General features: G+C 65.8%; 64 protein-coding genes, 3 tRNA genes, 1 other RNA gene and 1 pseudogene (2 of these 69 only partly in view). 28 read left to right on the top strand and 41 right to left on the bottom strand.

The window, feature by feature from the left end:
* Positions 1-677: the 5' portion of a DNA polymerase III subunit gamma/tau gene (locus tag LDO41_RS01995; protein ID WP_223981186.1), read on the bottom strand. It extends 1,699 nt beyond the left edge of the window; only the first 677 of its 2,376 coding nucleotides appear in the window; the start codon lies at positions 675-677; its stop codon lies off the left edge, out of view.
* Positions 678-730: 53 nt separating this feature from the next.
* Positions 731-3,271, bottom strand: coding sequence for an adenosylcobalamin-dependent ribonucleoside-diphosphate reductase (locus LDO41_RS01990; protein WP_223981184.1), 2,541 nt, complete (start codon positions 3,269-3,271; stop codon positions 731-733).
* Positions 3,272-3,357: 86 nt separating this feature from the next.
* Here LDO41_RS01990 and ffs point away from each other — a divergent pair.
* Positions 3,358-3,456, top strand: an RNA gene (ffs, locus tag LDO41_RS01985) — signal recognition particle sRNA small type.
* Between the two features lie 129 nt (positions 3,457-3,585).
* On the opposite strand, the gene LDO41_RS01980 is transcribed toward ffs, so the two are convergent.
* The 3 genes from LDO41_RS01980 to LDO41_RS01970 all read right to left on the bottom strand — a co-directional run bounded on the left by LDO41_RS01980 (position 3,586) and on the right by LDO41_RS01970 (position 10,632).
* On the bottom strand, positions 3,586-7,194 hold the full coding sequence (locus tag LDO41_RS01980) for a UvrD-helicase domain-containing protein (RefSeq protein ID WP_223981182.1): 3,609 nt from the start codon (positions 7,192-7,194) through the stop codon (positions 3,586-3,588).
* Positions 7,191-10,130 carry a PD-(D/E)XK nuclease family protein gene (locus LDO41_RS01975; RefSeq protein ID WP_223981180.1) on the bottom strand — a complete coding sequence of 980 codons (2,940 nt, stop codon included), beginning with the start codon at positions 10,128-10,130 and terminating at the stop codon, positions 7,191-7,193. The genes LDO41_RS01980 and LDO41_RS01975 overlap by 4 nt, the downstream gene beginning before the upstream one ends.
* A 229-nt stretch (positions 10,131-10,359) precedes the next feature.
* Positions 10,360-10,632, bottom strand: a complete 273-nt coding sequence (locus LDO41_RS01970; RefSeq protein ID WP_223981178.1) for a hypothetical protein — start codon at positions 10,630-10,632, stop codon at positions 10,360-10,362.
* A gap of 390 nt (positions 10,633-11,022) precedes the next feature.
* Between LDO41_RS01970 and trxA the strand changes: the two genes are divergently transcribed.
* From trxA to LDO41_RS01940, 6 genes are all read left to right on the top strand, one after another.
* Positions 11,023-11,349, top strand: a complete 327-nt coding sequence (trxA, locus tag LDO41_RS01965) for a thioredoxin TrxA (protein WP_109580699.1) — start codon at positions 11,023-11,025, stop codon at positions 11,347-11,349.
* A 273-nt stretch (positions 11,350-11,622) separates the two neighbouring features.
* The gene (gene rho, locus LDO41_RS01960) at positions 11,623-12,885 is read left to right on the top strand and encodes a transcription termination factor Rho (RefSeq protein ID WP_223981176.1); all 1,263 of its coding nucleotides are present in this window, start codon (positions 11,623-11,625) and stop codon (positions 12,883-12,885) included.
* A gap of 46 nt (positions 12,886-12,931) precedes the next feature.
* A complete protein-coding gene (locus LDO41_RS01955) occupies positions 12,932-13,786 on the top strand; it encodes a M90 family metallopeptidase (protein WP_223981174.1) in 855 nt (284 codons plus the stop codon).
* Positions 13,787-13,905: 119 nt separating this feature from the next.
* Entirely contained in the window at positions 13,906-14,166 is a 261-nt protein-coding gene (locus LDO41_RS01950) for a type B 50S ribosomal protein L31 (RefSeq protein WP_223981171.1), read from the top strand.
* A 122-nt stretch (positions 14,167-14,288) separates the two neighbouring features.
* A complete protein-coding gene (locus LDO41_RS01945; RefSeq protein ID WP_223981168.1) occupies positions 14,289-16,079 on the top strand; it encodes an ArnT family glycosyltransferase in 1,791 nt (596 codons plus the stop codon).
* A 1-nt stretch (position 16,080) separates the two neighbouring features.
* The gene (locus LDO41_RS01940; RefSeq protein ID WP_223981165.1) at positions 16,081-17,433 is read left to right on the top strand and encodes an MATE family efflux transporter; all 1,353 of its coding nucleotides are present in this window, start codon (positions 16,081-16,083) and stop codon (positions 17,431-17,433) included.
* Between the two features lie 167 nt (positions 17,434-17,600).
* Here the strand turns inward: LDO41_RS01940 and LDO41_RS01935 are convergent.
* From LDO41_RS01935 to gltX, 4 genes are all read right to left on the bottom strand, one after another.
* A tRNA-Asp gene (locus LDO41_RS01935) sits at positions 17,601-17,677 on the bottom strand.
* 67 nt (positions 17,678-17,744) lie between these two features.
* Positions 17,745-17,820, bottom strand: a tRNA-Glu gene (locus tag LDO41_RS01930).
* A gap of 113 nt (positions 17,821-17,933) precedes the next feature.
* Positions 17,934-18,009: transfer RNA gene (locus tag LDO41_RS01925), tRNA-Ala, on the bottom strand.
* A 287-nt stretch (positions 18,010-18,296) separates the two neighbouring features.
* Entirely contained in the window at positions 18,297-19,697 is a 1,401-nt protein-coding gene (gene gltX / locus LDO41_RS01920) for a glutamate--tRNA ligase (RefSeq protein WP_223981161.1), read from the bottom strand.
* 191 nt (positions 19,698-19,888) lie between these two features.
* On the opposite strand from gltX, the gene LDO41_RS01915 reads away from it, so the two are divergent.
* Positions 19,889-20,851 (top strand): patatin-like phospholipase family protein, encoded by a 963-nt coding sequence (locus tag LDO41_RS01915; RefSeq protein ID WP_223981157.1) that lies wholly within the window; start codon positions 19,889-19,891, stop codon positions 20,849-20,851.
* Positions 20,852-21,059: 208 nt separating this feature from the next.
* On the opposite strand, the gene LDO41_RS01910 is transcribed toward LDO41_RS01915, so the two are convergent.
* The 5 genes from LDO41_RS01910 to LDO41_RS01890 form a co-directional block, all read right to left on the bottom strand.
* Positions 21,060-21,740, bottom strand: a complete 681-nt coding sequence (locus LDO41_RS01910) for a C40 family peptidase (protein WP_223981154.1) — start codon at positions 21,738-21,740, stop codon at positions 21,060-21,062.
* A gap of 414 nt (positions 21,741-22,154) precedes the next feature.
* The gene (locus LDO41_RS01905) at positions 22,155-23,744 is read right to left on the bottom strand and encodes an ABC transporter ATP-binding protein (RefSeq protein WP_223982322.1); all 1,590 of its coding nucleotides are present in this window, start codon (positions 23,742-23,744) and stop codon (positions 22,155-22,157) included.
* A gap of 86 nt (positions 23,745-23,830) precedes the next feature.
* Positions 23,831-24,964 (bottom strand): ABC transporter permease, encoded by a 1,134-nt coding sequence (locus tag LDO41_RS01900; RefSeq protein ID WP_223981152.1) that lies wholly within the window; start codon positions 24,962-24,964, stop codon positions 23,831-23,833.
* Positions 24,961-26,010 (bottom strand): microcin C ABC transporter permease YejB, encoded by a 1,050-nt coding sequence (locus LDO41_RS01895; protein WP_223981149.1) that lies wholly within the window; start codon positions 26,008-26,010, stop codon positions 24,961-24,963. The genes LDO41_RS01900 and LDO41_RS01895 overlap by 4 nt, the downstream gene beginning before the upstream one ends.
* A gap of 52 nt (positions 26,011-26,062) precedes the next feature.
* Positions 26,063-27,949 (bottom strand): extracellular solute-binding protein, encoded by a 1,887-nt coding sequence (locus LDO41_RS01890; RefSeq protein WP_223981147.1) that lies wholly within the window; start codon positions 27,947-27,949, stop codon positions 26,063-26,065.
* Positions 27,950-28,126: 177 nt separating this feature from the next.
* On the opposite strand from LDO41_RS01890, the gene fabI reads away from it, so the two are divergent.
* From fabI to LDO41_RS01875, 3 genes are all read left to right on the top strand, one after another.
* Positions 28,127-28,912, top strand: a complete 786-nt coding sequence (fabI, locus tag LDO41_RS01885) for an enoyl-ACP reductase FabI (protein ID WP_223981145.1) — start codon at positions 28,127-28,129, stop codon at positions 28,910-28,912.
* A 79-nt stretch (positions 28,913-28,991) separates the two neighbouring features.
* Positions 28,992-29,975, top strand: a complete 984-nt coding sequence (locus LDO41_RS01880) for an alpha/beta fold hydrolase (protein ID WP_223981143.1) — start codon at positions 28,992-28,994, stop codon at positions 29,973-29,975.
* Between the two features lie 35 nt (positions 29,976-30,010).
* Positions 30,011-30,949, top strand: coding sequence for a LysR family transcriptional regulator (locus tag LDO41_RS01875; protein WP_223981141.1), 939 nt, complete (start codon positions 30,011-30,013; stop codon positions 30,947-30,949).
* Here the strand turns inward: LDO41_RS01875 and LDO41_RS01870 are convergent.
* Entirely contained in the window at positions 30,938-33,040 is a 2,103-nt protein-coding gene (locus tag LDO41_RS01870; RefSeq protein WP_223981139.1) for a DUF4387 family protein, read from the bottom strand. The two genes, LDO41_RS01875 and LDO41_RS01870, sit on opposite strands and share 12 nt — an antisense overlap.
* Before the next feature lie 165 nt (positions 33,041-33,205).
* On the opposite strand from LDO41_RS01870, the gene LDO41_RS01865 reads away from it, so the two are divergent.
* From LDO41_RS01865 to LDO41_RS01855, 3 genes are all read left to right on the top strand, one after another.
* Positions 33,206-34,060 carry an AraC family transcriptional regulator gene (locus LDO41_RS01865; RefSeq protein WP_223981137.1) on the top strand — a complete coding sequence of 285 codons (855 nt, stop codon included), beginning with the start codon at positions 33,206-33,208 and terminating at the stop codon, positions 34,058-34,060.
* A 22-nt stretch (positions 34,061-34,082) separates the two neighbouring features.
* Positions 34,083-34,688: a LysE family translocator gene (locus LDO41_RS01860; RefSeq protein WP_223981135.1), complete on the top strand. Its 606-nt coding sequence runs from the start codon at positions 34,083-34,085 to the stop codon at positions 34,686-34,688.
* Between the two features lie 106 nt (positions 34,689-34,794).
* On the top strand, positions 34,795-35,454 hold the full coding sequence (locus LDO41_RS01855; protein ID WP_223981132.1) for an alternative oxidase: 660 nt from the start codon (positions 34,795-34,797) through the stop codon (positions 35,452-35,454).
* A gap of 165 nt (positions 35,455-35,619) precedes the next feature.
* On the opposite strand, the gene LDO41_RS01850 is transcribed toward LDO41_RS01855, so the two are convergent.
* The 3 genes from LDO41_RS01850 to LDO41_RS01840 form a co-directional block, all read right to left on the bottom strand.
* Positions 35,620-37,215: an AMP-binding protein gene (locus LDO41_RS01850; RefSeq protein ID WP_223981129.1), complete on the bottom strand. Its 1,596-nt coding sequence runs from the start codon at positions 37,213-37,215 to the stop codon at positions 35,620-35,622.
* Positions 37,216-37,220: 5 nt separating this feature from the next.
* Positions 37,221-38,222, bottom strand: coding sequence for a Bug family tripartite tricarboxylate transporter substrate binding protein (locus LDO41_RS01845; RefSeq protein ID WP_223981126.1), 1,002 nt, complete (start codon positions 38,220-38,222; stop codon positions 37,221-37,223).
* Positions 38,223-38,286: 64 nt separating this feature from the next.
* Entirely contained in the window at positions 38,287-39,075 is a 789-nt protein-coding gene (locus LDO41_RS01840) for a citryl-CoA lyase (RefSeq protein ID WP_223981122.1), read from the bottom strand.
* A 125-nt stretch (positions 39,076-39,200) separates the two neighbouring features.
* Between LDO41_RS01840 and LDO41_RS01835 the strand changes: the two genes are divergently transcribed.
* The 3 genes from LDO41_RS01835 (at position 39,201) to LDO41_RS01825 (ending at position 43,005) form a co-directional block, all read left to right on the top strand.
* Positions 39,201-40,088, top strand: coding sequence for a LysR family transcriptional regulator (locus LDO41_RS01835; protein ID WP_223981119.1), 888 nt, complete (start codon positions 39,201-39,203; stop codon positions 40,086-40,088).
* Between the two features lie 201 nt (positions 40,089-40,289).
* Positions 40,290-41,543 (top strand): cupin domain-containing protein, encoded by a 1,254-nt coding sequence (locus LDO41_RS01830; RefSeq protein WP_223981116.1) that lies wholly within the window; start codon positions 40,290-40,292, stop codon positions 41,541-41,543.
* Between the two features lie 160 nt (positions 41,544-41,703).
* Positions 41,704-43,005: an Nramp family divalent metal transporter gene (locus LDO41_RS01825; RefSeq protein WP_223981112.1), complete on the top strand. Its 1,302-nt coding sequence runs from the start codon at positions 41,704-41,706 to the stop codon at positions 43,003-43,005.
* Positions 43,006-43,271: 266 nt separating this feature from the next.
* Here LDO41_RS01825 and LDO41_RS01820 read toward each other — a convergent pair whose 3' ends face one another.
* The 3 genes from LDO41_RS01820 to LDO41_RS01810 all read right to left on the bottom strand — a co-directional run bounded on the left by LDO41_RS01820 (position 43,272) and on the right by LDO41_RS01810 (position 45,632).
* Positions 43,272-44,252: an aldo/keto reductase gene (locus LDO41_RS01820; RefSeq protein WP_223981109.1), complete on the bottom strand. Its 981-nt coding sequence runs from the start codon at positions 44,250-44,252 to the stop codon at positions 43,272-43,274.
* A gap of 207 nt (positions 44,253-44,459) precedes the next feature.
* Complete coding sequence (locus LDO41_RS01815) at positions 44,460-45,128, bottom strand: DsbA family protein (RefSeq protein WP_223981106.1); 669 nt, start codon at positions 45,126-45,128, stop codon at positions 44,460-44,462.
* A gap of 15 nt (positions 45,129-45,143) precedes the next feature.
* Positions 45,144-45,632 carry a cupin domain-containing protein gene (locus LDO41_RS01810; protein WP_223981104.1) on the bottom strand — a complete coding sequence of 163 codons (489 nt, stop codon included), beginning with the start codon at positions 45,630-45,632 and terminating at the stop codon, positions 45,144-45,146.
* Positions 45,633-45,902: 270 nt separating this feature from the next.
* Here LDO41_RS01810 and LDO41_RS01805 point away from each other — a divergent pair, with 270 nt between their 5' ends.
* Entirely contained in the window at positions 45,903-47,006 is a 1,104-nt protein-coding gene (locus tag LDO41_RS01805) for a mandelate racemase/muconate lactonizing enzyme family protein (protein WP_223981102.1), read from the top strand.
* A gap of 25 nt (positions 47,007-47,031) precedes the next feature.
* A complete protein-coding gene (locus tag LDO41_RS01800) occupies positions 47,032-47,970 on the top strand; it encodes an AEC family transporter (RefSeq protein WP_223981100.1) in 939 nt (312 codons plus the stop codon).
* An 8-nt stretch (positions 47,971-47,978) separates the two neighbouring features.
* Here LDO41_RS01800 and hmpA read toward each other — a convergent pair whose 3' ends face one another.
* Positions 47,979-49,166, bottom strand: coding sequence for an NO-inducible flavohemoprotein (gene hmpA / locus LDO41_RS01795; protein WP_223981098.1), 1,188 nt, complete (start codon positions 49,164-49,166; stop codon positions 47,979-47,981).
* Positions 49,167-49,505: 339 nt separating this feature from the next.
* On the opposite strand from hmpA, the gene LDO41_RS01790 reads away from it, so the two are divergent.
* Positions 49,506-51,827, top strand: a complete 2,322-nt coding sequence (locus LDO41_RS01790; protein WP_223981096.1) for an FdhF/YdeP family oxidoreductase — start codon at positions 49,506-49,508, stop codon at positions 51,825-51,827.
* A 68-nt stretch (positions 51,828-51,895) separates the two neighbouring features.
* Positions 51,896-52,222, top strand: coding sequence for a hypothetical protein (locus LDO41_RS01785; protein WP_223981094.1), 327 nt, complete (start codon positions 51,896-51,898; stop codon positions 52,220-52,222).
* Between the two features lie 65 nt (positions 52,223-52,287).
* Here LDO41_RS01785 and LDO41_RS01780 read toward each other — a convergent pair whose 3' ends face one another.
* A complete protein-coding gene (locus LDO41_RS01780; RefSeq protein WP_223981092.1) occupies positions 52,288-52,716 on the bottom strand; it encodes an SRPBCC family protein in 429 nt (142 codons plus the stop codon).
* Positions 52,717-52,766: 50 nt separating this feature from the next.
* Positions 52,767-53,780, bottom strand: a complete 1,014-nt coding sequence (locus LDO41_RS01775) for an aldo/keto reductase (RefSeq protein WP_223981089.1) — start codon at positions 53,778-53,780, stop codon at positions 52,767-52,769.
* A gap of 281 nt (positions 53,781-54,061) precedes the next feature.
* Here LDO41_RS01775 and LDO41_RS01770 point away from each other — a divergent pair, with 281 nt between their 5' ends.
* The 3 genes from LDO41_RS01770 (at position 54,062) to LDO41_RS01760 (ending at position 59,943) form a co-directional block, all read left to right on the top strand.
* The gene (locus LDO41_RS01770) at positions 54,062-55,498 is read left to right on the top strand and encodes an ATP-binding protein (RefSeq protein WP_223981086.1); all 1,437 of its coding nucleotides are present in this window, start codon (positions 54,062-54,064) and stop codon (positions 55,496-55,498) included.
* A gap of 235 nt (positions 55,499-55,733) precedes the next feature.
* A complete protein-coding gene (locus LDO41_RS01765) occupies positions 55,734-56,882 on the top strand; it encodes an oxidoreductase (RefSeq protein ID WP_377741170.1) in 1,149 nt (382 codons plus the stop codon).
* 121 nt (positions 56,883-57,003) lie between these two features.
* Positions 57,004-59,943, top strand: a complete 2,940-nt coding sequence (locus LDO41_RS01760; protein ID WP_223981081.1) for an ATP-binding protein — start codon at positions 57,004-57,006, stop codon at positions 59,941-59,943.
* Positions 59,944-59,985: 42 nt separating this feature from the next.
* On the opposite strand, the gene LDO41_RS01755 is transcribed toward LDO41_RS01760, so the two are convergent.
* The 6 genes from LDO41_RS01755 to LDO41_RS01730 form a co-directional block, all read right to left on the bottom strand.
* A complete protein-coding gene (locus LDO41_RS01755; RefSeq protein ID WP_223981077.1) occupies positions 59,986-61,146 on the bottom strand; it encodes an NAD-dependent formate dehydrogenase in 1,161 nt (386 codons plus the stop codon).
* Positions 61,147-61,342: 196 nt separating this feature from the next.
* Entirely contained in the window at positions 61,343-62,752 is a 1,410-nt protein-coding gene (locus LDO41_RS01750) for an efflux transporter outer membrane subunit (RefSeq protein WP_223981075.1), read from the bottom strand.
* 2 nt (positions 62,753-62,754) lie between these two features.
* The gene (locus LDO41_RS01745; protein ID WP_223981072.1) at positions 62,755-64,701 is read right to left on the bottom strand and encodes an ABC transporter permease; all 1,947 of its coding nucleotides are present in this window, start codon (positions 64,699-64,701) and stop codon (positions 62,755-62,757) included.
* Positions 64,698-65,774, bottom strand: coding sequence for an efflux RND transporter periplasmic adaptor subunit (locus LDO41_RS01740; RefSeq protein WP_223982320.1), 1,077 nt, complete (start codon positions 65,772-65,774; stop codon positions 64,698-64,700). The genes LDO41_RS01745 and LDO41_RS01740 overlap by 4 nt, the downstream gene beginning before the upstream one ends.
* Before the next feature lie 74 nt (positions 65,775-65,848).
* Complete coding sequence (locus LDO41_RS01735) at positions 65,849-66,316, bottom strand: transcriptional repressor (RefSeq protein ID WP_223981068.1); 468 nt, start codon at positions 66,314-66,316, stop codon at positions 65,849-65,851.
* Between the two features lie 6 nt (positions 66,317-66,322).
* On the bottom strand, positions 66,323-68,017 hold the full coding sequence (locus tag LDO41_RS01730; protein ID WP_223981065.1) for a cyclic peptide export ABC transporter: 1,695 nt from the start codon (positions 68,015-68,017) through the stop codon (positions 66,323-66,325).
* Between the two features lie 195 nt (positions 68,018-68,212).
* Here LDO41_RS01730 and LDO41_RS01725 point away from each other — a divergent pair.
* Together LDO41_RS01725 and LDO41_RS01720 are read left to right on the top strand one after the other, a co-directional pair.
* A pseudogene (locus LDO41_RS01725) lies at positions 68,213-68,962 on the top strand (GNAT family N-acetyltransferase); the annotation flags it as partial.
* A complete protein-coding gene (locus LDO41_RS01720) occupies positions 68,949-70,289 on the top strand; it encodes a lysine N(6)-hydroxylase/L-ornithine N(5)-oxygenase family protein (protein WP_223981062.1) in 1,341 nt (446 codons plus the stop codon). The pseudogene LDO41_RS01725 and the gene LDO41_RS01720, both read left to right, overlap by 14 nt.
* A 10-nt stretch (positions 70,290-70,299) precedes the next feature.
* On the opposite strand, the gene LDO41_RS01715 is transcribed toward LDO41_RS01720, so the two are convergent.
* The 11 genes from LDO41_RS01715 to LDO41_RS01665 all read right to left on the bottom strand — a co-directional run bounded on the left by LDO41_RS01715 (position 70,300) and on the right by LDO41_RS01665 (position 112,517).
* Positions 70,300-70,821, bottom strand: coding sequence for a sigma-70 family RNA polymerase sigma factor (locus LDO41_RS01715; protein ID WP_223981059.1), 522 nt, complete (start codon positions 70,819-70,821; stop codon positions 70,300-70,302).
* Between the two features lie 174 nt (positions 70,822-70,995).
* Positions 70,996-78,891: a non-ribosomal peptide synthetase gene (locus LDO41_RS01710; RefSeq protein WP_223981056.1), complete on the bottom strand. Its 7,896-nt coding sequence runs from the start codon at positions 78,889-78,891 to the stop codon at positions 70,996-70,998.
* Positions 78,892-94,326 carry a non-ribosomal peptide synthase/polyketide synthase gene (locus LDO41_RS01705; protein ID WP_223981053.1) on the bottom strand — a complete coding sequence of 5,145 codons (15,435 nt, stop codon included), beginning with the start codon at positions 94,324-94,326 and terminating at the stop codon, positions 78,892-78,894. It lies immediately after the preceding gene.
* A 3-nt stretch (positions 94,327-94,329) separates the two neighbouring features.
* Entirely contained in the window at positions 94,330-97,608 is a 3,279-nt protein-coding gene (locus tag LDO41_RS01700; RefSeq protein WP_223981049.1) for a non-ribosomal peptide synthetase, read from the bottom strand.
* Positions 97,609-97,627: 19 nt separating this feature from the next.
* Complete coding sequence (locus LDO41_RS01695) at positions 97,628-102,172, bottom strand: type I polyketide synthase (protein ID WP_223981046.1); 4,545 nt, start codon at positions 102,170-102,172, stop codon at positions 97,628-97,630.
* Positions 102,172-107,457 (bottom strand): non-ribosomal peptide synthetase, encoded by a 5,286-nt coding sequence (locus LDO41_RS01690; RefSeq protein ID WP_223981043.1) that lies wholly within the window; start codon positions 107,455-107,457, stop codon positions 102,172-102,174. Before LDO41_RS01690 ends, LDO41_RS01695 begins: the two co-directional genes overlap by 1 nt.
* A 13-nt stretch (positions 107,458-107,470) precedes the next feature.
* Complete coding sequence (locus tag LDO41_RS01685; protein ID WP_223981041.1) at positions 107,471-108,451, bottom strand: TauD/TfdA family dioxygenase; 981 nt, start codon at positions 108,449-108,451, stop codon at positions 107,471-107,473.
* Positions 108,436-109,140, bottom strand: coding sequence for a 4'-phosphopantetheinyl transferase family protein (locus LDO41_RS01680; protein ID WP_223981038.1), 705 nt, complete (start codon positions 109,138-109,140; stop codon positions 108,436-108,438). The genes LDO41_RS01685 and LDO41_RS01680 overlap by 16 nt, the downstream gene beginning before the upstream one ends.
* Positions 109,118-109,858: a thioesterase II family protein gene (locus LDO41_RS01675; protein ID WP_223981035.1), complete on the bottom strand. Its 741-nt coding sequence runs from the start codon at positions 109,856-109,858 to the stop codon at positions 109,118-109,120. Before LDO41_RS01675 ends, LDO41_RS01680 begins: the two co-directional genes overlap by 23 nt.
* A 5-nt stretch (positions 109,859-109,863) precedes the next feature.
* The gene (locus LDO41_RS01670; RefSeq protein WP_223981032.1) at positions 109,864-110,100 is read right to left on the bottom strand and encodes an MbtH family protein; all 237 of its coding nucleotides are present in this window, start codon (positions 110,098-110,100) and stop codon (positions 109,864-109,866) included.
* A 119-nt stretch (positions 110,101-110,219) separates the two neighbouring features.
* Positions 110,220-112,517 (bottom strand): penicillin acylase family protein, encoded by a 2,298-nt coding sequence (locus tag LDO41_RS01665; RefSeq protein ID WP_253074764.1) that lies wholly within the window; start codon positions 112,515-112,517, stop codon positions 110,220-110,222.
* A 285-nt stretch (positions 112,518-112,802) separates the two neighbouring features.
* On the opposite strand from LDO41_RS01665, the gene LDO41_RS01660 reads away from it, so the two are divergent.
* Together LDO41_RS01660 and LDO41_RS01655 are read left to right on the top strand one after the other, a co-directional pair.
* Positions 112,803-113,747 (top strand): alpha/beta hydrolase, encoded by a 945-nt coding sequence (locus LDO41_RS01660; RefSeq protein ID WP_223981026.1) that lies wholly within the window; start codon positions 112,803-112,805, stop codon positions 113,745-113,747.
* 113 nt (positions 113,748-113,860) lie between these two features.
* On the top strand, positions 113,861-115,343 hold the 5' portion of the coding sequence (locus LDO41_RS01655) for a TonB-dependent siderophore receptor (protein ID WP_223981024.1). The gene runs 686 nt beyond the window's last position; the window shows 1,483 of its 2,169 coding nt (coding positions 1-1,483); its start codon is at positions 113,861-113,863; its stop codon lies off the right edge, out of view.

The raw sequence follows: 115,343 nt of genomic DNA, 5'->3' as shown, positions 1-115,343 counted from the left end.
GTCAGCGACAGCGCATCGCGCATCGACCCGTGGGCCGCCTGCGCGAGCAGGCGCAGCGCATTGCCATCGTGGGCAATGCCTTCCTGCCCAAGAATATTGTCGAGGTGCGAGACGATATGTCCCGGCGGCATCTGCTTGAGGTTGAACTGCAGGCAGCGCGACAGCACCGTGACCGGAATTTTTTGCGGATCGGTGGTGGCGAGAATGAACTTGACGTGACCGGGCGGCTCTTCCAGCGTCTTCAGCATCGCGTTGAAGGCGTGGTTGGTGAGCATGTGCACTTCGTCGATCATGTAGACCTTGAAGCGGCCGACCGTCGGCGCGTACACCGCCTTGTCCAGCAACTGCGCCATTTCATCGACGCCACGGTTGGACGCCGCGTCCATCTCGATGTAGTCGACGAACCGCCCACTGTCGATTTCCTGGCAGGCCTTGCACTGGCCGCACGGCTGGGCGGTGATGTCGCCGTGGCCGTCAATACCGGTGCAGTTGAGCGCCTTGGCCAGAATCCGCGACAACGTGGTCTTGCCGACCCCGCGCGTGCCGGTGAACAGATAGGCGTGGTGCAGCCGTTGCTGTTCCAGCGCGTGCGTGAGCGCGCGGACCACGTGCTCCTGTCCGACCAGCGTGGTGAAATCCCTGGGGCGCCATTTGCGCGCTAGAACTTGGTAACTCATGGCGGCGATTGTAGCAAAATGGCAGGGCCCCGATCCCGGCTATATGAGACCCGCTAGCCGCACTCCCCCACATAACCACAGTTCGCGCATTTGGCGCAGCCGTCGATCCGATGCAACGCGTGCGCGCCGCACTCCGGGCAAGGCTTGCCGGAACCCACGCCCGGCGCGCCAGCAGGCAGCGCCGGGCCACTCGCCAGGCCGATGGCACCGCCGGCCGAACCGCCCGCGCCGTCGCCCGCCCCGCCCGTCAGCCCACCCTCGCGTTGCGCCAACCGCGCCGCCAGCCGCGCGACCGGCAGGGCGCCGCCTCCCTGATCGAGGAACCCGCGCTTGATCAGAATGTTCTGCAGTGCATAGCCGATAGCCGCCACTTCCGAGTCGTGGAAGCGCGGCACCTCGGTGCCGTCGGGCCGGGTCAAGGTGCCATAGCGTACGGTGCCCTTGTCCCACACCACATTGCGCATATCGGCCACCGCCTTGCCAACCGGCCCGCCCGAACGCGCGACCATCGACAACAGCCGCATGGTCGAGGTGATCCACTGCTGCCCCTCGGTGCGTTGCCCCGCCGGCATAAAAAACTCGATCGGCCGCTCGATCGTCACGACTTCACCGCCGACCACGCCCGATACGCGCAGGAAATTGACCGTAAGGTAAACGGTCTTGTGCCCCTCGTAGGTCATGTACTCGACCTTCGACGTCACGCCCTCGAGATCGCCGAGCGGCCGGCTGTTGAACTGGCGCAGCAGCGGATCGTCATCGGCTGCAGTAGTAACGCCGGTGCCAGCCGTGCCAGCGACGACCGGCGCAGGCGTCGGTGGCACGGACAACACCGCGCCAAGCACACTGTTCGGCCGATAGGTCGCCAACCCCTTGAGCCCCGCGCGCCACGCTTCCAGATACAAATTCCGGAACGCCTCGTACGGATAGTCCTCGGGCACGTTCACGGTCTTGCTGATGCTGGTATCGATATACGGCTGCACGGCCTCGAGCATGCGCATATGGTCGAGCGCGGACATCTGCAACGCCGTCACGAAGCTTTCCGGCAACTGCGCCATATCGTGACCCAGATGGCGATACAGGCGCCACGCATGGTCGGCCACCTCAAACACTTCGTACGTATCGTCGGCCTGGCGCTTGCGGCGGTTGTAGGTCCACGAGAACGCGGGCTCGATACCGTTCGACGCATTGTCGGCAAACGCCAGCGTGATGGTGCCCGTGGGCGCGATCGACAACAGATGCGAATTGCGCAGGCCATAACTCTCGATCGCCTCGCGCACATGCGCGGGCAAGCGCTTCACGAAGCCGCCCGCCAGATACGCCTCGGCGCGGAACAGCGGAAACGCGCCCTTCTCGGCCGCCAGCTCCGCCGAGGCCAGATAGGCCTGATCGCGCAGGGTCTCCGAGATGCGCGCGGCCACCTCGCGCGCGGGCTCGCTGTCATAGCGCAGGCCCAGCATCACCAGCGCGCTGCCGAGCCCGAGAAAACCAAGCCCGACGCGGCGTTTGGCGCGCGCCTCCGCCTCCTGCTCGGGCAACGGCCAGTACGTGATATCGAGCACGTTGTCGAGCATGCGCGTGGACACGCGTACCACCTCGGCAAACGCCGCGAAATCGAACCCGCTGCGCGGCGTGAACGGTTCGCGCACGAACTGCGTAAGGTCGATCGAGCCCAGGCAGCAGCAGCCGTACGACGGCAACGGCTGCTCCGCGCACGGATTGGTCGCTTCGATCGTTTCGCAGTAATACAGGTTGTTGTCGGCGTTGATATGCGACAGAAACAGGATGCCGGGCTCCGCGTGATCGTAGGTCGCGTGCATGACCTGATCCCACAGTTGCCGCGCGGGCACGCGCCGATAAACCCACTGGCCGTCGTCACGACGGTAGGCGCCCGCCTCGATCGTCTCCTTCGCCGGCTCGGCCTCGTGCACAAGCTCCACGTCTTCTCCGGCTTCCACCGCCTGCATAAACGCATCGGTGACGCCGATCGACAGATTGAAGTTGGTCAGCTCGCCGCGATCCTTCGCGTGGATAAAGGCCTCGATATCGGGGTGGTCGCAGCGCAGCACACCCATCTGCGCACCACGACGCGCGCCCGCGGATTCCACGGTCGCGCACGAGGCGTCGAACACCCTCATAAACGAGACCGGCCCCGACGCGCGCGAATGCGTGGCGCGCACAAACGCGCCCGCGGGCCGGATCGCCGAGAAGTCGTAGCCGACGCCGCCGCCGCGCCGCATGGTCTCCGCCGCCTGCGCCACTGCCGTGTAGATGCTCGGCTTGCCGCCTTCCGATTCGGAAACGGCATCGCCCACGGGCTGCACGAAGCAGTTGATCAGCGTGGCCTGGATGCCGGTGCCCGCGGCCGAGTTGATACGGCCCGCGGGCACGAACCCGCTCTCGAGCGCCCAGCGAAAACGCGCGGCCCACATCTCGCGCTGCGCCGGTGCTTCGGCCTCGGCCAGCGCGCGCGCCACACGGTCGCGCACATCGGCGATGGTGGCCTCTTCACCCTTCGCATACTTTTCCAGCAACACCTCGGTGGAGATGTCCTGCGGGGCCAGCCCGCCATGGAGAATCTGTTCGTTGGCGTTCATGTATCGATCCTGTTCCGCCTCGCTTCTCGCGGGGCGAAGGAGAAAACATAACCTCGGTTTCGCAGCTTGAGATACAATGCCGGTCGGACGGGCCTCCTCGCATGGTGGCGCGGTCAACCTGGTCAGGTCGGGAACGAAGCAGCCACAACCGTTTTCCGCCAGTGCCGAGGGTCAGGCTCGTCCCCCTTCTTCTGTCCCAGCTGTTCAGTCCTAGCTGTTCAGTCCTAGCTGTTCAAGCGTCCTAGCTGTTCAAGCTCGCCGCCTGCAGGTTTCCCTGCAAACGCGTCTCAGACACCTTCCAAGCTTACTCTTCTTCAGAATAGCGATCCCTGCCCGCCTTGCACGACTGGCCGCAATGCCGACGCGTCGATCCATTCGCCTTCGGCCGTGGCCACGCCCGCTTCGATGCGCTTGCCCGGGAACATCGGCGTGATGGCCGCCACATAGCGCGCGAGCTGCGCGCCGTAGGCGGCGTGTTCCTGCGGTAGCAGGCGCAGCTTGTAATCCACGATCACCACGCGATCTTCGAACTCGACCAGTCGGTCGATCCGCAGCAGGCGGCCGCGCGCGTCGTAGAGTTCCACTTCGTTGCGGGCCGAGATGGCCTCGCCGGGAAACAGCAGTGGCCGCAGCGCGGGGGCCTTCAGCATCGCGGCGGCTTCCGATACGGCCAGCACGATCTGCTCCTGCCATTGTTCACGCGCGCCGGGCGCACCCGCGCCGCTTGCGGGAAACCAGCGCAGCACGGTCTCGGCATCGGGCACACTGCCGAATGCCTGCGGATAGCGCGTGATGCGTTCGAGCAGCGCGTGCACAAGCTCGCCGTGACGCGCGGCGGCGGCGTCGAACACGATGCCGTCGTCGTCCTCATCATCGTCGTCGAGGCCTGCCATCGCCGCTTCTTCGGCGGAGATCGACACCGTTGCATCGCGGAAGCGTTCGCGGAAATCGGTGTAGCGTACGCGTTCGTCGGCCGCAGCGGCCACATCGGCATCGGCGCGTGTTGTCGTCGCCGGATACGCATCCACTTCCTCGCCGACGCCCGCCGCGGCCAGCCGCACATACCAGCTGCCCGCGATCTCGGTATTGGCGCCTTCCTTGCTCTCCTTGCTGGCGCGGCCCTTTACGCCGCTGACGAGCAAGCCCTGCCGTGCGCGCGTCATTGCCACATACAGCAGGTTCCAGTTCTCGCGCTCGGCCAGCGCGGTCTCGGCGTCGAACATCGGCTGGCGCGCCAGGCCGCGCTCGGCGCGCTTGCCATAGGCCGAGAAATGCGCGGGTACGCGCGACGATGGCGGCCAATCGACGAGAATGCCGCCTCGATCAGGCGCGGGGTCGCTGTGGTTGGCGTCGAGCAGCACCACGAACGGCGCCTCCAGACCCTTGGCCGCATGCACGGTGAGGATATGCACGGCGTCGAGCTGGCTGTCGCCATCGGTTTCTGGCTCGGCTTCGCCCTCCTCCACCGACTCGCCCATGCCGCCTTCGTCGGGACTTTCGTCTTCATCGCCGCGGCGAATCTCCTGCAACTCGTCGATAAACTTCGGCAGGCTTGGATAGCGACCACCATCGAGGTCGAGCGACAGCTTCAGGAACGCATCGAGGTTGGCCAGCACCTGCTCGCGAATCGCGGTGGGTGCGGACTCCGCATAGCGCCGACGAATCTCGCCCTCGTGATAGATACGATCGATCAGATCGTGCACGGGCTTGTGCGGCGCGAGCGCCAGCCATGCGCGCAGGCGTGCCACGCCGCCGCGCACCGCGTCGGATGCTTCGGGCGGTATGCCGGTCGCCTCGATGCGCGCCCACCAGCCGCGTGTGGCTTCGGCACCGGCCAGCAGCAGCAGCAGGTCGTCATCGGACGCACCGACGATCGGGCTCTTGAGCACGTGCGCGAGGTCGAGGTCCGATTCGGGGGTCATCAGGAAGGCCAGCAGCGCCGAGATATCCAGTGCCTCGAGCGTGGCCAGCAGTCCGCCGCGGCGCGGGCTCAGGCATGGAATGCCGGCCTCGCGGAACGCGCGTTCGTAGTCGGCCAGATGTGTCTTGCGTCGGACCAGTAGCTGGATGTCGCGCCAGTTGGCGCGGCGCTCATTCGAACCGTCGCGGACTGGCACGGTGTCGCGGATGTGATGGAGCCACGCTGCCACGCGGCGGCCTTCCTCGAAGCGCAGCGAGTCGCCCTGCTGCGTACGTGGTTGGCGCAGCGTGTCGCGATGGGTGTTGGCTTCGGCCTGCGCAGTGTTGGCATCGTGATCCGATTCATTGCCATCGGCGGGACGATCAACATCATCTTCCTCCGGCGCCTCGACCAGCGGCAACTGCCACACCGGCCCGCCCGGTCCATCCAGCGCTGTGGTCTGGGTCTCGTACAGCGGATAACGCCCTTCCGCGCGGCCGGCATCGAACACCGCGTTGACCCAGTCGAGCACCTCGGGCCGATTGCGGCGCGTTCGGTTGGTGCGCAGCACAGTGGCGCCGAACTCGGCCTCGAGCATCGCGCTTGCGGTGCCAAACAGCCGCGCATCGGCGCGTCGGAAGCGATAGATCGACTGCTTCGGATCGCCCACCAGAAACACCGTCGGCCGCTCCGCCAGCCCCTGATATCCGGCCAGCCACCCCTGCAAAATGCGCCATTGCAGCGGATTGGTGTCCTGAAACTCATCGAGCAGCAAATGTCGGTAGCGCGCATCGAGCCGCACTTGCAGATAGGTCGCGGTTTCCTCGTCGGACATCAGCCGCGCAGCGAGCCACTCGAGGTCGGCGAAGTCCATCGCGCGCGCCTCGCTCTTGTACTGCTGATAGCGTTCGAGCAGCGCATCGCCGAGCGTGTACAGCGCGAGGTTGACCGCGAGCACCGCAGCCTCGCAACGGCGCGCGGCAATCTTGTCGAGCCGCGCGCAATGTTCGACATGGCTGGCGAGTACATCCTCCACTGCGCCCTCACCGCCGGCGGCCTTGACCAACGCGGCCGTGCGCCGTAGCGATCGCGGCTTGCCGGCCTGCGTGAAGAAGGCCGCGCGCAGACGCGCGAACGCATCGGCCGCGCTATCGCCGGGCAATCTCCCGGCGGCCTGCCATGCGCGAATCGCTTCGAGCCCGGCGCCGAGGGCGCTTGCATGGCCCTGCTCGGTCTTGCCGCCCGTGCCGAGCAGCGACGCCAGACGCTGGCAATCGTCGAGCCAGCTTTCGTCGCTCAAGGCCTCGACCAAGACGTCGGTCACCGCATCGTCGCCGAGGTCGGCCGCAAGCTTGGCTGCGGGATCGCCGCCCTCTCGCAAGGCCCACCATTCGCTGCGTGCGTGGAACATGCGATCGAGCAAGGCACGCGCCTGGAACTCGCCGATGGCATCGACCAGCTCCGCGTAGGCCGCGCGCAGATCCGCATACTGGGGCTGCGCCAGGCCGCGCCAGAACGGCGCCCAGGCCTCGCGCTTCATGCGCAGCGCGTCCTCACGCAGCATCGCGCCGGGCACAATGCCCGACGACAGCGGCGCGCCGCGCAACAGCGTGCCGAACCAGCCGTGGAACGTGTCGATCGCCATGCGACCGGGCGAAGCCAGCACTTGCGCATGCAGCTGACGCGCGCGTGGCAATGCCTCGCGCGCGGCGTCGGGCGACAGGCCGCGCATGGTCAGCGCTTCTATCACCGCGGTGTCGCTGCCACCGGCGAGTTCGGACAGCACTTCGAGCAAGCGTTCGCGCATTTCCTCGGCCGCCTTGCGCGTGAACGTGATGGCGAGGATTTCGTGCGGTTGCGCGCCGGCCAGCAGCAGGCGCACGAGTCGCGCCACCAATAGCCACGTCTTGCCGCTGCCCGCGCAGGCTTCCACCACAACGGAACGCAATGGGTCGCACGCGGCGCGGGTGAATTCGGTTTCGGCAACGGGTTGGCCGTCACGCAGATAAGCGTTTGCGGTCATGTCAGGTCACCGTCTGTCAGTTCAGGAACCGCGGTGGATTCCCAGAAACCCTTGCGGCACAGGCCGCGCGCTTCGCAATAGGTGCATGCCGAGGCATCGCCGAACGCCGCGAGCTTGGCGCCGCGCCGCAGGCGAATGACGTCCTGTCGCAACTGCGACGCGAGCCAGTGAACGGCGCCGTCGAAGTCCGGGAGGTCGACCTCGCGCTGCTGTCCCGCTGGGCCAGCCTTGTCGCCTTCCTTCACGCCTTCGAGCGCGACCCAGCTGCCCGCGTGCGCATCGGCGCGCAGCAGGCCATAGAACGGCAACTGGCAGTCCTCCTCGACGTCGTCGACCTTCTTGCGCAGGCGCAGCGCGCTTTGTGTCTTGTAGTCGAGCACCGCGCGGCTGCCGTCGGGGCCCACGTCGATGCGGTCGATGCGGCCGGCCAGCCGCAGCGGCACGCCGTCTTCCATCGCGATATCGACGCTGACGTCCACCTCGCCGCCCTGCCAGTACCAGCCCTCGGCCTCGCGCGCGGCCTGCCATTTCACGTAGGAGGGCAGCACCTCGCGCCAGCGCCAGTAGTAGCCGAGCGCATTGCCGTCGTCGCGGATCAGCGACTCGAACTCGTGCTCTGAGATTTCGCGCAGGCGCGCCAGGCGGCGTTCGGGGTCTCGCTCGTCGCGGTCGCGCATTTCCTGGTGGTAGCGATGCAATACGCGATGCAGCAGATTGCCGATATCGCGCTTCTCGAGGTCGTCGCTCATGTCCTCGAGGCCCGCGAGTCCGAGCATGCGGCCTGCGAAGAACTGATATGGGCAGCGACGCAGCATGTTGTACGCCGCCGCGCTCCAGCGTGCGGGCACGCGCTCCGGTGCCTTCGGCGCCGGCATACGGGCCGGGCGTGCTTCCGCCTCGAACAGTCGCGGCGCGGCATTGGCTTCGATCGGGGCGTCCGCGCGCCGGCAGCATGCGGAGAGCCGTTCGATCCAGCCGGATACGTGATGCGGCTCGCCGCGTGCGCCCACCTTCTGCCAGGTCAGCACGACGTCGTCGTTGTTGAGCAGCACCTCGGCGAGGTCGCGCGCCTGCTGGGCGAAGCGCGCCTCGCGGTCTTCGAGGTCCAGCTCGCGGCGCATCTGGTTCGAGAAGAACATCAGCTCTGCCGCGCTCGATGGCAGTTGCCCGTCGTCGCAACCGACCACCACCACACCGTCGAAGCGCCGCATGCGGGCGCCGTTGAGCGGCAGGATCGTGATGCGCGACGTGCTGGGCGCGGAGGGTTCCTTGTATGCGACCGATTCGAGAATCGCGGACAGCATCGCGCGGAATTCGTGCTGCGCGAGCGTGGCATGCGCGCCGGTTTCGTCGGCGGGCAGTTCGGCCAGCCGCGCGAGTGCATCGAGCATTTGCCGGCCCGCATCGTCGGCGGCGAGCGCCGTGCGCATCGACAACGCATCGAGCGTCGCGTCGAGCCGCGTCAGCCAGATCGCGAGCGGCTGCTGCGCATGCCCGCGCGGCCATGCCGCGGCTTCGTCGGCCAACTGCGCGATCATCGCCCGCGCCGCCGCGCGCGCTTCGCGCTCGGCGCGCTTTGCCGTGGCCGCATCGGGGTCGACGACGCTGCCGATCCCATCATCGATGCCGTCGTCGAGCTCGTCATCACGCGCCGCCAGCAGATGCCGCAGTCGCTGCCAGCCACCGGTAATCGTCTCGCGGCGGATTTGTCGCTCGATCAGCGCGATGGCCGCGCCGCGATGCGCGGCGTCGGGCAGGCAGAACGGGCTCTTGAGCAGGTCCAGCAGCGCGCCGGTGTCGCCGTCGCGGCCGAGTACGTCGAACCAGCGCATCAAGGCTGCGGCCGCGCGCGTCGTCGACAGCTTCCAGCCGGTCTCGTCGCGCACCGGCGCGCCCGCGCGTGCCAGCAACGCGCGCACGCGCCGCGCGACGATCCGGTCGTGCGCGACCAGCGCCACGTGCCGGCGGCCCTCGTTGAGCCACGCCACCAGCTGACCCGCGGCGGCAATCGCCTCGTCCTCGAAGCGCGCGCTGCCAATCACGCGCACGGCGGGACGCCGCGCCGGCAGCTGTTCGGGCAGCGAGCCATGGCCGGCGCCGGTTTCGCCGTCATCACCTTCCGGGGCGCGGCGGGCCTCGGGCCATAGCGCGAGCAGCGTGCCGTACCAGTCCGGCTCGGCCTCCTGCGCCTGCCCCGACCAGTCATAGCCGATCTCCAGCGTTGGCACCTGCTCGCCGGCGCGCGCGAGGAACACGGCCTCCAGCGGCACCGGCGGCGTTGGCGCGATCCAGATCACCGGACCGTCGATCATCGCGGCCAGTCGCTGCAGCGCGCGACGCCGCGCCGGCAACGGATCGTCGGGCCCCGACAACTGCTGCCAGAACGCCAGCACGATCTGCGCCTCCTGCCCCAGAAAACGCTCCGACAGATGCGCATAGGTCCGTTCCAACGCGCCCTGCAGCAGCTCGGCGCGATCGTCGCCGGGAATTTCGTCGTCGTCGCGCACCGCCGCATCCTCGAGCCAGCGCGCGCTCAGCTCGTCGCTGATCGACAGCAGCGTCTGCGCCAGCCCCCACGCGGCGGCCTCGGTCTGCGCGCCGAACGACTGCCGCAGCCAGTCCTGCGAGCGAATCGCCTGCTGCACCGACAGCAACCGCGCCGCATGACTGCGCACCGGTACCGGCTCGGTATCGAGATCGGGCGGCAGATCGAGCAGCCAGTGGCCGAGCGTCACCACCCGCGGCAGCAGCCGAGGCGTGCCCCGCGCGCGCGCGGCGGCATCGAGCGCGGCCCGCACGCCGGGAATCTGCGCGGCCGTAGGCACGACCACATGCGCGGCCGCCGCGAGCGGACCGCAGAGGTCGAGAAAGTGCCAGGTGGAGGCGGCGGCCTGCTCGAGGAAGGCGGGGCCGGGAGGAAACTGAAGCCGGGTCATGTCAAACAGCCGGCCCGCGGTGCACACGAGGGGTCGGCCAGAGGTCGGCGACCGGTCGTGCCACACCGCGGGCCGGTCGGAGTCGGGCGCGGAAGGTTGTGGAAGATGGGAAGTCCCGGGCGATGATCGCACGCCCGGGGAAGAACGCAAAGGTCGCGCTTCGGGGGATGGTACGTCAACTACCCGCCCTCGATGCTCCCCTGAACGCTCTCTTCAATGGTCGTGGCCTTCAATGGTCGTGGCCTTCAATTCGGGCGCGAATCTCACGCGCCGTCTCCATCAGGCCTTCATAGCCGGAGCGCGCATGTTCCGGCAGGTCGGGGTCACCAATCAGCGTGCCAAGCGTTTCCATCACGCTATATACCAGGCCTCTGGCCGCGCCGGTGGCGATGCTGTTGGATTCGACGGCGGTGTTCAGATGCTCGAGGGCGTCGCCAAGATGTGCCACGTCGGGCTTGTCTTCCACTGCTCGCTCGCGGGATTCGGGGGAGTCGGGAGTCATGTCAGGCAGCCTCGTCAGATGGTTACACAAGTGCATTCTAGAGCATGCTTGCCGCCCCATATTCAGGGAAATCCCTGCGGTCGCCAAACTGCCGTATCGCTGCAATGCGATTGGTCAAATCTCTTGAATCGATTAAAACAATGTTTCACAGGCGGGGCTCATTCGCGGCACAATTGGGGTGTGAGTGCCTTGCCCGGTGCGGGTTCCAGCGAGGGTCTTGAATTTGGACAAACTGATAACATATCGGTTTCGAGGATGGCTTCCGGTGGCTTAACTGCCCTCCGGCGAGTCCACGGAATCTCGTGTATGGTATCGAGCAGGCCAGATAGCCCGAACTCATCGCAGTTCCCGCCTTCAACATTATTTGAGCGAAACCTGAGGTTTTCCGCCATGAGCGAACAAATCAAGTATGTAAGCGACGCGTCGTTCGATGCCGACGTTCTCAAGTCTGACAAGCCCGTCCTGCTGGACTTCTGGGCCGAGTGGTGCGGTCCGTGCAAGATGATCGCCCCGATCCTCGACGAAGTCGCGCGCGACTACGGCGACAAGGTGCAGATCGCCAAGATCAATGTGGATGAGAACCAGCAAGTGCCGGCCAAGTTCGGCATCCGCGGCATCCCGACGCTGATCCTGTTCAAGAACGGTTCGGTCGCCGCCCAGAAGGTCGGCGCCCTGTCGAAGTCGCAGCTGACCGCGTTCCTCGACGGCAACCTGTAATTGGCCTGACCGGTCATTCGACCGAGGGTGCCCCCTCCTGACGAGGGGGCATCATACGAAGGCATGATTCCGCGTGCGTGCGCCAACTCTGGCGCGCCGGCAGGATTGTGCTAAGATGCCTCCAACAATTTCCCCGAGCGTTCGCTCATACCTCTCCCCTTTCCGCTTCGGTTCCGTTCCGGTTTCGCCTAGGTTTCGCCCCGCTTTCCTTTTTCGGGCACCTCATCCGGGCATCCAAGTGGCTTCCCCTACTGCCTTCTGTACCCCTCGTCTATGCACCTGACAGAACTCAAATCGCTTCACGTGTCTGCGCTTCTCGAAATGGCGGCAACGCTCGAGATCGACAACGCACAACGGATGCGCAAACAGGAACTGATGTTTGCGATCCTGAAGAAGCGCGCCAAGCTGGGCGAAACCATCTACGGCGATGGCACGCTGGAAGTTCTCCCCGACGGCTTCGGTTTCCTGCGCTCGCCGGAGACTTCGTACCTCGCCAGCACTGACGACATCTACATCAGCCCCTCGCAGATCCGCCGCTTCAATCTCCATACCGGCGACACGATCGAGGGCGAAGTCCGTACACCGAAGGACGGCGAGCGCTACTTCGCGCTGGTCAAGGTGGACAAGGTCAACGGGCAGCCGCCCGAAGCGGTGAAGAACCGCATCATGTTCGAGAACCTGACGCCGCTGCATCCGAACCGGCCGCTCCAGCTCGAACGCGACATCCGCGCCGAAGAGAACATCACCGGCCGCATCGTCGACATGATTGCGCCGATCGGCCGCGGCCAGCGCGCGCTGCTGGTGGCCTCGCCGAAGTCGGGCAAGACCGTGATGCTGCAGCACATCGCGCACGCGATCGCCAACAACCATCCGGAAGCGGATCTGTTCGTGCTGCTGATCGACGAACGCCCGGAAGAAGTGACCGAAATGATGCGCTCCGTGCGCGGCGAAGTGGTGGCGTCGACGTTCGACGAACCTGCAATCCGCCACGTGCAGGTGGCCGAAATGGTGATCGAGAAGGCCAAGCGCCTGGTCGAACTCAAGCGCGACGTGGTGATCCTGCTGGACTCGATCACGCGTCTCGCCCGCGCCTACAACACGGTGGTGCCAGCCTCGGGCAAGGTGCTGACCGGTGGTGTGGACGCCAACGCGCTGCAACGCCCGAAGCGTTTCTTCGGCGCTGCGCGTAACCTCGAGGAAGGCGGTTCGCTGACCATCATCGCCACCGCGCTGATCGAAACCGGCAGCCGCATGGACGACGTGATCTACGAAGAGTTCAAGGGCACGGGCAACATGGAAGTGCACCTCGAGCGCCGTCTGGCCGAGAAGCGCGTCTACCCCGCGATCAACCTGAACAAGTCGGGCACGCGCCGCGAGGAACTGCTGATCAAGCCGGAAATCCTCCAGAAGATCTGGATCCTGCGCAAGTTCATCTCGGATATGGACGAAGTGCAGGCGATGGAATTCATCCTGGACAAGATGAAGCCGACGAAGAACAACGCAGAGTTCTTCGACATGATGCGCCGCGGCGGCTGATCACGGACGAAACGCCCTTCGGGGCGTTTTTTCTTGAGACGAGGCTATGTTCGGTAAGCTCTCGCAATTCCTGCGCCGGCGCTCCCGCGCGCGCAAGCTCGAGCACTACGCGATTCCCGATGCGCTGTGGGCGCAGACGATCGCGTCGCTGCCGTTCGTCGCGCGTTACAGCGAGGACGATCGCGCCGCGCTACGCGAGCTGGCCACGCTGTTTATCGCCGACAAGGAATACTCCACCGCGCACGACCTGCCGCTGTCCGACGAGATGGTGGTCAGCGTCGCCGTGCAGGCCTGCGTGCCGATCCTGCGACTGGGCATGGCCTGGTATCGCGGCTGGCGCAGCATCGTGCTCTACCCTGGCGAGTTCCTGATCCGCAAGACTGTCGAGGACGAATACGGCCTCGTGCATGGCGTCGAGGAAGAAGCCAGCGGCGAAGCGTGGGAGCATGGCCCGGTCATCCTGTCGTGGCCCGATGTCAGCACGCCCGGCGCTGGGATGAGTGCTGACGGCGACCTCCCCGACACCTACAACGTGGTCATCCACGAGTTCGCCCACAAGCTAGATATGCTCGACGGCGAGGCCGACGGCGTGCCGCCGTTCTCGCGCGTGCTGCATCCGGACGTCGACGCCGAACGGTGGGCGGAAGACTTCCTGTCCGAGTACGACACGTTTGCCGATGCCTGCGACGCGGTGCCGGAACGGTCATGGGACCATCCCGAACGCCTCCCGCCACGGATGCGCGTCATTGACCCCTATGGCGCCGAGGCGCCGACGGAATTCTTCGCGGTGGCGTCGGAGTCATTTTTTGTCGAGCCCTACGGGCTGCGCCAGCACTGGCCCAACGTATACGAGGCGCTGGCTACGTTCTATCGGCAGGATCCCGGCAAAGCCATGCCATGAGCATTGCCCAGGGTCTTGTTTTTCTGTCATAATCCCGGTTTGCCCGTTATCGGCAAGTGGTTCGCTCGTCGTCATTCGACTGATCAGCGGACTGGCTACCCAACCAGAAAGGAAACACCATGAAAGAAGGCATTCACCCCAATTACCGCGAAGTTCTGTTCCACGACGTGTCGAACGACTTCAAGTTCGTGACGCGCTCGACGATCCAGACCCGCGACACGATCACGCACGAAGGCAAGGAATACCCCCTGGCCAAGATCGAAGTTTCGTCGGAATCGCACCCGTTCTACACCGGCACCCAGAAGATCATGGACACGGCCGGCCGCGTCGAGAAGTTCCGTCAGAAGTTCGGCAGCAAGCTCGCCAGCGTCAAGAAGTAATCGCTGCGAAGAGCACGCTCTTCCGAGCCATAGCCGCGCCAGCAGGGACAGATGCCCCGGCGGCGCGCAGCAGACAAAGAGGCAGCATCGGCTGCCTCTTTGCTTTTGGTCCTCCCTCCGCGATGAGTCCAGCGAAGTCCTCCTCCCCCGTTCAACTGACCGCCGCCAACACCGGTGCGCTGCCGCGCGTGCTGCTGCTCGCGATCTGCGTGGTGTATGGCCTGGTCGGCCTGTTCGGCCGTGACCCCTGGAAGAACGAGGATGCCGCGGGCTTCGGCGTGATGTGGCAGCTCGCCAGCGGTGGCACGCAGGACTGGCTGATGCCCAATATCGCCGGACGGCCGTTCGGTGAAGATGGCCCGCTGGTGTTCTGGGTCGGCGGGCTGATGATCAAGCTGTTCGGCGGTTGGCTCGGCGCGCCCGATGCGTCGCGACTGTCGACGCTGCTGTTCTACTTCGCGACCTGCGCGTTCGTCTGGTACGCGACGTATCTGCTGGGCCGCCGCGACGAGGTGCAGCCGTTCGCGTACGCGTTCGGTGGTCAGCCCGACGCGCGCGACTATGGCCGTGCGCTGGCCGATGGCGCGCTGCTGATCCTGCTTGCCTGCGTGGGGCTGGCGATGCGCGGCCATGAAACCACGCCGCAGGTCGGTCAGGTCAGCTTTATCGCGATGATGCTGTACGGCCTGGTGCGCAGCCTCGACAAGCCGGTACAGGGCAGCCTGTGGGTCGGCCTCGCGCTCGGCGCGCTGTGCCTGTCCAGCGGACCGATCCTGCCGATCGCGCTGTTCGTTGCCGCTATCGTCGCGGGTGCCGTGTGCAAGCCGGTGCCGCTGCGCAAGCTGCTGACGATCGGCCTGCCGCTGGCGCTGGCGATCGTCGGCGCATGGCTGGCGGCCACCTATTTTGGCGCGGCGGAACGCGATGAAGCCGTGTCGTTCATCCGCGAATGGACGCGTTACGACCGCCGCAACTATGGCGGCCCGTCGTCGCAAAGCCTCGGCTTTATCGCGCGCAATTTCTTCCTGTTCTCGTGGCCGGTGTGGCCGATCGCCGCGTGGGCGTGGTTCTCGTGGCGCGGCATGCGTCGTGCCGCCCATATCGCGCTGCCGCTCTCGCTGTTGCTACTGCTGTTCCTGTTGCTGGTGTCGCAACGCCAGGCCGGCGATGTGCAGTTCATCCTGCTGCTGCCGCCGATGGCTGTGCTGGCCGCGTTCGCGCTGCCCACCCTGACGCGCGGCGCGATCAACGCGATCGACTGGTTCGCGCTGCTGCTGTTCACGATCTTCGGCGGTACCGTGTGGTTCCTGTGGATCGCCAAGACCACGGGCTGGCCGCCGAAGATCGCCAACAACGTGTTCCGCCAACTGCCGGGCTTCCAGCATTCGTTCACGATCAGCGCGGTGATCTGCGCGCTGATCGTCACCGCCTGCTGGGTGCTCGTAGTGCGCTGGCGCCTGTCGCGCGCGCCCAAGCAGATCTGGCGCCCGGTCGTGATCTCGGCCGCCGGCACCACGTTGATGTGGGTCATCGCGATGACGCTGTGGCTGCCGTCGATCAACTATGGCAAGACCTATCGCGATGTCGCGCAGGCCGCGGCGCTCGCGCTGCCGCCGACCTACCAGTGCGTGCAGCCGATCCGCATGGGCAACGCGCAGCTCGCGTCGTTCGCGTACTTCGGCCATATCCGCTTTGGCGGGCCGAATGATGGTTGCGACATTCTGCTGCGTCACGACGCGGTGGACTATGGCGCGCCGAGCAATCTCTCGCACTACGAATGGCGCCTGATCTGGGAGGGCCGCCGCCCCGCCGATCGCGACGAGCGCTTCCGCATGTATCGTCTGGTCGAAGCGCCGCCGGTGGTGGCGCCTCCGCATCCGACGCGCCCACGCCGACTGCCGCGCCAGCCCTGACATGACCACCGCCATGCAGGACGTTCGCCGCATCGTGCACCTTGCGGCGCCGGTGCTCGTCGGGCAGCTGGCCTTGGTCTCCTTCGGCGTGATCGACACCGTGATGGCGGGCCGCGTATCCGCGGCCGACCTCGCCGCCGTCGGGCTTGCGAGCTCGATCTACGTCACGATCTATATCAGCCTGATGGGTGTGCTGCAGGCGCTCGCGCCGATCGCCGCGCAACTCTATGGCGCCAACCGGTTGGCCGAGATCGGCGTCGAGGTCCGACAGGCCACATGGCTCGGCGCGGCACTCGCAATCCCGGGCATCCTGCTACTCGCGTTTCCCGCCCCGCTGCTGCATTTCGCGCAGGCCTCGCCCGAACTCGTCGACAAGGCCTCGCACTATCTGCATCTGGTCGCCTTCGGCCTGCCCGCCGCGCTTGCGTTCCGCCTTTATCAGGCGCTCAACAACGCGTTGTCGCGGCCGATCATGGTCACCGCGCTGCAACTGCTCGGCCTGGCGCTGAAGGTGCCGCTCAACGCGTGGTTTATCCACGGTGGCATGGGCGTGCCGGCGATGGGCGGGCCCGGCTGCGCGCTCGCCTCGACGCTTATCAGCTACTGCTGGTTCGTGGTCGGCCTGCTGATTCTCCGCTTCGATCGCCGCTATGCCCCGCTCGGCATCTTCAGTACCTGCGAGGGTCCGCGCTGGGATCGCATCCGCGGCCTGCTGCGACTGGGGGTGCCGATGGGACTGACCTATCTGATCGAGATCACCTCGTTCACGCTGATGGCGGTGTTCATCACGCGGCTCGGGCTCGTCACGCTGGCCGGCCATCAGATCATCGCCAACCTCGGTGCGGTGGCCTATATGCTGCCGCTGTCGCTCGGCATTGCCACATCGACGCTGGCGGCCCAGTCGATCGGTGCGCACGACCGCGCCGCCGCGCGCCGCATCTCCTGGCGCGGCATCCGGCTGGCTGCGGGACTGGCGATGATCACGGGCACGCTGCTATGGTTCGCGCGCGAACCGCTGCTCCATCTCTATACGACCGACCCCGCCGTCATCGCCAAGGCGCTGCCGCTGATGGCGTTTATCGCCTGCTACCAGGCGTTCGACGCGGTACAGGTCATGAGCGCATTCATCCTGCGCGCGTACAAGATCGCCCTGATCCCGACATTGATCTACGCCACGTCGCTATGGGGCGTTGGCCTCGGCGGCGGGTATCTGCTGGGCTTTGGATTGATTCCGGGTGCACCGGCATTCACGCACGGCGCCGGTGGGTTCTGGCTGGCCAATAGTGTGAGCCTCGGCATTGCCGGCGCCCTGCTCGTGCAGTATTTCATGCGCGTGAGTCGCGACGACCGCTGATTATCTCGGCACCCGTGTGAATCATGTGCGGGCGTACGCGTAACCGGCGTGCAGGGATTATCTCCACACGTACGAGAAGGGACTCCGGCGATTATCTGGGAGGCGTTGTGGGAAGAGAATGCGGAAAAGAAAAAACCCGCTTGGAATTATCCAAGCGGGCTTAGTTTTGGCGGAGTGGACGGGACTCGAACCCGCGACCCCCGGCGTGACAGGCCGGTATTCTAACCAACTGAACTACCACTCCAATTTCGTCGGCGCCTCAAGCTATCGCTTGAGACGCCTGGCTGAACGTTTGGTTACGTTCTGCTATTTGGCGTCCCCTAGGGGATTCGAACCCCTGTACTCACCGTGAAAGGGTGATGTCCTAGGCCTCTAGACGAAGGGGACAGAAACTTGTTTTGCAACGAATTTTCTGTCTGACGCTGCGAAGTCCGCTATTCTAACTAACTTCGCTACGTTTGTGAAGTGTTTTTTTACTGCTTTAACACTTCAACGTATCTTGGTGGAGCTAAGCGGGATCGAACCGCTGACCTCTTGCATGCCATGCAAGCGCTCTCCCAGCTGAGCTATAGCCCCATAATACTGCAACCACCATTTACTGCAAATCGTACTGCAATCTGCATTTCGCTTCGTTCTCAACCTCTTTCGAAGCGAAGCCAAGATTATATAACAGTCTTGGTTTTTTGCAACCCCCTTTTTAACTTCGTTCGCTTTTTCTAGTTGCCCGCATTACTGCGTATAACAACCCGATAATCGCGAATCTCGGTCAGCTCGCTTTGTTTTTCAACCGCGCTGCAGGGAGAACGAGATTATGCTGAAGTCCCGGCCGGAGCGCAAGCCCCTGCCGAGACTTTTTTTCATGCTCAGAGGCCTGCGCGAATCCGGTTCAGCACGGTGTCGCGACCAAACAGTTCCAGCACCGCGTCGATCGACGGCGTCTGCAGCTGCCCCGCCACCAACAGGCGCACCGGCATCGCGAGCTTGGGCATCTTCAGGCCGAACTCGGCGAGCACGGCCTTGAACGTGGCGCCGATGGCCTCGCGCTTCCACTCGGGCAGCGCGGCCAGCTGCGTGGCCAGCGCGGTCAGCGCCGGGCGGATCTCGTCGGTCAGGTGCTCGGCCTTGAGCGCCGCATCCGGCTGCGGTTCGCCGCGATAGAACAGCAGCGCGGTCTGCGCGACTTCCTTGAGCGTGTTGGCGCGATCCTTGACCAGCGCGATCACGTCGGCGAGCGGCGCGCCCTGGACGGTGCCACCAAGCGCTTCGATGAATGGCTGCGTCAGTGTGGCCAGGCGCGCGTTGTCCCCCACCTTGATGTAGTGGTTGTTGAGCCAGGCCAGCTTCTCGGGGTTGTACTGCGCGGGCGATTTGCCGAGATGCTCGAGGTCGAACCATTCGACGAACTGCTCGCGCGAGAAAATCTCCGCGTCGCCGTGCGCCCAGCCCAGGCGGGCCAGGTAATTCAGCACGGCTTCGGGCAGATAGCCTTCATCGCGATAACCGGTGACGGGCATCGCGCCATGGCGCTTGCTCATCTTCTCGCCCTGCTCGTTCAGCACGGTCGGCAAATGCGCGTACACCGGCGGCGTGCCGCCGAGCGCGCGAATGATGTTGATCTGGCGCGGCGTGTTGTTGACGTGGTCGTCGCCACGGATCACATGCGTGATCTTCATGTCGAGATCGTCGATCACGACGCAGAAGTTGTAGGTCGGCGTGCCATCCGGACGCGCGATCACGAGGTCGTCGAGCTCGTCGTTCGAGATCTCGATGCGGCCCTTGACGCCGTCTTCCCACACCACGCTGCCACCAATCGGATTCTTGAAACGCACCACCGGCGTGACGCCAGCCGGCGGTTCCGGCAGAACCTTGCCCGCCTCCGGACGCCAGAAGCCGTTGTAGCGCGGCTTTTCGCCCGCGGCTCTCTGCGCTTCGCGCAGGGCGTCGAGTTCCTCGGTGCTCATATAGCAGTGATACGCCAGGCCGGCGTCGAGCATCTGCTTCACGACCTCGCGATACCGGTCCATGCGCTCCATCTGGTAGAACGGACCTTCGTCGATATCGAGGTCGAGCCAGGCCATGCCCTCCAGGATCACGTCCACGGCTTCCTGCGACGAGCGCTCGACATCGGTGTCCTCGATGCGGAGGATGAAGTCGCCCCGCATGCGGCGGGCAAATGCCCACGGGTAGAGCGCGGAGCGAATATTGCCGAGGTGGATAAAGCCGGTCGGGCTCGGTGCGAAGCGGGTGCGGACGCGTTGTGTCATGGGCTCGGGAAACAAAAAGGCCCGCGCGCGGATGCGCGCAGGCCGGATGCAATAGATGCCGCATTATAGCAACGGGCCTGCGGAATCATTTATGCTGCATGCGGTCTCAACCGGCAGCCTCTCGCCCACGCAGGGGCGCCACATGCGTACCAGTTGCACGCGCATCACTTTCGCTGGACAACTCCTCCCACATGAAACGACGCCATTTCCTGGGTGCCGCGCCTGCCGCGCTGCTGCTGGGCGCCTGCAGCTTCGGCCCCAAACCGGTCACGACGCCAGTGGCTACCACGCCGACGGTCACGACACCGCCCGTGCCACCCCGCCCGCTTCGCATCGGCCTGGCGCTGGGCGGCGGTGCCGCGCGTGGCTTTGCCCATATCGGCGTGATCAAGGCGTTGGAAGCGCAAGGCATTCACCCCGATATCGTCACCGGCACCAGTGCCGGTTCGGTGGTGGCGGCGCTGTATGCCTCGGGCATGGATGGCTTTGCGCTGAACAAGGTGGCGCTGTCCATGGACGAGGCGACCATCGCGGACTGGGCGCTGCCGTTCGGCACGCGCTTCGGCGGCTGGCTCAAGGGCGAGGCGCTGCAGAACTATGTGAACCGGCTCGTGAAGCAACGCCCGATCGAATCGATGAAGCTGCCGCTCGGCATCGTCGCCACCGATCTGCAGTCCGGCGAACGCATTCTGTTCCGGCGCGGCAATACCGGGCAGGCCGTGCGCGCGTCGAGCAGCGTGCCGGGCGTGTTCCAGCCGGTCGCGATTCAGGGACATGACTACGTCGATGGCGGGCTGGTGGAGCCGGTGCCGGTGGATGCCGCGCGCGAGATGGGCGCGGACTTCGTGATCGCGGTGAATATCTCGGCCGACCCGGCTTCGCAGAAAAACGGTGGGCAGAGCGGCGTACTGCTGCAGACCACGGCGATCATGGGGCAGTCGATCAACCGCATGGCGCTGGCGCGCGCGGACGTGGTGATTCGCCCGGACCTGCCGGATATGGCGGGCAGCGACTTTACCTCGCGCAACCGCGCGATTCTGGCCGGTGAGGTGGCTACGGCCGCCGTATTGACTTCGCTGCGCGACAAGCTTGCGCAGGCGCGTCAGCGGCCCGCCGGAGCTGTGGGTGCGGTCAGCACTGTGGTGGCGCAGTGAACGCGAGTCAGCCGTGCGTTTGTGAAATGACGACGGTTGTCATATAAGCTGACACGGCGTGTCACCCCTCGTTGGTGGGGTGACACCTTCTGTCAAGCTGACTGACGGAGTACCAAACGGAGCACCAAACAAAAAGGACTGCCGAGGCAGTCCTTTTTGTTTGCGTGGTAGCGATCTGACGATCAGCCACCCGAATCAGCCACCCGAATCAGCCACCATACAGCGAGCGGCCCTGAGCAGCCGGATCGAAGCGCTTGAGCGTCTCGACCATGTTGCCGATGCTCTCACCCGCGCCCTGCGCCGACTCGTCGATACGGCGTGCGCCGTTGTAACGCGTGACCCAGTAGCTCGCGCGCATGTCATCGACACGAATCTTGCTGCCAGTGGACGGTGCGTGCACGAACTTGTTGTCGCCGATATAGATACCGACGTGCGAGAACGTGTGGCGCATCGTATTGAAGAACACCAAGTCACCCGGGCGAAGGTCGTTGACCGCCACCGTCGTGCCTACCTGGCTCATTTCCACGGAGCGGCGCGGGAGCATGAAGCCGAAGGTGTCGTTGAACACGTAGCGGACGAAGCCGCTGCAGTCCAGGCCGGATTCGGGGCTGTTACCGCCGAAGCGATAACGCACGCCGATCAGGCCCAACGCGTTCATGACGAGGTCGCCAGCCTTGCTGGCCACCGTGCTGGTGGAGTTCATCATCGACGACAGCAAGCCACGCTTGCCTTCCACGTGCGAATCCGCGCTATCTACACGGTTTTCCACACGGGAGTCGGGATCCTTGAACACCGTATCCGCCAGCACACCATTCGACACAGTCGCACCGCAGGCAAAGGCAATTCCGATGGCAATACGCGCCAGGGAATGAAGTACCGTTCGCTGCATTGGTTCTCCTGATGAGTCGGACATGTCTGACCGGGATGTCGGACATCACCGGACAGGCTATAAACATCAGGGCGGTTCGTACGCAAGAAGCAGGCCATCGAGGCTTTACTCCCCCTGCAAGTACGGTCTGGTCACTTTCCGGTATCAAGTTGTTACCAACTGGTTACCGTTTGCACCATCGCCGTGCGTCGCGACTCATTGTTGGTCACGTATGCAACGGACGAACCACCCCCGAAATAAGGTATCGCGGGATCTTAAAGGCTATCCCGTTGATCTGTCAAAGATCGTTACAAACTTCGTCGATTTACTATGCGAATCAATGAGCTAGCGTGAAAAACGCATCTTCTTTCTCGTTGACCGCATAAAAAACGCGTGCTGAAGGCACGCGTTTTGGGATGCTGCGACGCACATCATTCAACTGGCACCGAGCGCGGCAGCGGCCATCAGCTTGCGCGTATATGGATGTTGCGGCGCGCCGAGTACCGACTCGGTCTCCCCCGCCTCGACCACCTCGCCGTTTTTCATGACCAGCACCCGGTGCGCCATCGCGCGGATAACGGCCAGGTCATGACTGATGAACAGATAACTGAGGTTGTACTTGTGCTGAAGCTGGGACAGCAGTGCGAGCACCTGCTGCTGGATGGAGACATCCAGCGCCGAGGTGGGCTCGTCGAGCACGAGTACCTGCGGCTTGAGGATCAGCACGCGCGCGATCGCGATACGCTGGCGCTGGCCGCCCGAGAACTCGTGCGGATAGCGGCCCAGCGCGGTGCGGTCCAGCCCGACCTCGCGCAGGGCTTCGATCACGCGCTCGCGCATGGCTTCGCGCGACAGCCCGGGCTGATGCAGCGCCAGCCCTTCGCCGACGATCTGTTCGATCGTCATGCGCGGCGCCAGCGAGCCGAACGGATCCTGGAACACCACCTGCATGCGCGACCGCAGCGAACTGCGCTTCTTGCGCGTGCACTGATGCAGGTCGCTGCCGAGGAAGTCGATGGTCCCGGCGCTCTTGTTCTGCAGGGCCAGCACGGTATGCGCGAGCGTGGTCTTGCCGGAGCCGGACTCGCCCACGATGCCGATGGTCTCGCCCTCGCGCAGCTCGAAGCCGACGTCCTTGACCGCGGGGAACTGATCCTTGACGAACCAGCCCGCGATGCCGGGCTTCTTGCGCGCGTAATTGACGGACAGGCCACGCACGTTGAGCAGCACCGGCGCCAGCGGCACCAGCGGCAACACCTCGCGCTTCGGACGGCTGTCGATCAGCTTGCGCGTGTACGGGTGCTGCGGATTGGAGAAGACCTGAGCGGTCTCGCCAGTCTCGACCAGCACGCCCTTCTCCATCACGCCCACGCGCTGCGCGAACGCGCGCACGAGGTTGAGGTCGTGGGTGATCAGCATGACCGCCATGCCGTATTCGGCCTGGAGGTCGCGCAGCAATTCGAGGATCTGCACGCGGATGGTCACGTCGAGCGCCGTGGTGGGCTCGTCGGCCAGCAGCAGCTTGGGCCGGCACGCGAGCGCCATGGCAATCATCGCGCGCTGGCGCTGGCCGCCCGATAACTGGTGCGGAAAGCTGTTGAAGCGGTTGGCCGCGTCGCTGATGCCGGTGCGCTCGAGCAGCGCGATGGCGCGGTCGCGCGCGGCGCGGCGGTCGAGGCCTTCGTGCAGCGCCAGCGTCTCCACGATCTGGTTGCCGATCGTATAGAGCGGGTTCAGCGCGGTCATCGGCTCCTGGAAGATCATCGCGATCTCGGAGCCGCGGATGCCGCGCATCTCGCGGTCCGAGACGTCGAGCAGGTCGCGCCCCTCGAAGCGGATCGCGCCCTCGTAGTGCGCGTCCTCGACCAGGCGCAGCATTGCCAGCGCGGTGACGGTCTTGCCTGAGCCGGATTCGCCGACCAGCGCGTAGCGCTCGCCCGCGCGCAGGTCGAAGCTGACATCGCGCACGGCGCGCGTGGCGTGGTCGCCGTGACCGAACGTCACCGACAGGTTTTCCACGCACATCAGCCTGGTGCCCGGGGCCGGCGCGGCCACGGGTTCCGCGATGGCGCCGGGCTGTGCGCCCGGTTGCTGGAATGGTGCGGCGAGGCTCATGACACCACCTCCGCCGTCGGTGCGGCCCCGGCCGGCACCTTGGGCTTGACGCGGCCGCGCTGCTGGGCCAGCCCCATGCGCGTATCGAACGCATCGCGCAGCGCATCGCCCATGAACGTCAGCAGCAGCAGCGTAATGACGAGCACCGCGAACGTCGAGACGGAGATCCACCACGCATCGAGGTTGGCCTTGCCCTGCGCGAGCAATTCGCCAAGGCTTGGCGTGGTCGGCGGCACGCCGAGACCGAGGAAGTCGAGGCTGGTCAGCGCGAGAATCGCGCCACTCATGCGGAACGGCAGGAAGGTGATGACCGGCGTAAGGCTGTTGGGCAGGATATGGCGCCACATGATCTGCGCATTGGAGAGCCCCAGCGCGCGCGCGGCCTTGACGTAGTCGAGCGAGCGGTTGCGATAGAACTCGGCGCGCACGTAGTCGGACAAACCCATCCAGCCGAACAGCGACAGCAGGATGATCAGCAGGCTCAGGCTCGGCTCGAAGATCGACGCGAAGATGATCAGCAGGTACAGCTCCGGCATGGAGCTCCAGACCTCGATCGCCCGCTGCGACATCAGGTCGAAGCGGCCGCCGAAGAAGCCCATCAGCGCGCCCGTCAGCGTGCCGATCAGCACGCCCAGGATGGTCAGCGCCAGCCCGAACAGCACCGATACGCGGAAGCCGTACAGCAGCCGCGCCAGCACGTCGCGGCCGCGGTCGTCGGTGCCGAGCCAGTTATCGGACGAAGGCGGGGCCGGGTTCGGCTCCTTGGCGAAGTAGTTGAGCGTGTCGTACGAGTAGCGGTTCGGCGGGAACACCGCGAAGTTGCCATGCGTGGTGATGCGCTCGCGGATAAACGGATCGAGATAGTCGGTGCGCGTCGGGAAATCACCATCGAACGTGGTTTCCGGGTACACCTTGATGATCGGGAAGTAAAACTCGCCTTTGTAGCGCACCACGAGCGGCCGGTCGCTCGACAGTACCTCGGCGGCCATGCTGAACACGAACAACAGCACGAACAGGATCAGGCTCCAGTAGCCGAGCCGGTTGTGGCGGAAGCGCTGCCACGCGCGCTGGCGTGGCGACATCGAGTGTGGCAGCGAATGTGGGAGCGCGCCAGGCGCGTGGACGGTCATCGGGGCATCCCTTCGAAATGGATGCGGGGATCCACCAGTACGTAGCAGACATCGGAGATGAGCCGCGTGACCAGGCCGATCAGCGTGAACAGGTACAGCGTACCGAGCACAACCGGATAGTCGCGGCGCAGCACCGCTTCATAGGACAGCAGGCCCAGGCCGTCGAGCGAGAACAGCGTCTCGATCAGCAGCGAACCCGTGAAGAATGCGCCGATGAACGCGGCCGGGAATCCGGTGACGAGCGGGATCAGCGCGTTGCGGAATACGTGCTTCCACAGCACGCGGCGCTCGGCCAGGCCCTTGGCGCGCGCGGTCAGCACATACTGCTTGCGGATTTCCTCGAGAAACGCGTTCTTGGTGAGCATCGTGACCACCGCGAAACTGCCCACGACCGAGGCCGTGATCGGCAGCACCAGATGCCACAGGTAGTCCATGACCTTGCCCATCATCGACATCTGCTCCCAGTTGTCGGAGGTCAGGCCGCGCAGCGGGAACCACTGCACGAACGTGCCGCCGCCGAACAGCACCAGCAGCAGCACGCCGAGCACGAAGCCCGGAATGGCATAGCCGACCAGCACGATCAGGCTGCTGATGACGTCGAAGCGGCTGCCCGCGCGAATTGCCTTGGAGATACCAAGCGGCACCGAGATCAGGTAACTGAGGAAGAAGGTCCACAAACCCAGGCTGATCGACACCGGCAGCTTGGATTTCACGAGCTCCCACACGCTGCGGTGCTGGAAGTAGCTTTGGCCGAGGTCGAAGCTCGCGAAGCGCTTGAGCATCAGGAAATAGCGCTCGACCGGCGGCTTGTCGAAGCCGTAGAGCGCCTGGATCTCCTTGATCTTCTCGGGATCCACGCCGCGGCGGCCGCGATATTCGGCGCCGCCACCGCTGGCTTCGCCGGCGCCGCCGCGCCCTTTCATTTCCATCATCATCTGCTCGACGGGGCCGCCGGGCACGAACTGGATCACGATGAACGTGAGCGTGATGACACCGATCAGCGTCGGGATCATCAGCAGAATACGTTTGAGAAGATAGGCGATCATGGCCGTCGTCGATTGCGCTGCGCGCTTATTGCATGGCTCACTGCGGCAGCCACTATTGCGTGGCCTGCTGCAGATCGTTGCGCCACCAGTTACTCAGGACCCAGCCCTCAGCCGTGTAGTAGTACGGCAGTTGCTTCGGATACGCCAGGCTCTTGCGATACGAGACCCGATGCGACGCACTGTACCAGTTTGGCACGATGTAGTACCCGTGCATGAGGACACGGTCGAGCGCGCGGCCCGCGGTAATCAGCTCGCCACGCGACTCCGCGTGCAGCACCGCATCCACGAGCTTGTCCACCGCCGGCGACTTGAGGCCGAACAGGTTGTCGGAACCCGGCATGGCGGCCGCTTCGGACGAAAAACGGTCGCGCAGCTCGTTGCCGGGGCTCTGCGAGTCCGGGAAGCGGATCGACACCATGTCGAAATCGAAGTCCTCGAGCCGCTTCTGGTAGAGCGCGAAGTCGGTGGTGCGCTGGTGCACCTCGATGCCGAGCGTCTGCAGGTTGCGCACGTAGGTCGTGATCACCCGGCTCATGGCGCCGCCGTCGTCGAGAAACTCGAACACGAGTGCGTCGCCCTTGGCGTTGCGCAGCGCACCATCGGAGTAGGTCCAGCCGGCGGCGGCGAGCAGGCGGCGCGCCTCGCGCAGGTTGTCTCGCAGCGAACGCGGCGCATTCGTGGTGGGCTGCACGACCTCCGGGCCGAAAACCTCGGGCGGCAGTTCGGCGCGCAGCGGTTCCAGCAGCTTCATTTCGCCGGGGCCCGGCCTGCCGTCATAGGTGGCGCTCGCCGCCAGTTCGCTGTTGGAAAACCAGCTATCGAGCCGCTTGTACGCACCATAGAACAACTGGCGGTTCAGGTATTCGAAGTCCATGGCGAGAATCAGCGCCTTGCGCACGTTCACGTCCTGGAAGACCGGCTTGCGCATGTTCATGACGAAGCCCTGCATGCCGGCGCCGTTGCGGTGCGGAAACTCGGTCTTGATCAGGTCGCCATCGCGGAAGCGCGGGCCGTCGTAGCTCTTGGCCCAGTTCTTGGCGCGGTATTCGACGATGGCGTCGAATTCGCCGGCCTTGAACGCTTCCAGCCGCGCGGTTTCGTCCTTGTAGAGCCGGTACACCACGCGCGCGAAGTTGAAGGTGCCGCGCCGTACCGCGAGATCCTTGCCCCAGTAGGCCGGATTGCGCTTGAACGTGATGCCGCGGCCGGCATCGTAGCGCTCGATCACGTACGGGCCGCTGGCGATGGGTTCTTCGAACGTAAGCTTTTCGAAAGGAACCTTGGCGGTCCATTTCTTCGAGAACACCGGCAGCGAGCCGACGATCAGCGGCAACTCGCCGTTGCGCTGCTTGAAGTCGAAGCGAATGGTGCGTTCGCCGGTGACCACCACCGCCTTCACATCCATGCACATGCTGCGGTAGCCGGGGCTGGCCCACTTGCCCATCAGCATGTCATAAGAATATTTGACGTCTGAGGCGAGCACCGGGTCGCCATTGGCGAAACGCGCCTCGGGGCGGATGCGGAAGGTGACGGACATTTCGTCCGGCGCGACGGCGATATCCTCCGCCAGCAGGCCATAGGCGCTGGCGGTTTCATCGGCGCTGCTGATCAGCAGCGACTCGAACATCAGCGCGTTCAGGCCCGGCGCGGACGTGCCCTTGAGCGTGAACGGGTTGAACTTGTCGAAGCTCGTGCGCCGGTCAGGGTTGGCCAGCGTCAGCGTGCCGCCCTGCGGGGCGTTGATATTGACGTAGTCGAATTGCTTGAAATCGGCCGGATACTTGAGATCGCCGTGCAGCGCAAAGCCATGCGCCGCATAACCCGATAGGGGAAAACCCGAGGCCAGCACCAGCATAAGTGCCAGCCCCCACTGCAGTACCGCGTCACGACGGAAATACTGCCTTGCCGCCTGGAGCGGCCAACGTGCGCGAATCAGCATCCCGATGCAGACCTCCAAGAATATCCGAACGACCTGGCAGCCAGAGGCCAGGCAAAGATGTGCGACAATTTTACATGGGTCCGGATAGCTACCAGCCATCCGGACATTCCCTTTGGCATGCGCGTGCATGAAGCATGCCCGCAAGACATTACACGACACTACACCTTGGAGAACGCAATGGGATTTCTGGCAGGTAAGCGGATCCTGATCACTGGCTTGCTGTCCAACCGCTCGATCGCCTACGGCATCGCGTCGGCGTGCAAGCGCGAAGGCGCCGAACTGGCCTTCACCTACGTCGGCGAACGCTTCAAGGACCGCATCACCGATTTCGCCAAGGAATTCGGCTCCGACATGATCTACGAATGCGACGTCGGCAGCGACGAGCAGATCGCGGCGCTGTTCTCCGATCTGGGGCAACGCTGGGAGAAATTCGACGGTCTGGTGCATTCGATCGGCTTTGCACCGCGCGAAGCCATCGCCGGCGACTTCCTCGAAGGTCTGTCGCGCGAAGGCTTCAAGATCGCGCACGACATCTCGGCTTACAGTTTCCCTGCACTCGCCAAGGCCGCGCTGCCGCTGCTGTCGGACAAGGCGTCGCTGGTCACGCTGACCTACCTCGGCTCCGAGCGCGTCGTGCCGAACTACAACACGATGGGCCTGGCCAAGGCATCGCTCGAAGCGAGCGTGCGTTACCTCGCGTCGTCGGTCGGTCCGCGCGGCATTCGCGCCAACGGCATCTCGGCCGGTCCGATCAAGACGCTGGCAGCATCGGGCATCAAGGGCTTCGGCAAGCTGCTCGGCCACTTCGAGAACGTGGCGCCGATGCGCCGCAACGTGACCGTCGATGAAGTTGGCAATGTGGCGGCGTTCCTGCTGTCCGATCTGTCCAGCGGCGTGACCGGCGAGATCACGTACGTGGATGGTGGGTTCAATATCGTTGGCGCCAGCGTCGACGAGGAGTAAGCAGCAAGCAGTAAGGTAGACCGACGAAGGGTGCCGCCGTGCGTGATGCCCTTCGATTCGCAACGCTTGGGAGATCACCATGGCTGCGGATGTGACCAGTATTGCGGTTCGCGAGATCGGCAGTTTTCACATCGGCGGCACCATGGAGACCCTTTCCGGCCTGCCCCGTCGGCAGCGCGTCAGCACCCGCGGCGGTCCCATCCACGAGATCGATCCCAACGGCGAGTTGATGGTCGGACAGATGTACGTCCAGTACGTGCGCCTGAGCGCGCCGAAATGCCCTCTCCCGTTGCTGCTCTGGCATGGTGGCGGCATGACTGGCGTGAACTGGGAAACCACACCCGACGGCCGGCCCGGCTGGCAGATGTTCTTTTTGCGCGCGGGGTTCGATGTCTATGTCTCCGACGCCGTCGAACGCGGGCGTGCCTCCTGGGCGCCCTATCCCGATATCTACGACGGCGCACCGTTCTTCCGTACCGCGCGCGAAGCGTGGGAGGAGACCTTCCGCTTCGGGCCACCCGGCTCGTGGCACGCCGACCCCGCCCGACGCCAGCCCCATCCCGATGCCCGCTTCGATGCCGTGTACATGGAGACGTTCATGTGCCAGTGCGTGCCGCGCTGGGAGGGCAACAATGCGCGCACGCAAGCGGCCTACGATCAGCTGCTGGCGAAACTCGGCGAGAGCATTGTCATTACGCATAGCCAGGGCGGCAACTTTGGCCTGACTGCGGCGCTGCACGCGCCCACGCGCGTCAGGGCCGTGATATCGCTCGAACCTTCCGGCGCGCCTGACCCGGACGAAGCCGATGCCGCGCTGCTGCGCGACGTGCCGCATCTGTTCCTGTGGGGAGACTACCTCGACCGGCATGCGTTCTGGGTGCATTCCGTACCGAACGTGCGGCGCTGGCATGACGCCTTGCGCGCGGCCGGTGGTGACAGCGAGTGGATCGACCTGCCCGCCCGCGGCATTCGTGGCAACACACATGCGCTGATGGCCGACGACAATAGCGACGACTTGGCCACGATCGTGCTGGACTGGCTGCAACGGCATGGTCTTGTCTGATACGACTCGCAACGACTCATAAGGCGGCCTCGGCTATGCATCAACGGCATCTGCGCTATTTCGTCGGGATCGTTGATGCGGGCAGCTTCTCGCGCGCGGCCACGCTGATTCATGTGGCACAACCCGCGTTGAGCCAGCAGATCGCGGACCTCGAGCAGGAGCTCGGGGTCACGCTGCTGCATCGCAGTGCGCGCGGCGTCCGGCCCACGCCCGCGGGCGAGCTGTTGTACAAGGAGGCCAGCGCAATCCTGCAGCAGATGGATCGCCTGCCCGATCTGCTGCGCTCGCTCGATGCGGCGCCCCAGGGTGTGGTGCGGCTCGGCATGTCGTCGACGCTCGCGTCGGGCCTGGCTGGCGGGTTGATCGAGACCTGCCGCGCGCAATTGCCGCAAGTCGCGCTGCAATTCACTACCGCACCGAGCATGCAACTGCGCGAGCGCCTGCACGCGGGTACGCTCGACCTTGCACTGGCTTTTGACGACGACCTCAATATCGACGGTCAGTTGCGCCGCTGGCCGTTGTTTCGGCGGCGGATGTCGCTGATCCGGCTGGCTACGCAGGTCGATGAGGACACGCCAGTGCATATCGATACGCTGGCCGAGCTGCCGCTGGTGCTGCCGATCGGCCCCAATGTCGCGCGCACGGCGATCGATCGCATGTTTGCGGAGCGGCGTATCACGCCGTGCGTCGTGGCGGAGACCGAACAATTCAACGGCATGATGTCCGCGGTACTCGCGGGTGTCGGCGCCGCGATCCTGCCCGCGAGCGATCTGTCGATCGCGCCCGGGCACGAGGCTCTGGTGGCGACGCCGCTGGTGCCACCGTTCACGCTGACTGCCGCGATTCTCGCTTCGGGCACCACGCCCCCTACTCCTGCCGCGGAAGCTGTGCGGGATTTGCTGGATGCGTTCCTGCACCGCCATCTGCGCGAGCATCCCGGGGACGACACGGCGCTGGTCGAATCAGGCCAGTGAGAGGACCGGCGTCACCGCGCCGATCATCATCGCTTCGAGCGTGGCCTGCTGCTGCGCGCCAAACACATCGCGCTCATCGGGTGATGCCGAGATATTGGGGCGATCGATTGTGATCTTGATAGCCTGACAGCTATCGACGAAGTAGGTACCGACCACATCCGCCGCAGGCAAACCAAGCACTGCCGCCACGTTGGGCGCGTAGAACGCGTTGGAGCGCAACGCGGCCTCGTACTCCACGGTGGAGTGGAACACGATATCGAAGGTCAGGCGGTTGATGCCGGCATCTTTGCTGCGGATGACGAAGGCCATGTCGAGCAGGCGCTGCGCTGTGCCCTGCTCCGCTTCCGCTGCCATCGCTGCCATCGCTGCCGAAGCTGGCATCGCATTAGCGATGAGCGACAACGTGCGGTCGTCGAGGTTGCCGCGATAGCCACGCTCGCCGATATCACGATAGACCGGTCGTGCCTCGCCGGTACGCGTCCACTGGCGGCCGTCGGCGCGGTAGTAGGTGATCGGGAACATGATGTCGCGGATCACGCGTTCGTCGAGCAGCAGATGATAGAGCGTCCATTCGTAGGCATCGGCGGCATCGAGATCGCGCAGTGATGCCGCGCCGGCGGTGGCACCGCCCAGGGCGCGCGCCACCTCGGCCGTGTGGCGTTGGGCAAGGCGCGCGGGATCGCGGTCGATGGTGCGCACGAGCGCGACCGGGCGTTCGGCATCGGCCTCGACGAAGCGGAACGTTGCCTGCGCGAGCGCATCGGGAAACTGTGCGCGCACGAGACCGATGACTGCGTCTTTGATTTGCGCATAGTTCGCGAGGAACACGGGATCGCGCGTGCCGCTCGGCACCACCGCGCCGTAGCTGCCGTCATCGCGCTGAAAGCTGATGAGGTTTGGCGAGAGCGGATACGCGATGTTGCCAGCCGTGGCCTTGCGTCCCGGATACCCATAGTGGATCAGGTAATGCGTGAGCAGGCTGGCCAGCTTCTCGGCCGCTTCTGGCGTGGCCGCGCGCGTCTCGATCAGGATGCCGAGTTCGTACGTGTTGGCCGGCACGGGCTGGGTCTGCACGCCGTTGCGGCCGTAGACGGGCACATCGGCTGGGACGCGCGCGAGGTCAGCGGGCGCAAGATGCAGCAACGATACGCGGCGTCCTCCCAGGCGACGCGCGCCTTCGAGCTTGATGCTGAGCGGCCATGGCTTGCCGGCATGCACGAAGTGGCTGTGGCGAATGCCGGCGGTCCGCGCGTCGCGGGCGAAGAACTCGGTCTGCGCCATGGCGAGGATGCCTTCCGGGTAGAACTGAAGTTGCGGATGGCTTTCCTCGTATAGCGAATGCGCGGCGATCGAGTATGGCGTGCAGCGGCGCGCGGGATCGAGGGGCACGAACACCGCGGTGCCGTCGTCATAGATTTCCGCGACGAGGCAGTCAGAGGGTGAGCCTGGGTCGCAGGCCAGCGCACCGCATTCGAGCACGTGGCCGACGTGGTACGCCAGACCGGCGTCGATGCCGTGGCGGATCATGTCGCTGGCGAACAGCGCCACGTCGCACGAGCGGCCCGCGAAGATGTACTTGGCGCCGCCGTCGAGCGCGGTGATCAGCGGGGCGATGCCCATCTGGCCGACGATGGTGCTTTCGCGCAGCGCGGCTTCGTCGAGTTGCGGACCCTTGCCGGTGGCCTGAAGCTGGCCGGCGCGCAGGGCGTCGAGGACCATCGTGGGGTCGAGTTCGGCGTCGATGACGGCGACCTGGCGATTGCGCACGCCGAGTTCGTCGAAGACCTCACGCGCTACCTCAAGCATCCATTCGAGATTGCGGCGGCCACCGGCCATGCCGCAGCTGCCGAGAATCACGGGGCCGTCGATGCGCTCGCCGGCCACCACCATATTGTGGAAGTCGGCCTTGACCGCTTCGCGTTCGAAGTACTCCTGGCCGGTGCCAAGGTAGTACGGACCGGCATCCATCGAGCCCGCATCGGAGATCACCGCGTCGATGCGGCCTTCCAGCGCGCGCATCAGCGACGCGTCGGGGAATCCGTAACCGAGTGCGCCACAGGCAGATACCACTCTGTATAACAACTTCGCCATCACTTTCTCCTACTTTGTCCGGTTGGGGGGTGGAGTCAGTGTGGGACGCGCGCGTGCAAAGGAAAAATAGGGTCTCGATATCCGGGTATAAGTCGTGGATATGGCCCTGCGGGTGCTGCACAAACGTTCCAGACGGGCCCGCCCGACTCGGGTTAACATCGCCCGATGGACACCGCCCCCTCTTCCCGCAACTGGATCGACCTCCGGCACGACGCTGCCTCGGGGATCGAGACGTTGCGCGCGCATTTCGAGGGGCATGCGTACGATCCGCACTGGCACGACTACTACATGGTCGGCTACACAGAGCAGGGCATTCAGCAGTTCCACTGCCGCAAGTCGCTGGTCAGCAGCACGCCTGGGCAGGTCTTTATGCTCGAGCCCGGCGAGGTGCACGACGGCCATGCGGTGGCGCCCGATGGCTTTACCTATTCGATCCTGTGCCTCGATCCACGCATGATGGATACGCGTCTGCGCGCGCTGTTTCCCGAGATGCCCGAGCGCTTCCAGCCGAGCGTCACCCATACGCTGATGCCCGATGCCGCGCTGGTGACTGCCGTGACCGATGCGTTTCGCGCGACGCATGATCCCGAACTGCGCATGGTGCGCGAGGCCGCGCTCGATACGCTGTTCGACCGGCTGACTACGCATCTGCACTGGCGCAAGCGGATCGCGCAGGATCCGCGACTTCCGGTGGTGGCACACCGGGCGCGGGAGTTTCTGCATGATCATGCCGCGGAGGACATCGGACTCGATGACCTCGCGCGTGCGACCGGAGTGGATCGTTATCGCCTGACGCGCGCGTTCAAGGCGGCGTTTGGGCTGGCACCGCATGCCTACCTCGTGCAGTTGCGTCTGGCGCATGCGCGGCGTTTGATGGCGGTGGGTGCCACGCCCGCCGATGCGGCCGCGGTTTCCGGGTTCGCCGATCAGAGCCACCTCGGACGCTGGTTTCGGCGCGCGTATGGCATGACGCCCGCGCACTATCGGCAGCGCTGCTCAAACGTTCCAGACTTGCGCTAGTCCGCGCCGCAATACTGGGCGCATGAATCCCGCCCTGCTCCCCTTTCTCCTGTTCGCGTTCGTGGCGTCGATCACGCCTGGACCGACCAATATTCTTGTTTTCTCCAACAGCGCCCGGCGCGGCGTGAGCGCATCGGTGCCGATGATTCTCGGTGGCTGCGGCGGCGCCGCGTTGCTGGTGCTGGTCGTCGGGCTTGGTATCGGTCATACGCTGGCACAGCATCCTGACATTCAGCGTGTGATGGCTTGGGCCGGCGCGTTATGGCTGACGCGCATGGCGTGGCAGTTGTTTCGCAGCGCGCCCACGCAGGTCGAGGTTGGCGCGGCGCCGGCCGCGCGGCCGCTGGGCTTTACCGGTGCGGCCGGGTTGCAGATCGTCAATCCCAAGACGTGGGTCATGGGCATTGCGGTAGTCAGCCTGTTTGCCGGGCATGGCGCCGACCAGACGCATGACGTGGCGCTGCTGTCGCTGGTGTTCTTCTGCGTGGCCCTGCCCTGCATGTTCCTGTGGGCCTGTCTGGGCGCGGCGGCCGCGCGGCTGTTGCGTTCGGCGGACTGGATGAAGCGGTTCGACCGGCTGATGGCTGTGCTGTTGCTGGGCTCGGCCTGGTGGGGATTTCTGGGTTAGAGGGTTGCTTCTGTTGCGCAGCAGCAAAATGTTCTTGCGAGGGTGCGTTTAAAGATGTATCTTGGATGCATATTAAACGACAACGATCCATCCAACGGAGTGCATCATGGAAACCCAAGGTAGTGCCCACGACGAATCTCGCAACCTCGACATGCATCGCGACGCGCATAATTTTTCCGATCGCGTCGCGCTAGGTATCACGCTGACGCTACGGTTCTTTGCCGATACGTTCTTCGCCAAGCGCTATGGCAACCGCGCGATCGTGCTGGAGACCGTGGCGGCCGTGCCGGGCATGGTGGGCGCGATGCTGGTGCACCTGAAGTGCCTGCGCTGGATGATCGACGACCATAACTGGATTCGCACGCTGCTCGACGAGGCCGAGAACGAGCGCATGCATCTGATGACCTTTGTCGAGATTGCCAAGCCCAGCTGGTTCGAGCGTGCCGTGATCCTGATCGTGCAGGCCGTGTTCTTTGTGGCGTTCTTCCTGCTGTATCTGGTCTCGGCCCGTACTGCGCATCGGTTGGTGGGTTATTTCGAGGAACAGGCTGTGATCAGCTACACGCTGTACCTCGAGGAAATCGACGCGGGCCGCGTGGAGAATGTACCCGCGCCGGATCTGGCGATTGCTTACTGGAACCTGGCCCCGACGGCACGGCTGCGTGAGGTGGTGCTGGCGGTGCGGGAAGATGAGTGTGGCCACCGGGACGTGAACCACGGGTATGCGGATGAGTTGTCGCGGTCGGTGGTGCAACAGATTGGGTAAGGGCGTGTGCCCTCTCCCCCGGCCCCTCTCCCCGAGGGAGAGGGGAGAAAACAATAGGTAGATTTGATTTCACCCTCTCCCCCAACCCCTCTCCCTGAGGGAGAGGGGAGCGAGACGTTGGCATACGATGCGTGCGCGCCTCCCCGGAGGGAGAAGGGAGAAAACCTAGACTACCCCGCTGCCGCGTCCGTCCCAGTAACCCGCCCGCAGCGCCTTCTTATCGATCTTGCCGAGCGGGGTCAGTGGTAGCGCGGCGGTGAATTCCACCGTCTTTGGGGCCATGACCGGGCCCTTGCGTTCCTTGACGAAGGCGATCAGTTCTTCCGCCGTTGCGCTGGCGGCGGCGCGGAGTACCACGATCGCCTTCACTGCCTCGCCCCACTTTTCGTCGGGTACGCCGATCACCGCGGCGCTGGCGACTGCCGGGTGGCTGCCGAGCGTGTTCTCGAGTTCCTGCGGGTAGATATTGAAGCCGCCCGAGATAATCATGTCCTTCTTGCGATCGACGATATGGAAGTAGCCGTCGCGGTCCTGATAGGCCATGTCGCCCGTGTGCAGCCAGCCATCGCGTAGCAATTCCTGTGTGGCCTCGGGCTTGTTCCAATAACCGCGTGTGACATGCGGCGCGCGCACGCATAGCTCGCCGATACCGCCGTCGCGCGGCAGCGTGTTGCCCGCGTCATCGACCAGTCGCACCGCCACGCACGGGTATGGTTTGCCTGCCGATGTCAGCTTGTCTCCGCGCGGATGCAGGTGATCTTCCGCGGTCAGCGAGAGGATGGTGCCGGGCACCTCGGTCTGGCCATAGTTCTGATGCAGAATCGGCCCGAACAGCGCGAGTGCCTGCGCCAGGCGGCGTTGCGAGATTGGCGCGGCGGTATAGATGATGCGCCGCAGCCCGCCGAGGTTGATCGACGCGATGCGCGGATGGTCCATCAACGCGTACAGCATGGTCGGCACGAGGAACAGCGTGGTCGCGTCGCCAGCATGGATGGCATCGAGCGTGCGGTCCGCATCGAAGCCGTCATGGACGACCACGGTGCCACCCTTGACCAGCACCGGAATCACGAGCGCGCCCGCGCCGTGCGATAGCGGTGACGACACCAGCAACCGCGTCGAGATATCGAAGCCCTGTTCGGCGATATGCAGCAGCGAGGCGAACGCGAGCGCGCGGCTCTCGGTGATCACGCCCTTGGGCACGCCCGTGGTGCCTCCTGTGTAGATCAGGCGGATATTGTCATCGGGCGCCTCCCATGCCTGCAGCGGACGCGGGGTATAGCCCGAGATCTCGCGCCAGAAATCCGGCAGGCCGGGCACGGCATCGTGTGACGCCAGCCGGATCGCGTGCTGCGCGCCGCGTGCAAGTTCCTGCCCGCGCGCGGTGCGTGCCACATCAACAATCAGCAGTACCGCGCCACTGTCTTCCAGCATGTACCGATGATCATCGAGGCTGCCCGAGTAGTTCGGGATCACCGAGACATAGCCGCCAATGAATGCGGCCGCCATGATCACGAACATCTCGTGCCGGTTGCTCGTGAGTTGCATGATCGCGTCGCCGCGCCGCAAGCCGATCGCCTCGAAATGCTGCAGCGTGCGGCTGATCTGCTCCGCCACCTGTGCATAGGTGACAGTGTGGCCGCGGCATGCGAACGCGGTGCGTGGCCCGTGCCGTTCGAGCGCGTTGACGATCATGTCGCCGACGCCGCCCGCCGAATACAACAGCGACGATGCATCCGGAGTATCGGTGTGGTGTTCTGCCATCCCTGTCATTGTTCGCCCAGCTTCTTGTCTTTGATCAGCGCGCCAAGGCGATCGGACTCCGCGCGCACGCGTGCGACGAAGTCGTCCGACGATGACACCTCGATGTCGTAGCCCTCAGCCAGCAGTTGCTCTTTCAGCGCCGGCGCATTGAACGCGCGCCGGATGGCGTTGCGCAGCTTGTCGGCAACCTCCTTCGGCAGGCCGGCCGGTGCAATCACGCCGACCCAGGACGAGGCCTCGAAGCCCGGATAGGTTTCGGCGACGGTCGGCACGTTCGGCAACAGCGGCGAGCGCTTGACCCCGCCGGTAGCGAGCGCATGCAGGCGGCCATCCTTGATATACGGCAGGAAGTAACCGAGCGTGCCCGAGGCCATGTCGTAGCGGCCCGACAGCAGATCCGGCAGGAACGAACCGCCGCCACCCTGATACGGCACCGGCAGCAGATCCACATGGGCCAGATTGCCGAGCAGCAACGGATACAGATGGTTCGACGTGCCCTGCCCCGTCGAGCCGAACGACACCGTGCCGGGTCGCGCCTTGGCGGCCTGCATCAGCGCGGGGAGCGATGCGTATGGCTTGCTCGTGACGAGTACGTGCGGCGCGGAGACGACCAGCGTCACGTACGTGAACGATTTGAACGTGTCATACGACAGCGCGCGGAACATGTGCTGGTTGACCGCCTGTGAGTCGAATACCACGCCGAGCGTGTAGCCGTCCGGTTTGGCGCGCGCGACCTCGGCGGTGCCGAGGGTGCCGCCCGCGCCGGGCTTGTTCACCACCACGAATGGTTCGCCGAGTTCCTGCGACAGGCTGTTCGCGACCAGACGGCCGATGCGGTCCGTGGTGCCGCCTGCGGAGTACGGCACGATGACTTGTGTGGTCTTGCCGGATTCGGCACGCGCCGGGGCCACGAACGCGAGCGCGCAGGTGGCGAGGCAGGCGGCCATACCGCTTACGAACAGCGTTTTGCGTCGGGTTGGTGCGATGGTCATCGGCATGGTTCTCATCTTGTCTCCTCTTATTCTGGATGGCGCGTGGGCGTCGTTGCACCCACTGCATATGTTCTTGACGCTAGCGTGCGGGACCGTCGTAGGCAATCGCCCGATCGGCGTAGTCCGCCATCAGGAAGCCAATGGGCCGGGTCGATTCCTCGAACAGATGGGCGAGCAGCCCGGCCGTGCGGGCGAGGATCGGGATGCCCTTGAGCGCGCCGAGCGGGAAGCCCCCCTGCAGCAGCACGGCCGGAATCGAGCCCGAGGCATTGATCGGAAGCTGACGGCCGTAGACCGAAGGGATCAGCCGCTCGACCGCGAACAGCGCGTCGAGATACGGGCCCTGAACCTGCAGTTCTTCAGCGAGTGCAAGCAGCCGCGCGGTGCGCGGATCGCCGCCGGCGTGTAGCGGATGGCCGTAGCCAGGCACGGTCTGCCCGGCCGCCTTGCGTGCCGCGAGCTTGCTCTGCACCACAGCGTCGAGCGTGTCGCCCGATGCCGCGTGTGTGGTGACGATGTCATGCAGAAAGCGGCCGCAGAGCTCCGAGGTGCCCATCACCACCGTACCCGCGCCGAGCAGGCCGGCGGCCACGGCGCCCTGCAGCGCGGCCGGGTCGGCGTCGTATGTCATGCGGGCGGCCTGCACGGTCGGCGTCAGGCCATGCTCGGCAATCGCCACGAGCGCGGCGTTGACGAGCCGGCTCTGTGCCGGCGTGGGCGTGGCGCCAGTGAGCAGAAACACATAGAAGTCCGCGAAGCCGATATTGCCGATGAGGTCATCGCACAGATCCTTGCCGCGGATCGTGATGGTGTCCGCATCGGCCATGCAGATGGCGGTATGCGGGTCGTCCTGCCTGCCGATTCTCATGTCTCCTCCTGTCTTGTTTGAACGGATTCTAAGGAGCCCACCAGAATTGACAAAGTAGATTATTTGTATGTTAATCATCGACACGATCTATAGCCAAACCAGAACCAAACCAAGCCGGAGCCACCATGGAACTGAGGCATCTGCGGTACTTCGTCGCGCTCGCCGAGCGGCTGAACTTCACGGCGGCTGCCGCGCAGGTTCACGTTACGCAACCGACGTTGTCGCATCAGATCAAGCAACTCGAGAACGAACTGGATATGGCGCTGTTCGAACGGACCGAACGGCGCGTGAGCCTGACCGCCGCGGGCATGCTGTTTCTGCCGAGGGTGATCGAGGCGCTGAAGACGCTCGATAGCGGTACCGCGCTGCTGAAGGCCTCGGCCACGTTGTCGGGACATCTGCGCATTGCCACGTCGCAGACGTTCAACCTCGCGATCGTGCCGCGCACGGTATTGCTGTTCCGGCAGCAGCACGAGAACGTGCGCGTGACCATCGAGGAACTGACGCTCGCCGATATGACTCGCGCGCTGCGCGCGGACGAGATCGACCTGGCCATCGCGTATCAGCCCACCGATGCGCACGACATGGTGTTCGAGCCGCTGTGCGACGAAGAGCTCGTGCTGTTTCTGCCGGCCGATCATGCGCTGGCGCGGCGCAAGCGCGTGCGCATGATCGAGCTGCATGGCCGCGACATGGTGATGCTGTCCACGCGCTACAAGACGCGGCAAATCATCGACGATGCGTTGATCTCCGCGGGGACGATACCGAACGTGATCATCGAGTCCGGCACGATTCCATCATTGCTGAACCTCGTGCGCCAGACCGGCGCGCCGACCATCCTGTCGCGTTATGCGCTCACGCCGGACTCGCCGCTGAAGACGGTGCCGCTCGAAAGCCCGCGGCCGACACGCACGACGGGGCTGATCTACAGCAATGACCGCGCGCGCTCGCCGCTGGAAACGGCGTTTGGTGCACTGCTGCGCAAGGTGGCGGTGAGTTACATCGCTACCTGACAGATACCCGAGTGATACCTGAAGGGGCATTGTCGCCCGCTTTTTTCCGCATTCACGTAAAGCTTTTCAGTGCGCGCCACATAGTGACGGTTTTGTAATTGTTCGGTCAGTCGGACGAAAGTGCCTCGCGCCAATACTGAATTCAACTCTTCATCACTGCCGATAAGAGTCCGAATTCATCCCTCCTCCAGCGAGAACAACATGACTGATCTGAACAGACGCAAGGTAATGATCGGCGCTGCGACCACCGCATTCGCCGCCGCAGCCGCCACCGCGCACGCGGCCTCCTTCGGCAATCCCGACCGCCCGCCCGAAGGCGCGATCAATGCACGCAACAAGCAGGGCCTGACCGATCCGGGTCCGCACAGCCCCGCGCTCGAAGAACAGTTCCCTTCGTTCCAGAATGCGCCGCCGACCGACGTCAACGGCATGGCGCTGTTCTGGGCCTCGTTCAACAATGCGCACAAGCGTATTCAGGACGGTGGCTGGGCGCGCGAGGTCACGCAGGAGGACTTTGCGATCTCGAAAGATATCTCGGGCGTGAATATGCGCCTGACCGCTGGTGGCATTCGCGAGATGCACTGGCACCAGCAGGCCGAGTGGGCGATCATGCTCGACGGCAAGTGCCGCATTACCACGCTCGATGAAGAAGGCCGTCCGTCGGTGCAGGACGTGAAGGCCGGTGACCTCTGGTATTTCCCGCCGGGCCTGCCGCACTCGCTGCAGGGTGCTGGCACCACGGGCGCGGAGTTTCTGATCGCGTTCGATAACGGTATGGCGTCCGAGTTCAACACGCTGCTGCTGACCGACTGGATCGCGCATACGCCGCCCGATGTGCTGGCCGCCAACTTTGGCGTGCCGGTGGAAGCGTTCAAGAATATCCCCGTCGATAATCTGTGGATCTTCCAGGGCAAGGAGCCGGGTCCGCTGGCCGCCGCGCAACGCGCCTCTGCCTCGAAGAAGGGCCCGCCGGCGCTGCCGGTGGTGTTCTCGCTGTCCGATTCCGTACCCGTGAAGAAGACGCGCGGTGGGCAGGTGCAGATCGCCGACAGCCGCAATTTCAAGATCTCGCAGAACGTTGCCGCCGCGCTGGTCACGGTGAAGCCCGGTGGTCTGCGCGAACTGCACTGGCACCCGAATGCGGATGAATGGCAGTACTACATCAAGGGCAAGGGTCGCATGACCGTATTCGACACCGGCCCCAAGGCGATGACCGCCGATTTCAACGCAGGCGATATCGGCTATGTGAAGAAGGGGTTGGGCCACTACGTGCAGAACGTGGGCAATACGGACCTGATCATGGTCGAGGTGTTCAAGGCCGATCACTTCGCCGAAGTGGGCCTGTCCGACTGGCTTGCACATACGCCGCCGGAGATGGTCATGCAGACGCTGAACATCGATGCCGCGACGCTGGCGCAGTTCCCAACCAGCCGCCCGGACATCATGCCCGAGTGAGCTATCGCTTGTACGTACTGGCTTGTACGTACTGGCTTGTACGTACTGGCTTGTACGTATCACCACGGACGGCGGCGATCTTTCTCGCAAGGGTCGCCGCCGTTCGCACATAAGCAGAAGCAGGCGCCACACATGACAGGGGGAACATGCCGTGCCACCGATGACGACGACCAGTACCAGCCTGGGGCAGGCCGCCCCGCTCTCTATCACCGAAAGAACGTCGCGCTCGATGCGCGCGGCGCTCGAGGGGCGTCGCAATGGGTTGCGCGCGTTTCTGCCGTTTGTCGGCCCGGCGTTGATCGCTTCGGTCGGGTATATGGATCCCGGCAACTTTGCCACCAATATCGAGGCGGGCTCGCGCTATGGCTACGAGCTGCTGTGGGTGGTGCTGTTGTCGAGCCTGATTGCGATGTTCTTTCAGGCGCTGTCGGCGCAGGTGGGCATTGTCACCGGGGCCAATCTCGCGGAGCTGTGTCGTGAACACTTCCCGCGGCAGGTATCGCTGGCGATGTGGGTCGCGTCGGAGATCGCGGCGATCGCCACGGACCTTGCAGAGTTTCTCGGTGGTGCGCTTGCGCTTTCGCTGTTGTGCCATCTGCCGATGCTGGCGGCGATGGGCATCGTTGCTGTGGTGACATGGGGGCTGCTGGCGCTGGAGTCGCGGGGGTTTCGGCCGCTCGAGATTGCGATTGCGCTATTGGTTACCGTGATTGGTGCCACTTACGTGTGCGAGTTGATGATTGCGCCGCCGGACTGGGCGGCGGTGGCTGTGCATTCGGTGGTGCCGCATTTGCGGGACAAGGATGCGTTGATGCTTGCAGTGGGCATTGTTGGCGCGACGATCATGCCGCATACGCTCTATCTTCACTCGGGGCTGACGCAAAACCGTGCGGTGACGGCTAACGTCGGCGAGCGGCGGCGGCTGATTGCGTTTTCCAATCGCGAGGTGGTGTTGGCGTTGGGGGCTGCGGCGCTGGTGAATATGGCGATGGTGGTGATGGCGGCTACGGTGTTTCACAAGACCGCGCCGGCGATTGACGATATCGGCGTGGCGTATCACACGTTGATTCCTATTCTTGGTGGTGGGGCGGCGGTGATTTTTCTGGTTGGATTGCTGGCTTCGGGGGTGTCTAGTTCGGTCGTTGGCACGATGGCTGGGCAGATCATCATGCAGGGTTTTGTGCGGGTGCGGATTCCGCTGGCTGTGCGGCGGATTGTTACGATCGCGCCGGCGTTTGCGATTGTGGCGCTGGGGTGCAATGTCACCAAGGCGATGATTGCGAGTCAGGTGGTGTTGAGTATGGCGTTGCCGTTGCCGATGGTGGCGCTTTTGGTGTTGGGCTCGCGGCGCGCGGTGATGGGGGAGTTTGCGTTGAAGCGTGGGGTGTTGGTGGGGGCTTCGGCGGCGGCGGTGTTGATTGTTGGTTTGAATATTTTGCTGATTTGGCAGGCGGTGGTTTGATTGAGGCGTCGTGTGCCCTCACCCCCGGCCCCTCTCCCCGGGGGAGAGGGGAGAACACAATAGGAAAGTTGTTATCTCCCCTCTCCCCCGGCCCCTCTCCCCGCTGGGGAGAGGGGAGCAAACCATTGGCGATTGATGCGCCGGCGCTCTCCCGCTGGGAGAGCAAACCGTTGGCGGTTGATGCGCCGGCGCTCTCCCCGCAGGGCGAGCAAACCGTTGGCGGTTGATGCGTCCGAGAAGCTAACGGCTCGGCGCGTTGATGCGCGTCAGGAGAAACCCACGACCGCGTGCGGGACGTATGGGGCTTCCAGCTTGGCAATTTCCTCAGTGGTCAGGGTCAGCTCTAATGCGGCGACGGCGTCGGTCAGGTGGCCGGGACGGGAGGCGCCGATGATGGGGGCGGAGATCACGTTCTTGGCCAGTACCCATGCCAGTGCTACCTGCGCCGGAGGTACGCCGCGGGTCTTGGCGACCTGGGCTACCGCTTCCACGACCTTGCGGTCGGCGTCAGCGGTTTCGGCGTAGAGGGTCTTGCCGAACTCGTCGGTCTCGGCGCGGCTGGTCTGTTCGTCCCACGGGCGGGTCAGGCGGCCGCGCGCGAGGGGGCTCCATGGGATTACGCCGATGCCTTCCGCCTGACACAGCGGCAGCATTTCGCGCTCTTCCTCGCGGTACAGCAGGTTCACGTAGTTCTGCATGGTCGAGAAGCGCGTCCAGCCGTTGGCCTTGGCCACATGCAGCATCGTCGCGAACTGCCATGCGAACATCGACGACGCGCCGATGTAGCGTACCTTGCCGGCCTTGACGAGGTCGTGCAGCGCTTCCAGCGTTTCCTCGATCGGCACCGCGTAGTCGAAGCGGTGAATCTGGTACAGGTCGATGTAATCGACGCCAAGGCGGCGCAGCGAGTTGTCGGCTTCCTGCAGGATCGCCTTGCGGCTCAGCCCGGCCCCATTCGGCCCCTTGTGCATGCGTCCGTTGACCTTGGTGGCGATGACCACCTCGTCGCGGCGCGTGAAGTCCTTGAGCGCGCGGCCGACGATTTCCTCCGAGGTGCCGTCCGAATACACATTGGCGGTATCGAAGAAATTGATACCCGCCTCCACGGCCTGGCGGATCAGCGGGCGGCTTTGCTCTTCATTCAGCGTCCACAGATGCGTGCCGCGCTCGGGCACGCCATAGGTCATGCAGCCGAGGCACAGGGCGGAAACGTCGAGCCCGGTCCTGCCAAGCTTGCGGTATTTCATTACGCTCTCCAAACAGTCGAAATCGTCCGAGGGAACGCCGCAGTGCATTTTCGCAAGGCGATTTTGAAAGGCAATTACGCAAGGCGATCAGGCAAAACAGCGGCCAATCACATCATATTTCGTTCCATACGGAAAGATCATGCGGCAAAACGCGAAAGCGTTATGCGACCCGGCTGCAAGATCGGCGGCCGGGCCCGGATACAACCGTCAGGCGCCGGCGCGCGCGCCTTTCAGGACCTGCTCGAACTGATTGGCCAGTGCATCGGCCGGCGTATAGCCCGCGGCAACCTGATAGAGGTTGTCGCCCGCGCGCAGCACGACCACAGGGAAACTGTTGACGCCCCACTGGCGCACCGTGCGGAAATCCTGCGCGGTCTCGTCGATCACGGCCTGGCTGTTCCACGCGGCGAGGAACGCCTCGGCCGTCACGTCACGGCCCTGCCGCGCCAACGCCTGCGTCGCCACCCCGGCCAGCACCTTGCCGTCGGTCGTATCGAGTCCATCGACGTAGAACGCATGCTGGAGCGCGCGGAACACGCTCAGCAGATCCGCGTCGGGCACCAACCCACGCGCGGTGACCACCGCGCGGCAGATCGGCTCGGTGTCATAGACAAAGCCGGTGCGCGCCAGAAACGCCTCGCGATTGAACGGCAGGCCGCTGGCCTGCTCCACGCGCGCCCAGTGTTGAAGCCGAAAACGCTTGCCCGCGTCGTCCAGCACATCGGTGGCACCGGCGCGGATGCCGCCAACCAGAATGCGCAGGGGCATCTCGGGATAGCGCTCGCTCAGTGCCGCGCGCAGTGCCGTCATCTCCTTGCCGAAGCCGTAGCACCACGAGCACATCGGGTCGCCGATGTAGATCAGTTCGAGTTCCATAGTCCTGCTTTGCGATTAATGTTGATTACGGGGATCGTCGTCGGCATGCACGTAGTCGATGCCCAGCGGGCCATAGCCGGTGACCTGCGTCACATAGCCGCCCGAGCGTGCCCAGTGGAAATGTGGCGTGCCGCCCGGCAGCACGATTACACTGCCGGGGCCGTAAGCGACCAGCTTCTGCGGATCGAACTCGTCGCCGAGGCCGATATAGAAGACGCCCGAGATCACGGTGTAGATGCGGTCTTCCGGATGCACATGCGGCATGAGCTTCACACCGGCCGGCACGCTGACGCGTACGACATAGGGCCCGGCCTGCGTGGGGTCGCCCACCAGCACGGATAGCTGAGCCCGTTTCGGGAACGCCGGAAACGACGACCACTTGATATCTTCCTGCCGGATCGCGCCGTTCTGCTTCGGCGACAAACCCGCCGCGTGCGCGTGACTGGGGATCGCCCCGACAAGTCCGGCCATCAGTCCGGCCCACATTCCAATTCGCAATGCCATGCTGTTCATGATCGTGCCTCTCGAGATGCTTTCGCATCGGTTCCGTGTGGCTCGAACTATAGGTACGGCGACCGCGCGGATAAATGGATGCGGCAGAACATGAATTGATACGCGGCGGAACAAGTCGCGGGGCTTGATTCCGCCGCACTTGTTCCTATCGTGCAATTCTCATTCGTCCTATGTCCCCTGCAAAGCCAGGGCGTCCCCGCCTAAATTGGACGTCAAGCAGCGGCCCGGCCATGGGCCACCGGACATCAGGAGAACGAGATCATGAACATCGCAGACATCGAAACCATCCCTCTACGCATTCCGTTCAGCGCGGGCGGCAAGTCGGACGACGCCGTGTGGGGCAAGCGCGGCCTGCAGACCGCCGATTCGCTGGTGGTCAAGGTGACCACCGATACCGGTCTGGTCGGCTGGGGCGAAACGTTCGGCTTCCATACGGTGGCCCCGGCGCGCATCGTTATCGACACCATCCTCAAGCCCGAATTGGTTGGCCGCGATGCCACCCAGATCGAGCGGATCATGGTCGAGATGCAGAAGAAGTTCCACGTATTCGGCCGCAGCGGCGCGTTCCTGCACAGCCTGTCCGCGATCGATATCGCGCTGTGGGATATCGCGGGCAAGTCGGCCGGCCAGCCTGTGCATCAGCTGCTCGGCGGCACCGACGCCACCTCGCTGCGTGCTTACGCAAGCCTGAGCCGCTACACGGATCCCGAGCTCGTGCGCATCAACGTGCAGCGCGCGATCCGCGACGGATTCCGCCATCTGAAGCTGCACGAGATCGAAGTGCCCGCGGTGCGCGCCGCGCGGGAAGCGGCCGGTGACGATATCGAGATCACGCTCGACGTCAATGCGCCGTGGTCCGTGCGCGAGGCATTGGACATGGCGGAGAAGCTGCGCCCTTACAACCTGCGCTGGCTCGAAGAGCCGGTGTGGCCGCCCGAGAATTACGCGGGCCTCGCGCAGGTACGGCGCGACGGCGGCATCCCGGTCGCGGCCGGCGAGAACGCCTCGACGTTGATGGACTTCCAGCATCTGCTGGCGGCGGGCGCGGTCGACTTCGTCCAGCCGAGCCCCGCGAAGATGGGTGGCATCACCGAGCTGCGCAAGATCTATGCGCTGGCCGCGGCCCACAACACCACAGTCATGGTGCACACGTTCTACGACGGCCCCGGGCTACTCGCGAGCGTGCATGCCAGCGCCGCATTGGGTGGCCGCAATGCCATCGTCGAATGGCGCTACTTCGACATGGAAGCGCAACTGTACGGCGACGCGATCCTGCCGCGGCAGGGTGCCATTGACGTACCGCAAGGTCCGGGCCTTGGTCTCGAGCCGATACCCGAGGTGATCCGCGATTATCGGATTGCCTGAACCCATCCTCCCGGAGGAGACCATCATGCTGGAACATATTGCAGGACCACTGGTACCTGTGGCCTTCGTCATCGTGCTCGGCTTCGTTGCCGGCAAGCGCGGCAAGCTCACCCACACGGACAGTCTGCTTATCAGCAAACTGGTGCTGAACTACATCTTCCCAGCGCTGCTGCTGGCCGGCATGGCCAGCACGCCGCGCGCGCAACTGCTCGACTATCGTTTCGTCATCGCCACGTTTATCGGCCTGATGGGCATGTACGGCATTACCTTCGTGATCGGCTGGCTGCGCCACCGCGAACTGAAGGCTGCCACGCTCAAGGGCTTCGTGGTCGGCTTTCCGGATGCCGCGTTCATGGGCATTCCGATTCTCGGCGCGATGTTCGGGCCGTCCAGCCTCTACTCGGTGCTCGTGCTGAACATCGTGGCGAGCCTCGTGATGATTCCGCTGACGACCACGCTGCTGACCATCGCCGCTGGTAACGGTGGCGGTGCGCGGGCCTTCGCCGACAGCGTACTAAGCGCGGTGCGCCGCCCGCTGCTGTGGGCACCGGCCATCGGCATCGCCATGTCGCTGCTGCAGATCAAGCTGCCGCCACTGGCCGCCGAATCGCTGAACCTGATCGGCAAGGCCACGCCGGGCGTGTCGCTGTTCGCCCTCGGCCTGATCATGTCGTCGGTGCGCCTGAACCTCTCGCGGGAGGTATGGGCCAACATGGGCCTCAAGCTGTTCGCCCACCCCGCGCTGATGATCGCCGCGACGATACTGCTGTCAGTCAGGGGCGTGTATGCGCAGCAGATGATCCTGCTGACCGCCCTGCCCTCGGCGACTATCGCCGCGATGTTCGCCAACGAGGCCAACGCCTATCGCAGCGAGGCCGCCACCACGATCCTGGCCAGCACCGTGGCGTCGCTGGTCACGTTTCCGATTGCGATCTGGCTGATCGGCAACGGACTGGCTGCATAAGCCGGCGCTCAATTCAGCGCCATCTCCTGATGCGGCCCGAAGAACTCGGTATTGCAACGGTCCGCCGGCACGCCGAGTTCCACCAGCAGTTTGATCACGCTGGTCATGAACGGTGCCGGCCCCACGATATAGACATCCACATCGCGCTCGGCCGGCAGCGCGCTTGCCAATAGCTCGCGCGATACGCGCCCCGGTGCAAGCCCGCCCGGTACCGACGGATCCTCGTCGTAGAACAGCGCAAACTTCACGCGCGGACACGCGGCCGCCAGCTCTTCCACCCGCGCGCGAAACGCCTGCACCGCCGGGTTACGCGCAAAGTGCACGTAATAGATATCGCGCGCGCCATGGTGCGTGGCGGCCTCGAGCATCGCCATCAGCGGCGTCTGCCCGACGCCGCCGCCGATCAGCACCAGCGGGCGCGTGCCCTCCACCAGCTGGAACACGCCGGCCGGTGCGGTCAACTCGACGGTATCGCCAACCTTCGCGTGCTCATGCAGGAATCCCGAGACCACGCCACCGGGATCGCGCTTGACGCTGATGCGGTAGCGCTTGCCGTCGGAGATGGCCGATAGCGAATAGTTGCGACGCAGCGGCGCGCCATCGACGACGACCTGTATCGCGATGTACTGCCCCGGCGCGTTGACCATGACCGGCCCGCCATCGGTCGGCTCCAGATAGAACGAGACGATCTCCGCGGACTCCACCACGCGCTCCGCCACACGAAAGGTGCGGAAGCCGCGCCATCCGCCCACCGTCGCGGCCTGGCTGCCATACATGTCCTGCTCGGCCGCGATCAGCATGTCGGCAAGCTGACCGTACGCGGCACCCCATGCTTCGAGCACGACCGGCGTGGCCACTTCGGACCCGAGCACCTCCCGGATCGAGCGCAACAGGTATTCGCCAATGATCGGATAGTGTTCGGGCTGCACCTGCAGCGACACGTGCTTGTTGACGACGCGCCCGGCCAGTTCGCCCAGCGCGTCGAGCTGATCGATATGTTTCGCATACATGAGCACCCCGCCCGCCAGTGCGCGCGCCTGTGCGCCGCTGGCCTGATGCGCGCTGTTGAACATGCCACGCAGGTCAGCGCGTTCCTTCAGCAGCAGGTCATAGAAGTAAGAGGTCAGCGCCTCCCCGCCTGCTTCGAGCAGCGGGACGGTGGACGTGACGATTTGCTTGTGTTCGGTCGATAGCATGTCGTTCTTCCTGTTCTGGGGACGCCATGGTTGGCGTACTCAGCGTAGGCCGCAAAGCCGGGCATGGCAACGCGCATGGCAGCGGGCACGTCAACCGGCACGTCAACCGATCGCTGCCATCGGTTAAGTACCGTGAAATGATGCAAAGCGGCCTCGCGGCCGCTGCATGGCTGCTCTATGTTGTCTGAAGGCAGGGACGCGTCAGCTACGCCGTCGCTTGAAAGCGTGCGATCTTGAAACCGCGCACGACTGTGTGACAGGGCAGGCGGCATGTCGGTCGCATGATGAGCCACATGTGCTGGCGCAAGCCCGCCGACCCCACGTCCCCGGAGCGCAGAAATGAGTCAGGAAAAGCCGCGCATTGCCCCCTACACCCACGCCGCCGCGGGCTGGGGTGCCATCAAATATGTTGCGCTCAGCCTGCTGCGCGAGCGCGTCAACGGTCTGAACTACCGTGCGCTGTTCTATCAGAACCAGCCCAACGGCTTCGACTGTCCGGGCTGCGCGTGGCCCGATCGCGAGCATGCGTCGACGTTCGAGTTCTGCGAGAACGGGGTCAAGGCCGTGGCGGCGGAGACCACGAGCAAACGCGTGACGCCGGAATTCCTCGCGGCCAACACCGTCGAGGCGCTGATGAAGCAGACCGATTTCGAGCTCGAGCAGCACGGGCGGCTATCGGAGCCGATGGTCTACGATCCGCAGACCGACACCTATCGCCCGATTGCATGGGACGCCGCGTTCGCGCTGATCGGCGAGCAGCTGCGCAGCCTTCCGTCGCCCGATCAGGCAGCGTTCTATACGTCCGGCCGCGCGAGCAACGAAGCCGCGTTTCTCTATCAGTTGTTCGCGCGCGCGTACGGCACCAACAATTTCCCCGATTGTTCCAACATGTGCCACGAGGCGACCAGCCGCGGGCTGCCGTTCGCGGTGGGCGTGGGCAAAGGCACGGTGACGCTGCAAGACTTCGAGACTGCCGATACGCTGCTGCTGTTCGGCCAGAATCCGGCCACGAACCATCCGCGCATGCTCGGGGAACTGCGCGAATGCGCGAAGCGCGGCGCGACGCTGGTATCGATCAATCCGCTGCGCGAGCGCGGGCTCGAGCGCTTTACCAATCCGCAGAGCCCGGTCGAGATGCTGACGATGTCCAGCACCAATATCTGCTCCGTTTTTGTGCAACCGAAGCTCGGCGGCGATTTTGCCTTGATCAAGGGCGTGGCCAAGCGCGTGCTGGAGCTCGATGACGAAGCGGTGGCGGCCAATCGTGAACGCGTACTGGACCTCGACTTCATCGCCAGCCACACCAATGGCTTTGAGGCATTCGCTGACGATCTGCGCAAGGAAGCGTGGGAGACCATCGAGACCGAGTCCGGGGTGCCGCGCGAGGAAATCGAGGGGCTCGCGCTGATCTACGTGCGCGGCAAACGCGTGATCTGCACCTGGGGCATGGGCCTGACCCAGCACAAGCATTCCGTGCAGACCATCCAGTTGCTGGCCAACCTGATGATGATGCGCGGCAATATCGGCCGCGAAGGTGCTGGCCTGTGCCCCATTCGGGGGCATTCGAACGTGCAGGGCAATCGCACGGTCGGCATCGAGGAGAAGCCGACGCAGGCGTTCCTCGATCGGCTCGGCAGCGTGTTTGGCTTTGAACCGCCACGCGAGCATGGTTACGACGTGGTGGAGTCCATCGAGGCAATGCGCGCCGGCAAGGTCAAGGTGTTTATTGCGCTGGGCGGCAACTTCGCGATGGCCTCGCCCGATTCCGAGATTACGTGGGATGCGCTGCGCTCGTGCGACCTGACGGTGCATATCGCCACCAAGCTCAATCGCAGCCACCTGATTCACGGCAAGGCCGCGCTGATCCTGCCGACACTCGGCCGCACCGAGATCGACATGCAGGGTGGCGTCGCACAGGGCGTGACCGTGGAAGACTCGGTCGCCATGGTGCATATCTCGTATGGCATGAAGCAACCCGCCACGCCCGCGCTGATGTCCGAGACCGCGATCGTCGCGAACATGGCCAACGCGACGCTTGGCGAGGACAACATTCCGTGGCGCTGGTATGCGCAGGACTACAGCCGCATCCGCGACAAGATCGAGGCCGTGGTCGAAGGCTTCGAACAGTACAACGCGCGCATCGCCCATCCGGGTGGTTTCCATATGCGCATTGCGGCACGCGAGCGCGAATGGGATACCGCGTCTGGCAAGGCCGAGTTCCTCGTCAATCCGCTGGTGGTGGACACACCGATCCGGCGCGCGCAGGCCCGCTTTGGCGAGCGCGCGATGGTGCTCATGACCACGCGTTCGCACGATCAGTACAACACCACCATCTATGCGCTCGACGATCGCTATCGCGGCGTGTTCGGCCAGCGCCGGGTGGTGTTTATCAACCGCGACGACCTGGCGATGCTCGGCTTCAAAGCCGGGGAATGGGTCGATCTCACCACTGTGTGGGATGACGGCGTCGAGCGGCGCGCGCCAGGCTTTCTGCTCGTGGAATACAACATTCCACGTGGCTGCATTGGCGCCTACTATCCAGAAACGAATCCACTGGTGCCGCTCGACAGCGTCGCGGACGTCTGCAATACGCCGACATCGAAGTCGATCCCTGTACTGCTGCACCGGACCGCGGCGCCCGTCGAACGGGTAGCGGCCTGATTCCCACTAGCGCCGCCGCTCGTTCACTCGGGAAGCGGCGCACAACCTCAACTGGCAGGAGCCTTGATATGAAAACTCTCATTACGCTGGCGGCAGTCGTAGCGCTCACCGCGGGGGCCGCCGGGGCCGCGTTCGCCGGCACGCCGCAGGACCGATACAACCGTTCTGGTAGCGGCGCCGCCACGGGCAACGATCCGGAGCGCATCAGCAACCGGGACGGCTACACCCCGGACGCAAACCGCGCCGGCGACAAGTTCGATCCGTACACGCAGGGTGCCAGGCAAGGTACGGGCAGCGCACTCGTGGACGACAACGCGAAGGCTACCAAGAAGACAAAGCCACAGAAAAAGCCGATGGCCAAGCCGATGAGCGACGCGGGCACGAAGTCGCAGTAAGGCTGTGCAGCGTCACTGGGGTGACGCTGCGGGGCAACACTCGATTGCGCTCGATGGCGGCGGTATCAGGCGGCTTTTGAGGCCAGCCCTTTCCCCAGCGCCTCCAGACCATCTTCGTAGATCTTCTGGAAGATGGCGCTCGCCTGTTGATCGGTCACGCCTGGGTTCGGCGTGAACTCGCCCGACCATTCCACCCGCGACTTCCTGCCGCTATCGACGGCGACGACGCGCAGCGTCGAGAGGTAGTTGGTCACGGGAAACGGCGCCTTCAGGATGGCGTAGCTGTAGGTGCGCTGCTTCTCGTCGAACGCGATCAGCCGCTCGACGATCGGATCGCCATCCGGATTGGCAAGGTGGCGCACGCGTCCACCCTCCGAGAGCTCGCTCTTCGGGATATACGGCAGCCAGTCGGGCAGCGAATCGAATCCACCGATCAGGTTCCAGACGGCATCGGGTGCTACCGCGACCTCGATACTCGTCGATGCTTTGGCCATGTCATCTCTCCATGAGGTTCAGACGTTCGGACGTTCGTTCGGGTTGAGGATCAGCGATCGATCGGCAACGGCGCTTCCGGCGACACCAGACCCTGGCTGCGCAGATCGCGCCAGAATTCCGCCGGGATGACCGCTTTCAACGCCGCATGATCCTCGGCGATGCGCTCTGGTTTGCTGGCGCCCGGAATCACCGCCACCGAGGCCGGATGCGCGAGCGAGAACTGCAGCGCCGCCGCCTTGATCGGTACCTTGTATTGGTCCGCGAGCGCGCGGATGCGTTCCACCCTGGCGAGGATTTCGGGCGAGGCCTTCTGATACTCGAAGTGCGTACCGCCGGCCAGCACGCCCGAGCTGTATGGGCCGCCGACCACCACCTCCACCTTCTTTGCCTCGCACGCCGGCATCAGCCGTTGCAACGCCGAGGCATGATCGAGCAGCGAATAGCGGCCGGCCACCAGCAACGCGGTCGGCCGATGTTCCTCGAGATCGACCGCGAGTTCGCACGGTTCGACGCGATTGACCCCGAGCCCCCACGCCTTGATCACGCCCTGCTCCTGCAACTTGCTGAGCGCGCGGAACGCGCCGGTGCGGGCGGTCTCGAACTGCTGCAGCCAGCCATCGCCATGGAAGTCCTTGGCGATGTCGTGAATCCAGACATAGTCGAGCCGATCGACGCCCATGCGCTTGAGGCTGTCCTCGATCGACTTCATTGCGCCGCTTTCGGTGTAGTCGTAGACGATCTTGTTGGGACGGCCATGTTCGAATAGCCCGCCCTTCTCGCCAAACTCGCGCTTGCCGGTCTCGACTTCGTCGAGGATCAGCCGGCCGACCTTGGTGCTGAGCACGTACTCGTCGCGCTTGCGCTTCGACAGCACCTGCCCCAGGCGAATCTCGGAAAGCCCGGCGCCATAGAACGGCGCCGTATCGTAATACCGTGTCCCCAGTTCCCAGGCCGCGTCGACGGTCGCCTCGGCCTCGGCGTCCGGAATCTGGCGGAACATGTTGCCGAGCGGAGCGGCGCCAAAGCCGAGCGGCCCATTGGGTAACGTGTCGCGGATGCTCATTTCAATCTCCAGGGTGGATGTGCTGCGATGAGTGCGCGCCCGGCTCGGTGTTGCCGCCGGTGCGATCTCAATGTGGCACGCCCCTGTCGCGATCGCCCGTTAACGCTGGTGAACAGTGGTGAACGGTGGCGGCGACACTCTGGAAGCCGACAGTCTTCCGCATCCCTTTTACTGAAATTAACCCAGCTTAACCACGTCTTGCGGCCGCTACGTTTAAAACAAAAGCCAGAGGACGGGAACGTTCTGTCTACTTCTCCCGGGCCAGCCGTACAGGATCATCAATGAGCGAGACTTATTCGTTTGGGCCCTTCCAACTCTATACGCAGTCGCGCATTCTGGAACGTGCCGGCGCGGCGATAGCGATGGGCAGCCGCGCGTTCGACATGCTGGTGGCCATGGTCCAGCGTCCGGGGGAGGTGCTGTCCCATCGCGAGTTGATGGCGCTGGCCTGGCCCGAACTCGTGGTGGAGGAATCCAACGTCCGCGTGCAGATGGCCAAGCTGCGACGCGTGCTGGGCTGCGGCCAGAACGGTACGCAATACATCGCGAGCGTGTCGGGCCGCGGCTATTGCTTTGTTGCACCGCTCACCAACCTGCCCGTCATGCGCCCTGACGACAGCGGTTGCGACGACACCAACCCGGACACGCATCGTTGTGGCCTCTGGCGCGCGGCACCGGCACCGCTCAGTCAGGCCATCGGCCGTTGCGAGCACCTTGGCGAGCTTTCACGCGCGCTGCGCTGCGCGCGGGTCGTGACAGTCGTGGGTGCCGGCGGCGCGGGCAAGACCACGCTGGCCGTCCTGCTGTGCCATGCGATGCGCGAGTTCGCCGGTGCCACCTGCTTCGTGGACTTCAGTGCCGTCGCGCATGGCCCGCAGCAAGGTGCCCAACTCGGCGAGACGCTGGCCCGCGCGTTCGGACTCGAGATCGATACGCACACCGGGGATGCCCTCACGGGGCAGGTGCTGAAAACGATTGCAGCGCGCAGAATGCTGCTCGTGCTCGACAATTGCGAGCACGTCATCGACGACGTCGCGCACTTCGTCGAACAACTTGTCTTATGCGCCCCGGAGGTGCGGATCGTGGCCACCAGCCGCGAGGCGCTACGCGTGAACGGCGAACGTATCTATGCCATCCCGCCACTGGGTCTGCCGCCCCTTGCCGGACCGCTGACCGCGCAGCAGGCAATGGCCTTTCCGTCGGTCCAGCTGTTTATGGACCGGGCAATGGAAGGCGGTTACGACGCCGCGCTGGCAGACCGGCACGCGGCGGTCGTCGCCGGCATCTGCCGCCGGCTCGATGGCAACCCGCTGGCGATCGAACTGGTGGCCAGTCGCGTGGCGCTGTATGGCATCGACGGTGTGGCGGAGCTGCTCGGCAATCAGCTGATGCTGTCGTGGCGCGGGCGGCGCGATGCCCCGGCCCGGCACGGGACCGTGGAAGCCACGCTCGACTGGAGTTGCCACCTGCTGCCTGCCAGTGACCGCAGGGTGCTCCATCGCCTCTCCACCTTTACGGACGAGTTCACGATCGACGCGGCGGTCGCGGCAGCGGTGGACGAGGGCGATACGCGCGGCACGATGGCGGTCACGCAGTCCATCGCCGATCTCATCGAAAAGTCGCTGATCGCGGTGCGCGCCATCGACGGCAAGACCACGCTGCGCCTGCTCGACACCACGCGCACGTATGCGGCTACTCGACTACAACCCGGGCTGTAACCCCAATGAGTGAGGCGTCACGGTAATTCACAACGTTTAACCCATACGGTGCCGTGCACTCCCCTAGGCTGGTGAAAGTGATCGCGGCAGCAATCTGCCCAGCGTACAGCCGACCATGAATCGAGGGGTCCCAATGACCGCCAAGCTTTGTAATGGAGTGCCCGCGGCCGGATTGCCCGCAGCCGCTGCATCCACGCTTGCCGCCAACGTACGCGCACCTGCCATGGCACCGGTCATGTCACCGCGCCACGCGTGCCGGCGTGGTCGCGCGCCGCGCCGGCCGCGGCTGCTGCGCCCGGTCATCGTCGACGGTCTCGAACTGACCAATCGCATCGTCATCGCGCCGATGCGGCAATACGCCGCCATCGACGGTTGCATGAGCGACTGGCATCTGATTCACCTCGGACGGCTGGCGCTGTCGGGCGCGGCGTTACTGTCGATCGAACATACCGCGGTCCTGCCCGACGGGCGCGCAACCCATGCGGATCTGGGCCTGTGGAACGCCATGACGGAAACGGCCATGGGACTCACGCTGGAGAGCCTGCGGCGCTGGTCGGACATGCCGATCGGTATTCTGCTGAGTCATGCCGGACGCAAGGGTTCTCTCGATCTGCCCGCCAACGGCGGCGCGCAGATCGCGCCCACCGCGGCGCTCGGCTGGCAGACCCTCGCGCCATCGGCACTCGCGTACGACCACGGTCACGTGCTGCCGGAAGTCCTCGATCATCAGGACATGCGGACTATTCGCGACGCCTTTGTGGCCGCCGCGCGCCGTGCCGTTCGCATCGGCATCGACGCCGTCTATCTCGACGCGGCTGGTGGGCATCTGCTGCACCAGTTCCTGTCGCCGCTCTCCAATCGGCGTAACGACCTCTATGGCGGCACGTTGCAGAATCGGTTGCGCTTTGTGCTCGAGGTATTTGCCGCGGTACGCGAGGTGGTGCCGCCCGGGCGGCCGCTGGCGTGCCGCATCCCGGCGTGCGACTGGGTCATGCAAGGCTGGGATGTCGAGCAGTCGAGCGTGCTGGTGCGCTGCCTGGCCGCGCAGGGTTGCGACGTCATCTACGTCAGCGCGGGGGGCCTGCTCGCGGCTGAGGACGTGCCATACGGCGCGGGCTATCTGGTGCCGCTGGCGCGCGCGCTCAAGCAGGAAACCGGGCTGCCGGTGATCGCGACCGGATCGATCACGGGGTTCGAGCAAGCCGAGGCGATCATCGGCACCGGCGATGCCGACCTCGTGGCCATCGATCAGGCTATCCTCGACGACCCCTACTGGCCGCGCCATGCGGGTGTGCAACTGTGCGGCCGCGCGCAGGCGGCGCATCCCTGGGCACGAGGGCAAGATGGCGGTCAGGGCAGTGGCTGGTCATGGCAGGCTGATTAGCGATTACGCCCCCCTGCGCGACGTACACCTCAGATACTGCCGTAGCACCGTTCTCCTATACTGCGAGGATGCTCGCGCTGCCCCGCGTGGCGTTGACAGACCATCACTGTCTCGGCGTACTGTGACCCTCGACTCTGCCAAGTCTTCTCCCCTCCCATCCCCGACGCAGGACCTCGCCAGCGCGTCGGTGTTCACGTTCGGACCGTTCCGGCTCTATCCCGCGCAACAGTTGCTGCTGAAGCACGATGCGCCCGTTCATATGGGCGCGCGCGCAATCGAGTTGCTGGCCGCGCTGGCCGAACGCAGCGGCCAACTCGTGCTCAAGGGCGAGCTGATGGCGCGCGCGTGGCCCCACACCGTGGTCGAGGAAAGCAATCTCAAGGTGCACATGACCGCGCTACGGCGCGCGCTCGGCGACGGTCAGGATGGCCAGCGCTATATCGCCACCGTGGTGGGACGCGGTTACCGGTTCGTCTCGCCGGTGGTCAGCGGCACCTCGCCGATGCAATCGCCCATGCCGGCGGCGCCACCTTCGCGACTGCCGGCACTGACCACCTGCGTCGTGGGCCGCGACGAGGCGATTGCCGCGATCGGACACCAGTTGCAGCACCATCGTCTGGTGACGGTGCTCGGCCCCGGCGGCATCGGCAAGACCACGGTCGCGCTCAGCGTCGCGCAGGAGGTGGCTGCGCGCAACGAGGCGGATGTTCGCTTTGCCGACCTCGGCGTGCTGGCCGACAGCCGCTTTGTCGGCCATGCGATTGCCGCCGCGATCGGCCTCACGCTGCAGGGGGGCGACAGCCTCGCCACCGTGGTGCGGGCGCTGGCGCTGGCGTTGCGCGGACACCCCACGCTGCTGGTGCTGGACAGCTGCGAGCTTGTCATCGACGACGTGGCGGCACATATCGAGCGCATGCTGAATGCGGTACCGGAACTGCGCATCCTCGCCACCAGCCGCGAGACGCTGCGCGTGCGCGGCGAATGCGTTCATCGCCTCCATCCACTGGAGCTGCCCCCACCGTCGCCTACACTGAGCGCCGACCAGGCGCTGTCCTATGCCGCAGTGGACCTGTTCGTGCGGCGTGCCGCGGAATGCGTCGACGACTTCCGCCTGCGCGACGAGGATGCGCCGATCGTCGCCGACATCTGCCGGCGGCTCGACGGCATCGCGCTCGCGATCGAACTGGCCGCGACGCGCGTGGACGCGTTCGGCATCCGCGAGCTCCAGTTGCTGCTCGACGATCGCTTCCGTGTGCTGCGGCAGGATCGCCGCGGCGCCTTGCCCCGCCATCGCACGCTGGGCGCGGCGCTCGACTGGAGCTACAACGCGCTGCCCGCCGACGAGCAGGCCTTGCTGCGCAGCCTGTCGGTCTTTGTCGCGCCCTTCACGCTGGAGTCGGCGGTGGCGCTGCATGGCCTGCATCACGGCGCTACAGCGTTGCCTGCGGCAACGTGCATCATCGACAGATTGGCCCGGCTGGTGGCCAAGTCGCTTGTCGTTGCCGACCTCAGCCTCGACGTCGTGCACTACCGCCTGCTCGATACCACGCGGGCCTACGGTCAGCACAAACTGCTCGAACACGACGAACTCGACCTCTGGCTGCAACATCACGCGCAATTGACCATGCAGCGGCTGGCGAGCGCGGAGGCGGAAGGGGAGAAGCGGCCGACCGACGAATGGCTGCACGATCATCATCGCAAGATCGACGATGTGCGCAGCGCATTGCGATGGGCCTTCGCCGCCGAGGATGCCATGACGAAGGACATGGCCATCGCGCTGACACTCGCCGCGATTCCGCTGTGGATGCATCTGTCGCTGTACGAGGAATGCCAGCAGTTCGTGCGCCGGGCCCTGCTGCGGGTCGATGCGGAAGCGGATCCGGTGGTCGCGATGAAGCTGACCGGCGCGCTCGCGGCGGCGCTGCTGTATGCCACGGGCTCCACCCCGGAAGCGGGCGCGGCGTGGCAGCAAACGCTGGAATTCGCCGAACGCACCGGCGATGCCGAGCATCGGCTGCGCGCGCTATGGGGTCTGTCGGTCTATCACACCTATCGCGGCGAACATCGCACCGCGCTGGAGATCGAAGCGCGGTTCCGCAAGCTCGCCGATGAAACCGGTGATCAGTCGGCGCAGTACGGCGTCGATCGCATGACGGCGACGTCGCTGCGTTACCTCGGCGATCAGACGCGCGCGCAAAGCCATCTGGAGCGCATGCTCTCGGCCTACGTCACCCCCGCGCGCCGCTCGCATATCGCGCGCTTTCAGCTTGACCAGCGCGCCGCGGCTTACGGCACGCTGTCCAACGTGCTATGGCTGCGTGGCTATCCGGATCGCGCCGTAACGGCGGCAAGGCATGCGTTCACGCATGCGCAGATGACCGAGCATGCGTTGTCGATCTCGAACGCGCTGGTCCATGCCACGTGCTCGATCGCCCTGCACGTGGGCGACTATGATGGCGCGCGTCATGGCCTGACGCTGTTGCGCGAACATCTTGCACTGCATCCTATCGGTTACTGGAATGCGTTGAGTGTCGCCCTCGACGGGCTGTTGCGCATCGCGCTGGACGATCGTAGCGGCATTGCCTTGCTACGCGAATCGCTCGACGAGCTCGACATATGCGGATTCCGGCTGCGCTTTCCGGCATTCCTCGGTGCGCTGGCTCAGGGGTTGGGTGCCGCGGGGCATCTGGCGGAAGCGCATGCCACCATCGACGCGGCCATCACCTCGGCCGTCAGCAGTGGGGAATGCTGGTGCCTGGCGGAGCTGCTGCGCATCAAGGGCGAGTTGTGGCGCGTGGACGCGCGCCACGAGAATGCCGAGACCTGCTTCCTGCGCTCGCTCAGCACCGCGCGCGAAAGCCAGGCTCTGTCGTGGGAACTGCGCGCGATGACGAGCTATAGCCAGCTCCTGAGCGAGCATGGCCGCAACGCCGAGGCCGCGTCCGCGCTCGCGGGCGTGCTTGGACGATTCACCGAAGGCTACGGCACCGCGGATCTGCAACAGGCACGTACGTTGATTGGCAGCCTGCGCGACCACCTGCGGCACGACACCATCGGCTGATTGCCGTGCGGTGCCGTGCCGCGAGATGACGGCGCGGAAGTGTCAGCTCAGCCCGTACGATTTGGCCCCGGTCCCCGCGAGATTGCCACCATCGACGATCAGGTACTCGGGCCGGATCGGCCGTCCCTCGAAGAAGCATTCGAGAATTTCAAGCGTACCGGCCGCATAGCGCGCCTGCGCGGACAGCGAGCTGCCCGACATATGCGGCGTCATGCCCTGACGCGGCATCGTGCGCCACGGATGATCGACCGGTGCCGGCTGCGGCGCCCAGACGTCGCCCGCGTAGCCGGCAAGCTGACCCGACTGCAGCGCGCGCACGATGGCATCGCGATCGCACAGCGCACCGCGCGCGGTGTTGATCAGATAGGCGCCGCGCTTGAACTGCGACAGCATTTTCTCGTCGATCATGCCCTGCGTGGCGGGATACAGCGGCGTCTGCAGATTCACCACATCGCACACCTTGACCATCGACTGCGGCGAGTCGTGATAGGTCAGGCCGAGTTCCGCCTCGACCTCCGGCGCGAGCCGATGACGATTGTGATAATGCAGCTTGACGTCGAACGGCTTCAGGCGGCGCAGCACGGCGATACCGATGCGCCCGGCAGCGATCGTGCCGAAATGCATGCCCTCGAGGTCGTAGCTGCGGCTCACGCAATCCGCGATATTCCATCCGCCGTTCACCGCATATTGATGCGCGGGCAGATAGTTGCGCACCAGCGACAGCACCATCATTACCACGTGCTCGGCCACGCTGATGCTGTTGGAGTACGTCTCCTCCGCGACCGTGATGCCGTGCTCGGCCGCCGCCTTGAGGTCCACGTGATCGGACCCGATACCCGCGGTCAGCGCGAGCTTGAGCTTCTTTGCGCGCGCGATGCGCTCGGCCGTCAGATACGCGGGCCAGAACGGTTGCGAGATCACCACGTCGGCGTCCACGAGGTGCCGATCGAACATCGAGTCCGCACCGTCCTTGTCGCTCGTGACCACCAGCTCGTGACCGTGTTGCTCCAGATAGGGCCGCAGGCCAAGCTCGCCGGACACGCAACCGACCATCTCGCCGGGCTTGAAGCCCAGCGGACTTTGCGGGGAAGGCACGGTCTGCCCGTTGGGATATGCCTCGATCTTCGGCACATCGTCCCGTGCGTATTTGGGGGGATAGCCCGTTACCGGGTCCGGATACAGAACGCAAAGCACCTTCGCCATGTCCACCGCTCCTGAAAGCCATCTGGTAAGCCAATCTCGTCGTGCGCATGTCCGCGCCCTACCGATATAGCAGCCGTCAGTCCGGGGAAGAAGGTGGATTCACGCTTGTTCGCAGCGCTTCACGAAACGTGAACCTGTGAATGCGGAAAGGTCATCGTGACCGCTCAAATTCGGTGGCGACTTCGTCCGAAAAAAGCTAGTTTCGGACGGAGTCGGTAAAGCCGCCACCGAAGGCGCGATACAGCATGACCCGCGCCTGCAGACGCGCCTGTAGCAGGCGTACCGCCTGATCCTGTGCGGCATAGAAGGCGCGCTGGCTGTCCAGCAGCACCAGCAGGGTGTCCGCGCCAGCGCGATAGCGGGCTTCGGAGAGTTGTGTGGCGCGTCGGGTTTCTTCCAGCTCCACATGCTGCTCTTGTGCCTCGGCGTCGGTGCCGCGAGCGGCGCTGAGAGCCACCTCGACGTCGGCGAACGCATCGATGATGGTCTTGCGGTACTGCGTCAGCAGCGCGTGGCGCTCTGCCGCGGCGAGGTCGCGTGTGCCGGCCAGACGGCCGCCCTGGAAGATGGGCGCAGTGAGTGCGGCGGCGAGCGTATAGATCGGGCCTTCGAACAGCGTGCCAACTTGCAGTCTGGACACCCCGAGTCCGGCGCCAAGGGTCACGCTTGGGAACATCGCCGCGCGCGCGGCGTTGAGGTTGGCGTCGCCGGCGGCCAGGCGCGCCTCCGCGGCGGCAATATCGGGGCGGCGTTCCAGCAGCGTCGACGGCAGATCGGCGGCGACCAGCGGCACTTGCAGTGCGCCCAGGTCTACGGGCGCCGTCAGCGTGACGGGTGCCGGCTCCGCCAGCAGTGCGGCAAGCGCGGTGCGTGCCGCCTCTTCCTGCTGCCGTAGCGCGGGGATCGTGCGGCGCTGGGCGGCCACCAGCGCGCGCTGCTGCGCGAGTTCCAGTTGCAGCGCGGCGCCGGACCTTGCGCGCGCTTCCACCAGCCGCAACACACGCTCGGCGTTCGCCAGATTGCGCTCGGCAATGACAATCCGCTCCTGAAGCTCGCGGCTCTTGAGCCATACTGTGACGACGCTCGCCGCAACGGTCAGGCGCGCCACGTCCTGATCGAGACGTGCGGCCAGCAGATCCTTGCGTGCCGCGTCGCGCTCGGCGCGGTAGCGTCCCCATAAATCCAGTTCGTAAGTGGCGACGAACGCGGCGTTATAGGCGTTGCCCTGCGTGGCGCGGTTGCCGCCCAGGCTTCCCTCCCGATTGATATCCGCGGTGGCATTCAACTGCGGCCACAGTGGCGCGCCGGCGATGCGGGCGCGCGCCTCCGCCTGTTCCACGCGGGCAATGGCCGCGTCGATGTCCAGACTCCGCTCCAGTGCCTGCGCCACCAGCGCGTCGAGTTCGGGGCTGCCGAATCCGCGCCACCATTCACGCGGCATCGTGGCGTTCGGCTCCGTCTGCCCGAGCTGCCACACCTCGGGTATCGCCACTGCACGCGATGCGGGGACTTGCTGAATGGCACAGCCTGCCAATACTGCGATGCTCGCCCAGACGTGCGCGCGCAACAGGCGATAGAACACGTGACGCCACCGCTTGCGATGCATGGTCACTCTCCCGTCAAGGCGACGACGGGATCCAGTCGCGCGGCGTTGCGGGCCGGCATAAAGCCGAAGATAAGACCGGTCAGCACCGAGAAGCTGAATGCCAGCGCGCACGCCGCCGTGGAAAACAACACCGGCACGCCGAACAGTTTGAGCCCCAGCACCGTGACCAGCCCAAGCAGCAGACCGATGCCGCCGCCGACGGAGGTGACGAGCATCGCCTCCGCCATAAACTGGCGCAGGATGTCGCGCTGACGCGCGCCGGTGGCCATGCGAATGCCGATCTCGCGCGTGCGTTCGCGCACGGTCATCAGCATCACGTTCATCACGCCGATGCCGCCCACTACCAGTGACACCGCGGCAATCAACCCCAGCATCACCGTCATCGTCTGCGCGGTTGCCATCTGCACGCGGATGGCCTCGGCCTGATTCCAGATGCGTACGTCGCGGGACCGGCGCTGGACCGCGAGGCGCGCTTCGATCTGCCCGGCGGTCTGACTGGCGCGATCGGTGTCCTGGATCTGCACGGCGATCCATGTCGGATTGGGATGTCCATACAAGCGCGAGATCGCCGAGGAGAGCGGCACCACCACGCGATCGTCCTGATCCTCACCACCAGAAGACCCTTTCGCGGCGAGCACGCCGATCACCTGAAACGGGACCTTGTCGACCAGAATGTCCTGCCCCACCGGGTTGCTGCCATCAGCAAACAACCGCTTGCGCACGGTTTGGCCGATCACCGCCACCTTGGCCACCTGCCGCTCGTCGACCTCGTCGAACATGGCACCTTCGATCACCGGCCAGCGTAGCGTCTTGCTGAACTCGAGCGTCGTCCCACCGCCTTCGGTGTTGTGGTCGACGCTGCCGCGCTGCACCACCACGCGGTCTTCGATATAGGGCGCAACCGCTTCGACGTTTGGCGTGTCGGCAATCACGCGCACGTCGTCGAGCGTCAACGGGGCTCCGCGCTCGCGCGACGAGACCGGGTTCGCCGCCACGAACATCGTGCGCGAGCCGAAGGTTTCCATGTCTTCCATGACTTTCTGCTGGGAGCCGTTGCCGACTGCGAGCATCACAATGACCGACGCCACGCCGATCACGATGCCAAGCAACGTCAGACTCGTACGAAACCGATTGCCCCACATCACGCGCCATGCGGCGCGCATGGCTTCGCGCAGATCAGCGATGGCACTGGCCTGGCCATGGGCGCCGTGGGTGCGCACGAAAGGCGCGCTGCCCACGCGTTCGGCCGGACCGCCATCGCTCGTGACCATCCCGTCTTTCACTTCGATCACGCGCGGTGCCTGCACGGCAATCTCGCGATCGTGCGTGATCAGGATGACCGTATGGCCCTGGCTGGCGAGTTCGCGCAGCAGCGCCATGACTTCGGCGCCGCTGGCGCTGTCCAGCGCCCCGGTGGGTTCATCGGCCAGCACGATGCGCCCGCCGTTCATCAGCGCGCGCGCGATGGCCACCCGCTGTTGCTGGCCACCCGACAATTGGCTTGGTTTGTGGTCGAGCCGCGCGCCCATGCCCAGTCGTTCCAGCAACGACGTGGCACGCGCGCGCCGCTCTGCCTCGGGGGTGCCGGCATAGAGTGCCGGGATCTCGACGTTCTCACGCGCGGTCTCGCTGGACACGAGGTGGTAGCCCTGGAACACGAAGCCGAATGCCTCGCGGCGCAACCATGCCAGGGCATCGGCGTCGAACGCGGAGACGTCCCGGCCATCGAACAGATACTGGCCCGACGACGGGCGGTCCAGGCAGCCGAGGATATTCATCAGCGTCGATTTGCCGGAGCCGGAGGCCCCGACGATCGCCACGAATTCCCCAGCGTGGATCTCCAGCGAGACGCCGCGCAACACGTCGGTGGCGGGGGCACCATGGCCACCGCCACCATAGGACTTGCGGATGCCGCGCAGCGCGATCAGCGGCGTGTTGACCGTCGTCACGAACTGGCCTCGACCAGCACGCGCTCACCCGGGCGAAGCCCTTCCAGCACCTGCACACGGAAGCGGTTGCGCACGCCCGCACGGACTTTGCGCGACTCCACCTGGCCATCGGCATGCAGCACGCGCACGGTATAGAGGCCAGGGCCCTCCGCGGGGGTCAGCGCCGCGGCCGGCACCGACACGGCATCACGCGCGGTGGCTTCGAGGAACGTGACTTGCGCAGTCATTTGCGGCATCAGCTCGCCGTCTTCATTGCCGACATCGAACAGTGCGGTGTAGACGACCACCTTGCCCGCGGTCTTGGGCGTACTGCCCGTCGCCTCGCCCGAAGCCTTCTCTGGCGGCGGTGGCGGCGCGGGCAGAACCTGGCGGACCTTGCCCTGCCAGCGGCGGCCGTCACCACCGAGCGTGGTGAAATAGACCGGCATGCCGGCTTTGACGCGGCGCACGTCGGCTTCCGCCACCTCGGACCAGACGGTCATCGTACCGAGGTCCGCCAGGCGCAGGATGTTCGGCGTCTGGTACGTGGCGTTGAGCGTCTGCCCCTCGCGCGCCTCCACCGACACCACGGTGCCCGCCATCGGCGCAAAGATTCGCGTATAACCCAGCCGCGCTTCGTCCGCCTTGAGCGTGGCCTGCGTCTGGGCGATCTGCGCGGCGATATTGTCCATGCGCGCGGCAGCGGTGGCCTGATCCGCTTCGGCAGCCTGCATATCTTCCTCGCGCGTGGCATCCTCCGCCGCGAGCCGGTGCTGACGTGCCAGTTGCTGAGCGGCCTGTCGATGACGGGCCCGCGCCTCCGCCAGCTGCGCGCGCAGCGCGTTCAGCGACGCGCGGCCAGCATCCACGGTGGCCTGTTGCACGCTGGGGTCGATCTCGACGAGCAGTTGCCCCTGCTTGACGACCTCGCCCGGCTGAATATGGATGCTCTGAATCTGCCCGGACACCTGCGCGCCAACATCGACATAGCGATGGGGCTGCAGCACGCCCAGCGCAGTCACGCTCGATTCGATCGTGGCGAGGCTCACTTCGGCGAACTCGCGTGGCGGTGTGGACCGATGGGTAAGGCCCATGGTGACGGCCGCGGCAATGCCGATCGCTACCGCGGCCAACAGCCAGCGATGCCGGCCGCCCTGCTTGACCGCATTCAACACCGCTGCTCCTCTTGCGACTGCGGCACACCAATCTCGATCTCCCAATGGCCCGCATCGGGAAAGCCGCATTGTTCCAGCGCCTGCAATAGCAGATCGCGCTTCGCCGCATTGTCGATCGTGACCCATTCCCCCTGCGATACCCCGCGCAGACGGACGTTCTGTTCGAGTGGCGACACGACGCGGCGCCGGTACACCGCGCGCGGGGTACGCCCGTGCTCATGCCAGACCCGGACCACGACCCGGTGGGCTTCGAGCAGCTTCAATTGCCGGTACACGGTGGCGATGCTGAGCGACGGCGAATCGCCACGCCGCAGGATGCGGCGGTAGATATCCTCGCCGCACAGCCAGCCATCGCCGATCTCGACCAGCACGCCAAGTACGTTCAACAGCTTGGGGGTGGGCTTGACGCCCGCGGCAGTCAGTTGTTCGCGCAGATCCTGCGCGTCATCCAGAGCAAGCATGGGTCCTCACGCGGCAGCGACGTTGACGGTATTTTTCTCCTGCACACCTTCCTGGCTGACGATCCGGCCCGCCTGCATCGTGATGACACGATCGGCCAGATGGAAATACCGGTCGTCGTGCGAGATCGCGATAACCAGGTGGCCCCGGTTGCGCAGCTCGGGCAACAGTTCCGTATAGAAGAGCTGGCGGAACGTCGGGTCCTGATCCGCCGCCCATTCGTCGAACACGAGCACGGGCCGCCCCTCAAGATAGGCATGCACGAGCGCCAGCCGCTTGCGCTGCCCCGTGGACAGATCGAGCGTGCTGAATGCGCCGTCCTTGACGCGCACCTTGTGGGCGATCTCCAGTCGCTCCAGATAGGGAATCGCCGCTTCGGGTAACGCCGCGATCCCCCCCGCATGAGCGCCTCCTTGTGCCACCAGATCCTCGAACAGATAGAAGTCCGCGAACACGGTGGTGAACAACTGGCGATAATCGTCGCGGGTCTGCGCGGACACCACCACACCATCGAGCAGCAACTGGCCTTCATGCGGCGCATACAGGCCGAGCAGCAATTTGATGAGCGTGGTCTTGCCCGAGCCGTTGTCACCCACCACAAACACCAGCTCTCCCGGACGTAGCGTCAGGTCGATCGGACCGAGCACGAATGGCTGCACGCCGTCCGCGGCGTCGAAGGCATAGCGCACGCCGCGCATCTCGATGGCGCGATGGAAATGGACCTCGGCCGGCGGTTGCTCGAGCACGAGGTGCGGCTCCGGGTTGGCGAAGCGCGCGGACAGGTCCGCGATGCGCGCGAACGCGACCTTGGCACGCCCGATGCCGGGTAGCGCGCCGACGATCTGGTCCACCGGGCCTTTCAGAAACAGCAGCACGAGCACGAAGCCGCTCAGCACGCTCGGCTCCACGTTGCGCATCGCGGCCCAGCCCAGAATCACCGCGATCAGCAGAAAGTACAACGCCGAGCCGAAGGCGGTGGCCACGACGTAGGTATTGATGGCACGTCGATTGATCTGGCGAATGGCTTCGACGATGCGCTCCACCTGCCCGCTCAGAATGCCCATGCGGCGCGCGCGATGCATGCGCAATTCCTTCGCGCCCTCGCTGATGCCGCGGAACGCCTTGTGCAACTGTTCTTCGTGATCGCGCGCCTGCCAGAATCCCGACATCGCATGGGACATGGCCCGCGTCTGGATGCCCGCGCCGATCACCAGCATGACCACCAGCAGGCCGAACAGCGGCAGCGACAGGATCGCGAGATAGGTCAGGCAACCCGTCACGACAGCGCAGGAAATCACGGTGGCGGATAGCGAAAATGCCACGTCGCTGATCATATCGACGTCCTGCGTCAGCACGGGCATCAGGCGATGGGTGCGATATCGCTCCAGCGCATCGATCGGCGCCGACAGAATTTTGCGTGCGAGGCTGGTGCGCACGCTGGCGACGAGGCGCTGACCCACGAGGTTGGTGGAGACGTCGGACACGGCACGTCCCACCAGCGCCACCACGCAAAGCCCAGTGAACGTCAGCAACAGGCCGCCAGCCATGCCACCCTGGCGGTTCAGTACCGTATTGATCGTCGACAGCAGCGCTACCGTGGCGACCCCGGCACCCATGCCGGTGACGGCGGACAGCGCGATCCACGCCAGGAATGGTTTAAGCAGGCGAAACACTTCTAGAGCGGGACGATGAGACGATCGCATGAGATTCCGTTGCCGCGGCGGCGGCACAAGACGGCGCAGCGCACCGGACATACGCTAGACGAAGCCGTCCACCGAATGTTCAGGTCTGGGAATTTATGAACACGTCGCAAATTCCTGAACATTCACGCGCGCCGGTCGTCTTCTACGGGCATGGACACCCAACTATCTACTCCCAGCGCGGAACTCATGATGCAGTGGCAACGCCCTGCCCCATGGCTTGCCGCGCCACGCGAGCCGTTTCCGCAGGTGCACGTGATGTCCGATGGCAAGCGCCATCCACGACGCCCGCCCAAGCAACAGGGTGTGGTCTATGCGCGTGAGATTCCATGGCTCGGTCAGACCCTGACGTTCCGCGCGGTGGACGTGGAAGCGGACGTCCCGTTGCTGCACCGCTGGATGAACGATCCCGTCGTCGCGCATTTCTGGCAGGAGGAAGGCGATGCGGCACACCAGCGCGCCTACCTCGAACGCGTGGCGGCGGACCCGCATGCGACAGGGCTGATCGGCTGCTTCGACGGCGTCCCCTTCGGCTACTTCGAGACGTACTGGGCGCGCGAAGACCGCATCGCGCCGTTCTGCGATGCCACCGACTACGATCGCGGCTGGCACGTGCTGGTTGGCGAGGCGCGCTTCCGCGGACGACAGTGGCTGACCGCGTGGATGCCATCGATCTCGCATTACCTGTTCCTTGACGACTGCCGGACCCAGCGCGTCGTCATCGAGCCGCGCGCCGACAACCTGAAGATGCGCAAGAGCCTGAGCCGTTGCGGCTATGCGCTGATCAAGGAGTTCGATTTTCCTCACAAGCGCGCCGTGCTCGGCGTGCTGTTGCGCGAGCGCTTCTTCGGTGAAGCCCTCTGGATGCCGCAGACCCCGGATGGCCTGCAGGACACCCCCGCAAAACCCCATGACCTCATCGCCACGACCTCCTATGCAAGTTCATGACCTGATCGGCATCGGCTTCGGCCCCTCCAACGTTGCGCTGGCCATTGCGCTGGAAGAGCAAAACCACGGTGGCCAGGCGCTTTCGACCGTTTTCCTCGAGAAGCAGCCTGCGTTCTCCTGGCACCAGGACATGCTGCTCGATAATGCGCATATGCAGATCTCGTTTCTGAAGGATCTGGCCACGCTGCGCAATCCGTCGAGCCGGTTCACCTTTATCAACTATCTGCACGAAAAAGGCCGGCTACAGGATTTCATCAACCTCAAGACCTTCTTCCCGAGCCGCCACGAGTTTCACGATTATCTGGCGTGGGCCGCGTCTCATTTCGAAGATCGCTGCGCCTATGGCGAGGAGGTGGTCGAGGTGGTGCCCGAGGTGCAGAACGGACAGGTTGCACTGTTGCGGGTGCGGTCGCGCACGCGCGATGGGGAGTTGCGCGAGCGCCTGGGCCGCAACCTCGTGGTGGGCGTGGGCGGCACGCCCAATATTCCCGAGGTATTCGCACCGCTGCGTGGCAGCCCGCGCGTGTTCCATTCGAGCCGCTATCTGCGCAGCATCAGCGAGCATGCGCAGCCGCGTCGCATCGCGGTGATCGGCGCGGGCCAGAGCTCGGCGGAACTGTTTATGGATCTGCATGGCCGCTACCCGTCGACCCGTATCGACCTGATCATGCGTGGGCACGCCATTCGCCCGTCTGACAACAGCCCGTTCGTCAACGAGGTCTTCAACGCCGAGTTCGTCGACCACGTCTATCACCGGCCCGATCACGAACGCGATGCCATGTTGCGCAGCTACTGGCATGCGAACTACTCCGCGCCGGACCTCGCCATCATCGAGACGATCTTCAACGTGTGCTACGAGCAGCGTGTGCGCGGCGAGGAGCGTCATCGCATCCTGCGCCGGCATGAGGTGCTCGGCGCGCGGGATCTGGGCGGCAGCATTCGCCTCGAACTGCAGGATCTGGACGCCGGCCCTGAAGCCAGCCACGCCAACCAATCCAACGAGTATGACCTCGTGGTACTGGGCACCGGCTATGAGCGGCGCCAGCATCGCGATCTGCTCGCATCGCTGGCGCCCTGGGTGGGCGAGATCGCGGTGGACCGCAACTATCGCGTGTCAACGCCGGCCGAGTTCCGGCCCGGCATCTTCCTGCAGGGTGCATGCGAGTCGAGCCATGGTCTGAGCGACACGCTGCTGTCGGTGACGGCCGTGCGTACCGGCGAGATTACTGCGGCGCTCAGCCCCGCTCCCCTTGGCAACGTGCCCCCTGCCCCTTTGGGCAATCATGGCCCGAGCCGGCGCAACGTGGCCTACGCCGCGCGAATCTGAGCCTCGCGACTCAATCCACCAGCAGGTCGCGGCACGCTTCGATGGCGCGTGCCGCGTCCGCAAGCATCGCATTGACCAGACCCAGCGAGCAGCCCAGTTGCACGGCAATCTGACGCTGGGTCATGCCGCGCGTGCGCGATAGCTCGTAGGCCTGACGCGTGCGCGTTGGCAGCTTCGAAAGGTTGTGCTCGATGGCGGCAAGGATCTCGGCGTCGAGCAACAGCTTTTGCGGGGTCGCATGCGTGGGCTGGTCGATATGCTCCACCTCGATATCGAAGATGCGATACGTGGCCTCGAGGGCCTGACGGCGGCAGTGATCGAGCGCGAGGTTGCGCACCACCTGACAGCAATAGCAGAACGGGCGCTCGACATTGCGCAGGCGTTCGGCGTCGGCGATGCGCAGCCAGGCGTCCTGGACGATATCGTCGGCGGTTTCCGTGCTGCGAACGATGCCTTGAGCGATCCGGCGCAACTGCGCCCGGTTATCGATAAATACTGCGGCAAGCGTCTGGCAAGGTGCGAGCATCGACATTGACAGTGTCTCCGTGTCATTTTCGCCAATGTAAAGGCGAATGAGAATCATTGCCAATGATGTCACATTTCTTGCCTTTCCCGTAACCGGCATCGCAAATCGCCTAGGGAACGGAGGGGAATTCGATCGCTGACTTGCCAGCGCCTTATTCCCACCCCCGCCCCCCTGCCTGCCTTATGCCTCGATCGCGGCCTCCCCGAGGCGGGCGAAAGCCTCCAGCTCGCGCTGGTACGCGTCGACGAGCGCTTCCAGCGTGGCCGGCCGGAACATCGCGTCGCTGTAGATCCAGCTGATCGACAACTGGCCGTCATAGACCCGGCCCACGATCTCGATCCAGTTCGCGAGCGGCCCTGCCTCGTTGCGCATGGCGCCCGCCGCTTCCGTGGCCGGCGCGAACGCCGAGTCCTCACTGAAGGTCTGGTCGAACTGCCCCAGATAGTTGAACGTGATGCGCGGCTCGGCGCCGCGCAAGGCCGAACGGATCGCGCTGTCGGTGCTCAGGTAGCGCAGCACGCCATAGCCGATGCCTTTGCCAGGCACCGCACGGAGCGTGTCGCGCGTGGCGGCGATGGTGTCCTCGACGCTGCCCTGCCCCTGCGTCAGACGCACCGGATACGCACTCGTGAACCACCCGGCGGTAGCGCTGAGGTCGAGACCAGCCTCATCGCTTTCACGTCCATGGCCCTCAAGGTTGACGAGCGTGGCGGCGTGGCCGGTCCATTGGGCGATGACGCGCGACAGCGCGGCCAGCAGCAGCGACTCGATGCCGGTGTTGAAGGCAGCGGGCACCGCGCGCAACAGGCGGGCCGTGATGTCGCGATCGAATACCACGCGAGCCGAGGTGGTCTGGGCGACCAGCGCTTCCGCATCGGCGTTGTCGCGTGGCAAGTCGGCCGTGTCGCGCACCTGAGCTTGCCAGTAAGACGCCTCCGCCAGTTGCGCGGGCGATGCCGCCCTCGCCTGCAGATGCTCCGCCCATGCCTTGAACGGGACACTGAGCGGCGGCAACACGATCGATTCGCCTTGAGCAAGCTGGCGATAGGCGGTCTGCAGTTCATCCAGCAAGATGCGCCACGTCACCCCGTCCACGACCAGGTGGTGGATGACGATCAGCAGGCGTGCGCCGCCATCGGCATGGCGCATATGCAGGACGCGCCAGAGCGGACCATTCTCCAGATTCAGGCTGCGTTGCGCGGCATCACTCGCCGCGGCGATGTCGTCGGCATTGGCGACGTCGCGCGTCCACAGCACGCCCTCGGCATCCTGCGTGGCATAGCGCTGCGCCCATGTGCCGTCGGGCTGTTGCGCAAACCGCAGGCGCAACGCGTCGTGGCGTTGCGCGATGCATGCCGTCACCTGCTGCAGATGCGCATCGACGAGCGGACGCTCCGCGCGCAGCAAAACGGACTGGTTGTAATGATGGCGGTGCGGAATCGACGTTTCGAAGAACCACGCCTGAATCGGGATCAACGGGACCAAACCTTCGGCGCGGCCGGTCACAATGGCCACCGCTGGCTGCGCTTCCTCGCGCGCCATCAGCGCCACGATGGTCTGGTGGCGCATGAGGTCGCGCAGACTGAGCGCGATGCCCAGCTTGGCATTGCGCACGCGCGAGATGACCTGCAGGCTCAGGATCGAGTCGCCGCCGAGTTCGAAGAAGTTGTCGGTAATCCCAACGCGCTCGACGCCTAGCACCTGTTGCCAGATCTCGGTCATGCGCTGTTCGACGTCGTTGCGCGGCGGCTGGTAGACCGCCTCGGCCTTGACCTCCGGCTCGGGCAGCGCGGCGCGGTCCAGCTTGCCGCTGATCAGGCGCGGCAACGCGGGCAACACCATGATGTGTGCGGGCACCATGTATTCGGGCAGGCGCGTGGACAGTTGCGCCCGCGCGCGTTCCACCAGATCGCCGCTCGTGATGCCAGACAGTGGCACGAGGTAGGCGACGAGCTGGTTGCCCGACGGACCGCTGCGGGTCACCACGGCCACATCGAGCACGCCGGGCACTTCACGCGCGCGCGCCTCGATTTCGCCAAGCTCGATGCGGAAGCCCCGCACCTTCACCTGATGGTCCGCGCGACCGATGTACTCGACATTGCCGTCCTCCATCCAGCGCACGAGGTCGCCGGTGCGATAGAGCCGGCCACCATCGGTGGAGAACGGGTCGGCCACGAAGCGCTCCGCGGTCAGGTCCGGACGCCGCAGATAGCCACGCGCCACGCCTTCGCCGCCGACGTAGAGCTCGCCCACGGCGCCGGGCGGCACCAGACGCAGATCTTCGTCCAACACCCAGTTCGTGCGCTCGCCCACGGGCCGGCCGATCGGCGCGTAGGCACAGTCGATCGCCTTGTCGGCCGGGGTCTTCCAGATCAATGGGGTGACCACGGTTTCCGTCGGGCCATAGCCATTGAGCATATAGCGCGGCCGCAGGGTCTGCCGCACAAGGTCGTAGGTGGCGCGCGGCATGGCCTCGCCACCGAACACGTAGACCTCGACAGGCGGGATGTCCGTGCGTCCCACCGCCCATTCGGCAATCTGACCGAGGTACGCGGGCGGGAACGCGACATGGGTCACGCCGTAGCGGCCCAGCGCGATATAGGTCTGCTCGGGCGTCCAGAGTTCGTCGTCGCGCAGCACGATGCTCGCGCCGGTGGTCAGCGCGGTAAGCCAGCGCTCATGCGCACCGTCGAACGAGAACGACATAAAGATCATCTCGCAGGACGAAGTGGTCATCGCGTAGATGCGTGACGTCGCGCGGCAATGCATGGCCAGCGGCCCGTGTGATACCGCCACGCCTTTCGGGCGGCCGGTGGAACCCGAGGTGTAGATGATGTAGGCCAGCCCATGGCGTGGCACGGCAATGTCGGGATCGTGGTCCGCCAGCGTGCCGGACTCGCCGTCGGCCAACGTCGCGTCGAGGTCCAGCACCGGCACCGTCGCGTCAGGCGCGAGTGCGTCGAGGCCGAGCCGCGCGCGGACAGCGTCCTGCGTGATCAGCAGCGCGAGCCGGCTGTCCCCAATCATGTACGCAAGACGATCCGCGGGATAGGCCGGGTCCAGCGGCACGTATGCCGCGCCGGTCTTCAACACCGCGAGCAACGCCACGATCATCTGCGGCGAACGCTGCAATGCCACGCCGACCAGGCTTTCGTGCGTGATGCCGCGCGCCAGCATCGCATGGGCGAGGCGATTGGCGCGCCGATTCAGTTCGCCGAAGCTGAGCGCATCGTCGCCCATGCGCACGGCGATGGCGTCGGGGCGCGTGGTCGCATGCGCGGCGATGGATTCATGCACCAGTGCGGGCACGGTGTCGGCACCCGGTAGCGCCAGCGCCTGGCGGCCCTGCGCCTCGAGCGACTGCGTGGCGTCAGGTGTCAGCCAGGTGAGCTCGCCCAGCGGCCGTTGCGCAGCGGCGCCGAACGCCGCGAGCACTCCGAACGCCGCAAGCAGCTGCTCCATCTGCGCGCGCAACGCCTCCGCGAAGGCGGAGGGAATCTGATGGCTCGCGCAGCAGTACTCGATCTCCATGCCACTGTCCTGCACGATCACCTGCAGGTCCACCGCATAGCCGGTCAGCGACTGACTGGCCACCGAGCCGAATTCCAGCCCATAGCTCGCGGCATTGCGCAGCGTTTGCGAGATGGGATGGTTCTCGAACACGATGATGGTATCGAACAGCGGCCGGCCCGAGGAGCCTTGCCAGCGCTGCACATCGGCGAGCGAACTGTGCTCGAACTCGCGCAGATTCAGGTTGAGGTCCTGCAACTCACGCAGCCAGTCGCCGAGCCGCGTGGCCGGGGGCATCGACACCGGTACAGGAATCGTATTGATAAACAGGCCCATCATTTCCTGTGACCCGGCCAGCGACGGCGGACGGCCGGCGACCGTGGCGCCGAACACCACCTGCCTGCGGCCCAGATGACGTTGCAGCGTGAGCGCCCAGGCGGCCTGCACCACGGTATTCATGGTTACGCGTTCGCGCCGGGCAAAGTCCTGCAGCGCGCGTGTGGCGTCGGGCGCCAGATGCGTATAGATCTTGTCGTAGGCGGGCTCTCCCTGCGGCGCACGCACTGCCTCCGCCAGCAGTGTCGGGCCCTCGACCTCACGCAGCGTCTGGCGCCAGAACGCTTCGGCCACGGCAGGGTCCTGCTCACCGAGCCAGCGCACGTAGTTGCCATAGCCCGGCGCCAGTTCGCCCAGTGCCTCGCCCGCGTACGATTGCAGCCATTCGCCCATCAGGCGCGTCTCGCCCCAACCGTCGAGCAGCATATGGTGCTCGGTCCAGATGATCTGGTACTGGTCGTCGTCGAGCCTGACGACACACACGCGCGACAACGGCGGCGCCTGCAGCGAGAAACCGCGACGCAACTCCTCGTCGGCGAGCGTGGTCAGGCGTGCTTGCACGTCCTGCATATCAGCCTGCCCGCGCCAGTCGAGCAGCGTGATGCCGGTGGCAACGTCGCGGCGCACCACCTGCACCGCGCGTGCCATGCCTTCCTGCCAGACAAACGCGGTGCGCAAAATCGGATGACGGCGCACCATCGCGAGCCAGGCGGCCTCCAATCGCGCGGGATCCAGACCGCGCACCGGCACGCTACGCTGATTCATATAGAGACCGCTGCCGGACGCCTCCAGCGTATGAAACAGCATGCCCTCCTGCGTCGGGGACAATGGGTAGACGTCTTCCACCTCGTCGGCGCCGAAATCGAGGCCGGCGATCTGCGCTGGCGTCAGGTAGTCGGCCAGGTGTCCGCGCACCACTGCGGGTGCAGGGGCAAGGCCTTCGGTATCGTTCCGTCGTTGCACGACGGTGGCCAGCGCGGCCACGCTTTGCTGCTCGAACATCTGGCGCGGCGTGACCGCCCAGCCAACCAGTCGCGCACGCGACACGATCTGCAGGCTCAGGATCGAGTCACCGCCGAGTGCAAAGAAATTGTCGTGACGACCAACTGCGTTGAGGCGGAGTACATCGACCCAGATTGCGGCGAGCGCTTCTTCCACTTCACCCTCCGGGGGTTCGGACACCGTCTGCACCGCATCCGCCGCCGGCAGCGCGTGCCGATCCACCTTGCCGTTCGGATTCAGCGGCAACTTCTCCAGCACCATCAGCGGCGCCGGCACCATGTACTCGGGCAGCACCGCTGCCAACGCCTGACGCAGGACGTCGGCATCGAGGCTGCTGCCCGGCTGTGGCGATACGTAGCCGACCAGCCGCAGGCCGCCTCCCGGTGCCGGCTGTGCGAGTGCCACCGCTTCGCGTACGCCCGGTTGCGCCAGCAGGCGCGCCTCCACTTCCCCGAGCTCCACACGGAAGCCGCGAATCTTCACCTGATGGTCGATGCGCCCCAGATATTCGAGCTCGCCCGCGCGCGTCCAGCGGACCAGATCACCGGTGCGATACAGACGTCCTCCCGCTGTATCGAATGGGTCCGCCACAAAGCGCTCGGCACTCAGCCCCGCGCGGCCCAGATAGCCGCGTGCCAGCAGATCGCCGCCGATGCAGAGTTCTCCCGCCACGCCAGCAGGTGTCGCCTGCAACTGTGCGTCGAGCACGTACACACGACGCCCAGACAGCGGCGTGCCAATCGGCATCTGCACCGGCAGCGGCGCACCTTCAACGTATGGCGCGCAATCGAGCACTGTGGCCGTTACCGTGGCCTCGGTCGGGCCGTAGGTATTGAGCAGCTTCACGTGACCGAGCCCCGCTTCACGCCACGCCCGCAGGCCCTCCGGCGGCATTGCTTCGCCACCGGCGTGCACCTGCCGCAGCGCGCCGTAGTCGCGTCGGCCCTGCCGTGCGAAGTCCTGCACCAACAGGAACCAGTAGGCCGTCGTCAGATCGACCACGCTGATGCGCTGCTGGATCAGGCGCTGATAGAACGTCTCGCTATCCCACAGCTGCGGGCCGCGCAACACCACGGCCGCACCCGCGCACAATGGCGGATAGAGCTGCTCGACAAAGCCGTCGAAGTTCAGCGTGGCGAACTGCAGCATGCGGTCCTGCGCGGTCAGGCCGAAGAAGCCGATCGAGACCTGCGCATGCTCGGCCAGCGCGGCGTGGGAGATGCCCACACCCTTGGGACGGCCGGTGGAGCCCGAGGTGTAGATCACGTAGGCGAGCTGGTCCGGGTGGACCGCGACATCCGGATCGTGCTCGTGCGGGTATTCCAGCAGCTTGTCGAGATCCAGCAGATTGGCTCGCGGCAAACGGTCGCGTACCGTGCTGTCGGTGATCAGCCAGCCGATACCGCTGTCCTCGACCATATAGGCCAGACGCTCGGCCGGATAGTTGGGGTCGAGCGGTACATAGGCCGCGCCTGCCTTGAGGATGCCGAGCAGTGCGACCACCATATCGGCCGAGCGCGGCACGGCCAGCCCTACGCGCGTGTCCGCACGCACGCCCTGCGCGATCAACGCGTGCGCGACGCGATTGGCACGGCGATTGAGCGTGCGATAGTCCAACCCTTCCGCTTCATCCTCCACCAGCACCGCCAGCGCATCGGGGCGCAGACACGCATGCACCTGCACCGCTTCGTGCACCAGCGGGATCTCGGTGGCACGAGCATCGTTGCTGCCCCACGTCGTCAGTTGCTCGCGCTCGTCCGCCGACAGCAGCGGTACCTCGCCCAGCGCCTGAGCCGGAGCGTCGGCCAGCGCCTGCAGCATGGCCATATAGTGGCTGCCGAGCCGGTCGATGGTGGAAGCGTCGAACAGATCGGCCGCGTAAGTCATGCGTACGCCGACAATGCCGCTGGCGCGCTCGACCGTATCGAGCATCAGTTCGAAGCGCGAGTCCGTTTCCGTGGCGCCGAGGTCGAACCCCGCCACATTGAGTTCGGGCAGATCGTGGCTCGGCTGGTAGTCCTCCTGCTGATGATTGATCAGGACCTGAAACAGCGGATTCGCGGAGAGTCCACGCTCGGGGCGCAGCACGTCCAGCAGTGTGTCGAACGGCAGATCCTGATGCGCCTGCGCCTCCAGCACGCCGTTCAGGGCCTGATCGAGGACCGTCTCCAGCGGCATGTCCGCACGCAGCTTGTTGCTCAACACCTGCGTATTGACGAAAAACCCGACCATGCCCGCGACTTCCGCGCGCTGGCGGTTGGCGACCAGCGTGCCCACGCGGATATCGTGCTGTCCGGTGTAGCGATGAAGCAGCGCCTGCAGGCCGCCGAGGAGTGCCGCGAACAACGTGCCGCCGCTCTCCGCCACGCGCTGGCGCAACGCGGCCACCAGTGGCGTGGGGATATCGAACGCATGCTTGGCGGCACGATAGCTGGCCGCGGCGCGGCGCACATGATCGGCCGGCAATTGCAGCACAGGATGCTCGTTACCCAGTCGCGCCTGCCAGTACGCGAGCTGACGATCGCGTTCACCGGCTTCCAGCCAGTTGCGCTGCCACAGTGCGAAGTCAGCGTACTGGACGGGCAAGGCCTCCAGTTCTGCCGCGGTCCCTTGCACGCGCGCGCGGTAAAGCTTCACGAACTCGTCGACGATGATCTGCATCGACCAGCCATCCGAGATGATGTGGTGCATGGTCACGACCAGCAGATGCTCGTCGTCCGCCAGGCGCAGCACGGCCACACGCATCAGCGGCCCTTGCCCGAGATCGAACGGTTCCCGCGTCAGGCGCAATGCCGTCTCACGTGCCTGCGCTTCCCGCTCGCTCGTCATCACATGACCCAGATCCAGCCGGGCCACTGGCAATGTCACCGCGGGCTGGATCACCTGCTCCGCTAGCCCATCGGCGCCGGCACGAAACACCGTGCGCAGCGATTCGTGGCGCGCGGCGAGGGCCTGAAAGCTGGCCTCGAGCGCGTCGATGTCGAGCCGGCCGCGCAGGCGCAGCGCACCGGCGATATGGTATGCGGCGCTGCCGGGATCGAGCTGCCACAGGAACCATTGCCGTTGTTGCGCCGAGGACAGTGCGAGTCGTTCCTCCGCGGGCGCAGGGACGATGGGCAGCAGGCCGAAGTCGATACCCTGACGGCGCAGCGCGGCGAGGAATTCCTTGCGTTTATCGGCGGGCAGCGCGATGAATCGTTCGGCGAGGGCCTGTTTCCGTGGGTCCATTCAATTCTCCAGAGAGGCAAGGAGATCGTCGATCTCGTTCAGACCGGCCGCTTCCGTGGCGGCACCTTCGGTCAGATGGGCTTGCAGGACGCCGGCCAGACGGCTCAGCGTCGCGTGTTCGAAGTAGGCTTTGAGGGGCAGATGTCCGCCGAGCGTGCGCTGCACGCGCGACTGCGTGTGCAGGACGGCGAGCGAATGACCGCCGAGCGCGAAGAAGTTGTCGTGACGGCCGACGGCAGAGACACCGAGTACATCGGCCCAGATTGCGGCGAGCGCTTCTTCCACTTCACCCTGCGGGGGTTCTGACACCGTCTGCACCGCGTCCGCCGCCGGCAGCGCGTGCCGATCCACCTTGCCGTTCGGATTCAGCGGCAACTTCTCCAGCACCATCAGCGGCGCCGGCACCATGTACTCGGGCAGCACCGCTGCCAACGCCTGACGCAGGACGTCGGCATCGAGCGTGCTGCCCGGCTGTGGCGATACGTAGCCGACCAGTCGCAGGCCGCCTCCCGGTGCCGGCTGCGCGAGTGCCACCGCTTCGCGTACGCCCGGTTGCGCCAGCAGGCGCGCCTCCACTTCCCCGAGCTCCACGCGGAAGCCGCGAATCTTCACCTGATGGTCGATGCGCCCCAGATATTCGAGCTCGCCCGCGCGCGTCCAGCGGACCAGATCGCCGGTGCGATACAGGCGACCACCATCAGCATCGAATGGGTCCGCCACAAAGCGCTCGGCACTCAGCCCCGCGCGGCCCAGATAGCCGCGTGCCAGCAGATCGCCGCCGATGCAGAGTTCTCCCGCCACGCCAGCAGGTGTCGCCTGCAACTGTGCGTCGAGCACGTACACACGACGCCCAGACAGCGGCGTGCCAATCGGCATCTGCACCGGCAGCGGCGCACCTTCAACGTATGGCGCGCAATCGAGCACCGTGGCCGTTACCGTGGCCTCGGTCGGGCCGTAGGTATTGAGCAGCATCACGTGATCGAGGCCTGCTTCACACCAGGCCCGCAGGCCCTCCGGCGGCATCGCTTCGCCACCGGCGTGCACCTGTCGCAGCGCGCCGTAGTCGCGTCGGCCCTGCCGTGCGAAGTCCTGCACCAACAGGAACCAGTAGGCCGTCGTCAGATCGACCACGCTGATGCGCTGCTGGATCAGGCGCTGATAGAACGTCTCGCTATCCCACAGCTGCGGGCCGCGCAACACCACGGCCGCACCCGCGCACAATGGCGGATAGAGCTGCTCGACAAAGCCGTCGAAGTTCAGCGTAGCGAACTGCAGCATGCGGTCCTGCGCGGTCAGGCCGAAGAAGCCGATCGAGACCTGCGCATGCTCGGCCAGCGCGGCGTGGGAGATGCCCACACCCTTGGGACGGCCGGTGGAGCCCGAGGTGTAGATCACGTAGGCGAGCTGGTCCGGGTGGACCGCGACATCCGGATCGTGCTCGTGCGGGTATTCCAGCAGCCTGTCGAGATCCAGCAGATTGGCTCGCGGCAAACGGTCGCGTACCGTGCTGTCGGTGATCAGCCAGCCGATACCGCTGTCCTCGACCATATAGGCCAGACGCTCGGCCGGATAGTTGGGGTCGAGCGGTACATAGGCCGCGCCTGCCTTGAGGATACCGAGCAGTGCGACCACCATATCGGCCGAGCGCGGCACGGCCAGCCCTACGCGCGTGTCCGCACGCACGCCTTGCGCGATCAACGCGTGCGCGACGCGATTGGCACGGCGATTGAGCGTGCGATAGTCCAGCCCTTCCGCGTCATCCTCAACCAGCACCGCCAGCGCATCGGGGCGCAGGCACGCATGCACCTGCACCGCTTCGTGCACCAGCGGGATCTCGGTGGCACGAGCATCGTTGCTGCCCCACGTCGTCAGTTGCTCGCGCTCGTCGGCCGAAAGCGCCGCCACCGCTCCCACCGCATGATGGCCTTCCTGCGCCAGCGCCTCCAGCAGACGCACCGTGTGATCGGCCACGCGCGCCGCGGTGGCATCGTCGAACAGCGCCCGGTCGTAGCCAAACTGCAGCGTCAGCGTGGGATCCGCAAACGCCGACACGGTCATCGGATAGCTGGTCTCGTCGCGGCGATGCGTAACGGTAGCCTGCATGCCGCCGGGCAGCGCTTCGCGCAAAGCCTGATCGACCGGATAGTTCTCGAACACCAGTACCGAGTCGAATAGCGCCTGGCCGCTCTGTCCACCCCAACGCTGAATCTCGTACAGCGGCGTGTGCTCGTAATCGCGCGAGGCAATATTCTGCGCCTGCACATCGCGCAACCAATCCCCCACGCGCTGGCCCGGTGCGGGCGCGGTGACCACCGGCAACGTGTTGATAAACAGCCCGAGCATGGTTTGCGCGCCAGCCAGTTCGCCGGGGCGACCAGCGACCGTCGCCCCGAACGCGACCGATGCCTGCCCCGTGTACCGTTGCAGCAGCAAGGCCCAGGCGCCCTGCACCAGCGTGTTCAGCGTAATGTGCTCGCGTCGCGCGAACTGGGTCAGCGCGCTCGTCGCGGCGTCGTCCAGCGCGCGTGTATGCAGCCCCTTGCCATGAGCCGCTTCGGCGGCGAGCGGCAGCGCCTTGGCCAGATGGGTGTTGCCCTGCAGACGTGCCAGCTGCGTGCTCCAGAAGCGGCGCGCGGCATCGGCATCCTGCGCCTGCAACCACGCGATATGGTCGCGATAACGTCCCTTCTGCGCCTGCAGCGGCTGGCCGGCGTACGCGCGCAGGACCTCGCCCATCAATTGAGAGGTGCTCCAGCCATCCAGCAGCAGATGGTGCCCAGTCCAGATCAGATGATGCGTACGGTCGCCGGTGCGGATCAGCACCAGACGAATCAAAGGCGGCGCCGACAGATCGAAGCCGCGTGCCAGTTCCGCGGCGGCGTGCGCCTCGAGCCCGGCCTCGCATTCCGCCGCGCCCTGCCCGCGCCAGTCGAGTTCCACAAGCGGCAGCGTGACGGACCGCGCGACCCATTGCAGCGGCGGCTCGCCGGGCAGGAAGCCCGTGCGCAACACATCGTGGTGCGCATATACCGCTTGCCAGGCGGCACGGAAGCGTTCGACATCGAGGCCCTCGAAGGCAAAGCGCAGTTGATTGAGGTACGCGGTACCCTCTGGCTCGAGCAGGCTGTGGAACAGCATGCCGGCCTGCATCGGCGACAGCGGATACAGGTCCGCCACCGTGCCCGCCGACATCGGCAGCGCATCGAGCTGATCCTGCGACAGTTGCGCCAGCGGGAAATCGGACGGCGTAACACCGTGCGCGCCATCGATGCAGTGCGCGATCAATGCGTCGAGGTGCGACTGGAACCGATCGAGCAGACCTTGCACGGTCGCGGTGTCGTGCAGCGCGCGGCTGAACGACCAGCTCAGGCTCAGTTGCCCGTCATGCACGACGGCGCCGATGTCGAACCAGGTCCGGCGCGCGCTGTCCGCCGCACGCTGCACGCCGGCATGCTCGCGCGCGGCACGCCAGACGCCCTTCGTGTCGAAGGTCTGGTCGAACTGTCCCAGATAGTTGAACGTGACCTGCGGATAGCCGAGGTCGCCGAGCATATTGCCGGCCTCGGTCATATAGCGCAGCACGCCATAGCCGATGCCCTTGCGCGGCACGCTGCGCAATTGCTCCTTCACGGCCTTGATGGTAGCGCCGGGTCCCGCGTTGCCGGGCGCGATCCGCACCGGGAACAAGGTAGTGAACCAGCCCACGGTGCGCGACAGATCGAGGCCGTCGTTGTCGCGACTGTTATCCAGCTCCTCTCGGCCATGGCCTTCGAGTTCAATCAGCACGCTCTCTCGCCCATCCCACTCGCACAACGTGCGCGCCAATGCCGCCAGCAGGATGTCGTTGATCTGCGTGCGATAGGCCTGCGGCACCTCGTTCAGCAACTGACGCGTGCGCGTCGCACCGAGCGTCACGCTAAGCGCGTGCGCATCGGCGACGTGGTTCGAGCCGCCGGCGATGGCCGGCAGGCTCGTGTTGTCGCCGGCGAGCGTGCGTTGCCAGTATGGCAACTCGGTCCGCAGTGTTTCGCTATTCGCGTGCGCCTCCAGCATGACGGTCCACGCGCGCAGCACGCCACCATTGCCTGGTAACTGCACCGCCTGTGCGGACTCGAGCTGCGCGAAAGCGGCCTGCAGATCTTCCACGATCACGCGCCACGACACGCCATCCACCACCAGATGGTGAGCGGCCAACAACAGTCGTCCCGACGATCCGAGATCCATCCAGACCGCCTTGAACGGCTGCGCCAGCGTGAGACTGCGCTGCGCGGTGCTGGCGGCTTCCGTGATGGCTGCGGCGGAGTCTTGCGCGGCGCGCAGGTCGAGGTGCTCGAACGCAAGCTGACCGATCGGCCCGATCGACTGTTGCCACCTGCCGTCACATTGCGCAAAGCGCAGACGCAGTGCATCGTGATGATCGGCCACATGTGCCACTGCGCGGCGCACCAGCGCCGCGTCGGCGGGGGCTGTGCTTTCCAGCATCAGCGACTGGTTCCAATGGCTGGCATTGGCAAACTGCTGCGCGAAGAACCAGCGTTGGACTGGCGTGAGCGGGAACCACTCGTCCGAAGTTTCGACGGTCTTGGCAGCGGGCGCCGCCGCGACGGGCGTGGCCACCGCAGCCACTGCGGCTACGGTCTGCCCTTCCATCAGTTGCCGTGGCGTGAGCTTCCACCCACGTCGACGCACACGCGCCACGATTTGCAGCGTGAGGATCGAATCGCCGCCGAGTTCGAAGAAATTGTCGTAACGGCCGATGCGTTCGACACGCAGGACTTCGGCCCATACCTGTGCGATGGCGGCTTCCGCTTCGCCTTCCGGCGCGGCAAAACTGTCGGCCTGCTGGAACGTGGGTTCCGGCAATGCGCGACGGTCCACCTTGCCATTGGCGTTGAGCGGCAGCGCATCGAGCGCGACAATCGCGGCAGGCACCATGTACTCCGGCAGGCGGCTGGCCAATTGCTCGCGCAGGCTGGCGGTATCGAGAGCGGTACCGTCCTTTGCGACAACGTACGCATACAGTTGCGCGCGTCCGTCCTCGGCATCGCGCGCGATGACCTCGGCCTTGCCCACACCGGGCAACGCCAGCAGCGCGAGCGCGACTTCGCCCAGTTCGACGCGATAGCCGCGGATTTTGACCTGATCGTCGACGCGGCCCAGAAACTCCAGGCTGCCGTCCTCGCGCACACGCACACGGTCGCCGGTGCGGTACAGCCGCTCGCCATTGCCAGTGGGGCTGGCGACGAAGCGCTCGGCGGTCTGCGCGGCACGGCCCTGATAGCCGCGCGCCAGACCCGCACCGCCCAGATACAGCTCGCCCGCGGCGCCAGGCGGCACCGCATTGAGGCCGGCATCGAGCACATAGGCGGCGTTGCCTGCGAGCGGACGGCCCACCGGCAGCGTCGCGGCGGCACGGTCGGCTTCGGCGGCTTCCTGCGTGAGAATGCCGACCGTGGTCTCGGTCGGGCCATAGTGGTTCATCACACGCGTGCCGGGGCTCAGCTCGGCGATGCGATCGAGCAGCGGCCAGCGCGTCGCTTCGCCGCCCACCACCAGCCGATGGCGCGGCAGCACGTCCTGCGGACGCTGGGCGCTCAGCAGCGCGTGTAGATGGCCCGGCACGATCTTCAATACATCCACCTCGTGCCGGCGCATATAGTCGGCAAAGCGATCCGGATCGAAGGCTCGCTCCGCGGCCAGCAGATGCAGCAGCCGGCCCGAGCAGAGCGCGCCGAACAGCACGGTATGCCCGAGGTCGGCACCCACCGTGGAAGCCATGGCCATGCTGCGCGCCGCCTCGGGCAGATCCATGCGCCGCAGCACCGCCTGCACGTAGTTGGCCAGCGCGCCGTGGCTCACGACCACGCCCTTCGGTTGTCCGGTGGAGCCCGAGGTGTAGATCAGGTAAGCGGCTTGATGCGGGTGAGTGGTCTGCGGTAGCGTTGCTGCTGCCGTTACCTCCCATGCCTGCCGCAACGACAGCACGGGAACGTCCGGCGCCCACGACAAGTCCTCCGCGTCGAGCACGATCGCGGCCTGGCTGTCCGCGATCTGATAGGCCAGACGTGCCTGCGGCAACGCGGGGTCGAGCGGCACGTAGGCGGCGCCCGCTTTCAGCGCGGCCAGCAGTCCGAGCACGAGTTCCACGCGGCGCTGCGCATGGACGGCCACGCGCATCTCGTGCCGCACGCCGTGCGCGCGCAATGCGTGTGCGAGGCCATCGCTCAGTTGGTCGAGTTCGGCGAAGGTCAGCTGCCGCATCTCGTCCGCGACTGACAGCGCCGTCGGCGTACGTTGTACCGACTGGCGCCACAGCGTGAGGACGTCGGCCGCCCAATCGGCGGGAGCGGCTTCGCCGGTCGGCCCGTTTGTGGTGTCATGCGTCAGCGTACCCAGCACGGCCTGCGGCCCGGCCGCAGCCATGCCCAGCAGCAGCGCTTCAAACTGGCCAGCGACGCGCTCCGCCATGGCTTCGTCCAGATGCGCGAGGTCGTGCAGATAATCGAAGCGCAACGTGTCACCAGTCTTCACCCGCAGCGTCAATGGATAGTGATTGCCGTTGACCGAATGCACGTTGTGGAAGCGCAGGCCGCTGTCCTGACGCGCGAGCGCTTCGTCGATCGGGTAGTTCTCGAACACGATGATGGTGTCGAACAACCCCTTCCCCGCAGCCCCCGCCGCGCGCTGGATATCGTGCAGCGGCAGGTACTCATGCTCGCGCGAGGCGGTGCCCTGGGCCTGCAACTGCGCGATCCACGTGGACAGCGGCTGGCCCGGATGGACCTGCGCCAGCACCGGCACGGTATTGATAAACAACCCGACCATGCGATCGGCGCCAGTCAGTTGCATCGGACGGCCGGCCGTGGTGGCGCCGAAGCAGACCGTATCGTGCCCGGTCAGGCGCTGCAACAGCAGCGCCCATGCGCCCTGGATCAGCGTATTGAGCGTGACCCGGCTGGTGCGTGCAAATGCGGTGAGCGCTGCGGTCTGGCTGGCATCGAGCGCGCGCGGATACTCGCGGTAGCCGGCGCGTGCGGTGGACTGCGGCAGCGCCTCCGCCACGCGCGTGGGCATGTCGAGCGCGGCGAGCCGCTCGCGCCAGTAGGTCTGGGACTGGCCGACGTCCTGCTGGCCCAGCCACGCGATGTAGTCGCGGAAGCGCCCCGTGAGCGCGGGCAGCGTGTGGCCGGCATAGTGGCTCAGCACCTCGCCCAGCAACTGCGAGGTGCTCCAGCCATCGAGCAACAGATGGTGATGCGTCCAGATCAGATGATGGCGATCCGCGCCCGTACGCACGAGCGTCAGGCGCATCAGCGGCGGCTGCGCGAGATCGAAGCCCTTGCTGCGATCGGCCAGAGCCAGTGCATCGATATCGGCTGCGCCGTCGTGCACAACCAGCGGTACCTCGATCTGTCGCGCCACCCATTGCAACGGCGTGTCGCCCGGCAGAAAGCCCGAGCGAAGGATCTCGTGCCGGTCGAAGGCGGCCTGCCAGCCCGCGCGGAACCGGGCCACGTCCAGCCCATCGATATCGACGCGCAACTGGCCTTGATAGGCACCGCTGGCATCGGCTTCGTACACGCTGTGGAACAGCATGCCCGATTGCATCGGCGAGAGCGGATAGAGGTCTTGCAGCGTGGCCGCCGGTACGGCAATGCGGTCGAGCTGCGACTGCGTCAGTCGCGCCAGCGGGAAGTCCGAGGGCGTGACACCCTGGACGCCACTGAGGCAATGCGCAATCGTCGCCTCCAGTTCGTGCCGGAAGCCTTCGGCCAGCGCCTCCATGGTGTCTTGCAGATACCGTGCGCCGCTGTAATGCAGCGTGAGCTGCAACACCTCGTCATAGACCTGACCATTGATGGCGATGTCGTGCATCAGCGCGGCGCCACCGTCCATCACGTCGCCAGCAGATTCCGCCGCGGGCTTCCACGCTTCGCCGAAGGCGGTGTCGAACTGGCCGAGGTAGTTGAACACGACCCGCGCGCGCGGCAGCGTGGCGCCTTGCGCGCGGAAGATGCCGTGGCCGATACCGTTGCCGGGCACCGCGCGCAGACATTCCTTGACGGTGCGCAGCGCGTGGCCGATCTCGCCGACGGGCTGCAATGCCACCGGGTAGAGACTGGTGAACCAACCGACCGTGCGCGAGATATCGAGATGGTCGAGATCTTCACGACCGTGACCTTCTACATCCACCAGCACGCTCGATTGCCCGGTCCACGCGCACAGCGCGCGCCCCAGCGCGGTCAGGAGGATATCGTTGATCTGCGTGCGGTAGGCGGCCGGCGCCTGCCGCAGCAGCGCTTCGGTGCTGGCACGATCGAGTTGCAGCGTCACGCTGCGGCGCGTGGCGACGATGGCGGCGCCATCGGGATGGTCGCACGGCAGCGCGGCCGGCACCGTTTGCAGGGACTGCCAGTAGGCGAGCTCGTCGCCATGACGGTCGGCGTAGGTCCGCAGCGCATTGCCCCAGTCCTGAAGGTTGGCGGTGCGTGCCGGCAGTGCAAGCGCCGCTGGCGGCGTGCCGGCCGTGCTCTGTGCATACGCGTGTTGCAGATCGTCGAGCAGAATGCGCCACGACACGCCATCCACCGCAAGGTGATGGATCGCCAGCAGCAACCGCTGCTCGCCTCCGACGTCGATCAGCAATGCGCGCAGCAGCTGTCCGCGACCGATATCGAGGCTGCGCTGCGCCGCGTTGCACAGTACGGGAACATCATCGATGCTCGCCGCCGTGCGTTGCCAAAGCAGTCCGGTGGTGTCGCTCATCTCGGCGCTCATCTCGGCGCTCACACACGTTTGCTTCCAGACCTCGCCCTCCTGCACAAAGCGCATGCGCAGCGCGTCGTGATGCTCGACCACCGCAGACAGTGCGCGCGCGAGAGCCCCGGCCTCGATCGGCGCGGCACTCCGCAGCAGCACGGCCTGATTCCAGTGGTCGCGCACGGGCAGGTCCAGCTGGAAAAATGCGGCCTGGAATGGCAGCAGCGGGACCTCGCCCTGCGCGGCGGTGTAGCCCGGCGCGGCGTGGCCTGACGCAACAGCCTCCGCAACCGACGCGAGCTGCGCCACCGTCTGGCGCTCGAACATCTGACGCGGCGTGATCTTCCACCCAGCGCGGCGCGCCTTCGACACGATCTGCAGACTCACGATCGAATCGCCACCGCGCTCGAAGAAGTTGTCGTGACGGCCGATCTGCCCGGCGCGCTCGACGCCGAGCACTTCCGCCCACACCGCCGCCAGCGCCTGCTCCACTTCGCCCTGCGGCGCCTCGTACGCGCGCGCCTGCGCCTGCGGCTCCGGCAGCGCCTTGCGGTCGATCTTGCCGTTGGCATTCAGCGGCAATCGCTCCAGCACCACCAGCGCGCCCGGCACCATGTAGTCCGGCAGCACGCTGCTCAGCCGTGCCCGCATCGTTTCGGCATCGAACGGCGCGCAGCAGGCGACATACGCGATCAGGCGCGTGCCGTCGCGTGCCACTACCACTGCCTCGGTCACCTCGGGCTGTGCCAGCAGTTGCGCCTCGATCTCGCCCAGCTCGATCCGCAGCCCGCGGATCTTCACCTGATGGTCGATGCGGCCCAGATACTCGATCTGGCCATCCGCGCGCCACTTCACCAGATCGCCGGTGCGGTACAGACGCTCGCCGGTCTGGAACGGATCGGCGACGAAGCGCTCCGCGCTCAGCGCCGGACGACCCAGATAGCCACGCGCGAGACCGATCCCGCCGAGGTACAGCTCGCCCGCCACACCGCGTGGGGTCAGGTTCAGGCTGCCGTCCAGCACATAGGTGCGGATGCCCGAGATCGGCTGGCCAATCGCTACCTGGCTCTGCCCGTCATCGCGGCAGGTCCAGTGCGTGACGTCGATCGCCGCTTCGGTCGGGCCATAGAGGTTGTACAGCGCGGCCCGCGGCAGGCGCGCGAGCACTTGCCCCTGCACCTCCGCTGGCAACGCCTCGCCGCTGCATACGATGCGGCGCAGGCTCGTGCAGGCTTCCACCCCGTCATGCGCCATAAAGGCACCCAGCATCGAGGGTACGAAGTGCAGCGTGCTGACGTCGTGCGCGCGGATCAGTGCCACCAGCCGGGCCGGATCGCGGTGGTCACCCGGGTTGGCCACGACAAGTCGTGCACCGATCATCAGCGGACAGAAGAACTCCCAGACCGAGACGTCGAAGCTGAACGGCGTCTTTTGCAGCACGGTGTCCTGCGCGGTCAGCGCATAGGCCTGCTGCATCCATGCGATACGGTTGCTCAGCGCGCCATGGCGATTGGCTGCGCCCTTGGGCTTGCCGGTCGAGCCCGAGGTGAAGATCACGTAGGCGAGGTGCTCCGCGTGCAGCGGCACCTGTGGGTCATGGTCCGCGCTATCGTCGTTATCTTCTAACGACAGCCACGCCACGCCCGGTTGCCGCAGATGCGGCTGGCCCAGCAGCAGCGTCATGCCGCTGCTCTCGATCATGTACGCGATGCGGTCGCGCGGATACTCGGGGTCGATCGGCACATAAGCGCCGCCGGCCTTCATGATGGCCAGCAGGCCCACCACCATCTCAAGCGAGCGCTCGGCGATGATGCCCACCGGCATATCGGGGCGCACGCCCTCCGCGATCAGACGATGCGCGAGGCGATTGGCCCGTGCATTGAGCGCGGCGTAGGTCAGCGACTGGTCGCCAAACACTACCGCCACCGCATCCGGTCGCGCACGCACGCGGCGCTCGATCTGGTGATGCACAGGTTCCACCGCCTCATGCACGGCGGTGTTCTCGCTCCAGTCGCGCAACAACGTCGACTCCGAAGCCGTGAGCAACGGCACCTCAGCCACCGGCGTTTCGGGCCGCTCGGCCAGCGCACGCACGAGCGCTTCATAATGCGTCGCCATGGCCGCGATCGTGCGCGGTTCGAACAGTTCGGCGGCGTAGCGCAGCGTCAGCTTCAGTTGTCCATCGTCCTGCTCGATGCTGTCCAGCACCAGCTCGAACTGCGCCGCCTGCTCACCTACCGCATGCGGCTCGACCGTGAGCCCCGAAAGCCGCGCCAGTACCGCGCGACTATCGCGCTGGTGATTGAACATGACCTGAAACAGCGGATGATGATTCAGGCTGCGCTCAGGTTGCAGCGCTTCCACCAGTTGTTCGAACGGCAGATCCTGATGTGCCTGCGCACCCAACGCGGCCTCGCGCGTCTGTGCCAGCGCCTCCGTCAGCGTGGTGCGCGCACCCAGTTGCAGGCGCATGACCTGCGTGTTCACGAAGAAGCCGACCACATCCTGCGTTTCCGCGCGATGACGGTTGGCAATCGGCACCCCCACCCGGATATCGCCTTGCGCGGTGTAGCGGCTCAGCAAGGCCTGGAACGCCGTCAGCAGCGTCATAAACAGCGTGGCGCCGTTGGCCTGCGCGGTACGGCTCAGCGCCTGCACGAGGTCGCGCGGCAGCGTCGCCTCATGCCGCGCTTCGCGATAGCCATCGGCGGCGCGACGCGGCGCGTCGGTTGGCAACTGCAGCACGGGATGCTCGTCGCCAAGTTGCGTGGTCCAGTAGCCCAGTTGACGCGCCTGCTCGCCGTCCTCCAGCCATTGCCGTTGCCAGACTGCATAGTCCGCGTAATGAAGTGCCAACGGCGGCAGCGAGGGCACGGACTCGCCCAGCTCCGCGCGGTAGCGCTGCACGAACTCGTCGACGATCAGGCGCATCGACCAGCCATCCGAGATGATGTGGTGCATGACCACAACCAGGATGTGATCGTTATCCGCGAGCCGGATCAGGCCCGCGCGAATCAGCGTGCCGCCATCGAGCGCGAACGGCGTCAGGGCGATGCGCGCCGCCTCCGCATTGGCCGCGATCAGGTCGACGGCGTCGTACGTGGTGAGGTCAAACACCACCTCCTCGCGCACGCGTTGCAGGGGCATGCCTTCGGCGTCGGCTTCGATGACCGTGCGCAGTGCCTCGTGACGTTGCACCACCGCCGCGAGACTGGCACGCAGTGCCGCCACGTCGAGCCGGCCACGCAACCTCAGGCCGCCGGCAATATGATGCGCGGTGCTGTGCGGGTCCATCTGCCAGACGAACCATTGACGCGTCTGCGCGTGAGACAACGGACGCGCGGCCGAGCGATCAGCTAGTCGAGGGATGGGTGCCTGCGCCGAAGTCGCAGCGACCGCCGCCTCGGGCTGCAGCACGCGCGACAGGTCCGCCAGCGTCTGATGCTCGAGCAACTGGCGCGGCAATACCTTGATGCCCTGCTTGCGCGCGCGGGCCACCACCTTGAGACTCAGGATCGAATCGGCGCCCAGTGCGAATACGTTGTCGGTCCGCCCCACGCGTTCCACGCCGAGCAACTCCGCCCAGATATCGGCCAGCGTCTGCTCGAACGCGTTGCACGGGGCTTCGTACGTCGTGCCGCTGTCGCGCGCGGGTTGCGGCAGCGCCTTGCGGTCGATCTTGCCGTTGGCGTTCAGCGGCAGCGCATCGAGCCGCACGATCGAGGCCGGCACCATATAGTCCGGCAGCAATGCGGACAAACTGGCGCGGATGCGCGTGGCCTCGGCATCCTCGCCGACCACGTACGCGCACAACATGATGCGGTTAGCGTCCCCCTCCGCACCGTCGCTGGCGGCCATCGGCAGAACTTCGGCTGCCGACACACCCGGCAACATCAGGATCGCGCGGCGGACCTCGCCCGGCTCCACGCGATAGCCACGAATCTTGATCTGATCGTCGACACGTCCCAGGAACGCGATGCTGCCATCGCCGAGCAGACGAACCTTGTCGCCGGTGCGATACATGCGCGCGCCGGGGTACTGCGGATGCGCGACGAAGCGCTCGGCGGTCTGCCCCGGGCGTGCGGCGTAGCCGCGTGCCAGCCCCGCGCCGGACAGATACAACTCGCCGGCGACGCCTTGCGGCACCGGATTGAGGTCGGCGTCGAGCACCATTGCCTGGATATTGGCCATCGGCCTGCCGATCGGCAGGCTCGCCACCACCCGACCCGCGTCGGCAGCCGGTTGCGTGAGCACCCCGACCGTGGTCTCGGATGGCCCGTAGTGGTTCATCACGCGGCATTCCGGACGCAATGCGCGTATGCGATCAGGCAGCTCCCAATGCGTGGCCTCGCCGCCCACCACGAGCAGCCGGCGTGGCAACACGTTGGCCGGCGTGGCGGCCTGAAGCAGCGCCTGCAGATGGCTCGGCACGATCTTGAGCGCGTCGATGCGATGCTCGGCCATATATGCGCCGAAGCGATCGGGGTCGAACGCGCGCTCGCGGGCGATCAGATGCAGCGTGCGACCGCTGCACAGCGCGCCGAAGAAGCTGGTGTGGCCGAGGTCGGCCGCCACGGTCGAAACCATGGCAAGGCTCTTTGCTTCGGCGGGCAGCTCCATCCGCTGCAATACCGCCTGCACGTAATTCGTCAGCGCACCACGCGTGACCGTCACGCCCTTGGGTTGCCCCGTCGAGCCCGAGGTGTAGATGATGTACGCAGCCTGGTTCGCATCCACCGCCGGCCACGACCCGGCCACCGCCGAAGGCGACGCCTCGAAGCCCAGTGCCATCACCGGCACCACCACCTGCCACGGCGGCGTCTGCGCGGCCAGCAGCAACGCGGCGCCACTGTTCTCGAGTTGATAGGCCAGCCGCTCGGCGGGCAGCTGCGGGTCCAGCGGTACATAGGTGGCGCCCGCCTTCAGCACGGCCAGCACGCCCAGCACGAACTCGCACGAACGGTCGGCGAAGATACCCACGCGCGCCTCTGTACCCACGCCGCGCGCCCGCAGCGCGCTGGCAAGGCTATTGGCATGCGCGTCCAGCATCGCGTAACTGAAGTGCAGATCTTCATGACGTACCGCGTCGCGCTGCGGAACGGTGCGTACGGCGTTATCCCACAACGCGAGCAGATCGTGCGCGGGGAAGGACTCCGTGGGGCCGCACAGCATCGGCTGCGCGCCCGGCACGCGGTAAGCCACCAGCGGCAGCTCGGGCGCCTGCATCGCCTGCTCGGCAATGCCGACCAGCGCGCGGGCGAAGCGCGCGATCGTCGCCTCGTCGAAGCGCGCGGCGGCGTAGGCCAGCACGCCCTCGATGCCATCGCCGCCATCGCCACCATTGCCACCATTGCCGCGATCGGTAAAGTCGAAGCTGAGGTCGAAGTGGGCGCGACCGCCGCTGAGTTCCTGCACGCGAATCTGCAGGCCACCAGCCGTGAGGGTCGACGGCCGATCTTCCTGTTGTGTGCATTTGACCTGGAACAGTGGATGCACGCCCGCTTGCCGCTCGGGCTGTAACGCATCGACCAATGCCTCGAATGGCAGGTCCGGATGCGCCTGCGCATCCAGCACCGTGTCACGCACACTGGCCAGCAGCGCGGCGAAGCCCTGACCGACGTCGAGCTGCGTGCGCAATACCTGCACGTTGAGCAGACATCCGACCAGCCCCAGCGTTTCCGCTTTCTGCCGGCTTGCAATCGGCGCGCCGACGCGCACGTCAGCCTGCCCGCTATAGCGATGCAGCGTCACCTTGAACAACGCCAGCATGACCATGAACAGCGACGCGCCCTGCTCCCGCGCAAATGCACGCAGCTGGTCGCTCAGTGCAACCGGCAGCTTCACCATATGACGGCCCTCCGCCAGCAAGGCATCGGCATGCTGGGTCGGGTTCGCGTGACGGGCGTGATCGAACGGCAGATCGATGGGCGGATGCTCGTCGCCGAGGCGCTCGGTCCAGTATGCGAGCTGACGATCGAGCAGGCCGGCATCGAACCAGTTGCGCTGCCACACTGCGAAGTCCGCGTATTGAATCGGCATCGGCGGCAACGGCGACAACGTCAGCGGTCGGCCGGCCACGATGGCCTCATACGCGCCGAGCAGCTCGTCGATCACGATGCGGATCGACCAGCCATCGGCGGCGATATGGTGAATCGCCAGCGCGAGCACATGCTGGTTGTCGCCTGTGTGGAACAGCGCCGCGCGGAACGGCGGGGCCGCGTCCAACTGGAACGGTGTGGCGCAGAACGCGTCGAGCTCGCTTTGCAGCGACTGCGCGTTGTCGCGCAGATCGTGATTTGGCATGTCCACAAGGGCTTCGGCCAAGACACGCTGCACTGGCTCACCATCGACGCCAGCCTCGTACACCGTGCGCAGAATCTCATGCCGCGCTACCAATTGGTTCAGACTGGCCAACAGCGCGTCGCGATCGAGCGCACCGTCAAGATGCAGCGCGCCGGGCAGGTTATACGCGGGGCTAGAGGGATCAAGCTGCCAGGTCAGCCACATGCCGCGCTGCGCATGCGACAGCGGTAGCGTGCTGGATCGATCGGCCGGCACGATCGGCAGTTCCGCCGCGCTCAGTCCGGCCGCCTCGAGCTTCTTCAGGAATTCCCGACGCGCCTGCGGCGCCAGCGCCGCGACGCGGCGGGCGATCTGCTGTGCTTCCAATGCCATGACTTACACCTCGAGTTCGTTGAGCAGGCTATCCATCAGGGACAGGCGCTGCTGCCGGTCGCCCTGACCGGCGCCCTGCTCTGCAGTGACATGCGGCGCAAGGGCCGCGATGGTGGGATGATCGAAGAGCTGACGCATGGGAACGTCCCATCCGTGGCGGCTGGTCAGCAACGCGTTGACGCGCACCAGCGCCAGCGAGTGGCCACCGAGTTCAAAGAAGTTGTCGTGGCGACCGATCTGCCCGGTGCGCTCGACGCCGAGCACTTCCGCCCACACTGCCGCCAGCGCCTGCTCCACCTCGCCCTGCGGCGCCTCGTACGTGCGCGCCTGCGCCTGCGGTTCGGGCAGCGCCTTGCGGTCGATCTTGCCGTTGGCGTTCAGCGGCAGTCGCTCCAGCACCACCAGCGCGCCCGGCACCATGTAGTCCGGCAGCACGCCGCCCAGCCGTGCCCGCATCGTCTCCGCATCGAACGGCGCGCAGCAGGCGACATACGCGATCAGGCGCGTGCCGTCGCGTGCCACTACCACTGCCTCGGTCACCTCGGGCTGTGCCAGCAGTTGCGCCTCGATCTCGCCCAGCTCGATCCGCAGCCCGCGGATCTTCACCTGATGGTCGATGCGGCCCAGATACTCGATCTGGCCATCCGCGCGCCACTTCACCAGATCGCCGGTGCGGTACAGACGCTCGCCGGTCTGGAACGGATCGGCGACGAAGCGCTCCGCGCTCAGGCCCGGACGACCCAGATAGCCGCGCGCGAGACCGATCCCGCCGAGGTACAGCTCGCCCGCCACACCGCGTGGGGTCAGGTTCAGGCTGCCGTCCAGCACATAGGTGCGGATGCCCGAGATCGGCTGGCCGATCGCCACCTGGCTCTGCCCGTCATCGCGGCAGGTCCAGTGCGTGACGTCGATCGCCGCTTCGGTCGGGCCATAGAGGTTGTACAGCGCGGCCCGCGGCAGGCGCGCGAGCACTTGCCCCTGCACCTCTGCCGGCAATGCCTCGCCGCTGCACACGATGCGGCGCAGGCTCGTGCATGCGTCGACGCCGTCGTGCGCCATAAAAGCACCCAGCATCGAGGGTACGAAGTGCAGCGTGCTGACGTTATGCGCGCGGATCAGTGCCACCAGCCGGGCCGGATCGCGGTGGTCACCCGGGTTGGCCACGACAAGTCGTGCACCGATCATCAGCGGCCAGAAGAACTCCCAGACCGAGACGTCGAAGCTGAACGGCGTCTTCTGCAGCACGGTGTCGTGCGCGGTCAGCGCATAGGCCTGCTGCATCCATGCGATACGGTTGCTCAGCGCGCCATGGCGATTGGCTGCGCCCTTCGGCTTGCCGGTCGAGCCCGAGGTGAAGATCACGTAGGCAAGATGCTCGGCATGCAGCGGCACCTGCGGATCGTGGTCTGCGCTATCGTCGTTATCTTCTAACGACAGCCACGCCACGCCCGGTTGCCGCAGATGCGGCTGGCCCAGCAGCAGCGTCATGCCGCTGCTCTCGATCATGTACGCGATACGGTCGCGCGGATACTCGGGGTCGATCGGCACATAAGCGCCGCCGGCCTTCATGATCGCGAGCAGGCCCACCACCATCTCGATCGAGCGCTCGGCGATAATGCCCACCGGCATATCGGGGCGCACGCCCTCCGCGATCAGACGATGCGCGAGGCGATTGGCCCGTGCATTGAGCGCGGCGTAGGTCAGCGACTGGTCGCCAAACACTACCGCCACCGCGTCTGGTTGCGCACGCACGCGGCGCTCGATCTGGTGATGCACAGGTTCCACCGCCTCGTGGACCGTCGTGTTCTCGCTCCACTCGCGCAGCAATGCGGATTCCGCTGCGGACAGCAACTTCACGTCGCCTATCATCGTGTCGGGGTTCGCTGCCAACGCCCGCACCAAAGCCTCATAGTGCGAAGCCATGCGCGCGACACTGGCTTCGTCGAACAACTCGACGGCATAGCGCAACGTCAGCTGGACTTGCCCGTCCTCCTGTTCGATCGACTCCAGCATCAGCTCGAACTGCGCGGCGTGATGGGCAAGGTCTAGCCGCGTCACCGTCAGCCCCGGCCATTCGGCGAGCGATCGCGCATCGCGTCGCACGTGGTTGAACATGACCTGAAACAGTGGGTGATGGTTCAGGCTGCGTTCGGGCTGCAGCGCCTCCACCAACTGTTCAAACGGCAGGTCCTGATTGGCCAGCGCACCGGCCGAGGCCTCCCGCACCTGCGCAAGCAACGCCGCGAGCGTGGTCCGCATGCCAACCGTGGACTGCAGCACCTGCGTATTGATAAAGAAGCCGACCACACCCACGGTTTCCGCGCGATTGCGGTTGGCGAACGGCACGCCGACGCGAATCGTCGTCTCCGCGGTATAGCGGGACAGCAACGCCTGAAAGGCCGCCAGCAATACCGCGAACAGCGTGGTATCGGCCGTCTGCGCACGTTGCCGCGCCTGCGCCAGCACCTCGGCCGGCAACGCAAATACATGATTCGCCGCGCGATAGCCTGCTGTAGCCTGGCGCGGACGATCGGTCGGCAACTGCAACACGGGATGCTCGCCGCCAAGCTGCGTGCGCCAGTAGTCGAGCTGTCGCGCGCCCTCGCCCTCGGCGAGCCACTGGCGCTGCCACACGGTGTAATCCGCGTACTGGATGGTCAGTGGCGTCAGCGATGCGTTAGCGCCGCTCAGCCGCGCACGATAGGCGCGGGCCAGCTCGTCGAGGATCAGTTGCGTCGACCATGCATCCGAGACGATGTGGTGCATGACCACGATCAGTTCGTACGCGGCATCGCCGGTCTTGAACAGCACGGCACGCATCAGCGGACCCTGCGCCAGATCGAATGGGGTATCGCAGATGCGGCGTACCGCAGCCTGCAGCCCATCCGCGCCGGCGAACTCGGTCACGCCCCATTCCAGCGTGAGCGTGGACGTGGGCTGCACGATCTGCTCGGGTTCGCCCGCGGCATTGGGTCGGAACACGGTGCGCAGCGATTCGTGGCGCGCGGCCATCGCTTCGATGCACTGGCGCAGCGCATCGGCATCGAGCGTGCCCGCAAAGCGCAGGCCGCCACAGAGGTGATACGCCGTGCTGTGCGGGTCCAGCTGCCACGCGAGCCATAGCCGTTGCTGGGCAAACGAGAGCGGAATCGCGGTATCGGCGGGACGCGGCACGATGCCGGGGTCGGTGGACACGGCGCCGCCACCACCACGCAGGCGCTGGCGTAGCAACGCGAGCTGCGCCGGGCTCAGGCTGGCGCGTCGAGCGGAAAGATCGTGCATATCGAAGGGCTGGCTAGCGTCAAAGGGTTGCGGCAGGCGCGGCTTCCCGCACCGGATTGGGCTCATCGGGCTCGTCGGGATCAGCGGTGGCGATGGCATCGATCAGCAGGCCCTCGACGAGGAGCGCGAGCGCGTCGAGGGTCGGCTCCCGGAAGAACGCGGACGGATGCACGTTCACGCCCCACGCGGCCCGCACGCGGGCGAGCAACTGGATGGCGAGCAGCGAATCGCCGCCCAGTTCGAACAGGTTGTCGTGCAGCCCCACGCCATCGACGCCGAGCAGGTCGCCCCACAGATCGGCCAGGCCGATCGTGAGGTCGTCGGCGGGCATGACGAACGGCGTCTGCAACGCGGGGCGCGGATGACGCGGGCGCGCGGTGGGCTGTCCGATGTCGATGGCGTCCAGCGCGTCGGCATCGAGTCCGCGCAGGCGGCTCTCGAGGTCGGTCGTCACCACCACCATCTGCGCCACGGCAGGTCCGTTGACGATGCGCTCGAGCGCCATGCCGCCCTGTTCCGGCGCAATGCCCACGCCGTCGGGCAAGGCGATGCCAGCCGCCATGCCGATGTCGCGCCAGCCGTCCCAGTTGACGGCAATCACCGGATAGCCACGCGTGCGCCATTGCAGCGTGGCGTAGGCATCGAGGTAGGCATTGGCCGCGGCATAGTCGACGCGGCCGATACCACCCGCGATGCTGGCCAGCGATGAGCAGAGCACCAGGAAGTCCAGCGCGTCGCCATCGAGCGCGTCCATCAGATGGCGCGTACCGGCAATCTTTGGTGCGAACACCTGCTCGGCGATCGCCTCGGATCGCCGCGCGATCATGCCGTCGCCGACGGCGCCGGCCGCGTGGATCACGCCGTGCAGCGCGCCGAAATGCGCGCGTGCCTGCGCGACAGCGGCACGAATCGAGGCCGGATCGGTGACGTCGGCCGCGATCCGCAGAATCTCCGCGCCCTCACATACTGGTGCATCGTCGCGATCCGCATGACGCGACACCAGTACCAGCCGTGCTTGCCAGTGGGACGCCAGATGCCGCGCAAGCGCCATGCCCACGCCGCCAAGGCCGCCGGTAATCAGGTAGACGCCGCTCTGACGCAGCCTTGCCGGCGCGGTGCCTGCATCGGCCGCAGGCTCGTAGTGGCGGACCCAGCGATGCGGCCCGCGGTAGGCGAGCAGCGTATCGGCGGCGTGATCTCCTGTGCTATGCAGCTCCGCGCAAAGCTGAGCGACCAGGCGCGTTTCGGCGGCGCTACCCGATGCAGGCAGCTCGACGTCGACCAGACGGCAGCTCACCCCTGCGATTTCCTGAGGCATAACCAGCGCCGGGCCCAGCAGCATGGCCCGTTCCGGGTCGAGCGCCTCTGTGCCGGTGACGTCTGCAAGTTGATCGGTGACGACCAGCACGGCCGCCTGTGTCGCCGTCGCATCGAGGGCTTGTGCCAGTGCCAGTACGCTGCGATAGCCGTTGCCACCGAGGCTCCACAGATGGCAGACGTGCGCGATGTCGCTGCCGTCGATGGCGCGTAGCACCTGTTCGAGGTCTTGCGCGGAATCGGGGCGCGCGACGTAATGATGGGCGTCGACGCGGGCGAACGCGGCACCCGCCGCGACGCTGACCACCCGCGCCGCGTTATGCGACGCCAGCTTTTGCAGCAAACGGTCCGACAGGCTGCCCGCATCGCCAAGCACAAGCGTGCAACCCTTGGCCTGACCAATCGTCGGCAAGACCGAGCGACGGAACACGGGCACATGGAACCAGTCTGCGATGTCGCGCGGCCCTGTCGTGGAGCGGGCTGGCTTGTTGTCCGTCGCATCGGGAAGCGGTACCCAGTAGGACTGGCGTTCGAACGGATACGTGGGCAATGGGACGCGGCCGTATTGGTGACCATCGGCCGGCAACGCACGCGCCGCCAACGCGGCATCGATATCGACGCCTGCCACCCATAGCTGCGCCAGGCAACGAAGCGGCTGATCGGCCTGCAAGTCCGCGCGCTTCGGATGCGCCTGCGTCGCCAGCACGGGACGCGTGCCGACCTTGGCATGGCGCTTGACCAGCGACGCCAGCGTATCGCCGGGGCCAACCTCCAAGGCAATGCGATCGGCCTTGTCCAGCAGCGTGTCGAGGCCATCGGCGAAGCGCACCGTGCCGCGCAGATGCCGCGCCCAATACTGAGGGCTGCGGGCCTCGGCCTCGGTGATCCATTGCCCAGTGACGTTGGAGATGAACGGGATGGTCGGCGCGCTCAGCGTCATGCGCGCGACCAGCGCCTCGAACTCGCCGACCACGGGGTCGAGCAGCGCCGAGTGAAACGCATGCGAGACGTGCAACGCGCGCACCGCCACGCCTTCGGCGGTCAGGCGCCGCTCCGCCTCCGCAATAGCAGCCGGCGTGCCGGACAGCACGCATAGCGACGCGTCGCTTGCGGTCGCATTCACCGCCGCAAGATCGCAGCCGCCTTCCAGATACGGTGCCAGCGCCGATTCCGGCAGCGTGACGGCGAGCATCGCGCCTGGCGCCGTCGACTGCAGCAACTTGCCGCGCGCGGCCACCAGCGTCAGCGCATCGTCGAGCGAGAAAACGCCGGCAATGCACGCGGCCACGTACTCGCCGATGCTGTGCCCGAGCATGGCATCGGGGCGTACGCCCCAGGCCATCCACAACGTGGCCAGCGCATATTCGATGACGAACAGCGCCGGCTGCGTCAGCGCCGTGCGCTGCAACTGCGCGGCGGCCTCCGTTGCCAGCGTGGCATCGGGATAGAGCCATGCACGCAAATCCTCGCCCAGCGGGGCACGCAGCGCCTCGCAGCAGCGATCCACGGTGGCACGAAACAGCGGCTCGCGTTCGTACAGCGCGCGCGCCATATCCACGTGTTGCGCGCCCTGCCCCGGGAACAGAAAGGCTACCGAGGGCTGCACCGACAATACCGATCCACTGACGTAGTCCGGCGCGATGCGCGTACGCAAGCTCTGCGCGGCGGCCCCGAGATCGGACGCCACCACGGCGGCACGATGCGCAAATCGACGACGCCCCACCGCGAGCGTGTGAGCGACATCGCCAAGCGCGAGGTCCGGCGTCTGATCAAGATGCTCGCCCAGCGCGCCAGCGGCTTGCGCCACGGCGGCATCGCTACGTGCCGAGACCAGCAACAGCTGCGGCGACACGTTAGAGGTCGCGGAGGTCGCGGAGGTCGCGGAGGCCGCACGCCGCAGCGGCGGCGCTTCCTCGAGCACCGCGTGCGCATTGGTACCGCCCATGCCGAACGAACTCACCCCTGCACGACGCGGAGTCGGGCCAGCGGGCCAAGCCGCGGCGCGGGTATTGACGTAGAACGGGCTCGCCGCGAAGTCGATGCGGGGATTCGGCTGCGTAAAGTTGAGGCTGGGCGGCAACGTACGGTGCCGCAGCGCCTGCACGGTCTTGATCAGTCCCGCCACGCCCGCGGCGGCGTCGAGGTGGCCGATATTGGTCTTGATCGACCCCACCGCGCACGATTGCGGACGCGCGCTGCCGCCACGAAACGCCTGCGTCAGCGCGGCGATCTCGATCGGATCGCCGAGCGTCGTGCCCGTGCCATGCGCTTCCACATAGCCAATCGAATCGGGCGACACATCAGCCAGCGTCTGCGCGGTGCGAATGACGTCAGCCTGCCCCGCCACGCTCGGCGCGGTATAGCCAACCTTGTCCGCGCCATCGTTATTGATGGCCGTGGCGCGAATCACCGCGTGGATCGTATCGCCATCCTCGAGCGCCTGCGCCAGCCGCTTGAGCACGACGATGCCGGCGCCACTACCCAGCACGGTACCGTCGGCACTGGCATCAAACGCACGGCAATGACCGTCGGAGGACAAGATCGCCCCGGCCTGATGACGATAGCCCGCGTCCTGCAGCAGGTTCAGCCACACGCCGCCTGCCAGCGCCATATCGCAGGCTTCGGATAGCAGCGCCTCGCAGGCCATATGCACCGCCACCAGCGACGTCGAACACGCGGTCTGCACCGTTACGGCCGGACCGCGCAGATTCAGCTTGTACGCCACGCGCGTGCTCAGCGCATCGTTGGCGTTGCCGTTCATCAGCCCGATCAGCTCGGCAATGCCGGCACCCGCGCCCAACTCGCAACGCGGCAGCAGATGCCGCATCAGATAGAGATTGGCACCGGAACCCGCATAAACGCCCACCGGCACCGTCACCGGCACCGTCAAGCGCGAGGCATCGTAGCCCGCATGTTCGAGCGCATGCCACGCGCATTCGAGGAAGATGCGCTGTTGCGGATCGAGCGATTCCGCCTCGCGCGGCGAATAGCCAAAGAACGCCGCATCGAACAGATCGGCGCCCATAAAGCGGACGCCCGCGTTGACGTACGCCGCATCCGCCCGCACGGCGGACGGCACACCAGCCGCATCGAGGTCCGCATCGCTGAACGTGGACACCGACTCCACGCCATCGCGGATATTGCGCCACAGCGCGTCCACGTCGGGCGCGTCCGGGAACCGCCCGGCCATGCCGACGATCGCGATCTCCAGCCCGGTGGCGTCGGGCAATGCTTCGTAGCGCCGCATCAGTTGACTCCCGCGGCGGCACGGCCCCGACGCAGCCGCGCGCCGCGTTGACGCAGCGCCCGCTCACGACTGTCCGCGTCGGCCTGTGCGCCGTCACCATCGTCCTCGAGGTGTCGGGTCAACGCGCCAATGGTTGGATACTGGAACAGGTCCATCAGCGGCACCTTTAACCCGAGGCGGCCCTCGAGCAGACGGTGCACACGAATCAGCAACAGCGAATGGCCGCCGATATCGAAGAAATTGTCGTGCTGGCCCACCCGCTCCAGACGCAGCACCTCGGACCAGATGGTCGCCAGCGCCTGCCCGATTTCGCCCGCCGGCGCCTCGTACGGTTGGAGGCTGACCGCTTCCGGCGCAGGCAGCGCCTTGCGATCGACCTTGCCATTGCTGTTCAGCGGCATGACGTCCAGCGGCACGATCAGCGACGGCACCATGTAGTCCGGCAGCACGCGACCGAGCGCTTCCTTGAGGCCCGCAACATCGACCGCATCGCCCTGGATATAGGCCACGAGCCGCTGATCGGTACCCATCTGCTGCGCCACCACCACCGCTTCGCGAATACCCTCCAGCGCCAGCAACGCCGCCTCCACCTCACCCAGTTCGATGCGGAACCCGCGCACCTTCACCTGATGATCGATGCGGCCGAGATACTCGATCTCGCCATCGGCACGCCAGCGCACAAGGTCGCCCGTGCGATACAGACGGCCACCGGCCGGATCGAACGGATCGGCAACAAAGCGTTCAGCGGACAGCCCGGGACGATTCCAATACCCGCGCGCCAGTCCGCCACCGCCCAGATACAGCTCACCGGCCACGCCCCTCGGCACCCGGTTCAGCGCGCCGTCGAGCACATGCGTACGCAGATTGGCGATAGGTTTGCCGATCGGCACCGTGGCCGCACCATCGTTGCGGCAATCCCAGTACGTGACCTCGATCGCGGCCTCGGTGGGACCATAGAGATTGAGCAGCGTCGCGCGCGGGTACGCCGCGAGCACGCGCGCCTGCAGATCCGCGGGCAAGGCCTCGCCGCTGCAGACGATGCGCTGGATACCCTGACATGCCTGCGCGCCATCGTGGGCCATGAATGCCTGCAGCATCGACGGCACGAAGTGAATGGTGGTCACGCGGTGCTGCGCGATCAGCGCGACGAGCCGGGCCGGATCACGGTGATCGCCCGGACCGGCCACCGCCAGCGTGGCACCGGTCGTCAACGGCCAGAAGAACTCCCAGAACGAGATATCGAAGCTGAACGGCGTTTTCTGCAGCACCGTATCGCCCGCTGCCAGCGGCTGATGCGCCTGCCCCCATGCGAGCCGGTTGCAGAGCGCGCGATGGCGGTTGCCGGCGCCCTTCGGACGTCCAGTCGAACCCGACGTGTAGATCAGGTAGACGAGGTTCTCGCCATGCAGCGCCACGTTCGGATTGCCGGTCGGCTGCGTCGCCAACGCGGGCTCCAGCGCATCCACGGCCAGCAGCGATAGCGCGTCGTTCACCGGCAACGTCGCGATCAGGTGCTGTTGCGTCAGCAGCAGACTCACGGCGCTGTCTTCGAGCATGTAGGCGATACGATCCGCCGGATAGTCGGGATCGATCGGCACGTAGGCGCCACCGGCTTTCATGATGGCCAGCAGGCTGACCACCATCTCCACCGAACGCGTCATCGCGATACCGACGCGCGTCTCGGGCCTCACGCCCAGGCCGATCAGATGATGCGCGAGCCGATTGGCGCGCGCGTTGAGCGTGGCATAGTCAAGCACCACGTCGTCGAAGCGAAGCGCCACGGCGTCCGGCTGCCGCGCCACCTGTTGCTCGAAGCGCGCGTGCACGATGGGCTCGCCCACCTCGATGACCGGACCTCGATCCCATGCGTGCTGCTGGTCCTGCTCCGGCTGGCTCAACAGGGCCACGTCGCCCACCGCGCTGTCCGGCTGCTCAGCGAGTGCACGCAGCACGCGCAGGTAACGCTCGCCGAAGCGCGCGATGGTCGCGGGGTCGAACAGCTCCCGCGCGTAGATCAGACGAATGGACGTGCCGCGCGCGGCGCGCTCGCGCACCTCCACCGACAGTTCGAACTGCGCGGCCTGCCCCGTTATCGGCTCGCCACTGGCCGACAGGCCCGTCAACCGCTCGAAAGTGGTGTAGTCCTCGTTCAGGTAGTTGAACAGCACCTGAAACAGCGGGCTATGGCTCAGGCTCCGCTGCGGTTGCAGCGCTTCCACCAGTTGCTCGAACGGCAGGTCCTGATGCGCAAGTGCCTCCAGCGCGCTGCCTCGGGCGTGACGCAGCACCGCTGTCAGCGGCATGCGGTCGCTCACCTCGTTACGCAGCACCAGCGTGTTGACGAACATGCCGATAAGCGTCTCGGTGCCCGGATGATTGCGGTTGGCCACCGGCACCCCAACGCGCACATCCTGCTGGGCGGTGTAGCGGTACAGCAGCGTCTGCAGCCCGGCCAGCATCGCCATAAACACGGTGGCGTCATACGATGCCGCCGTCTGGCGCAGGCGCGCCATCAGGTCCGCCGGCATCTCGATCTCCTGCACGGCAGCTTGATACCGCGCCACCGCTTCACGCGGACGATCGACTGGCAGCGCCAGCACCGGATGCGTCGTGCCGAGCTGCTGGCGCCAGTACGCGAGTTGACGATCGCTCTCGCCGGTCGCGAGCCATTGCGCCTGCCACGCGGCATAGTCCGCGTAGGCTTGGCGCGGCGGCGTCGCTTCGTGCAGGCCCGCATAAGCGCGCGCGAGTTCGTCGATCCAGATGCGCATGGAGGCACCATCGGAAACGATATGGTGCATCGCCACCGCCAGCCGATGCTGCTCGGGCCCCATGCGCAGCAGCGCCACGCGCAGCAGCGGACCGTGCAGGAGATCGAACGGCTGGCCCGTCAGTTGCGCGGCCTGTTCGGCAGCAACGGCGTCCCGCTCGGCCGCCGGCAGCAGCGACAGATCGACAACCTCGAGGTCGATCGCCAGCGACGGCAGTACTACCTGTTGCCCTTCGCCATTCGCGCCCGACTGAAACACCGTGCGCAGCGAGGCGTGCCGTTCGATCACGCGCTGCAGCGCGCCGCGCAGCGCCGCCACGTCGAGCAGCCCCGTCAGCGACAGCGTGCCCGCCACGTGATAGGCGGTGCTGGATGGTTCCAGGTGCCACAGGAACCATTGGCGCTGCTGTGCATGGGACAGCGGGCGCGGCCCATCTTCGGCAGCGCACTGCCATGGCACCACAGCAGCCTGCGCGTCGCGCGCGCCGGTAGTCACGCGCGCACGGATGGCGGCGGCGCAATCGCCAAGGCGCGGCTGTTCGAACAACAGCGCCGCGGTGACGTCGATATGCCAATGCGCGCCGATACGCGCCACCACTTGCGCAGCGGCCAGCGAGTTGCCGCCTAGCAGGAAGAAGTGAGTGGTGCGCTCGGTGGCGACGTCGGTAGACAAGCGCAGGACGTCGCGCCAGATGTCCGCCAGCGTCTGCTCGGTCTCGTCCAACGCCGTGTCGCTGCCTGCCGCGGATGCGGTCGCAGCAGCCTCGCCGCTTTTCAACTTGCCATACTCGAACGTGGCATAGGCATCGAGCGAGCCCGCCGCCCACCCACGCCGGCAGGCGCCGCGCTGCAACTTGCCGCTCGACGTCTTCGGCATCTGGCCCGGATTGAGCAGCACCACCACGGCTAGCGGCTCGCCGCATACCTCGCTCACAGCAGCGCTCATCGCTTCCACCAGCGCCTGCGGCGATATCAGCTTCTGCGTGCTGCGCGATACCTCGGCCGCGACGCCGATGCCCTCCTTGCCGTCGCGCTGTACCGCAAAGGCGGCCACACGTCCCTTGCGCACCACGTCGACGTCCGCCTCGATCGCGCGCTCCAGATCCTGCGGATACAGGTTGTGCCCGCGCACGATGATCAGATCCTTGAGCCGCCCAGTCACGTACAGATGACCCGCATGCAGAAAACCGAGGTCGCCGGTGCGTAGCCAGCGCGCGCCGTCACGTTCGACGAACGTTTCGGCGGTCTCTTGCGGCTTCTCCCAGTAGCCGGTACCGATACTGTCGCCGCTGGCCCAGATCTCGCCGATGCGTCCCTCCGGGAGCGGCGTGCCTGCCTCGCCGACGATTCGCAGCGCATGGCCGTCGGCGACGGTGCCGCATCCCACCAGCACCGTGCTGCCCGCTTCCTGCTGCGCGGGTTCGCCGTCACCGCCAGCCAGGCGCGCCGCGTCGAAGGCCCGCGTGGTCATGCCCGCGCCGCGGGTAACACCGGTGACGAACAGCGTGGACTCCGCCAGCCCGTAACACGGGTAGATGGCGTCGGGCGTGAACCCGGCCGGTGCAAAGCGCGCCGCGAAAGCTTCCATCGTGTCACCGCGCACGGGCTCGGCGCCCGTGTACGCCACCCGCCAGCTGGAAAGATCCAGCGCGGCGATCTGGCTGTCCTTGACGCGATCCAGACACAATCGGTACGCGAAGTCGGGGCCACCGCTCAGCGTGGCGCGATGCCGCGCAATCATCTCCAGCCAGCGCACCGGACGCTCGAGGAAGAAGCGCGGCGACGTCAGCACGCATGGAATGCCCGTGTAGAACGGCTGCAGTAGCCCGCCGATCAGGCCCATGTCGTGGTACAGAGGCGCCCACACCGCGAACTTGTCATCGGGGCCCACGCCCAGTTTTTGCTGAATCGCGCGCTCGTTGGCCATCAGGTTGCCATGGCTCACCATGACGCCCTTGGGCGCGGATGTCGACCCCGACGTGTATTGCAGGAAGGCGATGTCGCTCGCGGCCGGCGTGAACGGCTGCCAGTCGTCGCTCGCTGCGGGATCGATCGTATCGACGGCAATCACGGTAACGGCAGACCCGGTGGTCGCATCGAAAGCCGACGCGATCGCCGCAGCCATGTCATGCGTCGTCAGCACGATGCGCGCGCGCGCATCGGCCGCAATGCCCGTGAGCCGCGCCAGATGCAGCGCCCGCGCCGATTCCGGCGGAAACACCGGTACCGCGATGGTGCCCGCGAAGAAGCACGCGAACATCGACACCGCGTAGTGCTCGTCGTTATCGAGCATCACCAGCGCGCGCTCGCCAAGCCCGCGATAACGTTGCAGCGTCGCGGCAAGCGCGCGCGTGCGCTGCGTAAAGGCGCCGTATGTGAAGCGTGCTTCCGCCACGCCGCTGCCGTCGTCCTTCGCCACGATCAGCGCATCGTCCTCGGGCCGCTGCGCGGCCAGTGCCTGTAGATGGGTAACGAAATCCACGGGGCCGTGCTCCGTAAGCTGCTGTGTATGCATGAATTGCCCCGACTCAGAAACGGCCAAGATTGCCGTGCGGCTCCGCCATCGCCACCACCACCTTGCGTGGTCCCTTGAACGGCGCGCGCGCGTGAGCGGCCAGCATGTTGTCGAGCATCAGCACGTCGCCCTCCTGCCAGCGGAACGACACGGTCTCCGCGTCGAGCACCGCGCGCACTTCGTCGAACACCGCATCCGGAATCGGCGAGCCATCGGCGTAGTACGTATTGCGCGGCAAGTTCTCCACGCCGACGAGGTCTTCCAGCGATTCGCGCACCTCCGCCTGCAGGTTCGAGACGTGAAACAGGTGCGCCTGGTTGAACCACACCATGTCTCCGGTCACGGGATGCTTCTCCACCGCCTGGCACAACTGCGTGGTGCGCAGTTCATCGTCGTCCTTCCACTCCCAGCGGATACCGGCACGCTGGCAGAACGCTTCCACCTCGCCGCGGTCCGCGGTGTTGAACACCGTCTGCCAGGGCACGTCGAACTCGCCATAGTTGCGCACGTACAGAATGCCGGGCGCAAAGCGCTCGCGGATCGTCACGGGCATGCGACGGTAGATGGCACGGCTGTCCGCGATCGGCGTCTCTCCGCCCTCGGGCGAAGCGGTGACGCAATGGAACCAGATCTTCATCGGCCATTCGCGTGTGTAGGCCTGTTCGTTGTGCAGTGGAATATGCTGATGCGCGGGATACTCGGTCGAGGTATAGATGCCCGACGACGACACCGCGCTGCGCGGCGTGGAAGCGAACTCGTACTTGAGCAGCGGATGGCCAAAGCCGGCGGCAAATTGCTGGAAGGCGTCGACCGACGGCACCTCGAAGCCGCGCAGCAGTACGCCGCCCACCATGTGCAGCGCGGTCTCGATCGGGTCGCGGAACTGCGCCAGGCCCGACAGCAGCGACTGCCCCGAAATCGACGGCGAGATCAGTACGGGCAGATCGGAACCGGCGGGTGCCCGCCGTTCGAAGCGGGTCATGATGTCTTGCATGAATGCTCCTTGAGGCGCCAGGCCAGCGCGGCAACGTAGCCGCCCGGCATGGCTAGCGCCATGGCTTGAAGAGATGTCCAGCCAGCCAACCGGCTGCTGACGACGATGTTCTGGTGGTGCTCGGGGTCCACCGTCAGCGCATGCAGGTGTTCAGCCACGCCGACGCCCACCGCCTTCAGTGCCGCCTCCTTGGCCGACCAGTGCCGATACAGCGCGGCCAGCGGATCGGCCGCGGCACGGATGCGGGCCTGTTCGCACGCGGTAAAGGCCACGTCGAGGATCGACATCGCATCGCCCGTGCGCTGGCAGAGTTCGATATCGATGCCGAGCGCCTCGATGCACGTCCCATCGCCGATGGCAATCAGTGCATGCGCACCGGCATGCGTCACGTTGAATGGCAGGTCCGGCAGATCCGCGACGTGCGGCTTGCCGTGCCGGTTATATGCAAACCGTACCTGTGTGGGCGCGCAGCCGAGCCGACGTGCCAGCAGCCCGCGCACCGCAGCGCGCGTGGTGGCAAATCTCACACGATCCTCGCAACGCGCAAAGCGCCCGGCCTGTACGCGTTCCGCAGCGTCCAACTGCATCAGTGCCTCTGCCGGTTCGCGATCGAGCGCCAGATCCACGCGATGCACTTCGATCGCGCCCGGCGTGGTGCCGCGCAGGTCAGGCAATGGCACGCGTTGCATCGGGGCTGCCCTCCGGCACGCTCTGCGCCAGCCGCCGCGCCACGGTCGCCAGCACTTGCGGCTCATCGTGGCGCACGAAGAAATGATTGCCGTCGAACCAGTCGAGCGTGAAGCCCGCCGTGCCTTCCTCGCGCCAGGCCTCGATGCGTTCCGCCGAGATGGGATCCTGCCGCCCGGCAAGCGCGTGAATCGGCACCGGCAGATTGCCCGGGGCCGCATGGCTGAAGCTTTCGCACACGCGATAATCGGCACCGAGCACATCGAGCGTCAGGCGAATCAGGTCCGGGCTCTTGAACACTTCTTCGGGGGTGCCGCCCTGACGGCGCAGATCGGCGATCAGCGCGGCGTCATCATCCTTGTGGGCAAAGCGCTCGGTATCGCGCTGCGTGGGCGCGGGGCTGCCCGACAACATCAGCGCCAGCGGCAGCGGCGCGTTACGCGCCAGTTGACGCCGGGCGATGCCATAGGCCAGCAATGCGCCCATGCTGTGGCCGAACAGTGCGTAACGGCCCTGCAGCGCGGCGCGCTGCTCTTCGCACAGCCGCGTCACCATCGCCTCGAAATCCTCGACGAACGGTTCCGCGATGCGGCCACCGCGCCCCGGCAACTCCACCGGCACCACCTGCACCCAGGCTGGCAGTGTGCGGCGCCAGCGCAGATACATGGTGGCACTCGCGCCCGCGCATGGCAGGCACAACAGGGTCAGCGGCTCACGCATGCCGTTCAGCTCGCCGCGCCGGCGGTCTGTTGCTCCATCCATTCGCGGAGCGAGCGCGGGCGCATATCGACCCACGTCTTCTCCACATACTCGAGTACGGTCTTCTTGTCGCCCTTGATGCCTTCCACGGCGGTCCAGCCGCCGGGCACTGCCTTCCAGTGCGGCCAGATCGAGTACTGGTCCTCCTGGTTCACCAGCACGATAAAAGTTTCGTCTTCACGGTCGAAGCAACTGGTCGACATGCGGCATCCTCGTTGGTTGGAACAATGCGGTCCCGCCACGACATTCCGCGGGCGGGTCTTCGCTGTCTAAGACGAAGCAACGCGCGATCTGTTCAGGTGCCTTGCTGGCGGCATGGTCTTCAGGGGACCAGTGTCGTGCGGCGCAGATGCGGATCGCGCGCGATGTCTGTCTCGAGGAACGGAAACCGCAGCCAGTCCTTGCGCGCATAGCGCGCCACAGGTGCGCTGCCGGGGCCGTTGTCGACCGCGGTGTCCCGCTCCCCATGCGCGAGCAACGTGCGCGCTTCCACGCCACGCGCGCCGAAGTACACCACCTGCAGATAGCTGTTGCCGTGCGTATCGGGGCCCATGACGGGACTGTGATCGGCATTGCAGAGCACCGTGAAGTAGCCCATCTCCTGGCAGCCGCCATACAGCGGCACACGTGTGCCACCGGTGCGCACGTACTGCACGGCACCGAGCGGTGTGCCCGGCGCCGAGCCGCCGCGCGCGAGTGTCTGCACGGCCGTGCTCAGCGCGCGCGCCGCGTCATCGCCATCCATCGCGGCCGCCGGCGCGCGCGGCGTGTGCAACGGGTCGTCCGCGGAAAAGGGCACGCGATAGAACTTGTTCATTGGCGGCTTGGCGAGTCCGGTCCAGAACGTCGACCAGAGCAGCGCGCCACGATCGTGCGTTCCGCCCTCGTTACGCCAATGCGTCAGGGTCTCGCAAGCGTCGCTCGTCGGCGTGCAGGCGCGCGCCAGCAACTCGTCCTTGAACAATTCCGCGGACAACACGCGCGCGTCCAGCGCCTGCGTCATCAGCGCCCGCGCCACCGCTGCGGCCGAGCGCTTTGGCAGCGCGCCCTCATTGGCGATGTCGTTCGCGATGCGATAACCAAGGCGACTGCGCAGACTCAGCGCCTGACGCTCGCCGCCCAGTACCAGCGGAAAGCCCTCCAATGGCTGCCGCGGATTGGTCAGCCAGTAGCTGTCGTTCATATTGGCGACGTAGTCGTCGCGCAGCAGCGAGGGCATGGCGTCAGGCGGCATCGCACCGGTCTGCACGGCGTGCGCATCGGCCTGCCAGTCGCAATCTGGCTGGCTGCCATCGAGCACGGGCGTCAACGGATCCACGGCCGCGAAGGCGCGCGCCGTGGGCGTGGCGCAGCGCGCGCGCAGGGCATCGGGGACATTGGGCACCGCGCCCACATCGGCATACCAGACGCGAGGGTCGCCGCGCCCGATGGCCACGGTATTGACCCACGGTACCGCCGCCTCGCGACGCTGGATCGCAATGAAGTCGTCCAGCGACTTCGCCTGATTCCAGTAGAAGAAATTGCGAAAGATGCGGAAGTTGTCGGCGTTGATGTCGCGAATCGCCAGCGCCCGCGCATCGCCCCAGCCGAGCGCCGCGTGCTGCCGGCCCAGATCGATCACCGGGCCAAAGCGCGTGCGATACACGGTACGCCGGACCGCGCGCACCACCCCGTCCGCCCCCTTGACGTCGATGGACACCTCGCGCGCTGCCATCGGCACGCTCTCGCCATGCCAGCGGTAGCGCGTGGGATCCGCGGGATCAAGCGTCAGATCGAACAGCCCGAAACGGCGCGCGGCCGATACCGTATGGCTCCACGCGACATTGGCATTGAAGCCGATCATCACCACGGGTATGCCGAGGAATGCCACCCCCGCCACGTCCAGCTTGCCCGGGATGGTCAGATGCATCTGATAGAAGCGATCCGGGCCGCCCCAGAACCAGTGCGGATTGCCCAGCAGCACGCCACCCTGCCCGCCGGTCACCGCCCCGCCGAACGCCATGGCATTGCTGCCAAGCCCAGGCTGATCGCCGATCGGGATCGCCAGGCGCGCCTGTAGCGCCTGTAGCGCTTCTACCGTTTGTAACGCGCCCGCATCGTCTTCGGTTGCGGCGCTGGCGGGCGTCAAACCCGGCGGCTTCGCGTTGGCGATCTCCGGGATAAAGCGCGCCAGCCCCGCCGCGACCTGCGCGGCATACATGCGTCGGTAGATATCGCGCGCTGAAATCTGGCGCACCCATGGCGCTGCCACGCAGGCGGGCACCGGCCGGGCGGCGCTGGCCGCGCGCAGATAGCGGTTATAGCCAGCGGCAAAGCCTTCGATCAGCGCGTTGAGTTCACGCGGCTGGTCCGCTTCGTAACGCGCCACCACGGCATCGTCCGCAAAGCTGCGAAAGAAGACGTCGAGCTCGAGATTGCCCGGACGGCCGAAGGTGGCATTGCGCGCCGGGCGCGCCTCTGCACCGAAATAGCGCGAGCGCTCGCCGGCAAAAGTCACGAACCCCTCCGCCAGCGTGCACAGCGCGTCCTGCGCCTGCGCATAGCCCACCCCGACGCCCAGTGCGCGCCAGTCGCCGGCGCGGACGTGGGGAATGCCGTCGGTGGTCCGGCGGATCTCCACCGACTCTCCACCTGCGGCGACCGCCAGCCCAACCCAACTCAGCAGCGCTGCCGCCAGTCCCGCCCACCTTCTGTGTTGCCGTCCGCCAAAAAACATGACTGCCCGCCCGTTCGCCGATTCCGTTGATCGCATGGAGAAGACGGCCAGCCGCGCCATCTGTTCAAACGCCCGGATCGTGCATGAACAAAATAATTCCTATTTCGTCATGGTTCTGGATTGGCGTCATTCACCGGACTCAGGCCGGCGGACTGCGCCGGAAATAATGTCATCGCACCGCGAAATAACATGCCTTTGCATCCCGATCTCGAAGCGTTCCTGGAACTTGCGGCCCTGGGGGACCAGAAACGCCGTGCCATGAGCGCCATGACGCCCGCCGAAGCCCGCGCGGTCTACGACGCCGCCACGCAGGCGCTGGACGGCCCCGGCAGCGAGGTGGATACCGAGGAACTGAGCATCCCAGCGCGCGATGGCCATCAACTGGCGGCCCGGCTGTACCGGGGCAGTGCCCCCGCGCCCTTGCCCGTGCTGTTGTACTTTCACGGCGGCGGCTACGTGGTCGGCGGGCTGGATTCGCACGACTCGCTGTGCCGCGACCTCGCCCAGGAGGCCGGCTGCGCGGTGCTGGCCATCGACTATCGGCTGGCGCCCGAACACAAGTTCCCGACCGCTTTCCTGGATGCGGAAGACGCGCTGGCATGGCTGCGCGCCAACGCCAGCTCGCTGGGCCTCGACCCCGCCCGCATCGCGGTGGGCGGAGACAGCGCGGGCGGCACGCTCGCCACGGCGCTCTGCATCGCGGCCCGCAACGCGGGCACGCCGCAACCGTTGCTGCAACTCCTGCTCTACCCCTGCACCAGCGCGCATCAGGACTCGGCCTCGCACCAGCGCTATGCCAGCGGCTTCCTGCTCGAGCAGCAAACCCTGCAATGGATGTTCGGCCACTACCTGCGCCAGCCGGCGGACCGCGCGGACTGGCGCTTCGCCCCGCTCGAAGCGCCGGATCTTGCCGGCCTCGCGCCTGCCGTGATCCTGCTGGCCGAGTTCGACCCACTCGTCGACGAAGGCCACGCCTATGCGCGTCGGCTCCAGGCCGCCGGCGTTGCCGCCGAAGCGGTGACCTGGCCGGGCGTGGTCCATGACTTTGGCCGCCTCGGCAACGTCGTGGACGAAACCGCGCGGATGCGCACCCATATCGCCACCGCGCTCGCGCGGGCGTTCCAACGCAACTAGCCGATTTTTTTCAGACGGGCGCAGCGGACGAAGCCGCAAGTCTTGGGGAGCAAGACAGCGGCGCCGCCCCTGCAACCAGCTTTTTCATCCACCAAGCCATAACTATTCAATCAATGGAAACCACCTCGAAGTTGGCAACGGGCCTGACGCCATTCCGGCTGTCCCGACTTACCCTCGCCGTACACGGCGCCGTGCTCGGCCTTACGCTGACGGCAGGCGCGCTGCACGCACAGGAAGCGGCCACCGCAACGTCGCCGGCAGCCAGTCCCGTCGCCACGCTTCCGCCCGTGACGGTCAGCGCCACCGCAACGGACAGTCTCTACCGCGTGGATAACACCAACCTCGGCGCGATGGGCAACAAGTCCCTGCTCGACACGCCCTATAGCGTGGACGTGGTGACGCGCGAACTGATGGACAACCAGCAGGCCACGTCGCTGGTGCAGGCGCTCAAGAATGACGCGTCGGTGTCGATCACCTCGAACAATATCGGCGGCCTGTCCTCGCAGATCGCCATCCGCGGCATTCCGCTGGATCTGCTGTACGGCCGCAAGATCGACGGCCTGAACATCTTCGGCTGGAGCGGCGACCTGCCGCTGGAACATTTCGACCAGATTCAGGTACTGAAGGGCGCCGGCGGCTTCCTCTATGGCTTTGGCCAACCGGGCGGCATCGTCAACTTCGTCAGCAAGCGCCCCACCGACACGCCGACGCGCAGCGTGTTCACGTCCGTCACGGACAGCGGCCAGTTCCTGCTGGGCGGCGACGTCGGCGGCCGCTTCGGCCCGGACGACCGCTTCGGCTATCGCACGGTGCTGGTCGGCGAGGCGGGCGACAGCTACGTCAACGATGGCGGCCGCATCAAGCGCGGCTCGGCATCGGTCGCGCTGGACTGGCGCATCATGCCGAACCTGGTGTGGAGCGCCGACTTCCTCGGCATGGACCGCGTGGTCAAGGGTTCGTCGGGCTGGGGCCTGTTCCCGAACGCCACCGGGCTCAACGACGACTTCGCCGTGGCGCAAGCGCCCTCGCCCATCCGCGGCAGCAAGCGCATCTACTCCCCGTTCACGAGCTACGAGACGCGCGCCAAGGTCTGGGGCACCGCGGTCGACTGGGGCTTCGCCGAAGACTGGAAGGCGCGCATTGCCTACCGCGGCTCGATGATGGACCGGATCTACCTCAACGGCTCGATCTATGCCAATGCCGCGGGCGACTACACGGAAGAACAGTACGGCGGCACGGACAAGTTCAAGACCGACGACGTGCTCGGCCTGGTGCAGGGCAAGGTCAAGACCTGGTTCGTCACCCACGACCTGACGTTCGGCGCGTCGTATGGCCGCATTCGTTCGTACACGTCCAGCATCTTCAACTTCGCCACGCTGGGCTCGGGCAACCTGGCCAATCCTGGCACCTTCGACAATCCGCACCTCAGCGCCGAACCGGCCGATACGCTGAACAGCTACACCTCGCAGCGCGCGTTCTTCGTCTCCGACACGATGCACGTCGGCGAACACCTCGACCTCGTGGTCGGCGTGCGCCGCAACAACATCAAGGACACGGTCAACGACTACGACAAGAGCGCGACCACGCCCACCGGCG

The sequence above is a fragment of the Cupriavidus pampae genome (assembly GCF_914271485.1).
Taxonomy (GTDB): Bacteria; Pseudomonadota; Gammaproteobacteria; order Burkholderiales; family Burkholderiaceae; genus Cupriavidus; species Cupriavidus pampae.
Note: the sequence above shows the minus strand (reverse complement) of the source record. Positions and strands in the feature narration are given on the sequence as shown.

Excerpts from the sequence above, each read along its gene's own strand:
- LDO41_RS01850 (WP_223981129.1), bottom strand. The coding sequence starts at position 37,215 with ATGGCAGAACACCACACCGATACTCCGGATGCATCGTCGCTGTTGTAT.
- LDO41_RS01710 (WP_223981056.1), bottom strand. The coding sequence starts at position 78,891 with ATGGACCCACGGAAACAGGCCCTCGCCGAACGATTCATCGCGCTGCCC.
- LDO41_RS01880 (WP_223981143.1), top strand. The coding sequence starts at position 28,992 with ATGGCTGCGGATGTGACCAGTATTGCGGTTCGCGAGATCGGCAGTTTT.
- LDO41_RS01670 (WP_223981032.1), bottom strand. The coding sequence starts at position 110,100 with ATGTCGACCAGTTGCTTCGACCGTGAAGACGAAACTTTTATCGTGCTG.
- LDO41_RS01825 (WP_223981112.1), top strand. The coding sequence starts at position 41,704 with ATGACGACGACCAGTACCAGCCTGGGGCAGGCCGCCCCGCTCTCTATC.
- LDO41_RS01735 (WP_223981068.1), bottom strand. The coding sequence starts at position 66,316 with ATGCTTGCTCTGGATGACGCGCAGGATCTGCGCGAACAACTGACTGCC.
- LDO41_RS01845 (WP_223981126.1), bottom strand. The coding sequence starts at position 38,222 with ATGAGAACCATGCCGATGACCATCGCACCAACCCGACGCAAAACGCTG.
- LDO41_RS01955 (WP_223981174.1), top strand. The coding sequence starts at position 12,932 with ATGTTCGGTAAGCTCTCGCAATTCCTGCGCCGGCGCTCCCGCGCGCGC.
- LDO41_RS01980 (WP_223981182.1), bottom strand. The coding sequence starts at position 7,194 with ATGACCGCAAACGCTTATCTGCGTGACGGCCAACCCGTTGCCGAAACC.
- LDO41_RS01940 (WP_223981165.1), top strand. The coding sequence starts at position 16,081 with ATGACCACCGCCATGCAGGACGTTCGCCGCATCGTGCACCTTGCGGCG.
- LDO41_RS01945 (WP_223981168.1), top strand. The coding sequence starts at position 14,289 with ATGAGTCCAGCGAAGTCCTCCTCCCCCGTTCAACTGACCGCCGCCAAC.
- rho (WP_223981176.1), top strand. The coding sequence starts at position 11,623 with ATGCACCTGACAGAACTCAAATCGCTTCACGTGTCTGCGCTTCTCGAA.
- LDO41_RS01860 (WP_223981135.1), top strand. The coding sequence starts at position 34,083 with ATGAATCCCGCCCTGCTCCCCTTTCTCCTGTTCGCGTTCGTGGCGTCG.
- LDO41_RS01835 (WP_223981119.1), top strand. The coding sequence starts at position 39,201 with ATGGAACTGAGGCATCTGCGGTACTTCGTCGCGCTCGCCGAGCGGCTG.
- LDO41_RS01890 (WP_223981147.1), bottom strand. The coding sequence starts at position 27,949 with ATGCTGATTCGCGCACGTTGGCCGCTCCAGGCGGCAAGGCAGTATTTC.
- LDO41_RS01910 (WP_223981154.1), bottom strand. The coding sequence starts at position 21,740 with ATGCAGCGAACGGTACTTCATTCCCTGGCGCGTATTGCCATCGGAATT.
- gltX (WP_223981161.1), bottom strand. The coding sequence starts at position 19,697 with ATGACACAACGCGTCCGCACCCGCTTCGCACCGAGCCCGACCGGCTTT.
- LDO41_RS01950 (WP_223981171.1), top strand. The coding sequence starts at position 13,906 with ATGAAAGAAGGCATTCACCCCAATTACCGCGAAGTTCTGTTCCACGAC.
- LDO41_RS01685 (WP_223981041.1), bottom strand. The coding sequence starts at position 108,451 with ATGCAAGACATCATGACCCGCTTCGAACGGCGGGCACCCGCCGGTTCC.
- LDO41_RS01990 (WP_223981184.1), bottom strand. The coding sequence starts at position 3,271 with ATGAACGCCAACGAACAGATTCTCCATGGCGGGCTGGCCCCGCAGGAC.
- hmpA (WP_223981098.1), bottom strand. The coding sequence starts at position 49,166 with ATGCTATCGACCGAACACAAGCAAATCGTCACGTCCACCGTCCCGCTG.
- LDO41_RS01695 (WP_223981046.1), bottom strand. The coding sequence starts at position 102,172 with ATGCGGCGCTACGAAGCATTGCCCGACGCCACCGGGCTGGAGATCGCG.
- LDO41_RS01715 (WP_223981059.1), bottom strand. The coding sequence starts at position 70,821 with ATGTCGATGCTCGCACCTTGCCAGACGCTTGCCGCAGTATTTATCGAT.
- fabI (WP_223981145.1), top strand. The coding sequence starts at position 28,127 with ATGGGATTTCTGGCAGGTAAGCGGATCCTGATCACTGGCTTGCTGTCC.
- LDO41_RS01810 (WP_223981104.1), bottom strand. The coding sequence starts at position 45,632 with ATGGCATTGCGAATTGGAATGTGGGCCGGACTGATGGCCGGACTTGTC.
- LDO41_RS01830 (WP_223981116.1), top strand. The coding sequence starts at position 40,290 with ATGACTGATCTGAACAGACGCAAGGTAATGATCGGCGCTGCGACCACC.
- LDO41_RS01700 (WP_223981049.1), bottom strand. The coding sequence starts at position 97,608 with ATGCACGATCTTTCCGCTCGACGCGCCAGCCTGAGCCCGGCGCAGCTC.
- LDO41_RS01780 (WP_223981092.1), bottom strand. The coding sequence starts at position 52,716 with ATGGCCAAAGCATCGACGAGTATCGAGGTCGCGGTAGCACCCGATGCC.
- LDO41_RS01820 (WP_223981109.1), bottom strand. The coding sequence starts at position 44,252 with ATGAAATACCGCAAGCTTGGCAGGACCGGGCTCGACGTTTCCGCCCTG.
- LDO41_RS01675 (WP_223981035.1), bottom strand. The coding sequence starts at position 109,858 with ATGCGTGAGCCGCTGACCCTGTTGTGCCTGCCATGCGCGGGCGCGAGT.
- LDO41_RS01720 (WP_223981062.1), top strand. The coding sequence starts at position 68,949 with ATGCAAGTTCATGACCTGATCGGCATCGGCTTCGGCCCCTCCAACGTT.
- LDO41_RS01730 (WP_223981065.1), bottom strand. The coding sequence starts at position 68,017 with ATGCGATCGTCTCATCGTCCCGCTCTAGAAGTGTTTCGCCTGCTTAAA.
- LDO41_RS01895 (WP_223981149.1), bottom strand. The coding sequence starts at position 26,010 with ATGATCGCCTATCTTCTCAAACGTATTCTGCTGATGATCCCGACGCTG.
- LDO41_RS01900 (WP_223981152.1), bottom strand. The coding sequence starts at position 24,964 with ATGACCGTCCACGCGCCTGGCGCGCTCCCACATTCGCTGCCACACTCG.
- LDO41_RS01755 (WP_223981077.1), bottom strand. The coding sequence starts at position 61,146 with ATGGCGAAGGTGCTTTGCGTTCTGTATCCGGACCCGGTAACGGGCTAT.
- LDO41_RS01840 (WP_223981122.1), bottom strand. The coding sequence starts at position 39,075 with ATGAGAATCGGCAGGCAGGACGACCCGCATACCGCCATCTGCATGGCC.
- trxA (WP_109580699.1), top strand. The coding sequence starts at position 11,023 with ATGAGCGAACAAATCAAGTATGTAAGCGACGCGTCGTTCGATGCCGAC.
- LDO41_RS01690 (WP_223981043.1), bottom strand. The coding sequence starts at position 107,457 with ATGCATACACAGCAGCTTACGGAGCACGGCCCCGTGGATTTCGTTACC.
- LDO41_RS01975 (WP_223981180.1), bottom strand. The coding sequence starts at position 10,130 with ATGACCCGGCTTCAGTTTCCTCCCGGCCCCGCCTTCCTCGAGCAGGCC.
- LDO41_RS01790 (WP_223981096.1), top strand. The coding sequence starts at position 49,506 with ATGAGTCAGGAAAAGCCGCGCATTGCCCCCTACACCCACGCCGCCGCG.
- LDO41_RS01740 (WP_223982320.1), bottom strand. The coding sequence starts at position 65,774 with ATGGGCCTTACCCATCGGTCCACACCGCCACGCGAGTTCGCCGAAGTG.
- LDO41_RS01765 (WP_377741170.1), top strand. The coding sequence starts at position 55,734 with ATGTCACCGCGCCACGCGTGCCGGCGTGGTCGCGCGCCGCGCCGGCCG.
- LDO41_RS01915 (WP_223981157.1), top strand. The coding sequence starts at position 19,889 with ATGAAACGACGCCATTTCCTGGGTGCCGCGCCTGCCGCGCTGCTGCTG.
- LDO41_RS01775 (WP_223981089.1), bottom strand. The coding sequence starts at position 53,780 with ATGAGCATCCGCGACACGTTACCCAATGGGCCGCTCGGCTTTGGCGCC.
- LDO41_RS01680 (WP_223981038.1), bottom strand. The coding sequence starts at position 109,140 with ATGCAACGCGTGCCATTGCCTGACCTGCGCGGCACCACGCCGGGCGCG.
- LDO41_RS01815 (WP_223981106.1), bottom strand. The coding sequence starts at position 45,128 with ATGGAACTCGAACTGATCTACATCGGCGACCCGATGTGCTCGTGGTGC.
- LDO41_RS01785 (WP_223981094.1), top strand. The coding sequence starts at position 51,896 with ATGAAAACTCTCATTACGCTGGCGGCAGTCGTAGCGCTCACCGCGGGG.
- LDO41_RS01800 (WP_223981100.1), top strand. The coding sequence starts at position 47,032 with ATGCTGGAACATATTGCAGGACCACTGGTACCTGTGGCCTTCGTCATC.
- LDO41_RS01905 (WP_223982322.1), bottom strand. The coding sequence starts at position 23,744 with ATGTGCGTGGAAAACCTGTCGGTGACGTTCGGTCACGGCGACCACGCC.
- LDO41_RS01875 (WP_223981141.1), top strand. The coding sequence starts at position 30,011 with ATGCATCAACGGCATCTGCGCTATTTCGTCGGGATCGTTGATGCGGGC.
- LDO41_RS01855 (WP_223981132.1), top strand. The coding sequence starts at position 34,795 with ATGGAAACCCAAGGTAGTGCCCACGACGAATCTCGCAACCTCGACATG.
- LDO41_RS01770 (WP_223981086.1), top strand. The coding sequence starts at position 54,062 with ATGAGCGAGACTTATTCGTTTGGGCCCTTCCAACTCTATACGCAGTCG.
- LDO41_RS01750 (WP_223981075.1), bottom strand. The coding sequence starts at position 62,752 with ATGCATCGCAAGCGGTGGCGTCACGTGTTCTATCGCCTGTTGCGCGCG.
- LDO41_RS01805 (WP_223981102.1), top strand. The coding sequence starts at position 45,903 with ATGAACATCGCAGACATCGAAACCATCCCTCTACGCATTCCGTTCAGC.
- LDO41_RS01705 (WP_223981053.1), bottom strand. The coding sequence starts at position 94,326 with ATGGCATTGGAAGCACAGCAGATCGCCCGCCGCGTCGCGGCGCTGGCG.
- LDO41_RS01865 (WP_223981137.1), top strand. The coding sequence starts at position 33,206 with ATGGACACCGCCCCCTCTTCCCGCAACTGGATCGACCTCCGGCACGAC.
- LDO41_RS01970 (WP_223981178.1), bottom strand. The coding sequence starts at position 10,632 with ATGACTCCCGACTCCCCCGAATCCCGCGAGCGAGCAGTGGAAGACAAG.
- LDO41_RS01870 (WP_223981139.1), bottom strand. The coding sequence starts at position 33,040 with ATGGCGAAGTTGTTATACAGAGTGGTATCTGCCTGTGGCGCACTCGGT.
- LDO41_RS01660 (WP_223981026.1), top strand. The coding sequence starts at position 112,803 with ATGCCTTTGCATCCCGATCTCGAAGCGTTCCTGGAACTTGCGGCCCTG.